The organism is Streptomyces sp. NPDC041200, assembly GCF_055591805.1.
In genome coordinates this window covers 1-114,434 of record NZ_JBVIZF010000005.1, presented here as the reverse complement: position 1 = coordinate 114,434, position 114,434 = coordinate 1, and the positions used below count along the sequence as shown (strand labels likewise).

Genomic DNA, 114,434 nt, shown 5'->3' with positions numbered 1-114,434 from the left:
CTCGGGCTCCTCTGGTGGCGCAAGTCGCGCCGTCCCGCCCGCGCGCGCAGGCACTGACCCGCGCCCGTCTCCTCTCGCACCACCCAGCGGGCGCGGTCCCGCTCCTCGTACGCCCCACGCTCCGAGCCGTGCGGGCCCGCGCCCCCCCTTTTCACCGTTACGGCCGTTATGGCGAAAGGCAGCTGTCACCCATGGCTCTCCGGCCACCCCTCCCCCGCACGGTCCGCACGGCGGCCGTCGTCTGCACCCTCGCGGTGGGTCTGACCGCCGCCTCGTCCGTACTCAGCGGGACGCCCGCCGAGCGGCCCGCCGAACCGGTGTCGCTGCGTGCCGCCGGGGCACCGGCCTCGCTCCAGCAGGTCTCGGCCGACGGCCTCGCCGGGCGGATCAGCGCCCTGCAGAAGCATCTGCGCGCCCAGCCGAAGGACGCCTCGGGCTGGTCCGGGCTGGGGGCCGCCTACATCGAACAGGCCCGCAGCACCGGCGACCCCACCCGCTATCCGCAGGCGGAGAAGACCTTCGCCCGCTCGCTCGCCGTCCAGCCGCGCGACAACGACGAGGCGCTCGCCGGGCGCGCCTCCCTCGCCGCCGCGCGGCACGACTTCACGCGTGCGCTGCGGGACGCCGACAAGGCGCTCAAGGTGAACTCCTACAGCCAGGCGGCCATGGCCGTCCGCATCGACGCCCTGGTGGAGCTGGGTCGCTACAAGGACGCGCTCGCCGCCGCCGACCACGCCGACACGGTGCGGCCGGGCATCCCCGTCTTCACCCGGCTCGCCTACGTCATGGAGCTGCGCGGCGATGCGAAGGGGGCGCGCCGGGTCCTGGACAGCGCGCGGGAGTCCGCGACCTCGCCCAGCGACATCGCCTACGTCTCCACCTCGCTCGGCCAACTCGCCTTCGGCCAGGGCCGGTACGACACCGCGCGGCAGGCCTTCGGCACCGCCCTGCGCGCCGTACCCGGCTATCTCCCGGCCCTGGAGTACCGCGGCCGCACGGCGGTCGCGCAGGGGCGCACGGGGGCCGGTGTACACGACCTGGAAGAGGTCGTACGGCGCTCCCCGCTGCCCGCGCAGCTGGCGGCGCTGGGTGAGGCGTACGAGGCGCGCGGCGACGCCGAGAAGGCCGAGCAGCAGTACGCGGTCGTCGACACCTGGATCACCCTGGCCCGCGCGAACGGCGTGGCCACCGACCTCGACAGCGCCCTCGTCGCGGCCGACCACGGCGACGTCAAGGAGGCCCTGAAGGCGGCCCGCGCCGAATGGGACCGACGCCAGACCGTCCACACCGCCGACGCCCTGGCCTGGGCCCTGCACCGCAACGGCAAGGACCGCGAGGCCCTCACCGCCGCCAAGCGCGCCGCCGAACCGGGCTACCGCAACGCGGCGTTCCTGTACCACCGCGGCATGATCGAGAAGTCCCTGGGCGACGAGAAGTCCGCCCGCGACCACCTCTCGGCCGCCCTCGACCTCAATCCGGGCTTCTCCCCCACGGGCGCGCGTGACGCCAAGGAGACCCTGAAGCAGCTGGGCGGTGCCCGATGACCATCCCCCACCCCGCCCCTTCCCGAACCGGGGACAAGCCCCCGGCCCCCCACGAGGGCTCGGCCCCCGCACTCCTGGTCCGTGACCGGACGACGCCCGAGACAGCGCATGACGCTCCAGCGGCGGAACCCACCCACGAACCGGGGCACACGCCAGTGCCCGCGGCGAAGCACCCCGCAGAGCCCGGGGCAAAGCGCCTCACGAAGCCCGGGCCGAACCACGCGATGGAGCCCGGGGCGCAGGCCACGGCAGGGGCCAAGGCGCAGAGCACCGCAGGACTCGAGGTGAACCACCCGGCAAGGCCCGGGGCACGCTCCGCGCAGCCCGAGGCGAGCCGCCCCTCAGGGGTCGAAGCAAAGCGCCCCGCGCAGCGCACGGCGGGGGCCGGGGCGCAGCTCCGGGTTCGGGTAGGGGCGGGGTGGGGGAAAGCCTCCGGGCATCCTCGGGACGTGGCCGCGCGGCGGCGGCTGCGCCGGCGCGTGGTGGCTGCCGGGGTGCTGCTGGGGGCCGTCGCGGCGGTGATGCTGCCCGCCGGGACCGCTGAGGCCCACCCCCTCGGCAACTTCACCGTGAACCGCTACGACGGCATCGTCATCGCGCAGGACGCCGTCCGCGTCGACCACGTCGAGGACCTGGCCGAGATCCCGGCCGCGCAGGCGAAGGCGCAGATCGACCGGAACGGCGACGACACCCTCTCCCGGGGCGAGCTGAGCACCTGGGCGAAGACCCGTTGCGCGACCGCCGCGGACAAGGCGCGGCTGACCGTGGACGGCCGTAAGACCGCTGTCGGCGTCCAGCGCAGCGAGGCGCGCAACCGGCCCGGGCAGGCCGGGCTGCCGACCCTGCGCGTGGACTGCCGTCTGACGGCCGACCTGGCGCACGCGCGCAAGGCGGCCATCGTCTACCGCCCCCACGACGTCGGCGCCGGCCCCGGCTGGCGCGAGCTGACGGCCCAGGGCGACCGGATGACGCTCGCCGACTCGACCGTCCCCGCCCGCTCGGTCTCCCACCGGCTGGTCAGCTACCCCAAGGGCCAGTTGTCCTCGCCGCTCGACCAGCGCGCGGCCACCCTCCGGGTCGAGCCGGGCGGGCCCGCGCTCGCCGCCGCCGCGGCGTCCGACCGGGAGGACGCGGTGGGTTCGTCGGTGCTGCCGCGCGGCGCGGACCGATGGACGCAGGCGCTCACCTCGATGGTGGCGCGGCACGACATCACCTTCGGCTTCGCTATGACCGCCTTCGGCATCGCGGTCCTGCTGGGAGCGATGCACGCGCTCGCCCCGGGCCACGGGAAGACGATGATGGCGGCGGCCGCCGCGGCGGGCGGGCGCAGCGCGATGCGCGATGTGCTGGCGCTGGGCGCGTCGGTGACGGTCACCCACACGATGGGGGTGTTCGCCCTGGGGCTGCTGGTCACGGCGGGTTCGGCGGCCGCGCCCTCGGTGATCTCCTGGCTGGGCATCGCGAGCGGGCTACTGGTCGCGCTGACGGGCGCGGGGCTGCTGCGCAAGGCCGTGCGCAGGCATCGTCTTGTGAAGGCCCATCACCATCAGCATCATCACCACGATCACGGTGACGGTGACGGTCACGACCATGGGCACGACCATGGGCATGGGCACAGCCACGGGCACGCGCATACGCACACCCACGACCACGGAGACGGCCACACCCACACCCACGAGCTGCGCCCCACCCTGCGCGGCACCCTCCTGATGGGCTTCGCGGGCGGCATGGTCCCCAGCCCCTCCGCCGTCGTCGTGCTCGTCGGCGCCGCCGCGCTCGGCCAGGCCTGGTTCGGGGTCGTGCTGGTGATCGCGTACGGGCTCGGGCTGGCGCTGACCCTCACGGCGGCCGGGTTCACGGCGGTACGCGTGGGCCAGGAGGCCGCCGAGCGGCTGATGGCCCGCCGGGAGCGGGCGGGCCGGGGCCACAAGGTCCTGGGAGTGCTGCACCGCGCGTCGCCGTTCGGTACGGCCGCCGTCGTCCTCGTCCTCGGCTGCGGATTGGTACTCAGGGGGGCGGCAACAACGCTCGGTTGAGGTACATTCAGCCCGAATTGCTCGGTTGGGGGGAGGGCTCGGCCATGAGCGAAGAGGGTTTCGGCCCACGGGGTGAGCGGCTGGCCGGGGGGCGTTACCGCCTCCTCGGTGAGCTGGGTCGCGGCGGCATGGGCGTGGTGTGGCGGGCGTACGACGAGGCGCTGGGCCGCGAGGTCGCCATCAAGGAGGTGCTGGCTCCGGCCGGGCTCGCCGCCCGCGAGGTCGACCGGCTCTTCGCCCGGCTGGAACGGGAGGGCCGGGCGGCGGCGCGGGTCTCGCACCGCAACGTGGTCACGGTGTACGACGTGGCGATGGAGGGCGGCCGCCCGTGGATCGTCATGGAGCTGGTGCGCGGGCTGTCCTTCGCGGACGTGCTGGAAGCGGAGGGTTCGGTGCCGCCCGCGCGCGCCGCGTTCGTCGGCGCCGAGGTGCTGGCGGCGCTGCGGGCCGCGCGCGCGGTGGGCGTCCTGCACCGGGACGTCAAGCCCGGCAACGTACTGATCGCGAACGACGGCCGGGTGGTGCTCTCCGACTTCGGGATCGCCCTGGTGGAGGGTGACGCGACGGCGCTGACGCTGACCGGGGAACTGGTCGGCTCGCCGGAATTCCTCGCCCCGGAACGGGCGCTCGGCGCGCCTCCTGGCCCGGAGGCGGACCTGTGGTCGCTGGGCGTGATGCTGTACGCGGCGGTGGAGGGCTTCTCGCCGTTCCGGCAGGACACGCCGCTGTCGACGCTGCGGGCCGTGGTGGACGCGCCGTTACCGCCGCCCCGCTGGGCCGGGCCGCTGAGGCCCGTACTGGAGGGGCTGCTGCACAAGGATCCGCACCAGCGGACGACGGCGGCGGAGGCGGAACGGCTGCTGCGGCTGGTGGCCGCGGGTGGCGCGCCCGGCGACGTACGGCCGGGATCCGGCACGACCGCCACGCCTCCTCCCCCGGTGGCGGCGGCACCGTCGGCCGCCCCCTTCCCCCAGCCCGGGCCCGGCCACGCCGACGACCAGCCACCGCCGCCGCACCCCCGTCGCGCGGTGGCGGCCATCGCGGCCGGGGCACTGCTGGGCGTTCTGGCGCTGAGCGGGCTGACCTGGGCGCTGCTGAACGACGACGGCCAGGACGACAAGAGCGGCGGCAGCGGAGGCGGTACGACCGCCACCGGCACGCACCGTACGGACACCACCAAGGGCAGCGGGGGCAGCGAGGCCTCCCACCCCGCGAGCACCGCCGCGAGCACCGCCGCCAGTACGGCCGCGACCACCGCCGCGCCCGGCCTCACCGTCACCGTCGTCATCAAGGCCGAGCGTGCCGACTACCGGGGCGCGTGTCCGCCCCCGACCGGCGAGGCACCGTCCTTCTCCGCGACGCTCTCCGTGAACCGCGCCCCCGCGAGGGTCGAGTACCGCTGGATCACCGGCAGCGGCCGGGTGGTGGACGGGGGCTGGAAGTGGGTGGACTTCGGCGACGGCACCACGTCCAAGACGGTGGGCCACACCGAGCTGTCCTACCAGCCGGGCGGCGCGCACAAGGACTGGATCGCCGTGGAGACCAGGGGTCCGAAGGGCGCCACGTCCTCGCGCGTCGACTTCACCACGACGTGCGAGGAGGCCCCGACGGACGGGGCCTCCTCCTCTGCGTGGACGCCTCGGGGGAACGGAGCCGGTCAGGCAGCTGAGGTGAACACCGGGAGGTAGCCACCGGACTGACCGGCGGCGGTCGGGTGGTAGGACTCCTCGATGGGGAGGGTGACGCTGTTCAGCCAGGCGCTGCCGGAGCAGATCTCATGGCCGGTGAAGGGCGGGGTGACGTCACCGAAGGCGAAGCCGTGGTCAGCGGCGCGCTTGGCGGTGACGGAGTTGAGGAGGTCGGCCGCGTTGTTGATGGCGGTGCGCGAGGCCTCGCTGAGGCCCAGCAGACAGGAGCCCTTCAGCTTGTAGAAGCGCGGGTAGCCGAGGACGACGACATGGGCGGACGGGGCCTTGGCGCTGATGGCGTCGTACACCTGGTCGAGCTTGCCGGGCAAGGTGTTCTCGGCGTACGTACGGGCGTTGGCGACGGCGGAGAGACAGCCGCTCTCGCCCGACAGCGCACAGGTGGTCATCACGCTGGCGAAACCGGCGTCGTTGCCGCCGATGCTGATGCTGACGAGTCCGGTGCCGGAGTTGAGGGGTCCGAGCTGGCCGCTGAGCACATCACCGGTCTTGGCGCCCGAGCAGGCGGTGAAGGCGAAGCTGGAGGGGGAGTGGGCGGCGGCCCAGAGCGCGGGGTACGCCTTGGTGCTGCGTTTGCAGGCGCCGCTGGCACTGTCGTAGCTGCCCGCGCCGACCCCGGATGAGTAGGAGTCACCGAGCGCCACATAGGCGGGCCCGGCGCTCTGCCCGCTGGCGTGGGCGGCGCCGGCCCCGGTGAGGGTGAGGACGGCGCCGACGACGAACGCGCCTAAGGTCGCCGTGAATCTGGACAGTTTCATTCGAATCTCCCTAGCAGGATCACTCCTGTGCCGATGTGAGGCGTAATCACCCCGAAGCGGGGCAATCACGTTCGAAACCGTCAATCACGCCACCGCGCATATATCGGTGGCGTGACATGGCTATGTCATGCCGCCGAAAATCATGATCTATGCGCGGAACTGTCCAAAATCTTTCGATCACTCAAAAGGGTGAATCCTGCACGCAACCTCCGGCGCGCGCCTAGCGCGCGGAGCGCGCAGAACCCTTGGTGGGCGCTCAACCACGCGCTCTCGCCTGCCCTGTTCGCACACTTTTCCCGTCTTGACGGGCCTTGGCGCGCTGCGCGACATTGAAGCCCGGCATCCGGCGCTTCGGGGGGCAAAGTCGCCAATGCAGACCAACACTGACAACAGATCGGCACGCGCCGATCTCCTGCCGGTGGCCGCGGGGGCGGCCGTCGGCGTCGCGGCCATCGGCGCCGCGCTCACGCTGGCGGACTTCGACTCGCCGCTGCGCGCGCCGTTCGCCCTGTTCTTCCTTCTGATGGCGCCCGCCGCTGCGCTCGGCAGCGCCCTGCGCGGGCTCGACGCGGCGGCCCGCGCGGTGCTGGGGGTGGCGGGCGCGCTCGCCCTCGATCTGCTGGTGGCGCAGTCGATGCTCGCGCTGCACATGTGGTCGGTGCGCGGCGGAGTGGCCGCGGTGGGGCTGCTGAGCCTGCTGATACTGACCCCGGCGCTCCTCGCACGCACCCGGCGCTCCGGCCAAGGGCGAACCGAACCCCACACCGTAGGGCGGGAAACGCCTGAAGACGGCGGGGGCTGCTGACCGGTGGACATCCGTGTGTACCGGCCGGGCGAGCTGACCTCCGCGGACCGGGCGGTCTGGACGGCCATGCAGACCCAGGCGCGTCTGCTGGGCGCGCCGCAGCTGGCGAACCCCTTCCTGTCCCCCGAGTTCGCGCTCGCGCTCGGCCACTGCCGACGCGGGGTGCGGATCGCGGTGGTGCGTGAGGACGGCGAGCCGGTGGGCTTCTTCCCGTTCCAGCGGACCCGGCTCGGGGTGGGCCGGGCGATCGGCCTCGGCCTGTCGGACGCGCAGGGGCTGGTGCACCGCCCGGGGTTCCAGTGGGACGCGCGGGAGCTGCTGCGGGCCTGCGGGCTGGCGGTGTGGGAGTTCGACCACCTGGTGGAGGGCCAGAAGCCGTTCGAGGTGGCGGCGCGGGGCGCGTACGGCTCCCCCGTGATCGACGTCGACCGGGGGTACGAGGCGTACCTCACCCAACTGCGCGCCCGCTCGCCTAAGTTCACGCGCTCGACCCTGGCCAAGGAGCGCAAGCTCGGCCGGGATGTCGGCGAGGTGTCGTACGTCCATGACGAGCGCGATCCGGCCGTGCTGCGCACCCTGATGGGGTGGAAGTCCGCGCAGTACCGCAGGACCGGGCGGAGCGACCGCTTCGCCCATCCGTGGATCATCCGGCTGCTGCGGCAGCTGTTCCACACCCGGGGTGATTCCTTCGCGGGAGTGCTGTCCGTGCTGTACGCGGGCGGGCGGCCGATCGCCGCGCATTTCGGGCTGCGCTCGGAGCGCGTCATGGCGTGCTGGTTTCCCGCGTACGACCCGGACTTCGCCAAATACTCGCCCGGTCTGGTGCTGCACCTGCGGATGGCGGAGGGAGCCGCCGCCCAGGGTGTGGACTATCTGGATCTCGGGCGCGGTGAGAAGCCGTACAAGGACTCCCTGAAGACACGCGATCTCAGCGTGTCGGAGGGGTGGGTAATGCGCCGCCACCCGGTGGCGCTGGGGCATCGGGCACGGCGTGCGCCGGTGCGGGCGCTGCGGAACACGGTGCTTTCCCGGCCGGAGCTTTTCGGTCCGGCCGACCGGCTGCTGAAACGCATGGGGAGTGTGCGGGCGGCCGGGAAGAAAGGGGAAGGGAAATGACGGGCTACGTTCCTGAAAGAGGTGTCGGCATCACCGTCTTGCCATAGAGTTCACAACCGTCGTTACTCAACCCGCATCGGACCATCATTCAACGCGGCTCCAGGGGAGGGCTCGAAGGCCGCGATGGATTCCGTGCGGGGCGCGGTAGGGGGGTGCCGCGACCGGTTTATTTCCTGCCTGGTGTGAGGAGCGTGCCGGGTCGCGGGCCGCGAGGCCAGTAACAGCCAGCTTGTCCGTCCTGCACGAGGTGCATGGTGTGCACGAGAGTCCATGTCGTCATGGGCGGATGAGAACCCCCCTTTCGAACCGGATACACCAACGGACCGCCGCGGGGGCGGTGGTCCACCGGACGAGAGGGAACCATCGTCATGAGTTCTTTTGTGCGACCGGCCACGACCGATATCGCACCGGCCGCCGGATCATCTCGATACCGGCCCATCTCCTCGCATCTCGCGATCGCGCCGCCGGTGAGCGTCGTGATTCCGGCGATGAACGAGGCCGAGAATCTTCCGTACGTTTTCAAGACCCTTCCGGACTGGATTCATGAAGTCGTCCTGGTGGACGGAAATTCCACGGATGACACGGTCCGGGTGGCCCGTGAACTGTGGCCGGACGTGAAGGTGGTCCCGCAGCGCGGCAAGGGCAAGGGGAACGCGCTGATCACCGGATTCGCCGCCTGCACCGGGGAAATCGTGGTCATGGTGGACGCGGACGGCTCCGCCGACGGGTGCGAGATCGTCAGCTATGTGTCCGCGCTGGTGTCGGGCGCCGACTTCGCCAAGGGGTCGCGCTTCGCCAACGGCGGCGGCACGGACGACATGACGCCGATCCGCAAGCTCGGCAACCGCGCGCTCACCGCGATCGTCAACCGCAAGTTCGGCGCCCGCTACACCGACCTGTGCTACGGCTACAACGCCTTCTGGCGCCGCTGCCTGGACGAGATCGCGCTGGACTGCGCCGGGTTCGAGGTGGAGACGCTGATGAACATCCGGGTGGTCAAGGCCGGGCTGCGGGTCCAGGAGATCCCCAGCCATGAGTACGAGCGCATCCACGGCGCCAGCAACCTGCGGGCCGTCCGCGACGGGCTGCGGGTGCTCAGGGTGATCCTGCGCGAGCGCGGAGTCCGGCGGCCCGGCCGCCCGGCCGTGGCACCCGCGGCGGTCCGAGGGGAGGTGTCTTGACGCTCGCCCGTCCGCAACCGCGGATCTCGGTGGTGATCTGCGTCTACACCGAGGACCGCTGGGACGACATCCTCGCCGCAGTGGCCTCGGTGCGCGACCAGTCGTGGCCCGCCGAGGAGACGCTGCTCGTGGTGGACCACAACCCGGCGCTGCTGCGGCGGCTCCGGGACCACTACGAGGGCGCCGGTGCAGGTGCCGTCGGTGCCGGTCAGGAGGAGGTGCGGGTGCTCGCCAACGCGGGCCCCCGCGGCCTGTCCGCGGGCCGTAACACCGGCATCGCCGCGTCCACCGGCGAGGTGATCGCGTTCCTCGACGACGACGCGGTCGCGGAGCGGGACTGGCTGCGGCACTTCGCCGCCGGGTACGCCGATCCGCGGGTGCTGGCGGTCGGCGGGCGCACCGAACCGGTGTGGGCGTCCCGTCGCCGCCCGGCCTGGTTCCCGGAGGAGTTCGACTGGGTCGTGGGGTGTACGTACCGGGGGCTGCCGCCCGGCCGGGTCCGGGTGCGCAACGTGCTCGGCGGGAACGCCTCGTTCCGCAGGGAGGCGTTCGACGCGGTCGGCGGCTTCGCGAGCGGCATCGGGCGGGATGGCGACAAGCGGCCGCTGGGCTGCGAGGAGACCGAGCTGTGCATCCGGCTGACCCGCGCCCGGCCGGACGCGGTGCTGCTGATCGACGACCGCGCGGTGATCCACCACAAGGTGCCCGCCGCGCGGGAGCGGTTCGGCTACTTCCGCAGCCGGGCGTATGCCGAGGGGCTGTCGAAGGCCCTGGTCGCCCGCAGCGTGGGGGCGCAGGCCGGGCTGGCGACCGAGCGCCGCTACACCACCCGGGTGCTGCCCGTGGGCGTCGCCCGGGGGCTACGGGACGCCCTGCTCGCCCGGCCGGGCGGGGCCGGTCGCGCGGGCGCGATCGTGGCTGGTGTGGCGGCCGCGGCGGGCGGCTATCTGATCGGCACCGCCCGGGCCCGCCGAGCGGGCGGTGCCCGCTTCACGATCGCGGCGGAGTCGGGCCCATCGGCGGCGGAGGCTGGCCCGGCGGCGGCGCCGGGACCTCCGGAGGCGGCTCACGCCACGGCGGCGGGCCCTCCGGCAGCCGGGCGCGGCTCTCCCACCACCGAGGCAGGACCTTCGGCCGCGGCGCCGGCGGAACCTCCGGCAGCCGGGCGCGGCTCTCCCACCACCACGGCGGGCCCTTCGGCCGCGGCGCCGGGCCGCCCGGCCGTGGGGGCGGAGGGGGTACCGGCCGACGGGCCCGCCCGGACGACGCGGGAGGGGGCGGCATGAGCGGAAGACGCGGGCCCGGCGGGGGCCCGGCGCGCCGCACGGTCACGGCCGGGGGGCGGGGCTGGACCGAGCGGGGAGGCTCCCCATGACCACGCGGGCGGTGCCGATACTGATGTACCACGCCGTGGCCCACTCACCGGCGCGGGCGACGCACGCGCTGTCCGTCTCGCCGGGGGCGTTCGCCGAGCAGATGGAGCTGCTCGGCGTGTCCGGCTTCACCCCGGTGACCTGCGAGCGGCTGGCCCACGCCTGGCGCGGGGGCCCGGAGCTGCCGCCCGACCCGGTGCTGATCACCTTCGACGACGGTTACGAGGGCGTGCACCGGCACGCCCTCCCCGTCCTCGACCGGCACGGCTTCGCGGCCACCCTGTTCGCCTCGACGGGGTGGCTGCGCGGCCGGTACGAGACCGACGGCGCGCTCGACCTGATGCTCGACTGGGGGCAGGTGCGCGAACTCGCCGCGGCCGGGATGGAGATCGGCGGGCACAGCCACACCCATCCGCAGCTCGATCAGCTCGCGGACGAGCGGCTCCGCTTCGAGGTGGTGCGCTGCCGGGACATCATCGCCGCCGAGCTGGGCCGTCCGCCGGTGTCGTTCGCCTATCCGTACGGCTACTCCGACCGCCGGGTCCGGCGGGTGGTGCGGGAGGCCGGGTTCGGGGTGTCGCTCGCGGTGGGCAACGCGCTGGCGGACCGCCGCCAGGGGCCGTACGCGCTGCGGCGGGTGACGGTCGCCCGCACCACCCGCGTCGAGGAGTTCGAGCGGCTGGTCCACGGCCGGGCCGTCGGCCGCGCCTTCGCCCGGGACCGGGCGCTCACCAAGGGCTATGCCCTCGTCCGCAGATCACGTCAGCTTTTGGGGAAGGTGCGCTGAGCCCGTGTCCGACACGACCACCCGGACCGAGGCCGCAGGGACCGTCGGGGCCGCCGGGGCCGAGGAGCACCCGGCCGCCGAGCAGCCGACGACGGCCGGATCCGGCGGCGGCAGCCAGCTGTTCCGCAACGCCTATGCGCTGATGCTCAACACGGGCATCTCCGCCGTCCTCGGCCTCGGCTTCTGGCTGGCCGCCGCCCGCTACTACGCGGACGACGCGGTCGGCCAGGGCTCGGCGGCCATCGCCGCGATGAAGCTCCTCGCGGGGCTCACCGCGGTGACGCTGACCGGCGCCCTGGCCCGGTTCATCCCGGTCGCCGGGCGGACGACGGGACGGCTGGTGGGCGTCACCTACGCGGGCAGTTCGGTGGTCGTGGCGTGCGCCGCCGTGGTCTTCCTGCTCACGCTGAACCTGTGGGGCCCCTCGTACCGCTTTCTGCACGGCCCGGTGCACGGCGTCGGCTTCGTCGTGGCGGTCGTCGGCTGGTCGCTGCTGACCCTGCAGGACGGGGTGCTCACCGGGCTGCGCAGCGCGCTCTGGGTGCCGGTGGGCAACACGGTGTTCCTGGCGGCGAAGCTGCTGCTGCTCTTCGCGCTCGCGTCGACGATCCCGACCACCGGGGTGTTCGTCTCGTGGGTGATCTCCATCGCGCTGTCCGTGCTGCCGCTGGGCTGGCTGGTCTTCCGGCGGCTGGTGCCGCGGCACGCGAAGACGACGGAGGACCGGGCGCGGCCCGCGTCGTACCGGGAGATGGGCCGCTTCCTGGCCGGGGACTACACGGGGTCGCTGTTCTCGCTGGCCGTGGTGTACGCGGTGCCGGTCATCGTCGCCTCGCAGGTCAGCTCGGCCGACAACGCGTACTTCTACATCGCCACCACCATCGGCGGCACGGTGAACCTGCTCGCCATCAACATGGGCGCGTCGCTGACCGTCGAGGGCGCGCACGATCCGGCCCGGCTCGCCGAGAACTGCCGGGCGGCGCTGCGCCGGATGGCGCGCATCATGGTGCCGGTCTGCCTCGGGCTGTTCGTCTTCGCACCGTGGATCCTGGGCGTGTTCGGGGCGGGCTACGCGGACGCGGCGGCGCCGCTGCTGCGCTGGTTCGCGGTGGGCGCGGCGCTGCGGGTGGTCATCGAGGTGTACTTCGCGGTGCTGCGGGCGCAGAGCCGCACCTCGGGGCTGGCGTATCTCCAGGGGCTGTTGTGTGTGCTGGTGCTGGGGCTGACGTTGCTGCTGCTGCCGCGGATGGGGCTGGTGGGGGCGGGGATCGCGGAGATCTCCAGCCTGGCGGTGATCGCCACGATCGCGTCGGTGAAGCTCTACGGGGTGGTCAAGACCCAGCCCGCGGCCCCGGTTTCCGCTCCGGCCCGGATTCCGCCGCCGCCCGGCCCGACCCCGGTGTGGGAGTGCGGCACCGCGCCCGATGGCGATCTGGCGGATCTGGCGGTGGACGGCGACCGTCGCGCCAGGCGTTCCCGGGGCACCCAGGATCCGCGCTACGGCACCCGCTGGGCGCTGCGCGCGGCGCTGGACGCGGACACGCTGGTGCTGGGCGTCCGTATGGACTTCGACCACCCGGAGCGCCGCCCCGACGCGCGGTACGGCCCGCAGCCCGAGCCACCCGCCTCGCCCGAGCCGCCCGCCTCGCCGGAACCACCCGCCTCCCCGGAACCACCGCGCGACGCGGGCAAGGCGGTGCGGCCGCGCACCGTGGCGGCCGTCCCGTGGGCGGTCCTGGCCGCCGGTCTCGTCCTCTACTGGCTGCCGCTGCTCGGTCTGGACGACGCCGACCTGGACCGGATGGGCGGGCTCGGGCTCGTCTCGGTGCTGCCCGTGCCGACGCTGGTGGGGGCCGCGCTGCTCGTGGCCGCGTTCGCCGGTGCGCTCGGGCTCGGCCGACAGCGCCGTGCGCTCCTCGCCGTCACCCTGCTGGCCACCGTCGTCTCGCTGCACGCCGTGCCCGGCGTGCTGGAGACCCATCCGCGGTTCCCGACCGCGTGGCAGCACCTGGGGTTCCTGGACTACATCAGCCGGACCGGCGACGCCGTGCCCGACCTCGACGCGCGCTGGAGCTGGCCGGGCTTCTTCGCCGGAGCCGCGTTCCTCGCCGAGGCGTGCGGCGTACGGGACTTCTCCGCGCTGCTGCGCTGGTGGCCGACGGTCATCCAGCTGCTCTACCTCGCCCCGCTGATGGTGCTGCTGCGTGCGCTGCGGGCGAGCTGGCGGGCCAAGTGGACGGCGGTGTGGCTGTTCGCGCTGAGTGGCTGGGTGGGCCAGGACTACTTCTCGCCGCAGGGGTTCACGTACCTCTTCTATCTGGTGTTCGTCGCCGTGCTGCTGGTGTGGTTCCGCGAGCCGCGGGTGCTGGGCGGCAAGCGCAGGCCCGGTGAGGCGGAGGTGGCGGAGGCGACGCGCGGGCAGCGGGCGGCGCTGCTCGGGCTGCTGATCGTGCTGTTCGCGGCGTCGGTGGCGGCGCATCAGCTGACCCCGTTCGTGATGCTCGGGGTGGTGACCGCGCTGGTCCTGGTGCGGCGTTCCGATCTGTACGGGCTGCCGCTGCTGTGCGGGGTGATGGTGGTCGTCTGGGTGGGGTTCCTGGCGGAGCCGTACTGGTCGGGCCACTGGGACGAGCTGTTCGGCGGGGTCGGCGGGGTGGGCGCCAATGTGTCGTCGTCCGTCTCCGGCCGGATCGAGGGCGGCAGCAGTGTGCACAAGCTGGTGCTGTACGTAAGGGTGGCGCTGGCCGGAGGGGTGCTGGCGTTCGCCTGCTGGGGGGTGCTGCGGCGGCGCGCGGCGGGCTTCACCGAGCGGGCGCTGCTGGTGCTGACCTTCGTACCGTTCCTGGGCTTCGGCATGCAGAGTTACGGCGGCGAGATGGCGCTGCGCGTCTTCATGTTCGCGCTGCCGGGCGCCTGTGTGCTCGGGGCGCTGGCGATCTTCCCGCGGGTGCGGCCGGACCGCCGGGGCCTGGCACCGCTCGCGGCCCTGGTGGCGGGGCTGACGCTGATGTCCGGCTTCCTGATCGCCCGCTGGGGCAATGAGGCCTTCGAGCGGGTGCGGCCCGGCGAGGTCGCGGCCATGGAGTACCTCTACGCGCACGACAAGCCGACCGTGCGGGTGCTGTGGATGAGCGACGACCCCGTCAACAGCGTCACCCCCGCGATGCCGTGGGGCGCGCGGGACATGGAGCGGGTCGCGTACGAGCCCACGCTCGCGCCGCGCGACCCGGTGCTGGTGGGCGGGCTGGTGACGGCGCTGCGGGACGCCGGACCGCGTTCATATCTGATGGTGGGCCGCGGACAGTCCGTGTCGCTGCAGATGGACTCCGGTTACGGGGCGCGCTGGCAGGAGCGGCTGCTGCGCTCCCTGGACCACCGCCCGGAGCTGCGCCGGGTGCTGTCGAACGACGACGCGTCGCTGTACGAGCTGACGTCGCCGCCGCGCGGGGCGGTGCCGGAGCCGACGCCGGGCCCGGCCGGGCCGCAGATCACCTGGACGCCGTGGTCGGTGACCGGCGCGCTGGCGGCGGTGGTGCTGATGGTGCTGCTCGCGGCGCGCGAGGTGGTGCGGGTGGCGGTGCGGCCGAGCGTGCGGCGGCTGCGGCTGCTGCAGGCCTCGTACTGGTTCGCGCTGCCGCTGCTGGCGGTGGTGCTGGCGTCACTGGTGCAGCGGTTCCTGACGATGGCGTGAGGCGAGGCGGCATGAGGTGCCCGTCACCGCATGAGCCAGCGCACCTCGTACGGGTCCAGGTCGAACGACCGCCCGTCGACCTTCGCCTTGATCGACCGGCCCAGGGTGTTGACCACCAGCGTCGCGTCGTCGTCGGCGAGGACCTGGACGTTGGGTCGGTCATCGGCGGCGATGTCCACCGAGCGGAAGCGGGTGCCCGGCGGGAACTCGCGGCCGAAGCGGCTCAGCAGCTCCATCATGGGCAGCGCGGCGCCGCCGTCGTCCAGTTCGGTGGGCCGCCACAGACAGCCGGGGCAGGAGGCGGCCGTCGTCTCCGGGTTCCAGTAGAAGGCGGTGGCGGCGCCGCCACGGGCCAGCCGGGCCAGCGCGGTGGCCTGGACGGCGACGCGGTGCGCCTCACTCCAGCGGCCGCCGGTGCTTTCCCCGCTGGTGTCCGCGGCCGGTTCCACATACCACTCGGCCCACCACACCGGCAGCTTGGTGAGCCCGTCGAGCCAGCGGGTGACGTCCTCGAACTTCTCGGTGGCGCCGAACGCGTCCGGGATCAGCTGGTCGTCCGCGCGGGTGTAGCTGGAGCCGTCGACCACGACGAAGTCGGCGCCCGCCTTGTGCTCGTTCCAGTACGTGATGGCGTCGACGGAGCGCCGGTCGAGCGTGCCCCAGGGGCCGCGCACCGTGTCGTCGCCGCCCGCCGCGCCCGGCGGGTCGCTGTCGGCGACCACATACGGGCCACCGACCAGGTTCTTCGGACTACGCTTCTTCAGCTCTTCGTAGACGAGGTTGTAGAGCTTGGTGTAGCCCTCGTAGTTCCAGCGGTTCCTGGACTCGTCGTAGAAGCCCTTGAACTCGTTCCAGACGATGAAGTGGCGCACCTCGGGGTAGCGGTCGGCGATCTTCCCGGCGAGCTTCGCGAAGTCCTTGTAGTGGTCGGGGGCCGGCGCGGTCTCCAGGGCGTCCTGCGACCAGTCCGTGTCCCCCGGGTCGCCGCCCTTCATCCAGTCGGGCGCACAGCACAGCGTGAGGACGGGCTCGGTTCCGGTCTTGCGCATCAGGGCGACGCGCCGGTCCAGGTCCGCGAAGTCGTAGCGGCCCGGGGACGGCTCGGGGTTGCCCGCGCCCCACCCCATGATGTGCTGGTTCTGCGGCATCGGGTGGTCGGACAGCAGCGACTCCGCGGCCCTTCTGGCACTGTCGGTGCCGCGGTCGGCGCTGTACTGGGTGTGGGTGAAGCCCCAGCCGAGACCGGCCGACGCCGCTCGCTCCCGGGCCGAGGCCGACGCTCCCGGCCGCCCCGCGCTGTCACCCGGCCAGACCGTGCACGTGGTCAGCGGCAGGGCCAGCGTGCCCATGCCGAGGGCGAGCAGCGTGGGGATCCGCCACCGCCGCGCCGGGGCCCGGCCGACCGCTGCCGCGCCCCCGGATCCCGCCCGCAAAGTCGTTCGTAGTGCCGTTCGTAAAGCCGTCGGCAGTCCCACCCGCGCCCCGCCCCGTTCCCGTCCTTGACGTCCCACAAAGGGTAAGAGTATCCCTGAACGCCCCCATTCCGGTGGGCTTCTTCGGAACAGCTCGGTAAACGGCCGTAAACCCCGGTGCGCCGATGCCCCTCGTGCTGGATCATGGGGCCGGGTGCGCCGATCGCCGCACCGGACCGCTTTCTCAGGAGGCAGACCCTGCCCGCTACACCCGCCGAACAGTCCCTTCCGATCCGGCTGAACGTCGATGACAGCGATTCGCCGTCGGATGTCGTCGACGCACTCTTTCTCGGCCGTTTCGCGACCGGAGAGCAGCCGTATGCCCGCAGCCACTCCGTCGACCGGGTGAAGTCGGGCGCCACGCTGCTGCCGCCCGCCGCGACCGTGCTGCGCGCGGCCCGCGACGACGACCGCAGCGCCACGCTCGCCGAGGGCGACGGCTGGACCCTGCTGGTGTCCCGGTGGAACCGGGGCGCGGACGTGACCGTGACCGCGGTCGAGGACGACCTTGCCGAAACGGTGCTGCGGCAGGCGGTCGACGGTGCGGAGGACGAGCCCGAGCCCCAGCCGGAGAACGTGTCGATGGGCTTCTGGTACGTCTCACCGCGCCGCGGCCCGCACCGCACCACCCGCCAGATCGCGGCCGGGACCTGGGAGGAGATCCGCGACAACTACACCGCGCCGGTCGCCGAGGCCATGGACGGGCTGATGAAGGTCACCCCGGACGACATCGCGGGCCGCCTCCTGCTGCTGCACGGCCCGCCCGGCACCGGCAAGACCTCCGCGCTGCGCACCCTCGCCCGCTCCTGGCGCGACTGGTGCCAGGTGGACTGCGTGCTGGACCCGGAGCGGCTGTTCACCGACGTCGGCTATCTGATGGACATCGCCATCGGCGAGGACGACGGCTCGGCCAAGGGCCGCTGGCGGCTGCTGCTCCTGGAGGACTGCGACGAGCTGATCCGCGGCGAGGCCAAGCACACCGCGGGCCAGGCGCTGTCCCGGCTGCTCAACCTGACGGACGGTCTGCTGGGCCAGGGGCGCAACGTCCTGGTCGGGGTGACCACCAACGAGGACCTGGAGCGGCTGCACCCGGCGGTGGTCCGCCCCGGCCGCTGTCTCGCCCGTATCGAGGTCGGCAAGCTGAACCGCGCGGAAGCGGTCAACTGGCTCGGCACGGAGGAGGGCATCGCCCGGGACGGCGCGACGCTCGCGGAGCTGTTCGCCCTGCGCCGCGGCACCCGCCCCGCCTCGGTCCCCATCCAGCCGGGCGAGACGGACGCGGGCCTGTACCTGTGACCGGACCCTTCTCTGTGACGGGCCCTTCAATGTGACGGGGCCCTGCTAGCCGTACAGCTCCCGCAGCCGCACCGACAGACAGGTCACGCAACCCTCCATCTTCTCGAACTCGCCGATGTCCACCGGCACCGGCTCGTATCCGAGGTCGGCGAAGAGCGCCGCGCTGCGCGGCGCGCTCGCCGCCATCAGCAGCCTGCCGCCGCCCAGCAGCACCACATGCGCCCCGGACTCCTCGGGCACCGGCAGGAAGCGCGGAAAGGCGGCCGGGTCGTCGACCAGCGGCGGGTGTCCGATCACGGTCCCGTCCGGCAGCGCCGTGACCGCCGACTTCAGATGCAGCACCGTGCTCACCGGCACGGCCACCACCCGCGCCCCCAGCGGCTCGAAGGCGGCGCGCGCCTGCCGCACGCCCTCGCCGTTCGTCCGGCCGCCGCGCCCCACGTACACCGTGTCGCCGATCTTCAGCACATCGCCGCCGTCCAGTGTCCCCGGCTCCCGCACCCGGTTGACCGAACAGCCGAGCGCCGTCACGGTCGCCTCGGCGGCCTCGGTCTCGGGGCGGCGGGACTCGGCGCCGGGGCGCGCGATCAGCGCGACGTTCCGGTAGACGACCATGGTGTCCTCGACGAAGACCCCGTCCGGGCACGCGTCGGCCGGATCCGTCTCCACCGTCTCCCAGCCGTGCGTCCGCAGGGCGGCGACGTACGCCTCCCACTGCCGCAGCGCGAGCGCGGCGTCGACCGGCTTGCGGTCGATGTGCGTGACGAGCCCCTCGGCCAGCCGCGGGCTCGGCCGTCGTACCAGGGCGATACGGCTGGTCACACCGCCTCCCCGTCGTAGGCCGCCCGCAGCGCGTCCTCGACGGCGGCGAGCGCCGCCGCGCGGTCCAGCCCGAGCCGCCGCACCCGCCCGGCGTACGTCTGCGCCGCCTCGGCGGCCTGCCGCCCGGCCGCGTCCCCGGCCGCCGCGACGAACGTGCCGTGGCGGCCACGGGTCTCGACCACCCCGTCCGACTCCAGCGCCCGGTACGCCTTGGCGACGGTGTTCGCCGCCAGCCCCAGCTCCTCGGCGAAGCCGCGCACGGTGGGCAGCTTGTACCCCACGGGCAACCGCCCGGAGCGCGCCTGCTCGGCGATCTGCGCGCGGATCTGCTCGAAGGGGGCGGTCGCCACGTCGGGGTCGACGGTGATCTGCAAGGCCACGTGGGGCTCCAGGGGGGACGGGCACGGTTTGTCGCACCCATTGTGTGCCGCTCCGGGCCCCTCCGGAAATTCGGAGGCGGGGCAGGCCGGGCGGGCCGTAGTCTGCGCGCTCATGACCGTGACCGTGCGCGATTTCCGGGCCGCCGACGCGACCGCCGTCGCGGAGGCGCGCCGCTCCGCCTTCCCCTACCGGATGACGACGCCCCGGACTGTGGCCTGGGAGGTGGCGAGCGCGCCGGAGGCCCGCCGCTACCGGCTGCTGGTCGCGGAGGCGGACGGCCGAGTGGTGGGCTCCTGCGAACTGGGCCTCTTCCCGGACGCGGACGGCGACGAACCGGGCGTGGCCTGCGCCAACGCCTCGGTGCGCGCCGACGCGCGGGGCCGGGGCGCCGGTTCGGCGCTGGTGGCCGCGGCGGAGGAGTACGCGGCGGGGCTGGGCGCCGCCAAGGTGTTCGCGTGGACCCTGGACGAGCCCGCCTCCGTCGCCTTCGCCGAGCGCCGCGGCTACCGGCGCGGCCGGTCGTCCCGCGTGCAGCGGCTGGACCTCACCACGGCGGCCCTGCCGCCGCGACACGCGGACGCCCTGCCGGACGGCGTGGAGCTGCGGACCGCGGCGGACCTCGCCGGTGATCCACGCCCGCTGTACGAGGCGGACGTCGAGGCGACGGCGGACGAGCCCGGTGATGTGCGGGAGGGCCGGACGCCTTACGCCGAGTGGCTGGTCCAAACCTGGGACCATCCCGCCCTGGACCGCGAGCTGACCTCGCTGGCCGTCGTGGACGGGACGGTCGCGGCGTTCAGCCTCGCCCATACGGACGGCCGCGGCCGCTACCGGTCGGGTATGACCGGCACGCTGCGCGCCTACCGCGGCCGGGGCCTGGCGACGCTGGCCAAGACCGATTCGCTGCGCCGGGCGCGCGCCGCGGGGTGCGCCGAGGCGTTCACGGGCAACGACGGTGAGAACGGTCCGATGCTGGCGATCAACGCCCGGCTCGGCTACGGCGTGGTCTCCCTGGAGTGGCGTTACGTGCGCGAGCCGCGCCCCTGACCGGTGGCCTCCGGCCCGGCCGGTCACCCCGACGCCTCCAGCACCACCAGACGGTCCGGGCCGTCCGGGGTGAACGCGATGTCGTCGCCCGGCTCGTGCCAGTGCACGGCGAACCGCTCCCCGGCGCGGTATGCCTCCACGCCTGCCCTGCAGTACGCCACCATGTCGTCCGGCAGGGCGTCCAGGGCGAACCAGCCGATCTCCGAGCACTTGTCCGGCTCCCGGTTCACCGGCTGCCGGGCGCCGTCCGTCAGCTCCGCCTCGAAGAACCAGCCCGTACGGGCCGAGCCCGTGGGCGACTTGTGCTGCATGACGAGCGCCACCCGCACCTCGTCCGGGGTGAGCCGGACGCCGATCTCCTCGGCCGCCTCACGGAGCACCGCGGTCCGTACGTCCTCGCCGTCCTCCACGTGGCCGGACGGCGCGTGCAGCAGGCCGTCCGCGTAGCCCGTGCCCGCGCGGCGGGCGAGCAGGATCTCGCCGCCGCGGCGCAGCAGGAGATGGACGTCGACGATCTCGGCGTGCCGCCGGGGCGGGGCGAGGGTCGCGCGCAGCACATAGCGTTCGTCGCGCACCGGCCGGCCCCAGAGCGCCGCGTCCGCGGCCAGCTGTTCGACATCCGTACGGGACGCCAGCGGTCCGACCATGCGCAGCAGGTCACCGGCCGCCAGCCCGACCGGTTCCGACTCGCCCCACCGGCCCTCGATCAGCACCAGCGTCCCGCCCGGGCGCAGCAGCCGCGCCCACCGCCGCAGCACCGCCTGCTGGTCGGGCAGCAGCCACAGCAGATGGCGCGCCAGGACGACGTCGAAGCCGCCCTCCCCCACCGGCGGCGCCGCCGCGTCCCCGACGAGCACGGTGGCGTCCGTACCGGCGAGCTTGGCGCGGGCGCGCTCGGCCATCCGGGGCGAGCGGTCGACGGCCGTCACCCGGTGGCCCTGCTCGGCCGCGAGGCGGGCCAGGCTGCCCGTGCCGCAGCCGAGGTCGAGCACAGCGCGGGGCCGCCCCGGCAGCCAGTCCCGCAACCGCCCGGCCCACGCCTCCCGCACGCCCGGATCGCGCAGCCCGTGGTCGGGCTCATCGTCGAACCCGGCCGCGGCGGCGTCCCAGTAGTCGGCGGTCACGTAGTCGGCGGTTCCGTGACCGGCGGTTGCTCCCTCATCACACATGCGGCGAATCGTCGCATCCGCCACCGACAACGCCTTGAGTCCACCCCCGCTTGATGATGTCGTCAGCGACATATACCGTTCACGACATGGACGCCTTGTACGTCATCGAGGTCGAGCCCGAGATCAGGGCCTGGCTCGAACTCTTACCCGGCAAGCTCTACCGCAAGGTGGAGGCCTACGCAGAGTTGCTGGCCGAGCTGGGGCCACATACCCCGATGCCCTACGCCCGCCCGCTGCGCGATGGAGTGAGCGAGCTACGCCCCAGCCTCGACGGCGTGCAGACGCGAGTGACTTACTGGATCACGGACGACCGCCGCGTCGTCCTGCTGACCGTGTTCCGCAAGACCAGAGCCCATGAGGAAGCCCAGATCAGCAGGGCGGTGCTGGCGAAGAAGGAGTGCGAAACCGAGCATGGCCCAGCGCATTCAGAGTTCATCCGCGCGGAAGGAGAGCAGTGATGGGGCACAGCCGTTGGAGGTTGGCGCGTGAACGCGAGCTGACCGAGGGGCACCGGGAGACCGCCGAGGTCGAACAGGAGCGCCAAGAGCACCGGCTGTCCATGGCGCTGGCCAAGGTCGTCTACGACCGCCGCGTGCAACTGGGCCTTTCCCAGAGCGAGCTGGCCACCCGTACCGGGCTGACCCAGGCCAAGATTTCCCGCATCGAGGGGTCCGACACCGTTCCCACGCTGCCCCTGCTCGCAAAGCTGGCCAAAGGGCTGAACGCGTCCTTGAACATCGCCATCGACGAGGACGACGCACAGGTGACGCTCACGGCCCACGAAGCGGCTTAGGCTCGCGCCCCGCGAGAGGGGGCATCCGCGCTCGGGAGCCTGACGCCGACCCCCGGGGACACCCGAAGCACGTCTTGACGGCGGAAATGTTAGCGGTAACACTCGCCTGGTGGACACCGTGGACAAGCACGTAGGCCAGAGCCCGGATCCGTCTCAACCCGACACCGCGTCACCCCTGTTCAGCCGCGCCGCGGTAGTCGCGTCCTGTGTCGGCTTCATCCTCATCGGCGCGCTGCAGGCGCTCTACGGCCCCGCGATCCCCGCCTTCCGCGACGCGTACGGGTTGTCGCCCTCGGCCGCCGGGCTGGGCCTGAGCGCGCACTTCGTCGGCGGTGTCGCTGGCGTCCTCGGCTTCGACCGGCTCTTCGGCCGGGTCGGCAACCGCACGATGCTCGGCGGCTCGTATCTGCTCATGGCGGGCGGCGCGGCCGGGTTCGCGCTCGCCCCGAACTGGCCGCTCGCCCTCGTCATGGCGCTGATCGCGGGGCTCGGCTTCGGCGGTATCGACTACGGGCTCAACCAGCTGTTCGCGGTCGGCTTCGGGCGGCGCGGCGCCGCCATGCTCAACGTCCTCAACGCCCACTTCGGCATCGGCGCGATCCTCGGCCCGGCCCTCATCGGCCTGGTCGGGGCGGAGCACTACCCCGTGGTGTTCCTGGGTTTCGCCGTGCTCACGCTGCCGCTGGTGCTGTGTCTGACCGGAGTGCGGGACGAGGCTCCGGCACACAGGAGCGCCGAGGCGGACACCCCCGGCAAGAGCGGGGTCCGAAACCGCAGCCTCGCCACCGTCCTCGGCGCGTTCGTGCTGCTCTACGTCCTCCACGTCGGCGTCGAGGCCGGGGTCGGGGGCTGGGAGCCCACCCATCTGGAGACCGTCGGGTACGGCGCGACCGCCGCCGCCTCCGCGACCTCCGTGTACTGGCTGATGATGACCGTCGGCCGCTTCCTGGCCGTTCCGCTCGCGCTGCGCTGGTCCGCCCCGGCGATCATCGCGGTCAGCTGTGCGGGCATGACCGTCTGTCTGCTGCTCGCCGCGATCCCGGCCGTGGCCCCCTACGCGTACGCGGGCGTCGGCCTGTTCATCGCGCCCGTCTTCCCGACCGGTCTGCCCTGGCTGGGCCAGGCCGCGCCGCGGGCCCGCCGGGCCGGGGCGCTGGTGATCGCCGCCTCGATGATCGGCGGGGTGACCGCGGGGCCCGTGCTCGGCAAGGCGATCGAGTGGGCGGGCGTCCGCGCCGTACCGCTCGTCCTGGGCGGTGTTTCGGCCGTCTGCCTGATCACCACCATCTGGCTGATCCGCGCTACGTCCTCGTCCGTATCTCCTACGAACACCACCCCCACCGCACCCGCTCCCGCCCGTGCGGTCGAAAGGACTTCGGCCCATGCCCGCCCTGACGCTCAGCAATGACGGCTTCCTGCTCCACGGCAAGCCCTTCCGGATCCTCTCCGGCGGCATCCACTACTTCCGCACCCACCCCGACCAGTGGGCCGACCGGCTGCGCAAGGCCCGGCTGCTGGGGCTCAACACGGTCGAGACGTACGTCCCCTGGAACCTGCACCAGCCCACCCCGGACGGTCCGCTCGACCTCGACGGTCTGCTCGACCTCCCCCGCTTCCTGGCACTCGCCCAAGCCGAGGGGCTGTACGTCCTGCTGCGCCCCGGCCCGTACATCTGCGCCGAATGGGAGGGCGGCGGGCTGCCCTCCTGGCTGACCGCGGACCGGCGGATCCGGCAGCGCAGCAGCGATCCGCGGTTCACCGGCGCCGTGGACGCGTACCTCGATCTGCTGCTGCCGCCGCTCGCCCCGTATATGGCGGAGTCCGGCGGTCCGGTCATCGCGGTCCAGGTGGAGAACGAGTACGGCGCCTACGGCGACGACACCGCCTACCTCGCCCATCTGGCCGACGCCCTGCGCAAGCGCGGCGTCGAGGAGCTGCTGTTCACCTGCGACCAGGCCGACAGGGCGAAGCTGGCCGCCGGAAGCCTGCCCGGGGTGCTCTCCACCGGTACCTTCGGCGGCCGGGTCGGCGACGCGCTGGAGGTGCTGCGCGCCCACCAGGAGAGCGGGCCGCTGATGTGCGCGGAGTTCTGGATCGGCTGGTTCGACCACTGGGGCGAGCCGCACCACACGCGCGCGGCGGACGACGCGGCCGCCGATCTGGACGCGCTGTTGTCGGCGGGGGCGTCGGTGAACATCTACATGTTCCACGGCGGCACCAACTTCGCCTTCACCAGCGGCGCGAACCACGATCACGCCTACGCGCCCGCCGTCACCTCCTACGACTACGACGCGGTGCTGACCGAGTGCGGCGACCCGGGCCCCAAGTACGCGGCGTTCCGCGAGGTCATCGCCCGCCACGCGGCCGTACCGGACGAGCCCCTTCCGGAACCGTCGTCCAAGCTGCCGCCCACCGAGGTCCACCTGACCGCCTCGGCGAACGCCCTGGTCAGCGCCGAATTCCTGGCCCCGGCCGAACACTTCAGCGACCCGCCCACCATGGAGGCGCTCGGCCAGTCCTACGGCTTCGTCCTCTACGGCACCGAACTGCCCGTCATCGGCGACCACGTGCTGCACTTCACGGGCGGGGTGGGCGACCGGGCGCAGGTGTTCGTGAACGGCGCCCCGGCCGGTGTCATCGAGCGCGAGCGCCACGAGGACAGCATCCATGTGCGCAGCCCCGAATACGGCGCCCGGCTGGATGTCCTGGTCGAGAACATGGGCCGCGCCAACTACGGCATCCGCATCGGCGACCCCAAGGGCATCACCGGTCCCGTCACCCTCGACGGTGCGCCGCTGGAGAACTGGACCTGCCACCGCCTCCCCCTGGACCGGCTCCCCGAACTCCCCTTCCGCACCACGGACACCCCCGTCGCGGGTCCGGGCTTCCACCGCGGCACGTTCACGGTGGAGACGCCCGCCGACGCGTATCTCGACCTGCCGGGCTGGACCAAGGGCCTGGCCTGGGTCAACGGCTTCAACCTGGGCCGCTACTGGGCGCGCGGCCCGCAGCGGCGGCTGTACGTTCCGTCGCCGGTGCTGAAGGCGGGCGAGAACGAACTGACCCTGCTGGAGCTACAGTCGGCGACGACCCGGGTGGCCCGCCTGGTCGACGAACCGGACCTGGGCTGGACCGCGCAGGACTGACCCCGCGGCCCCGGGGTGCGATCCGCGTCCCGGGGCGCGCATCGGGCCGCACGTCGAAAGGAACCGAGACCGCATGGCGGAGCCATCCCGCGCCCCCACCCGACGACGCCGCCCCACCACCGGCGGCGGTGTGGTGATGGCGGACGTCGCCCGGCTCGCGGGCGTCTCCGACCAGACCGTCTCCCGCGTCCTCAACGACCACCCCCGGGTCCGCGCCGAGACCCGCGAACGCGTCCGCGCCGCCATGCGCGAGCTGGGCTACCGCCCCACGGCCAGCGCCCGCACCCTGGCCAGCGGCCGCAGCCGCACCCTCGGCGTGATCTCCTTCGACGCGGCCCGCTTCGGCCCGGCCGCCACCCTCGCCGGGATCAACGAGGCGGCCCAGGAGGCCGGTTACCTCGTCAGTACGATCGCCCTCACCGCCGCCGACCAGACCGCCGTCACCGGCGCGGTGGACCGCCTGCTCGGCCAGGGCGCGGACGGCATCATCGCCATCGCGCCGCAGCGCTCGGTCGGCCAGGCCCTGGTCGAGGCGGTCGAGGCGCGCCACCGCGTCCCCATGGTCACCCTGGACAAGAGCTTCGGCACGCACATCCCCGTCGTCGCGGGCGACTCCGCCTCCGGCGCCCGCCAGGCCACCGCGCACCTCCTCGGCCTCGGCCACCGCACCGTCCGCCACATCGCGGGCCCCACCGGCTGGATCGCCGCCGAGGCCCGCGTCGACGGCTGGCGCGCCGCCCTCGCGGAGGCGGGCGCCGACGTCCACGAACCGCTCCTCGGAGACTGGAGCGCGGACTCCGGCTACGACCTGGGCCGCCGCGTCGCCCGGCAGCCCGGGCTCACCGCGCTGTTCGTCTCCAACGACCAGATGGCCGTCGGCGTCCTGCGCGCCCTCCACGAGGCGGGCCGCCGGGTCCCCGAGGACGTCAGCGTGGTCGGTTACGACGACATCCCCGAAGCCGCCCATCTGCTCCCGCCGCTCACCACGGTCCGCACCGACTTCACCGAGATCGGCCGCCGCTGCCTGACCCTGACGCTCGACCAGCTCGACCGCTCCCCGGAGCCCGGCGTCCGCGTGACCATCCCCACCGAACTGGTCATCCGCCACAGCACGGGCCCGGCCCCAGCCCCGCGCTGAGACGACCTCGGTCCGGCCCGAGATACTCACCGCTTCCCGCGCACCGCTCGCACCACCTCGGCCACAGCCCCAAGAATTCGCGCCCGATCCCGCGATTCGGTTCCGCTGAGCGCGGATCGGACAACGAGTACGGCCGCGCCGGCGACGATCAACAGGATGAGAACGCTGGAGACGGCAGCGGCAAGCAGCGGGTCCATCGCTACTCCTTCGGAATCTCGGAAGTTGATGCTGAGGATGGTGTCGGGGGGGCATCACCGCCGCGCTGGGCGATCTACGTGATTTCAGGTGACATCGCAGGTGAGGGGGGTAATGTACGACTCCACGAGTCGGCCGAGTCGGCCGACTCGTGGGGAGTACCGGGGTGAGGGCGAACAGGGGCAGGGAGCCATGGCGGGACCGCTGAGGTACGAGGAGGCTCTGGCGCAGCTGATGAAGCTGGCGGGAAATCCAGCCACAGGTGATGTGCGCGAGGAGATGAGGAGGGAACTTCCCCGCGCTCAGCGGCCACCAGCCGACAGCACCATCGCAGACTGGATCATGGGGCGGACGATTCCCCGCCAGAGCGAGGACCTTGAGAACGTCCTGTCCGCGCTGCACCGCATCACGCAGACGAGGCAGCGTCACACCCCAGCAATACTCCCAAGCCGACAGCAGTGGCACAAAATGGCCAAGGAAGCCCGGGACGCCCGCCGCAAGGGGACGGCGCCGCCGGGCGCCCCGGTAATCTGCTCGCCCCCCGCCCCCAGCGCTCGGCAGAGTTGGGTGGACGAGGTGGCAGGCTCCCGGGCGTGGAACTTGTCGAAGCCCCGCGACGAGGAGCGGGCCGAGCCATTGAGGGAACAGGCTCTGCACGTCACCGGCCGCCTGGCCGATTTGTATGACGAGGCACGAGGCGCTCTGGCCGACGACCCGTGGCACGATGCGAATCTGGCGCTGCGCATGGTCCGCAGAACGAATCAGTTGCTCCACATGCTCTGGCATGACAAACAGGAAGTTTTCGCTCCCGCTGAGTCCGCCCTTCTCGCACTGCTTCCCTTTCTCTACCAGGTGCACCGGACGCGTACGGCCGCGGAGCTGTCCCACGTCGACCCGACAGACCTGCGGCAGCTGGCCACGACCGGCCCCGAGCGGCAGGCGTACGAGGTGCTGCTGCGGGGGCACGAACGACTCGTACGCAGGACACGACTCGGCCATCTGAGTGACCGTCCGGACGGACGCCGAGAAATCGGATGGTGGCTGTTCGATCAGTGGGCGAAACGGCAGCCAGGTCGGTTGGAGGCGCTCCGGAGGGATATCGGCGCGGAAGACACCGACATCGGCACGGTACTGGATCCGGAGCTGCTGCCCCGGCTGTTTTCTTCTGTTCGTGTGGCAGCGCAGGAGCGGTACGGTGCCGCGCGCGAGGGGGTTTTGCGTAGCGACACGTTCCCACTCGATTTCGGCGGCCGAGACTTTCAGGACGTGCGAGAACGGCTGGTGGGGCTCGTGTTCGCAGTTGCCCACGGCCTGGCGATCGAGGTCACGGACCTGTCATCAGCGATCGTCAGGCATGTGGGAATCCCGGACCCCCTCGATCCCGGCCGGCTTCTCGCCACAGTGGAAAGGTCGTCCTGGCGCCACCGCCGGGATGTGTTCGGGCTTGCAGCCGACTGCGACCACCCCGCGGCCGTGGCCGCCCTCACCGATCACACCCTGCACGTCGAGTCACTTCTCCGCGGTGTACGGCAGGCCGCTGTTCCGGAGCTCGCCACTCTGCCGGTGTACACCGCCGCCGACCACGTACGCGAAGCGGACGCCGAGAGCACCCTGGGACCGGCCGGTGGGGTCATCCGCTTCCGGCTCGACGAGGAACGCGTCCAGGAACTCCTCATGGGTGAGAACCTGTACCGCGACCGCTGCCTCGCCATTCGTGAGCTGTACCAGAACGCCCTGGACGCCTGCCGCTATCGCCGGGCCCGGGAGCAGGCTCGCAACGGCCGGGCGTACGACACCTATCAGGGCCGGATCGAGTTCTTTCAGGGGGTCGACGAGGAGGGCCGCGCCTTCCTGGAGTGCCGGGACAACGGCGTCGGCATGAACGAGACCATACTGTCCGAGGTCTTTTCCCAGGCCGGCGTCCGTTTCACGGACCTTCCTCGGTACCAGGAAGAGCGACAGGAGTGGCAGAATCAAGGCATCACGATTCATCCGAACAGCCGCTTCGGTATCGGTGTACTCAGCTACTTCATGCTCGCCGACGAAATCCGCGTCACCACCTGCCACATGGACGGAACCAACGGCAGGTCAACGGAAATCACCGTTCTCATCACCGGACCGGGGCACTACTTCCGGGTCCGCCCAACCGGTCGGCCGGGCACTATCGGCACTACGGTCCGGCTTTACCTGCGGAGCGGCGACAAGGCGCCCTCGTGTGTCACAGAGCTCCGGCGAATGCTCGGCATAGCCGAGTTCGGGACCAGCGCCGAGCACGGCTCGCAGCGGGCCGAGTGGGAGCCAGGTGTTCTGCGGCCACGGGAAGCCCCGGGGCTCCGGCGCAACGGCTTCGAGGCCTATGGCCGACTGGCCAGTTGGTCGACCGGGCCCGGGGGAACGAACGGTCAGGTCGTCTGGTGCGAGTACGGCGGAGGCATTCTGGTCGACGGAATCTTCGCCGAGCCGCGCATACGGCACGGGGTACTCGCCAACCCGGAAGACATTCACAGGCCGTACGGCGTCGTGGTGAACCTCACGGGGGAGAGCCGCCCCAGGCGCCTTTCCGTGGACCGCACGGAGATCTTGGACGACGATGTCCACACGAAGGTGGAGCGACTCATCAGAGCTGCGCTACCAGCACTGCTCTCCGCCGAAGCCCCACTGTTGAGCACCGACTGGCTTGACCGCATCGCGGCCCCCGGTCCCAGGCTTGCCGACATCGTGACCGAGGCAGCCGGAGCAGCGAACCATGAGCTCGAACTGCATGGGCATCCCGCGCCTGTCGCCACGGCCGGATTCTTCCCACAAGACGTGCACATCGTCCACCGCGACGACTCCGGGATTTCGGAAGATGAAGCCGCACTGGGCGAAACCCTTTCGGGAAGTGTGTACGACACTCCCGACGATGCCACCTTGTTGTGGCGCGTACTGGGCCAGCGGCCCAACGCCGAGCTGACCGCGCTGGTTGAGATCGTGCCGGAACTGGCCCAGGCAAAGAGCGTGCTCGGCGCCCTCCCCTCGGACGTCCTCATCCGAACCGGCCACTTCAGGACGTGGCGCAACCGCATCTGGCCCGAGCATGAATACAAGATCAAGGAAATCGCCACCCCAGGTCACGCGCTCTTCGTGGCCAGTGTTTCCGGGAGGTCGTACGAGGAGGTTGTGAAGCGCATGCAACAGCTTTGCCTACCGTCTCCTCCACGCCACACCGCCGACCCCATCGTCGATGCGATCAGTCTCGCACTCCTCACCGAAGACCTGCGCGGGCTCAACCGCGACGAAATGAAAATGATGTGCTGGGTTGAAGCTGACGCACCAGTGGCTCCGGGACACCTCGTCAACGCCCACCTCTCACTCGATATCAGCGTGAATGAAGCCGCTCGCCGCATGAGGGCCTTTGGCTTCACCGTCCCCGCCGAGGGCACAATTCCCGAGAATCCGAACGAACTGACGCTGCGGCTGCTCAGTAGTCGACTCGACGGCGAGTGGCCCTGGCTGGACCCGTCCGAGCCTGTCACTTTGGGTCAGGCCCTTAAAGCGGCCGCAGAGCTGCAGTGCCCGGTACAAGAAGTGACTCATGAGCTTCGAGCCTACGGATACCTTGTAGAAATCGGCCCCACTCATGAACAGCGCGGCGACGATCTGTTGAGACAAGGCGCCGAGTGGGGCTGGAACATCGAAGACTGGGAGGGTCTGAAGGACGGAGAGACACTTCCGCCCGGTATGATCGCCCGTACATCGACCGAACTGGACATTCCTCTCCAGGAGATTGCTCGGCGGATCGAAAGACTGGGCTTCACTCCGCCCTCCAATCTGCCGGACCATGCTGACGACGCGGACAGAGTGATCCTCAGCGCTGACGCCGAAGGCGAAGCCCCGTGGCTTACGATCCACACCGAGTTTTCCCTGATCCACTTAGCGAAAGCAGCTGCCCGAACCGGACTCTCGCCATCTGGCGTGACAAACCGGCTTCGCGCCTATGGGCTCACACCGCCAGACTGTCCGTTCGCTGCACACGCCGAGCCGACCGACGTCATGTTGCTTCGGATGGCAACCGCTTCCTCCGCCAAGGCCGACTTTTCGCCGGAGCAGCCAATCTCGGTTCACGAGGTGGTCCAGATCTCCACCGAACTTGGCATGTCGCCCCAAGCCGTCGTCGAGCGTCTCGCCCAGTATGGCCTGCGCAACTCGCTCGATACCGCGCCGACAAACGTGAGCAGGTTCGATTCCGAGCTTGTCAGCTTGGGGCCGCACAGCAGCAACATGATTGAGGAACGGCCGCCGCTCGACTGGGACAAACCGGTGCCGCTTCACCATCTGATCTCTGTCGCGGCCAGGATGTTCATGGAGCCGAACGAGGTGGCGGAGCGCCTGTCCGCCTTTGGCTTTGACGTTCCTGACTACCAACCGGCCCAGTTTGACGAAGTGGACCGCCGGCTCTGTACCGAACAGCACCAGTGGGGCGACGAGGCAATGTGGCTTCCCCTGGGCCTCCACCGGCCCATCGCCGATTTCCTTCGCATCGTCCGCTTCGCCGACATTCCCACAGTCACCCTCGTAGGGCGGCTGCGGCGCCTGGGTGTCGATCTCCAGCGAGTGGCCGACGCCGTCCGTGCCGTCCTCCCCCAGGTGCCCGGCCTCGTCATGGAGGCCTCTTGTGATCGAGAGAGACCGCCGGGACCCTGACCGCAGCGCGGCCCTCAGCGCACCCAGTCCTTGAGCGGTTCGGTGTCGAGCGTGATCCCGACCGGCGAGGGCAACGCGATCGGCTTGCCGAACGGCACGGTCTTCGTACTCTCGTACCGGACTCCGTCGGGCTCGCTGAAGACGGTGATCTCACCGGCCTCCCGGTCGATCAGCAGATACACGGGGATACCCGTCTCCGCATAAGCCCGAGGCTTCTCGACACGGTCCCGGCGGTCGGGGTCGGAGTCATAGGACGTGACCTCGGCCACCATGAGGACGGGCTCGGCGTCGGCCCACTCACCCTGACCGACGAACGCGTCGCTGTGGGCCAGGGTCCCATCGGGCCGCGCATGGCCGTTGCGATAGGTCTCCACCTTGAGGCCCTGATCGTGGAGCCAGAGGTCAGGGCTCGTCTGGATGCAGATCCGCGCCAGCCACTGGATGATCCGGCCGTGATCGCCATCCGGCACCGGCGTAACCCCGATCCTCCCGTTGAGGAACTCCCACCGCACCCCTTCCGCCACCCGGGCTGCCAGCCGCGCATACTCCTCGAACTCCTCCGGCAGCATCTGCGGACGATCGTGGGTCACGGTCATGCCCATGGCCCCCTTCGTGGTGCGGCGCTGCTCCCAGCTTAGCTCCTACCGGTCATCCGAGCAGGTCAAACGGTCACTCCACGAGGTAGTGGAAGCCCGGCTCCGGGTGCATGAGGAAGTCGTGGTGCGAGATGTTCCAGGCGTACGCGCCCGCCAGCGCGAAGGCGACGCGGTCCCCGGCGCGCAGCTCCGTGAGCGGGATGCCGCGGGCCAGGATGTCCTTGGGGGTGCACAGCTGGCCTACCAGGGTGACCGGTTCGTCGCGGGCGGCGGGGCGGGGCCAGGGGTGGGGCCAGGAGGTGGTGGGGAGCACCTGGAAGGGGTGGTCGTGCTGTTTGGCGGCCGGGGTGCGGAGGTGGTGGGTGCCGCCGCGGAGCACCGCGAACGCCTCGCCGCGGCTGTGCTTGAGGTCCAGCACCTCCGTGACGTACCAGCCGCAGTAGGCGGTCAGCGCCCGGCCCGGCTCGATCCGCAGGGTCAGTCCGGGGTGCCGGTCGGCGACGTCCGCCAGGCCCTCGCCGTACGCCTTCCAGTCGAAGCGGGTGTCGGGGCGGGTGTAGTCCACACCCATGCCGCCGCCCACGGTGACCTCGGTCAGGCCGAGGCCATGACGGTCGGACAGCTCGCTCGTCCACGCGGCGATCCGCGCGGCCACGGCGGTCTGGGCCGGGGCGTCCAGACCGCTCGCCAGGTGGGCGTGGATGCCGCGCAGGCGCAGCGGGCCGTCCAGGGTGAAGAGCGGCAGGCAGTGCTCGACCCGCTCGGGGTCGAGGCCGAAGGGGCTGGGGCGGCCGCCCATGGCGAGTGCCGCGCCGCCCAGCGCCTCGTCGGTCAGGGGGAGGTTGACGCGGAGCAGGACACCGACAGGGCGATCGGCGAGGGAGGCCAGCAAGCGCAGTTCGTGCTCGCTCTCCACGTGGAACCGCTCCACCCCCAGCTCCAGCGCCCGCCGCAGCTCCGTCTCCGTCTTGCCCGGTCCGCCGAAGGCGAGCGGCCGCTCGGGTACGGCCTCGCGGACGTGCGCCAGCTCGCCGCCCGAGGCGACCTCGTAGCCGGTGACGTACGGGGCGAGGGCGCGCAGGACCGGCGGTTCCGGGTTGGCCTTCGCCGCGTAGTACAGCTCGACGTGCGGCGGGAGGGCGGCCCGTATCTCCTGGGCGTGGGCGGCGAGGGCGGTGAGGTCGTAGACGTACGCGGGGAGGTCGTTCCCGGCCAGCCGCTCGGCGAGGGCGGCGGCCGAGGGGGTGAGGAATGCGTTGTTCAACGGGCGCTCCCGGGGGCGATGACGCGGGCCGCCTCGGACAGCAGGTCGGAGGCGAGCGGGCTGGCGATACGGACGTAACCGGCGTCGCGGTCGGCCTTGCGGCCCCAGCGCGTCAGCAGGTTGGCCTTGGCGGGCAGCGGCACGCCCGCCACCAGGGCGCGCAGCGCTGGCGGGTCGTCGTGGGCCGCGGAGCGTTCGACGAGGACGCGGCGGACCGCCGACCACAGGTCGGGCTCCAGCCGGGGGTGGCGGTCGGCGAGGGCGGCGACCATCTCGGCGAGGTGGTTGACCAGCAGGCAGTACACCACCCGGTCCCAGCCGCGCTCGCGCTCGTACGTCATGGGGCGGGCCACCGCCTCGGGGAGCGCCGCGAGCGCGGCGGTGTGGTGGCCGGGCACCAGCTTGGTGCCCTCCAGGTCGCGGAAGAGCACCTGGCGCGGGGCGCCGGTGGCGTCCACGCCGACGACCACGTTCTGGAGGTGGGGTTCGAGGACCACGCCGTGGTCGAAGTAGGCGGCCAGCACGGGCGGTACGAGGAGGTCGAGGTACGCCTGCCACCAGGCGAACGCGTGCTCGGGCCCGGTGCCGCCGAGGAGGTGGGAGAGCTGGGCGCCGCTCGTCGGGTACTCGTCGGCGACGGCCGCCGCCAGGAGTCCGGTCAGCCCCGGCCGCAGCCGGGAGTCCAGCCCCTCGCGGACGATCACGCCGAAGCCCTCGGACAGATGGCGGTCGGCGAGGTCGAGGGTGCGGTAGCCGGGTTCGCGCAGCAGGTCGGCGCCGGGGAAGCGGGCGGCGAGGTCGGCGGCGACCGGCTCCAGCAGCCGGGTGAGGGCGACGGCGCCGGACAGCTCGTAGTCGGCGTTCTTGCGGAGGCAGTTGGTAATGCGCACGTTCAGGCTGAACTTGAGGAAGTCACGGCCGTCGTAGAGCGTGCGGACCGAGGCGGTCGGCGCGAAGTTTGGCCCGCCGGGCCCCAGGTCGAGGACGTCGCCGCGGTCGAGCGCGGCCCGCAGCACCCGGTGCTCGCGGAGCATGGCGTACTGCCAGGGGTGGGCGGGCAGCAGCCGGTAGCCGTCGGGGACCGGCCGCTGGCGGTCGAGGGCCGCCAGCGCCCCGGGGCGCGCGGTCTCCTCCCGTACGCACTCCCGGCGCACGGCGAGGTGGTGCAGCGGGAAGCGGGCGCCGGCCTCGGGCGCGAACAGCGACCAGGAGGCGGGGCTTCCGGTGCGGGCCTTGGGGGTGGGGTGGAAGCGGTGGCCGAAGAAGAGGGACTGTTCGGAGGCCAGATAGGCGTCGGGGGCCGGGTTCCCCGTGGCCTTCTCGCGCTCCTCCAGGGCGGCGGTCATGCCCGCGTGGCTGGAGGCGACCTGCGCCAGGAACTCGTCGTTGCGGACCCCCGTGCGCAGCTGGAGTTCCCGCTGGACGCGCTCGGCCAGGCCGTGCCAGGAGACCTCCGCCCAGCCGCCGTCGCGCTGTTCGCTGACCGGTCCGGTGAACCGGTGCGCGCCGATCAGCGACGTACGGCGCAGCCCCACCCGCAGCAGCACCCCGCTGCGGGGCAGCCGCAGCCGCAGCCGGCCGTCGGCCACGACGGTCTGGTGTTCCGGGCCCGACACCTCGCGCAGCAGACAGTTGAGCAGGGTGTGGGCGGTCGCGTGGTCGGCGGAAACCGGCGCCGTGGCGGGCGGTACCGGCGAGACGGCCGAGGAGGGCGAGGAGGTCGTAGGCATGGAGCGGCTCCAGCGGGTGCGGAGAGGAGAGAGGTGGAGGGATAAGGAGGTCGCGGCCGTCATCTGCCGCGCCCCCGCAGAAGGTAGTTGGGCCCGGTCACGTAGTGCTTGTTGACGTCGGCGGCGCCCGACCGGGCCTTGGTGAACAGCGTGCCCGCGGTCACCATCGCCTTGACCGGCAGCCGGTCCGCGGCCAGCACCCGGGCGCGCAGCACGGCGGCGGCCCTCCCGGGGTACACCGCGCCGATCCGTTCGACGGCCTCGCCGAGCCGGTCGCGCAGCCGCCGCCGCAGGGCGTCCAGGGGGGCGCGGCCGAGGGCGGCCAGTTCGAAGGCGGGCGCGGCGGCGCACAGATGGATGGTGATGGTGGTGAACACGTCCGCCACCGGACCGTCGCCGCCGGTCAGGATGCGGTGGTCGTCGAATCCGCACAGATCGGCGGCGGCGCCCCCGCCGATCATCGCGGCGAGCCGTATCGCGTGGACGCGCGGGCCGTCGTGGTCCTTGATGAGCAGCCGCAGGCGGGGGGTGGCCGGGCCGCCGGTGTCGTCGAAGACGAGGGAGGTGTTCTGCTGATGCGACTCCAGCGCGATGCCGTAGGCGAAGAGGGTGGTGTGGAAGTCGAAGAGGAGGGTGAGGTACGCGTCGAACAGCGCGAGCAGGTCCCCGCCGTAGTGCCGCTCGGCGAGCACGTCCGCCACGAGCCTGCCGTCCGGGCTCCGGGCCAGCAGCCCGGCCAGCGGCACGACCTGGGCGTTCTCCAGGCCCGGCGGATAGCGGCGGACGAGCGTGGCCAACAGCTCGTGCCCGGCGTGGAGATGGGTGGTCTCGTCGGCCATCAGCACGGTGTCCGCGAACCGGGGCTCGCGCGAGATCACCTCTTCCACCAGGCGCTGCGCCACCTCGCCGTCGACGAGCGTGCCCGGTTTGACGGTGCGCCGGTTGCGCATCCCCAGGGTGGCGGTGGTGAGCGGCAGCTTGAGGTGGGTGAGCGGGTCGTCGTCGACGGCGACGGTCCGCATCGACAGCGTGGGCCGCACGTCCAGCCACGGATGCTCGGCGAGCCGCGCCCGTGGCCGGAGCCCGGTCGCGTCGAGGGCCTCGGTGAGGGGGCGTCCGACGGTGAGCGGATGCACGGGGAACGCGAGGTGGTCGGCGTCGAGCCGCGCGGGCAGCCCCAGCTCCCCGGGCCTCGGCCACCACGCGGGCAGCCGTCCCGGATCCCCGCCGACCGCCGCGCGCGGCAGGGCGAGCCAGCGCAGCGCGAAGCCGGGCGCGAACTCGGGCGCGTGGGCGCGCAGGGCGTCCTCGGTGAACACGGACCGGCCGCGGCTGGTCGGGTAGACGGGGTGGTCGCGGAAGGCGGCGAGCGTGTCGTACGCGACGGACCCGTCCATCCCGGCCCACCGCCCGCTCTCCCCGTACCGCGCGGCCAGCTCCCGCACGACGCCGGGCCGGACGCGGTCGTGCAGCCGCGTGGCGTCCAGTGCCCGGTGGCACTCCCCCACGAAGACGTCGTACAGCTCCCGGTCGTCCCCCGCGACCGCCCCCCGCAGCCGCCCGAGGACGGCGCCGAGCCCCCGGACCACGACGGTCCCGGCCGGGCCGCCATCCGCGCCGGGGACGGAGACCCCGGTCGGGGGCGGCGGCTCGTGTTCCAGGCGTGGCGGCCTGCGGGCGCGGATCTCGCACTGGAAGCCTTCCGGTTCCACCGGCAGCAGCACGTTTCCGCCCTCCCGCAGCGCGATGCGCAGCCAGTCGCCGTCGGCGCGGTGCACGGTGCGGGCGCGGCCGCGCACGTGGTACGCGTCCTCCCGGAGCAGGGTGTCGAGCACCCGGCCGAGGAGTTCCTCCTCGGCCTCCTCCCCTTCCGCGCGGTTCATGACGCGATCTCCCACCGGTGGGCCGCCAGGAACTCCGTCACGACCGCGTCGATCCGCGCCTGGTCGGTGCCGGTCGCGCGCAGGACGCCGAGGAAGTCGCGGTTGGTGCGGTAGAGGGGGTGGTCCTCGCCGATCTCGCGCAGCGGGCGGTAGTCGAGCCGTACGCCGTCGCGTTCGGTCACGCTCGCCGCCGGGGCGGCGACGAGGCGGCCCGGGCGGTCGGCCATGACGTACTCCATGCGGGCCCGCCCGTCCGTGCGGGCGCCGAGGTCGGCCGGGAGCGGTTCGCCGAGATGGGTACGGAGGATGTGCTCGAAGAGCGGGATGCCGAGGAGTTCCGCGAGTACCAGGTCGCACTGGTCGCCGATGGCACGGTAGTTGACCTCGATGAGGCGGGCCCGGTCGCCCTGGACGACGTATTCGGTATGGCAAGCGCCGAATCCTACTCCCAGCGCCCGGAGCTGGGCCAGCACCTGGCCGGTGTGGGGCCGTGGGGGCGGGGCGGGCAGCAGGTGCAGCCGTTCCTCGATGAAGTGCGGGGGCGGTGAGACGTCGGTGCTGAAGGCGCCGAGGACGTGGAGGGTGTGGCCGTCGCCGAGGGTTTCGAGGGTGCGCAGTTCGCCGTTCAGGAACTCCTCGATCACCAGCGCCGCGCCGGGCCGGTGGGCGCGTATCTCGTGGCAGCTGCGGACGAGTTCGTCGGCGTCGGCGACGAGGACGACATCCTCGCTGGCCACGCCCTCGCGCGGCTTGACGACGCAGGGGAAGGGCGCGTCGAGGGCGGCGAGGGTGGACGGGTCGTCGCCGGTGCCGAGTTCGGTGGACCACACCGTGTCGGCACCGGCCGCGGCGAGGGCGCGGCGCAGCTCGGCCTTGTTCTTGGTGCGGAGGGCGGCGCGCCAGTCCTTGCCGGGGAGGCCGAAGTACTCGGCGGCGAGGGCGGCCTGGGTCTGGAGGTGGTCGCTGTTGGTGAAGACGGCCCGGGGCGGCCGGGCGTCCGGGGCGGCGGCGATCCGGCTGATGACCTCGCGGAAGTCCCGTACGTCGCAGGGGGCGACGTCGAGCGCGGCGGGGAGCCGCCCGCCGCGGGCCGCGTAGCGGGCGTACGCGCGCTCATGCGCCTCGGGCTGGTCCGTGAGGAGGGTGACGGGCAGGCCGAGGCGGGCGGCGGCGGGGAGGAAGCCTTCGGTGACGGAGTCGGTGGGGTTGAGGGCGAGGAGGTGGAATCGCGCGGAGTGGGCAGGGGCAGGGGTGGAGAACGGCCGGGGTGCCGTGTCGAGATCATTCTCGTTCACGAGCCGAGATTAGGTTAGGTATACCTAAGACTGCCAATTGGGCTGGCTGGTCCGCCCGTTTGGCCCTGTTACGCCGTCAGCTCGGCAGCCCGATCCGGCGGTGCCGCGCCCGGCGGGCGGCCAGCCGCTCACCGGGGTCCTGGGCGCGGAGGGCGGCGAGTTCGGCGCCGAGGATGTGCCCGAGGCGCTCGAGGAAGCCCTCGCTCTCCTCCCCGCCCTCGCTCACCGCCCCGTCCTCCTCCACGACGCGGTCGACGATGCCGCTGGCCAGGAGGTCGGCGGAACGCACCCCCTGCCGGTCGGCGACCTCGTACGCCCGGTCCGTGGTCCGGTGGAGGATGGCCGACGCGCCCTCGGGCGGCAGTGGCGACAGCCAGGCGTGCCGCGCCGCCACGACCCGGTCGGCGGGCAGCAGCGCGAGCGCGACCCCGCCCGCGCCCTGGCCGAGCAGCAGACAGAGGGTGGGCGCGGGCAGCGTCACCATGTCCGCGAGGCACCGGGCGATCTCCCCCGCGAGCCCGCCCTCCTCGGCCTCGCGGCTGAGCGCCGCGCCCGCGGTGTCGATGACGGTGAGCAGCGGCAGCCCCAGCTCGGCCGCGATGTGCATGCCGCGCCGCGCGGTACGCAGCCCGGCGGGCCCCAGCGGCTGCCCCTCGGTCGACGCGCGCGCACTGCCCCGCCGCCCGCCCCGGTTGTGCCCGAGCACCACGCACGGCACCCCGCCGACGCGCGCGAGGGCGAGCAGCAGCCCGGGGTCGTGCTCCCCGGCGCCGGTCCCGCTGAGCGGACTCACGTCCTCCGCCGCGACCCGCAACAGATCCCGCACCCCGGGCCGGTCCCCCCGCCGCGAAGCCCGGATCGACTCCTCGGCCGAGGGCCCCACGGCCGTAGCCCCCGCGCCGGTCGACGGCGAGCCGACCCCGGCGGCCGGGGCGGCGGCGCCCGGTACCGCCGTAGACGCGGACGCCGCACCGCCGGGCGGTACGGCATCGGGCTCGGCGCCTGACCGGAAATCGGCTTCGCCGGAGGACCCGGCACCACCGGAAAGCGCGGCCGGTGGCGGGGAATCGTCACCGCACAGGACGCGGAGCACGCGCGCCGCGACCTCCGCCAGGCGGCTCGTCGGGAGGACCGCGTCGATCAGGCCGTGGTTCATCAGGTTCTCGGCGACCTGGACGCCCGCCGGGAACTCCTCGCCGTACAGGGCCTCGTGCACCCGGGGGCCCATGAAGCCGATGAGGGCGCCCGGTTCGGCGGCGGTGACGTGACCCAGGGAGCCCCAGGAGGCGAGGACGCCGCCGGTGGTGGGGTGGCGTACGTGTACCAGGTACGGCAGGCCCGCGGCCTTGTGCTCGGTTATCGCCGCCGCCACCTTCACCATCTGCAGGAACGCGACCGTGCCCTCCTGCATCCGGGTCCCGCCGGACGCCGGGGCGGCCAGCAGCGGGAGCCGTTCCGCCGTGGCGCGCTCGACGGCGCGCACCAGCCGCTCCCCCGCCGCGACCCCGATCGAACCGGCGAGGAAGCGGAACTCGCAGGCCACGTACGCGACCCGGCGCCCCTCGATGCGCCCCTCCCCCGTGATCACCGACTCGTCGAGCCCGGTGCGCTCGCGGGCCCGCTCCAGGTCGGCCCGGTAGTCGGGGTCGGCCGTGGTGATCGCGACCGGCTGGTCCCAGCCGCGCCGACTACCGGGGTCGAGGAAGGTCTCGACCAGCTCGATGGCGGACTTACGGGCGTTACGGGCGTTACGGGCACCGGCGCGGGGATCAGATTCGGTCATGCCTGACCCCTTCCACGCGCACGACACCGCTCAACCACTCTCGGCGCTCTCCTCGTCGGCCAGCGCCGCGTCCAGCGCCGCCGTCAGCCGCTGCACCCGCGACCGCAGATCGACCAGCTCCTCCCGGTCCAGGCCGGTCGCCTGGATCACCTTCAGGGGTACGCCCCGGGCGCGCTCCTTGAGCGCCTCGCCCTCCGCCGTCGCCCGGACCGTCACCGAGCGCTCGTCGTGCGCGCTGCGCTCGCGTTCGACGAGTCCGGCCGACTGCATGCGCTTGAGCAGCGGCGACAGGGTGCCCGAATCGAGCCGCAGATACTCGCCCAGCTGCTTGACCGGCATTTCGCCGTGCTCCCACAGCACCAGCAGCGCCAGGTACTGCGGGTACGTCAGCTCCGTATCGCGCAGCACCCGTCGGTAGACGCCTCCGAACGCGCGCGAGGCGGCGTGCAGGGCGAAGCAGAGCTGCAGATCGAGCCGGAGCGGATCGTCCGCCGTGACGGCCCCGTTCTGCGCGGGAAGCGGGTCGGGCTGAGAAGACATATGACCAGCGTACCTCTTAGTTGTGCACAATTTAATTGTGTGCTCTACTGAGGCATCGCCGGATCTGGCCGGAACCCCCGGCCGCCGGGACTCGAAAGGGATTGGTCTTCATGGATGCGCTCTACACCGCGGTGGCCACGGCGAACGGCCGCGACGGACGCGCCGTCAGCTCCGACGGCCGCCTCGACCTGCCGCTGGCCATGCCGCCCGCCCTCGGCGGCGACGGCCAGGGCACCAACCCGGAGCAGCTGTTCGCCGCGGGCTACGCCGCCTGCTTCGCGAGCGCCCTCGGCCTCGTCGGCCGCCAGGCCAAGGTGGACACCAAGGACATCTCCGTCACCGCCGAGGTCGGCATCGGCAAGGACGAGTCGGACGGCGGATTCGGCCTCAAGGTGACGCTGCGCGTCGAGCTGCCGGGCGACCTGGAGAACGAGACCGGCCGCAAGCTGGTCGAGCAGGCCCACCAGGTGTGCCCGTACTCGAAGGCGACGAAGGGCAACGTCGAGGTCGAGCTGATCGCCGAATAAGCCGAATAAGAGCCGGACAGGCCGGACAGCCAGCGCCGGGCGTCAGTCGTCCGAAGCGCAGGTCGTGGGTGTGGCGTGCGCCGGGTCGAGAGCGTTGACCGCTTCGTGGAAGGCGAGCCGGTCCGTCATCGCGATGGTCAGGTGCTCGGACAGATCGGTGGCGCACAGGTCCTGGAGGACGACGTTCCTGACGTTCGGACCGGTCAGGAACTGGCTGCGGTACGGCGTGACCACCTCGTCGTACCGGGTGGCGATGACGGTGTACCGGACCCCGGGCACGGTGTCGCCGCCCGCGTTGAGCCGGTTCAGCAGGTCCGACCCGGCCACCTGGTCCCTCAGCCCCGGGGCCGCCTTGGCGATGGCCTCGTCGAGCCCCGGGAAGAAGTCCAGCAGCTTCGTCAGCCCGAGCAGGGTCGTGCCGTGGTTGGACGGGGCGAGGCCGACCAGCGCGTTCACCTTCGCCGCACCGCCGAGGAACTTGAGGTAGTAGCGGGGCATCATCCCGCCCTGGGAGTGGCCGACCAGGTCGACCTTCGAGGTCCCGGTGGCGGCGAGCACCCGGTCGACGTACGACGACAGCTGTCCGGCGGACCGGTCGACAGGACCGAGCCCGTGGAAGAAGGGCACGCCGGGCAGCTGGCCGTAGTCGAGGGAGAAGACGCAGTAGCCGCGGTCGACCAGGTACGGGGCGAGACCGAGCCAGTTGTCGACGGAGTTGCCGAGGGTGCCGTGGACGAGGACGACGGGCCGGGGGTGCTGGGCGGAGGGCTTGCAGGAGTAGTCGTTCCAGCCGCTGCTGGTGGCCTGCGACGACGGGGCGGCGGCGGTCGCGGCGGCGGGGGCCGCGGTCACCGCCGCGACGGCCAGGGCCAGGGCGGGCACTAAGGTACGGACATGCCTCCAGGGCAGCATCACATGAACTCCTCGCGGTGGGGATGGAGTCGCACTGACGGCGCCCCCTGTGACCCGGATCACAGACGCATGGCGCGGAGATAAAAATTACGCGTGAGTAGCAAAGAGTTCCAGCCATGTGCCGGTGAAAAAACGTTCACGCAACTCTCACGAGACGTCCAGGACTTACGCGGCGCCTTACGCGACGTCTTACGCGACGTCCAGGAATCCGGCGGGCCTGACCGCGGACGCCCCGAAGCGGGCCCGCGCCCGGTCGGCGGCGGCCTCCGCCCGGCGGGACCTGTCGTCCGCGGCGTCGAAGGACAGCTGATGGGCGGCGAGTTCGGCACTCATCAGCCCCTCGGTCCGCAGCCCCACGGACCGCACCCGCGCCCGCTGCAGCCCGAGCGCGTCATGCAGCGCGTACGCGGCGGCGGTCAGCACCGGGGTATGGGCGGTCGGCTCGGCCAGGGTCCGGGTACGGGTCGTCGAGGAGTGGTCCGCGTACCGGACGGTGAGGCTGACCCGGGACGCGATCTGCCCGCTCGTCCGCAGCCGGATGCCGAGCCCGTCGGCGAGCGTCAGCAGCGCCCGGCGCCGCCGGACCGGGTCCAGCTCATCGCGGTCGAAGCGGTGCTCGGCGCCCACGGCGCGGGCGGGGGCGTTCGGGGTGACGGGCGCGGGATCGATGCCGTGCGCCCACGCGTGCACCCGGCGCGCGGTCGCCGCACCGAGGATCCGCTGCAGCGTGGCCAGCGGCGCGGCGGCGATCCGCTCGGTGCTGTCGAGCCCGTACGCACACAGGGACCTGGCCGTCGCGGCGCCCACTCCGGGCAGGGCGATGGGCGGCTTACGGGCCAGGAAGCCGGCGACGGCGTCGGGGTCGCCGGGCACGGTACGGACCGTGCCGGGCGTGTTCGGCGGGGTGTCGTGGGCGGCCATGCGGGCGAGCATGGGGTTGGCGGCGACGCCCACGGTGCAGTCGACGCCGTACCGGGCCAGCGCCCGCACCCGCACGATCTCCGCGAGCCCCGCCGCGTCCCGCCCGAAGTACCGCAGCGCGCCCCGGACGTCGGCGAGCGCGGCATCGGGCGGCAGCGCCTCCACGACGGGCGTCACCTCGCCGAGCAGCGCGAGCAGCTCCTGATAGACGTCCTCGGCGAGCGCGCCGTCACCCTGGAACCGCACGTACAGCACATGGGGGCTCTCGGTCGTCATCCCGCGCTCCCCGGGCTCGCGTGCCACAGTTTGCGGCCGGTGGCGGACTGGTCGCCCGCGGGCTGGAGGTCGGCCCAGGGGTGCAGGGCGTAGCCGGTGGACAGCTGGATACGGCGGCCGGAGTCGGTTTCGACCTCATCCGAGTCCGAGGCCGAGACCCCCTCCTGGCCCGCGCCCGCGAGTTCGGCGGCGACCGCCTCCAGACCGCCCTCACTCCGCAGCCGGGCCAGTTCGGCGAGATTCCAGACGGCCGATCCGACGACGCTGAGGCTGCGCGGGCCACGGCGCTGGACGACGCCGCGCACCAGCAGCAGCCAGGAGTGGAAGACGGTGTGCGCGCAGGCGGCGTGGCTGTCGTCGAAGAAGGCGCAGTCGACCAGGCCCGTACCGTCGTCCAGGGTGGTGAAGATGACCCGGCGGCCGGAGCGGATCGGCGGGGTCTGGGTGGCGGCCTTGGCGCCCGCGACGAGCACCGTCTCGCCGTGCCGGGCCGACCGCAGCCGCTTGGCGGGCATCGCGCCCAGCTCGTCCAGGAAGGCCCGGTGGTCGGCCATCAGATGACGGGAGACGTCCATGCCGAGGATGCCCAGCTCGGCGCCGAGGCGTTCGCCATCGTCGAGGTCGGGCAGCCCGGCGGGGGCGGGCGGGCCGGTTTCGGCCAGCGGCAGCTGACCCTCGCCGCGGGCCCCGCCCCGCTGCTGCCGGTGCAGTTCGGCGATGTGCAGCAGCAGGTCGCGGCGGCCCGTACCGAACGCGTCCAACGCCCCGACCTGGGCCAGCCGTTCGGCGACGGGCCGTCCGGGGTGGGCGCGCAGCCACAGGTCCTGGAGTGAGGAGTAGGGCGCTCCGGCGGCGATCCGCCGCGTCTCGGCCTCGCTGATGCCGTGGACGTCGCTCAGCGCCAGCCGGACCCCCACGCCACCGCCACCATCACCAGACACCAGTTCGATTCGATAGTCGGAGCCCGAGCGGTTCACGTCGAGCGGGAGGATCGGCACGCCCCGCCGCCGCGCGTCCGCCAGCAGCAGCCGCTTGGGGTACATCCCGGGGTCGTGGGTGAGCAGTCCCGCGTAGAAGGCCGCCGGATGGTGCGCCTTGAGCCAGGCGGACTGGTACGTCGGGACCGCGAAGGCGACCGCGTGCGCCTTGCAGAAGCCGTACGAACCGAACGCCTCGACGATCTCCCAGGTACGGCCCAGCACCTCCGCCGAGTACCCCCGCATGCCCGCCTCCGCGTGGAACCAGGCCCGCACCCGGCCCTGCCGTCCGGGGTCGGACAGGGCGCGGCGCGCCTCGTCGGCGAGGTCCCGTTCGCATCCGGTCATGATCGAGAGGATCTTGATGATCTGCTCGTGGAAGACGACGACCCCATGGGTCTCGCGCAGCGCGTCCGTCAGGTCCGGATGCGGATAGCGGGCGGGGCGGCGGCCGTGCCGGGCGTCGATGAAGGGGCGCACCATGTCGGCGGCGACCGGGCCCGGCCGGAAGAGCGATATGTCGACCACGAGGTCGTGGAAGGAGTCGGGCTGGAGGCGGCCGAGCAGATCGCGCTGGCCGGGCGATTCGATCTGGAAGCAGCCGAGCGTCTCGGTGGAGCGGATCAGATCGTAGGTCGCCGGGTCGCCGGGCCGGACCTGCGCGGGGTCGTCGAGGTCCACGGTCTCGCCCGTGGCCCGCCGGATCTCGGCGACCGCGTGCGCCATCGCGGACTGCATCCGTACGCCGAGGACGTCGAGCTTGAGCAGCCCCAGCTCCTCGACGTCGTCCTTGTCGAACTGCGACATGGGGAAGCCCTCGCCGCTGGTCGGCACGATGGGAGTACGGCCCGGCAGCCCGGCGTCCGAGAGCAGCACCCCGCAGGGGTGCATGGCGATGCCCCGGGGCAGGCCGTCGAGCGCCTCGACCAGCTCCCAGAGCTTGCCGAAACGATCCTGCTCGGCCGCGACCTCCTTCAGCTCCGGCAGTTCGGCGAGCGCCGCCCGCGCGTCGCGGGCGCGGATGTGCGGGAAGGCCTTGGCGAGCCGGTCCACCTCGGCCGGGTCCATGCCGAGGGCCGCGCCCACGTCCCGTACGGCGTGCCGCACCCGGTAGGTCTCGGGCATCGAGACGGTCGCGACCCGCTCCGCCCCGAAGCGGTGGAAGATCGCGCGGTAGACGTCGAGGCGGCGCGCGGACTCCACGTCGATGTCGATGTCGGGCAGCGCGGCCCGCCGCACCGACAGGAAGCGCTCCATCAGCAGACCGCAGGCCACGGGGTCGGCGTGGGCGATGCCGAGCAGATGGTTGACGAACGAGCCCGCGCCGGAGCCCCGGGCGGCCACCCGCACCCCGAGCGCCCGGGTGTCGTCCACGACCCGGGCGACGGTGAGGAAGTACGAGGCGAAGCCGAGCCGTTCGATGGTGCGCAGCTCGTCCTCCAGCCGCTCCCAGCGCGCCCGGTCGCGGTCGTAACCCCGCAGCACCATGGCGGCGGCACAGCGCGACCGCAGCACCCGCTCCGCGCTCCGCCGCCCCGCGCCGACCAGGCGCGATTCGGGGAAGTGGACAGTGCCGAGACCGATGTGGTCCTCGGGGTCGACCAGGCACGCGGCGGCGGTACGCGCCGTCTCCTCCAGCAGCCGGTGCGCGCCGTCCCGCCGCAGCCCGGCCGCCTCCGCGATCCGCTCGGCGGCACGCGCCATGTCGCGCGGGCCCTTGAGCCAGCGCTCACCGCTGTCGAGCGCGGCGGGATCGCGCGGGTCGATGGGGACGAGCCTGCGGGCGGAGTCCAGGACGTCGGCGACCGGGCCCTCACCGGGGTCGGCGTAGCGGACGGCGTTGCTGAGGACGGCCCGCACACCCTGGTCGGCGGCGAATCCGACGGTACGGGCGGCCAGCCGCAGTGAGCCGGGCCCGGTGCCGGTACGGCCGTGCCATACGGCCTCGAGGCGCAGCGCGTCGCCGAACAGCTCGCGCCAGGGGGCGAGCAGCCGCGCGGCCCGGTCGGGGCGCCCGGCGGCCAGGGCGCGGCCGACATCGGAGTCCGGGCCGAGGAGCGGGGTCACGGGGGCGAGCGCCCCGGGGGCGTCCATCAGATCGCGCCAGTGCAGCAGGGGCGGTCCGTCGCCGTTCGTACGGGCGGAGCCGGGGTGGCCGAGCCCGGCGTGGGCGGCGGAGACCAGCCCGCACAGGGCGGCCCACCCGGCGGCGCCGTCCCGGGCGAGGAAGACCGCCCGGGGCGTGGACTCGTCGATGAACGCCCCGCCGCGCACCGGCGTGCGCCGCCGGGCCGTGCGCCCCGGGTCCGGAGGTTCCGCCTGGACGGCCAGATCGACGCCGAAGAGCGGCCTGACCCCCGCGGCCTCACTCGCCCGGGCGAATCGCACCGCTCCGGCGAGGCTGTCGCGGTCGGTCAGCGCGATGGCGTCCATGCCGCGCTCGGCGGCGCGCGCCGCCAACCGCTCCGGGTGTGCGGCGCCGTACCGCATGGAGAACCCGGAGGCGGTGTGCAGATGCGTGAAGCCTGGCATCCGCACCTCCCGCTGCTCACACCCCCTGGCCGATCCTGCTCTGCTCGTCCTCCCCGGCCCCCACCTTAACCCGATTCTCGAACAAGCGTGCGAGCGACGTCGCACGGACGCCGCCCGCCCCCTCGCGGCGCTTCCATATACACCATAAGCACGCAAACCCCTCCTTCATTCCGCGTGTCGTATCCCAGGAAACCGGCCATCGGCGCCCGTATCCTGATCACCATGACGGAGCCGACCCTGTTCGACCTGCTGCGGGAACAGCGCACCGGCGCGCTCGTCACCCTCAAGCGCGACGGCCGCCCCCAGCTGTCCAACGTCGCCTACAGCTACGACCCGGCCGAGCACCTCATCCGCGTCTCGGTCACCGACGACCGCGCCAAGACCCGCAATCTGCGCCGCGACCCGCGCGCGAGCTTCTACGTCACCAGCGGCGACCGCTTCTCCTATCTGGTGGCCGAGGGCGACGCCGAGCTGACGCCGGTGACGACCGACCCGCACGACGCCACCGCCGACGAGCTGGTCGAGGTCTACCGCGACATCCAGGGTGACCACCCGGACTGGGAGGAGTTCCGCGCCGCGATGGTGGCCGACCGGCGGCTGGTGGTGCGCCTGCGGGCCGACCGCGCGTACGGCTGGGGCCGCCACACCGGCCCGCTCAGCGGCGCACTGGACTGACGCCCCCTCGGCTCGACCACTGACGCTCCCCCTCGGCCCGGCCACCGAAGAGCCACCGGCTTCGTCCCGTTACGGTCGGCTTGCCCTGGCAGATTCTCGCTCTGCCGCCACTCGCGCACCGGCACCCACTGCGCGCCTCTCAGCTGAGCGCGCCTGAAACGATTTGAGCGGCGCTGAACTGTCGTTCGACAGCGTGGTGAGGCAACCGCACTCCCCCGGCCCGCACATCAGCCCGCACCCGCTCGACACGCGGCGTTCCGCCGGGCCACACCTCGCACACGCGACAATGAGCCACCGAATGACTACTTGTAGCGACCGGAAGTGCTCGATCAACGTGCGTTCCCGACCTGCGGGGCGTAGAACTCCGTCCGGTATCTGCAAGCACGAGCAAGGGAGTGTTCGATATGCGGAAGACGACAGGAGCAATCGGCGGCCTCGGCGCCGCGCTGGCCATGAGCGCCGCGCTCGGCCTGGGGGCCAGCGGCACGGCACACGCCGAGTCCGCGACGCCGAAGAGCCTGTATCCGCCCTCCGCGCTGGTCCTCAGCATCGGCCACGGACCCGACGCGTCCTCGATGGCCGTCCAGCGGGCGGTGACGGTGAGCTGTCAGCCCACCCCCTCGGGTACCCACCCGGCGCCCGCCCGGGCCTGCGCCGAACTGCGCGCCGTGAACGGTGAGTTCTCCACGCTGACCGAGGGCACCGAGTCCGGCCGGGTGTGCACCAAGGAATGGCGGCCGGTGACCGTCACCGCGGAGGGGATCTGGGACGGTCAGCGGGTGGCGTACGAGCACACCTTCGCCAACACCTGCCTCAAGAACGCGGCCCTGACCCAGGTCTTCGAGTTCTGAGCCGCCGCTTCTGACCGGCCGCGCAGACCACTCGGCCCAAGGGAAGCGAAGGCCCCCGGACACCGTCCACGGGTGTCCGGGGGCCTGTCCCTGTCGGCAGATCGGCCGGTCAGCCGGTCAGCCTGTCGGCCAGTCGGCCAGTCGGCCAGTCGGCAGGTCAGCCGATCTCGGCTCCGTACGCCTCCAGCGCCTCCGGCACCGGCTGGAAGAAGGTCTCGCCACCCGAGGAGCAGTCGCCGCTGCCGCCCGAGGTCAGACCGAGCGCGGTGTCGCCCGCGAAGAGCGCGCCGCCGCTGTCGCCGGGCTCGGCGCAGACGTTGGTCTGGATCAGCCCGCTGACCGAGCCCTCCTGGTAGTTGACGGTCGCGTCGAGGCCGGTGACCTCACCGTCGTGCACCTGGGTGGTGGAACCGCTGCGGGTCACCTTCTGGCCGACGGTGGCCTCACCGGCCTTGGAGATGGCCTGGGTGTCACCGTTGTAGAGGTTCACCTCGCTCGGGTGCGGGACGTCCTTGGTGTACTTGACCAGGCCGTAGTCGTTGCCGGGGAACTCGCTGCCCTCGTTGGCCCCGATCTCGGCACCACCCTGCGAATCGGACCAGCTGTCGATGGACGCGGTGCAGTGACCGGCGGTCAGGAAGTACGGCTCGCCGCCCTTGACCACGTTGAACCCGAGCGAGCAGCGCCCGCCACCACCCCAGATGGCGTCGCCGCCCGCGAGGAAGGTGGAGAACTTACCGGCCGAGCGCTTCACCTCGACCTTGTCGCCCAGGCTCTTGGCGACCTTGGTGAGCGTGGCCATCCGGCTGCCCTTGACGCTGCTGTCCGCGGTGACGACGACCTTGTTGGCTCTGGGGTCGACCGACCACGAGGTGCCGGGAATGGTGGCCTTGTCCTTCAGGGTGGTGCGCGCCTGCTTGAGCTGCGCCAGCGTGTGCTCGACCACCTTGGCCTCGGCGCCCGCGTCGGTGACCCGCTCGGCGGCGGCCTTGTTCACCACGTTGACCACGAGCTTCTTGGCCTTGGCGTCGTAGTACGAACCGACGGTGTCACCCTTGAGTGCCGACGTGAGGGTGCCCGCGAGCTTGCCCGCGGCGTTCACCGAGAGCGGGTGGGGCTGCGGCTCGGCCGGGGCGGCGTTGGCGTTCTGCAGGGTGAGGGCGGCGGCGACGAGGGCCACGGCTCCGGTCCCGGCGATGGCGGCACGGCGCTTGGGTATGCGGCGGTGCTTCAACTCTCTGTCCTCCAGTGGGGGGTTGGGCCGTCGGCAGTGGGGTGCCCGGCCCGGAGGGCGTACGACACGGGGCGCGCCTGCCCGTACGGGAGCGCGTCCATGCCAAATTGCGCCGCCGAGTATTCCCAGCGCCGCCGGGGGCGCACAAGACCGCGTTCACGTCATCTGCGTGAAATTTTTGGAGCGTCCATCCTCATATCCGGACATGACGGTGCCCGCGCGCCTCTATCGGGCACGCGGGCACGGGGTTTACGGCCGGCGGATCACCGCTCCACGGCACGCTCCTGTTCACGCACCGGCTCACGCTCCGTCAGCGTGGGGACGGCCGGAGCGGGCGCGGCCTCCTGCTCGGCGGGCACCGGCTCCTTGGCGCCGCCGCCGTCCGACCGGGCCGCGCCCGGGGGCTGGTGGCCCCGCTCCAGGAAGCGCAGCAGCTCCACCGGTATGGGCAGGACCAGCGTGGAATTCTTCTCGGCGGCGACCGCCATCACCGTCTGCAGCAGCCGCAGCTGGAGGGCGGACGGGGTCGCGGACATCTGCTCGGCGGCCGCGGCGAGCTTCTTCGACGCCTGCAGCTCCGCGTCCGCGTTGATCACCCGGGCCCGGCGCTCCCGGTCGGCCTCCGCCTGCCGGGCCATCGACCGCTTCATGGTCTCCGGCAGCGACACGTCCTTGATCTCGACGCGGTCGATATGGACGCCCCAGCCGACGGCCGGGCTGTCGATCATCAGCTCCAGCCCCTGGTTGAGCTTCTCCCGGTTGGAGAGCAGATCATCCAGATCGCTCTTGCCGATGATCGAACGCAGCGAGGTCTGGGCCATCTGGGAGACCGCGAAGCGGTAGTCCTCGACCGCGACGATCGCCTCGGCCGGGTCCACGACCTTGAAGTAGACGACCGCGTCGACCCGCACGGTCACGTTGTCGCGGGTGATGCCCTCCTGGGCGGGCACGGGCATCGTCACGATCTGCATGTTCACCTTGCGGAGCCGGTCGAAGACCGGAGCGATCATGGTGAAGCCGGGCCCCCGGACATCCGAGCGGAGCCTTCCGAGCCGGAAGACCACCCCCCGCTCGTACTGCTTGACCACGCGGGCCGCCGCCAAGGCGCAGACGACACCGGCACAGGCCAGGATCACCACCACTGTCACGAGTGCATCGAGCATCACGGCCACCTGCCGTCCGAATCGCGAATGATGCCCCACCCGGGGTACCGATGTCCACGATAGTCCCGCCCCGCCCGGCCCGGGAGGCCTGTGGATAACCCGGGAAACCCCCGCCCGGAGGACCCGGGCGGGGGTAGGCGTCGGATGGCGCGCCAGCCGTATTCGGTAGGTGTGCCGTACGGGTCCTAGTAGACGCTCACGCCATACGCACTCAGCGCCTCGACGACCGGCTGGAAGAACGTGGTGCCGCCGGAGGAGCAGTTGCCGCTGCCGCCGGAGGTGAGGCCGAGGGCGGTGGAGCCGGAGTACAGGGGGCCGCCGCTGTCGCCGGGCTCGGCGCAGACGGTGGTCTGGATCATGCCGTACACGATGTCGCCGCTGCCGTAGTTGACGGTGGCGTTCAGCGCGGTGACCCGGCCGCTGTGGGTGCCGGTGGTGCTGCCGCGCCGGGTGACCGTCTGGCCGACGGTCGGGTTGGCGGCCCGGGTGATGTCCTGGCTGCCGACGGTGCCCTCGGGCGTGACGGAGCCGCTGTACCGGACCAGACCGTAGTCGTTGGTCGGGAAGCTGGAGCCGGACGTCGGGCCGATGGTGGTGGTCTTGCCGGAATTCGACCACCAGGTGCCCGCACCGTCGGTGCAGTGGCCGGCGGTGACGAAGTAGTTCGCCCCGCTGCTGTTGCGTACGTTGAAGCCGAGTGAGCAGCGCCAGCTACTCGCGTAGATCGCGTCACCGCCGGAGATCAGCTTGTTGATCTTGCCGGGGGTGCGCTTGACCTCGATCGCGTCGGCGTTGCTGCCCGCCGCGTCCTTGATCTTGGCTATCTCGCTCTGGGAGACGGTGCTGTCAGCGGTGACGACCAGGGTGTTGGTCGCCTTGTCGACATACCAGGCGGTGCCCGCGACATCGGCGCTCAGCACGGCGTCACCCGCCGCCTTGGCCTCGGTCGCGGTGAAGGTGCGGGCCGCGTCGTTCCCCGCGTAGGCGGCGGGGGCGGCGAGCGCCGTCCCGGCCACGAGGGCCGAGGTGGCGGCGATGAGGGCGATGCGTCTCGCCTGGGGGCCGTGGGGGGTAGTGCGCTTGATCCTCAACTCTTCCTCCGAGGGAATCGGGGGTCTGCTTGGGTGGGCAGGCCCGTGAGGCGCAGTCAGCGAGCACACCGGACGGGAATTTTCCGACGTGCCCCTGACAACCGCTGCCCGGAAGTATTCGCGGCGCCGGTAGCAAAGAGCAAGAGGACAATTCGGAAACCCACCGGGCACACGCCACATGGCCCCGGCACCTTTCGGCCGCCGGGGCAGTGCGCCCGTCCCTCGGACACCCAGTGGGACGGGCGCGGCGGCGGCCGGGTTCCACTTGGTGGCCGACCGGATGGTCCCGCCCCCGGCCGACCGCTCCGGTACCGCCTATTCCGGGGCGGCCGGGAGGGAAAGCCCCAGATGGTCGCGGAGGGTGCGGCCCGAGTACGCGGTGCGAAAGACGCCACGTTCCTGGAGCAGCGGAACCACCCGGTCCACGAAGTCGTCGAGCCCGCCGGGGGTCAGATGCGGCACAAGGATGAAGCCGTCGGCGGCCTCCTCCCGTACGAATCGCGCCATCTCACCGGCGACCGCGTCCGGGGTGCCGATGAACGACTGCCGACCGGTCGTCTCGATGACGGTCTGCCGGATGGAGAGTCCCTTCTCCTCCGACAGCGCCCGCCACTTGGCGGCGATCTCCAGCGGATCGGCGTGCCGCACCCGGCCCTGGACGAGCTGGGAGCCAGGGTCCGGGTCGATGTCCGGAAGCGGCCCGTCCGGGTCGTATCCGGAGAGGTCCACGCCCCAGATCTGCTCCAGGGCGAGGATCGCGTTCTGCGGCGAGACCTGCTGCCGCCGGATCTCGGCGGCCTTCTCCTGGGCCTCGGCCGCGGTGTCGCCGAGGACGAAGGTCACCCCGGGCATGATCTTCAGATTGCCGGGCGCCCGGCTGTACGCCGCCATGCGCCGCTTGACGTCGGCGTAGAAGGCGCGGCCCGCCTCCAGGGTGCCGTGCCGGGTGAAGATGATGTCGGCGGCGGAGGCCGCGAACTCCCGGCCCTCGTCGGAGTCCCCGGCCTGGATCACCACCGGGTGGCCCTGCGGGGAGCGCGATACGCCGAACCGCCCCTCGATGTCGAACTGCTCGCCCCGATGGGCGAACGGCCGCTGCGGGCCGCCGTCCGGCCAGGAGTCCCACAGCTCGCGCGCGGCGGCGACGAACTCGGCGGCCCGGGTGTAGCGGTCGGCCCGGTCGAGATAGCCGCCGCGCCGGAAGTTCTCGCCGGTGAACGCGTCGGATGAGGTGACGACGTTCCAGGCGGCGCGGCCCCCGCTGAGGTGATCCAGCGAGGCGAGGCGGCGGGCGAGTTCGTACGGCTCGTTGAAGGTCGCGTTGACGGTGGCGGCCAGGCCCAGCCGGTCGGTGATGGCCGCGAGCGCGTTCAGCACGGTGATCGACTCGGGCCTGCCGACCACGTCGAGGTCGTGGACGCGACCGTTGTGCTCCCGCAGCCGCAGCCCCTCGGCGAGGAAGAAGAAGTCGAACAGACCGCGTTCGGCGGTGCGCGCCAGATGTTCGAAGGAGGAGAACTCGATCTGGCTTCCGGACCGCGGATCCGCCCACACCGTGGTGTTGTTGACGCCGGGGAAGTGCGCGGCCAGATGGATCTGCCGGGGCTGGTGGTCGGTCATCGGGCGTTCTCCCTCGCGCGGGCGTAGCGGTTGGCCGGGCGCGGCCGCCCCAGGTGCTCGCGGAGCGTCGTACCGGGATAGAAGGTGCGGAAGAGCCCGCGGTGCTGGAGCAGCGCGACCGTGCCGTTGACGAACCGCTCCAGGTCGCGGCGCGGGACCACGGGGGTGATGTGGAAGCCGTCCACGGCCCCGGCGGAATGCCATCCGGCGATCAGGTCCGCGAGGTCGACCGGCCCTCCGCGGTACAGCGGCGGAGCCCCGTCCCGGGCGGTCAGCGGCCCCTGGGCGGTCAGCGGCCCCTGGGCGGTCGGCGGGCCCTGGGCGGGGTCGGGCTCGGCCGCGCCCTCGCCGTCTCCCAGGTCCACCGCGACCGACGCGAGCACGGTGAGTACGCCCGGGTCCCGGCCGTACTCCGCCGCTCGGCGCCGCAGTTCGTCCCGGGCCCGGCCCGCCTCACCCGCGTCTGTCGCCCGTACGGAGACCACATCGGCGTGGCGGACCGCGGTGTCCCAGGCCGCCGGGTCGGTGGCGTCGACGGCGACCACCGGGTGGCCCTGGGGCGGCCGGGGCACGATGGCCGGGCCGCGCACCTGGAAGGTGGCGCCCTCGAAGTCGACGTAGTGCAGCTTGTCACGGTCGACGAAGCGGCCGGTGGCGGTGTCGCGTATCTCCGCGTCGTCCTCCCAGCTGTCCCACAGCCGGGCGGACACATCGGCCACCTCGCCCGCCTCCGCCCAGAGTTCGGGGGCGGGGGCGGCCGGGCGGCGGCCCACCAGCCGCGCCTCCGCCTCCGTGGCCGACACCGCGACGGTCCAGCCCGCCCGGCCGCGGCTCACCCAGTCCAGGGTGGCCACGGCGGACGAGACGTGGAACGGCTCGGTGTGGGTGGTGGTGACGGTCGGCACCAGGCCGATCCGTTCGGTGGCGGGCGCGACGCGCGCGAGGACGGCGAGCGCGTCGAGCCTGCCCTGCCCGTCCCCCGGCGGGCCGAACGTGTCGTCCAGGGTGACGAAGTCGAGCACACCGCGCTCGGCGAGGCGCGCCAGCTCGATGTAGTACGGCGCCGCGTACTGGTCCGTGCCGTCGATGGCGGCGGCCAGATGCAGCGGGCCGGTGGGTGGGGCCATGGTCAGAGGCCTTTCGTGGGTCGGAGCCGGTCAGAGCCGGTCGGGGGCGTTCAGCTGGAGGGCAGGCCGCGCGGGTTGATCTCGGACTTCTTCACCGCCTCCCGGGAGAGCCCCCACCGCTTCAGCACCCGGGCGTACGAGCCGTCCTCGATGATGTGGTCGATGGCGGCGGCGTACGCGTCGACCAGCCCGCTGCCCTTCTTGGTGGTAGCCGCGATCTTGCCCTGGATCAGGTCACCGCCGCCGGAGATATGGCCGACGATCTGAGTCTGGCCCGCCGAGGCGACGTGATAGGCGGCGCTCGGGTGGGGGCCGAGGTAGGCGTCGATGCGCTTGGACTGGAGGGCGAGGTAGTAGTCGGTGTCCTTCTGGAAGTACTTGATGTTGACGGGCTTGCGGCCCGCCTTCTGGTTCTCCTTGCTCCAATCGACCAGGATCTTCTCCTGGTTGGTGCCGGAGGAGACCGCGATGGTCTTGCCCGCGACGTCCGCCGGGTGCTTCACCCGCCAGCTGGTGCCCTTGGCGGCCTCGAAGGCGAGGTCGTCCAGCCGGTAGGTCGCGAAGTCGTACTTCTCCTTGCGCTCCTCCGTGACCGTGACGTTGGAGAAGACGGCGTCGAACTTGGAGCTGTCCAGGCCGACGAAGAGGTTCTCCCAGGAGACCGGCTCGAAGTGGACCTTCAGTCCGAGGGTGTCGGCGACCAGGGTGGCGAGGTCGATCTCGGAGCCGATCCGGGTCTTGTCGTCGGTCGCGTAGAAGCCGAGCGGTGGCGAGGCGTCGGCGCTGCCGCCGAGGCGCAGCGTGCCTCGGCGGCGGACCGCCTCGGGCACCTCGGCGGCGATCGCGTCGACCTTCTTGCCTCTGACGCGGTGCTGGTCCGGGCCGATGTTGAGGCCGCCGCTCTTGCCGTTCGACCCCACCGTCTCCTGGACGTCGCCGTCGCCGCAGGCGGCGAGGAGGCCCGAGGAGGCGGTGGCGGCGAGGACGGCGAGAAGGGCGCGGCGGGTGGTCACGGGGGTGCTCCTTGCGTACATGGGGGTGATCACAGGACCGTTCACAGGACCTTGGAGAGGAACGCCTTGGTGCGTTCGTGCCGGGGGTTGTCGAGCACCTCGGAGGGCGGGCCCTGCTCGACGATCCGGCCGTCGTCCATGAAGACGACGGTGTCGGCGACCTCGCGGGCGAAGCCGATCTCATGGGTGACGACGATCATCGTGGTGCCCTGGTCGGCCAGGTCCTTGATGACGTCGAGGACCTCACCGACCAGCTCGGGGTCGAGGGCCGAGGTCGGCTCGTCGAACAGCAGCAGCTCCGGTTCCAGGGCGAGGGCGCGGGCGATGGCCACCCGCTGCTGCTGCCCACCGGAGAGCTGCCGGGGGTACGCGGACGCCTTGTCCCCGAGGCCGACCCGGGCGAGCAGGGTCTCGGCGGTCTCCACGGCCTGCTTCCGGGAGCGGCCCAGGGCGGACACCGGGGCCTCGGTGATGTTCTCCAGGACGGTCAGATGCGGGAACAGGTTGAAGTTCTGGAAGACGAAGCCGATCCGGGTGCGCTGTTTGAGGATGTCGCGCTCGCGCAGCTCGTACAGCTTGTCGTTCTTCCGGCGGTAGCCGACCAGCGCACCGGCGACGCTGACCCAGCCGCTGTCCACCTTCTCCAGGTGGTTGATGGTGCGCAGCAGCGTGGACTTGCCGGAGCCGGACGGGCCGAGGACGACGGCCACCTCTCCGGTGCGTACCTCCAGATCGATGCCGCGCAGCACCTCCAGCGGCCCGAAGCTCTTGTGGACGGAGCGGATGTCGACCATGGCGGTCATCGGGTGGCTCCCCGGGAGAAATGGCGCTCGACGTAGTACTGGGCGATCGAGAGCAGGGTGGTCAGGATGATGTACCAGACGGTCGCGACCATCAGGAGCGGTACGACGCGGCCGTTGCGCCCGTAGACGACCTGCACCTGGTAGAAGAGTTCGCCGATCGCCATGACGGAGACGATCGAGGTGCCCTTGAAGAGGGAGATGACCTCGTTGGCGGCGTTCGGCAGGATCGAGCGCATCGCCTGCGGCAGCACGACGCGGCGCAGCTGCCGCAGCCTGGGTATGCCGAGGGCGGCGGCCGCCTCTAGCTGTCCGGCGTCGACGGCGATGACGCCGCCGCGCACGATCTCGGCCGCGTACGCCGCCTGGTGCAGGGCGAGTCCGAGGACGGCCGCGCTCATCGCGCCGACCAGTCCGGCGGTGTCGAAGGAGAAGAAGCCGGGCCCGAACGGGATACCGAAGTCGAGCTTCTTGTAGAGATAGGTGAGGTTGAACCAGAAGAGCAGCTGGACGATGAGCGGGATGGAGCGGAACGCCCAGATGTAGGTGAACGCGACCGACTTCAGGAACGGGCTCCTGGACAGCCGCATAAAGGCGAGGACGATACCGAGGGCGAAGCCGAGCGCGGTGCCGTAGAACGTCAGCTGGAGGGTGATCCAGACGGCCTTGAGAATGGTCTCGGTGGTGAAGAACTCGGCGAAGACGTCCCATTCCCAGCCGGGGTTGGTGATCAGCCCGTGGGCGAACTGGGCGACCAGTACGGCCGTCACGGCGACGGCGACCCAGCGCCAGGGATGGCGTACGGGCACGACCTTGAGCGCGGAGTAGTCCTCGGGGCCGGCGCGTTCGGGCGCTTTGCTGAGGGGTGGATCAGAGGTCAGAGACACGGGTGTCCTTAGGGGAAACGGGATTTTCGGGGGGAAGCGCCGTTTTCGGGGGCGGTGCTTTCGGGAGCGGTGCTCGGGGGCGGTGCTTGCGAGAGGCTCAGACGGTGAGCGAGGCGCGACAGGACAACGCGCGCAGGCTCAGCAGCAGGGCGCGCGCGGTCGCGTCGTTCTGCCGGAACGCGGGGGCGTTGGTACGGGGCCGGGCGAAGGCACCGGACGAGCGGCCGTCGGTGTGCGGGCCGAGCGCGAAGCGGCGCGGATGCGGGCGCCCGGCCCGGTCCAGGACGCGGGCGTCGTCCGGGCTGACGGCGAGCAGCCCCGCGGCGGTGGCGGCCGCGCCGTCCCGGTGGAGCGCGCGCAGCAGCGGATCGCGGGAGCGGTCGACGGTCGGCTCCGGCAGCCGTGCCTCGACCAGGGCGCGGGTCTCGACTCCGCTCCCGGGGGTGCTCGCGCTGTGGGCCCGGAACACCCCGCGGCGCGGGTCGGTCTCCACGGTCAGCCCGGCGCCGAGGAAGCGGACGACCCCGGCGCGGGACAGCGCGAGGAGCTGTTCGAGGCGCGGTCCGGGCGGACCGGAGGCGAGATAGCTGAAGAAGCCGTGCCACCAGCCGCCGTCGCCGAGGTCCCCGAGCCGGGTGAGCTGGCCGTAGACGGAGAGCAGGGCGAGGAAGACGGCCAGGTCGGTGCTGTGCGCGGGGTCGTGGCGGCGGGCGAGATCCGCCTCGATGTAGCCGCGCAGACCGTCCTGGAGGGCGTCATGACCGGGGAAGCGCAGCCCGTCGAGCGGACGGTCGAGGACGTCGAGGTCGAGCCGGTCGGCCGGGTCGGGGACGGCCGCGGCCACCACGGCACGCAGTTCGGCGCTGCCGGGCGGGCAGGCGGCGTAGCTTTCCTCGAAGGCGTTCCAGTCGGTGGCCGTGCGCTCCGGGTGGACGGTGAACAGCCGGTGGTAGTGGGCGAACCCCAGCTCCTTGTCGATCAGTGGCCAGATGTCGCGCCGGAAGTCGAGCGGAGCGGAGCGCCGCAGCAGCGCGTCGACCTGGGCGGGGCCGAAGAAGCGGGGCACGGGAGGCCGTTCGCCGGTCAGCTGGTAGCCGATCTTGGCGTGGTACGGGACGCCTCGGCGCGAGCCGACGTACAGCACGGGTTCGCGCCCGGAGGGCCGGTAGACCAGCTCTCCGGCGGGCCCGCGGTCGTACCGTCCGCCGCGCCCCTCGGTGAGCAGCGCCATCAGGTCGATGAAGGCGAGGCCGAAGCCGCGGACGATGACCGGATCGCCGGGCCGCAGTCGGCTCAGGTCGCTGTCGGCGGTGAACTCGGGCGGCAGATGGACGAGTTGGTGTTCGGCGGCGAACGCGGCCAGCGCCCGCTGCTCGGGGTCGGGCTCGGCGTCGAGATGGCCGAGGGCGAGGACAACGGCGTCCGCGGCGAGCGGGGTGGCGCGCCCTTCCAGCCACACCTGCTGGCGTCCGTCGCGCGGTCCGGTGACCCGTACGGCGCGGCACCGGTGTTCCTCCACGGTGATCCCGGGCGGCAGGGCGGCCACCGAGCGCTCGTACACCCAGCGCAGATAGGCGCTCTGCAGCCGTCGGGTGGCGAAGCTCCGGCCGGTCAGCGCGGCCGCCTCGGCGACGATCTCGGGCGGCAGGGCGGCCAGTTCGGCGGCGGGCAGCGATCCGCCGCGGACGCGGTCGGCCCATTCGGCTAGGGAGGGGCCGGGGCGGACCGGACCGTCCCGTTCCACCGACTCGTCGGTGAACATGGTGACGTCCTCGGCCATGGAGTTCATCCACAGCAGCGGGGACTGGTCGGGGCGCCAGACACGGCCGCCGCCGGGGAGATGCGGGTCGACCAGGTGGAGGATGACCGGGGCGCCGTCGCCGTACAGTTCCGGCGCGTTGGCCGCGATCCGCTCCACGAGCCCGGTGGCGCGCGGGCCAGCGCCGACGATGACGACGGCGTGCGGCGATGGGGAAGGGAGGTCCGGGGTGACGGACATGCGAAGGCTCCGTGAGTTCGTAAGTGAACACACGCATTGCCTTCACACACACAAAAGCCGAGCCCCTCAGCACGGCGTGACGCTGAGGCTACGGCTTCTCCACGGCCCGTTGTCAAGGCCGTCCGGAATGTGAGCGGCGCGTCTCACGGCGGTTGACGCACAAGCGGAAGGCTGCTCCACTTACCCCATGCACTCATGGCAGCGACTGGTCACGCGCGACCACATCGACTTCGGTCGGGTGTGGTCGTCGTCCTGTTCGGGCTGACGCCGCCCGCCTCCGCTGCCCCTTGCTTCTTGAGGGCTCTTGAGGCTTCGCCTGCCCACCGGCCGTGCCGGTGTGGCCGCTCACGCCCGCGTCGTCACGCGCCTTCACACACGCTTCAGCGCTTCACCCTTCCCCTCGCACGGCCTGTTTCGGGGCGTCGGCTAGCAGCCGCAATCGCAGCCGCAGTCGCAACCGTCACAGCAGTTACCGCAGCAGTCACCACAGTTGCAGCAGCAGTCACACGACTCACAACAGTCCGAGCAGTCATCGCACTTATGACACCAGCCCTCGCGCGGCTCCCCCGACCACGGGTCGTGGTACGGGTCCCGGCAGCACACCTGGCAGGTGCAGAAGAGCCCGGCCCACACCGCGCACCCGGCTATCAGCCCGCGCCGCCTGCCCCGGTCCGGCGGCTCGGGCGGGGCACCGCCTGGACCGCCCGGCCCCGGCGGGGTGACCCACGGCGACTGCGGCGGCGGCGCGCCCTGGGACGACTCGGGGGCGCCTTCGGTCTGCCTGGTGTGCTCGGTGTGCTCGGTGTGCGTACAGGTGGTGGTGCCGAACGCCCGGTCCACCGCGCGCGGCAGCTCATGCGCCAGCAGCACATGGGCGAGCCTGCCGGACCCCTTACCGGCGAATTCGACGTCCTTGAGCGCCAGCCGTACCCCGTGCACCGCGTCGTCGCACAGCCGCCGCACCTCGGCGAGGTCCGCCCCGGTGGCCGTGATCGGATTCCAGGCACCCGTATCGGCGTCCTCGACCAGGTCCTCGACCGCGTCCAGCAGATGCGCGAGCCTGCCGAAGAGCCGTCCCGCCTCCTCCAGCGGCGCCCGGTTACCGGGCTTTCCGGCCAGTACGGCGGTGTGGCCGAAGGCCGCGGCGGTCGCGGTCTCGGTCGGCTCGGTGATCGTCAGCAGCGAGGTGCCGGTCCCGGCCAGTTCCTCTATCTCCTGCTGCCGCCCGACCGCGTCCACCAGTACGGCCGTGTCGAAGCCGACCTCGGCACCGCTGCGGGCCCCCGCCCGGTCCCATCGCCCGGCCACCCGGCGGGCCGCCGCGGCGACCGGCCGGCGGGCCAACGCCCCGTCACCGTCCGCCACATGGTCCCGTACCTTCGCGGAGGCCAGCACCAGCGAGACGGTCGCCGCGAGCCGCGCGCCCTCGCCCCGGGCCACCGACGCGGTGCGCATCCCGCGCAGCGGACACGGCCCGGCGGTGCGGCGCCAGCCCTCCGAGCGACCGGCCTGAGCCTCCACCAGAACGGATATGACCAGCCCGTCGTAGTTGGTGGCCACCCGGGCGAACTGACCGTGGTCACCGCGCAGCGCGAGGCACAACCCGCACAGATGCGCCATCCATTCCGTCCGCAGGTTTTGCGACAGCCGGTGCCGACAAGGCCGGATAATGCCAAACAAAACTGTCCCCGTTCACCCGTACGTCCCCGGTGTCACCCGTCCGGCCTGCGGAGTCTACCCAGCGCACCGTCAGCCCCCTTCATCAGGTGCGACCCTGATATGGCGCCAAACGTTGTGCACCGGTAACGTCACAAATCCGCTGTGCGGCCGCAATCCACGTGGCACACCATCGGCATCATGGACGACCATAGAGGGGCGGACAGTACACACCGTTAAGAGGAGAGGAGGCGTCCATGGGATCGGTGCGCAAGGCGAGCGCTTGGCTTGGCCTCGTCGACGACAGCGATGACGAGCGCTACTACGACGACGACTACGCCGAGGGACCCGAGCCCGGCGACGCCTGGGTGACCGACCCGCGGGTGCGGGTGGCCGACCAGGCCGCACAAGACCAGGGCACGCGGATCGCGACGGTCACCCCGGACGGCTTCCGGGACGCCCGCGGTATCGGTGAGATGTTCCGGGAGGGCATTCCGGTCATCGTCAACCTGACGACGATGGAGTCCGCCGACGCCAAGCGCGTGGTGGATTTCGCCGCCGGGCTGACGTTCGGGCTCCGCGGCTCCATCGAGCGCGTCGCCAACCGCGTCTTCCTTCTCACTCCCGCCGACTACCAGATCGTCAGCGGGGAGCCCACCCGCGGCATCGGCGGCTTCTTCAACCAGAGCTAGTCCCGGCGGGGCCGCTCACCGGAAAGCCTCCTTCATCGGAAGGCATCGAGACCGGTGAGCGCCTTGCCGAGGACCAGTTGGTGCATTTCGACGGTGCCCTCGTAGGTGAGCACCGATTCCAGATTCGTCGCGTGCCGCATCACCGGGTACTCCAGGGAGATCCCGTTGGCCCCCAGGATCGTCCGGGCCGTGCGGCAGATCTCGATCGCCTCGCGCACGTTGTTCAGCTTGCCGAAGCTGACCTGCTCCGGCCGCAGCCGCCCCGCGTCCATCCGCCGCCCGAGATGATGGGCGAGCAGCACGCCCTTGTGCAGTTCCACCGCCATGTCGGCGAGCTTGGCCTGGGTGAGCTGGAAGCCCCCGATCGGCTTGCCGAACTGCTCCCGGCTCCGGGAGTACTCCAGGGCCGACGCGAAGGAGGCGCGCGCCGCGCCCAGCGCTCCCCAGATGATGCCGTAGCGGGCGTGGCTCAGACAGCTCAGCGGTCCGCGCAGCCCGGTGACCTCGGGCAGTACGGCGTCGGCGGGCAGCCGCACCTCGTCCAGGACCAGTTCGCTGGTGACCGAGGCGCGCAGCGACCACTTGTGCTTGATCTCGGGGGCGGAGAAGCCGGGCGCATCGGTGGGGACGACGAAGCCGCGGACGCCCTCGTCGGTGCGGGCCCACACCACCGCGACCCCGGCCACCGAGCCATTGGTGATCCACATCTTACGACCGGTCAGCACCCAGTCCGTGCCGTCCCGCTTGGCGTACGTCCGCATGCCCGCCGGGTCGGAGCCATGGTCCGGCTCGGTCAGCCCGAAGCAGCCGATGACGTCGCCGGAGGCCATGCGCGGCAGCCACTCCTGCTTCTGCTCCTCGGAGCCGAAGCGGTGGATGGCGTACATGGCGAGCGAGCCCTGCACCGAGACGAGGGAGCGGATTCCGGAGTCGGCGGCCTCCAACTCCAGACAGGCCAGACCGTACTGGACGGCGCTGGCGCCCGTGCAGCCGTAGCCGGTGAGGGACATGCCGAGCGCGCCGAGGGAGCCGAGTTCGCGGGTCAGCTCCCGGATGCCGGGCAGTTCGCCGCGCTCGTACCAGTCGGCGATATGGGGCAGGACCCGGTCGGCGGCCCACTGCCGCACGGTGGTCCGGACCGCCAGGTCCTCCGGCTCCAGCAGGTCGTCGATGCCCAGCGGGTCGTCGGGGTCGAACGGCGGCAGGGTGCCAGCGGACATGGGTAGCGACCTCCGGTTCGGTGTGGCTTCCGGCCGCTGACGTTACGGCCGGGTAACGCCTGTCGTCCAGACCGTGTGGATCAGCCGAACACCTAGGTCAGCTCCGGGACTCGGCGCCGACGGCGGCGGCCGGGTCGCGGCGCGGCGGAATGTCCGGCGCGTCCGCGGCGGCCGCGGTCCCGGAGGCGTCCGCGGTGTCCGCGCTCTCCGGGGCGTCCGTGGCGCAGGGGGCGTCCGCGGCCCCGACGGGACACCCGCCGTCCGCGCCGCCCTCGCCGGCGGGCGCGCACTCCATGGTCTTCGGCAGCCGCAGCGCGGCCAGCGCGCCCATCAGCAGCAGACCGGCGCTGACCGCGAGCGTCACATGCAGACCGTGGACGAAGGACGCGCGGGCGGCGGCCAGCAGCGCGGCCCCGGCCTTCCCGCCGAGCTGGGCGGAGACGTCGTACGCCGCGCCCAGCGACTGGCTGGCGTCCGAGCTGGCCCGCCCGGGCACCCCGGGCACCGAGGAGACGCCCGGCTTGTACGCGGCGTTCATGACGCTGCCCAGGAGGGCTATGCCGATCCCGGCGCCGAGCTGGTAGGAGGTCTCGCCGATGGCGGCGGCACCGCCGGCCGATTTGGCGGAGGCCTCGTTGAGCATGGACTCGTACGCGCTGAACAGGGTGGTCTCCAGGCCGAAGCCGAGGACGACGAATCCGCCCACCAGCACCACGGGCTGGTCGGTCTGGCCCATGGTGATGAGCGACAGGACGCCGACGGCGGTGAGCACGAAGCCGAGCGCCACCATCGCGCGGGGCCCGAGCCGCTGGAGCATCCGGGAGCCGACGAGTCCGGCGGCCATGGCGGCGAAGGTGAGCGGCAGCAGCCTCAGCCCGGTCTGCAGCGGGCTGAGCCCCAGCACGAGCTGGAGGTACTGCGCGGCTATCAGCTCCAGGCCGACGAGCGCGAGCAGGGCGACCACGATGCAGCCGACGGAGATCGAGAAGGCGGGCCGGGTGAACAGCTTGAGGTCGACCAGCGGATGCGTACGGCGCCGCTGGCGGCGGACGAAGAGCACCAGCAGAGCCAGCCCCAGCAGGACCGGGGTGGCGGTGAGGGCGTCCAGCAGCCCCGAGCCGCTGCCCATCCGCTTCACCCCGAAGACGAGGCCGAACAGCCCGCAGGCGGCCATGATCGCGCCCAGCACGTCCCACGGGCCGTCCCGCTCGCCGGTGGACTCCGGCAGCAGCCAGCGGCCGACGGGCAGCGCCACGGCCATCAGCGGGAGGTTGATCAGGAAGACCGAGCCCCACCAGAAGTTCTCGACCAGGAAGCCGCCGAGCAGCGGGCCGACGGCCGCGCCGACCGCCGCGACCGCGCTCCAGATGCCGATGGCCATGGCCCGCTCCCGGCGGTCCGGGAAGACCTGGCGCAGGATCGAGAGCGTCGCGGGCATGATCATCGCGCCGCCGACGCCCAGCAGGGCGCGGGCCACGATGAGGATCTGCGGGGTGGCGGCGAAGGCGGCGAGCGCCGAGGCCGCGCCGAAGAAGGCGTAGCCGAGCAGCAGGACCCGGCGGCGGCCGACCCGGTCGCCGAGCGTGCCGAAGAGGATCAGCAGCGAGGCGCAGACCAGTGGGTACGCGTCCACGATCCACAGCAGTTCGATCGCGCCGGGCCGCAGGTCCTCGGTCACGGCCGGAACCGCGACGTGCAGCACGGTCGCGTCGACGGCGACGAGCAGCAGGCTGACGCAGAGCACGAGGAGGACGACCCAGCGGTTCGCGCCGCCGCCCGCCTCGGTACCGCGCCATTGCCGGGGAACGGCCGCCGTCCGCCGAGTGCGGGCTGTGGTCGTCCCGGACATGTACGCACCTCCCTGGTCTTGCGCTCGCGTCGCGCCGGGACGGGACGAACGTCACTTCATAGGGACGTCCGGCGGCCCGGCGACGAAGGCACGAGTGGAGAGGTCAGGGTACGCGAGTCGCCGCGCGGGGCGTGTGCCGCAGGTCATGTTGTGGGCATCCCCGCAGGTGAAGGCGGTGGAGTACGTTCCGCCGTTCCCCTTTTGTCCCCTGTCTTCCTGTCGTCCATCGACCGTACGCCAAGCGTGCGCCGGTCGCCCCTCGGCCGCCTTCCCCCGTCCCTCCGTTGTTCGCCCGACGGTTATCCACAGGCCCGGCGGGCCCCGGAAAGATCCTCGATAATCGTCGCCGTGACTGATCTCGCCCAAGCCGACACCGCGCCGCCCGGCGCCGGGCGGCCGGGCGGCGTGGCCCTTGCCGCGCTGCGCCGGGCCGCCCCGGCGCTGCTGCTGTATGCCGGGACGCGCGCGCTCGGCCTCGTGGTTCTCGCGGTCTGGGGAGCGGCCGCGGGCAAGAGTCCACACCAGCTCCTCTCCGCCCGCTGGGACTCGCTCTGGTACTCCCGCATCGCCGAGGAGGGATACGGCTACACGATCCATCTGGCCGATGGATCGGTCCACTCCAACCTGGCCTTCTTCCCGCTGCTCCCCTTGCTGGAGCGCGGCATGGCGGCCGTGACGCCGCTGAGCGTGCCGGACGCGGGGCTGGTCGTGAGTTCGGTCACCTCGCTGCTGGCCGCGTGGGGGATCTTCGCGGTCGGCGATCTGGTGTACGGGCGCCGGGTGGGGGTCGCGCTGGCGGTGCTGTGGGGCGTGCTGCCGGTCGGGATCGTGCAGTCCATGGCGTATTCGGAGTCGCTCTTCACGGCCCTGGCCGCCTGGTCGGTGTATGCGGTGCTGACCCGGCGCTGGGTGTGGGCGGGGGTCCTGGCGGCGCTGGCGGGGCTCACCCGGCCGGTGGGGGCGGCGGCGGTCGCGGCGGTATGGATCACGGCGGCGGTGGAGCTGCTGCCCGGCGGGCGCTGGCGTCAGGCTCTTCGCGTCAACCGGCGCGTCCTGGCCGGGCTGGCGATCGCGCCGCTGGGCTGGGCGGGTTATGTGGTCTGGGTGGCGGTGCGGACCGGCAGCCCGAGCGGCTACTTCGACGTCCAGAACGGCTGGGGGAACGGTTTCGACGGCGGACTGGCCTTCGCGGTCTTCATCGGCGGGCTGCTGGTGCAGCCGCCGTTCGTGGCCGGAATCGCGCTACTCCTCGCCGTGTCCGCGCTGATCTGGCTGTATGTCTGCTGCGTACGGCAGCGCCAGCCGCTGCCGCTGCTGGTGTACGGCGGCTCGGTGCTCGTCCTCGCGCTGGCCGCCAAGGGGTACTTCGGCTCGAAGCCGCGGCTGCTCATACCCGCCTTCCCGGTGCTGATCCCGCTCGCGATCGCCCTGGCCCGGCTGCGTCCGGCGCGCACCGCGCTGGCCCTGGGCTCGGTGGCGCTGGCCTCCGCGGTGTACGGCGCCTGGTGGCTGCACGGCTCGGGACCGCCCTGATCCGGCCGCCCGGTCCGGCCGCTCGACGGGGCTCCGGTCCCGGCGCCGGGAGCCCGCCTGACGTCCCGTCGACACCCCGGGAAACGGTGAGGAACGCCACGGCCAATCGCCGATAAACACCCCTGTAAGAATTCCATAAAGAGATCGCGGATCGCTGATAGGAAGGCCAGCGCACAAATGTGCCGGGGCCTCGTGCATTCCTTGGAAAGGGGCGGCCAAAAGTCGACCGACGAGACGCACCCCACATCACATCGTCATCACAAAGCGACCTGATCGACTGAACCCCCCTGTCACGCAATGTAACGTCGATTAGGTGCGTACCGAAGACAAGCTCCTCATGGAGGGGCGACCTACCGATCTCGCGCGGCGCGATCTCGCGCGACCGCGGATGACCCGAACACGCTTCTGGCTGCTCGGAACCACCCTCGCGGTCTATGCCGCGACCGTGATCGGCGTGCTCACCACCTCGTGGCTGGTGAAGCTCGACTGGCAGATCATGCTCTTCCGGCCCTACAAGCAGTGGCCGGAGTTCCACATGTTCCTGGACTACTTCGTCGTGATGGGCCAGCGCGGCCCCACCGCGGTGGCGGTAGCCGCCTGGCTGGGGTGGTGCTGCTACCAGCAGCGCACCCTGCGGCCGGGGCTGGTGCTGGGCACCTCACTGCTGCTGCTGAACATCACCGTGGGCGCCGTGAAGATCGGCTTCGGACGGCTCGGCCCGCACTACGCGACGAGCGTCGGCTCCAATGAGATGTGGGACGTCGGCGATATATTTCCCTCGGGTCACACCGCGAACGCCGTGGTCACCTGGGGTGTGCTTGCCTACCTCGCGACCACTCCGCTGGCCCGCAGGATCGCCTCGCTGATCGCCGCGGGCTTCGCCTTCGGCGTCGGCATGACGACCGTCTACCTGGGCACCCACTGGCTGAGCGACGTGGTGCTGGGCTGGGCCGCCGGAGTGCTGGTCCTGCTTGCCCTGCCGTGGCTGGAACCGGCGATGGCCCGGGCCGAGATGCTGCTCCTGGGCCTGTACCGGCGGCTGCGCGACGGCCGGGCGCGGGTGCCCGTGCCCTCCGCGCGCCCCGCCCCCGGACCCGCCCTGGCCACCCCGCGGGCCGCCCGCGACGACGAGCCCCCGGTCCGGGAGCCGGTCAGCGTGGTCGGCCGTCCGGGCAGCAGCGGGCGGGTGCCCGAGGCGCGGCCGCACCACACCGGGCGGCAGCACACCGTCCGCTCCGAGCGCACTCCGGTCACCCCGGTCGGCAGCCGCCGTCCGCCGCACGCCGACCGCGTGCCGCGCACCACGACCCCGTTCGGCCCCTCGGCCGGGCGCGGCCGCACCCCGGCCACCGGCGGCTAGCCCCCGGGCGCCCCGCGGGCCGGTACGCACACCCCCGCGGCCCGCGGCGCAGAGGACGGCAGACGGCCCCGGAAGCTCCTGAGAGAGCTTCCGGGGCCGTTTCCGTGCGCGCGGGCCAGCGCGGGCCGCTCCCGGACGCGCAGGCCGCCTCCGGGCCGTCAGCCGCGCCAGCAGCGCCGCACGGCGTCGTCGGCGACCTCGAAGTTGATGCGGCCGCGCAGGTACTCCATCGTGATGATCGCGCCCGGCGGAAGCGCCCGCACGGTGGTCCAGCCGCGCTCGCGGGCCACGTCCTCGGCGGCTTTGGCATCGAGCCCCACATAGCTGTCGAGGTCGTCGTCGGGTTCGGCCGGAAGGTTCGGTACAGGTCCCATGGCAGCCACCGTAGGCGCAGCGGAACGGGGAGGGCAGGCAGGAAAGGAACATGTTCCAGTGTGCCGCGGCGCACACCGACAACGCCTCATCCACCCCCCGGCCGTCATTCGTCACACTTGTGTCACAGAAAACACGCCCGGGTTTGTCATCGACTTTGTCACTCTTACGAGCCGCGTGTTGACGCCCGAAAGATGACGGAGAGTTTTCGTCGATATCCCTTGTCAAAGACGAGGTTCTGGTATGGGCGCGGGGTGACCCATGACATGTCCCGGGGGGAATTCAGCGGCCACAGGAATATGCCACCGCCGATCGGGCACCCGTGATCCCTAGCGCACAATTCCGACACAAATCGGGGAATTCGAACCCCGAGGTTTACCCCGCCGGGACCGCGGTACCCGGCGCCACCGAGGCGAACATGACAGACACATCCGATGGAACCCGCAAGAAGACGGCGAACAGTGGCCCGAGCCCACTGGCGCTCATGCGATCCGCCCGGGAGCAGCTCGCCGAACTGACGGGCCTGTACCCCGAGTCGATGCCCCGCTGGGAGCAGACGGACGAGGGCTGGGTCCTGGACGTCGAGGTGGTGGAGCTGGCCCGGGTGCCGGAGACGATGAGCCTGATGGCCCTGTACGAGGTGACTCTCGACCCGGACGGCCAGCTCACCGGCTACCGCCGCATCCGCCGTTACGAACGCGGGCGAAGTGACCGCGGCTGACCGGCAGGGGGAACGGCCGGCGCGGCCGGACACGAGAGGACACACACGACATGACCACGGTTGTTCCGGCACAGCAGAGCAGGGGCGGGGGCGGCAGCAGCGGCCTCTATGACGTCCTGGAACTGATCCTCGACCGCGGCCTGGTGATCGACGCGTTCATCCGCGTCTCCCTGGTCGGCATCGAAATCCTCAAGATCGACATCCGGGTCGTGGTGGCGAGCGTCGACACCTACCTCCGGTTCGCCGAGGCGTGCAACCGCCTCGACCTGGAGTCCGGGCCGAACAAGTCCCCCGGCATACCCGAGATCCTCGACGGCGCCACCGAGAGCGGCGCCCGCAGCAAGACCAAGGGCGCGCTGTCCGGCGCCGGTGAGACGGTCTCCAAGGCCGCCCACTCGGTGGCCGAGGCGCTCCGGCCCGACGAGGAGCCCGAGGCAGAGGAAGCGCCCGCCCGCAGCCGCTCCCGGCGCCCGGCGGCCCGTAAGTCCACCCAGTCCGCCTCGAGGAAGTCCGAGGAGAGCTGATGAGCACCTATGTGTACGGGATCGCCCGCGGCGCCCTCCCGGACCTCGGCGACACGCTGCTCGGCATCGGCGATCCGCCGCTGCCGGTCCGTGCCCTGAACGAGGGCGCGCTGACCGCGGTCGTCAGCGACTGCCCGCCGGAGCTGAAGCCCCGGCGCCGCGATCTGCTGGCCCACCAGCACGTGCTGACCGAGGTGAGCGACAAGCGCTCGGTGCTGCCGATGCGGTTCGGCTCGGTCTCCGCCAGCGACGAGGACGTGCGTACGGTGCTGAACCAGCACGCCGACCGCTACGAGGACCAGCTGCGACGGCTGGCCGACCGGGTGGAGTACAACGTCAAGGCGGTGCACGACGAGGACGCGGTGCTCCACCAAGTGCTCTCCGAAGAGCCCGAGTTGCGGCTGATGGCCGAGGCCAACCGGGCCGCGGGCGGCGGCACCCACGAGGAGCGCATGCGCTTCGGCGAGCTGGTGGCGAACGCGGTGCGGGCCCGTGAGGTGCGCGACGCGCGGATCGCGGAGGAGACGCTGACCCCCACCGCCGAGGCGGTGCGCCCCGGCCCGGAGGGCGGCGGCTGGTTCCTGAGCCTGTCGGCCCTGCTGGCCAAGGACGGGACCGAGCCGCTGTTCGAGGCGATCGCCGACCTGGAGAACACCCACCCCTGGATGAAGCTGCGGGTGAACGGCCCGCTGCCGCCCTACAGCTTCGTCGAGGCCTGATGCTGCTGATCGGCTGGGTGCTCAGACAGGTGCTGGCCGCGGCGGAACGCGAGTACTACGACCCGGCCGCGATCCAGCGCGAACTGATGGCCCTGGAAACGCGGCTGGAGGACGGGGAGATCGACGAGGCCGAGTTCGAGCGGCAGGAAGACGTGCTGCTCGACCGGATGGAGGAGGCGCAGCAATGGGCGAACGGGACCCGGTGACCACCGGCTACGGATCCCCGTCGGGGTTCGGCTCGTCGGCGCCATACGGTGCGCCCGGCGCGTCCGGGCTCGCCACCCGTGGTGAATCGGCCAACCTCGCCGACATCCTGGAGCGGGTGCTCGACAAGGGTGTGGTCATCGCGGGCGACATCCGCATCAATCTGCTCGACATCGAACTCCTCACGATCAAGCTGCGGCTCATCGTGGCCTCCGTCGACAAGGCCAAGGAGATGGGCATCGACTGGTGGGAGCACGACCCGTCGCTGTCGTCGCGCGCCCGCCGCGACCCGGCACCGGCGCCCGCACCGGCACAGGCACCGCCGGTGGAGAGCGGCACGAACGGCACGAGCGGCACGAACGAGGAGGCGGCCGGATGACCGACGCGACGACCCACGTGACCGCAGCGGCCGAAGCGACCGCGGCGGCTGAAACAGCCGAGGCAGCTGGGGCGGCTGAGGCGACCGGCACGCTGGAGTACGCGTACGCCGTCGTCCGCGAGGCCGACACCCCGCGCACCGCCCTGGACCGGGTGCGCGGGGTCGCGGGCGAACCGGTGCGCGCTGTCCGCCATCTGGGGCTCGCCGTGCTGGCGGGCCCCGTACCGGCCGCCGACTTCGACGAGGGGCCGCTGCGCGCGCGGCTGGAGGACCTGACCTGGCTGGAGGGTGTCGCCCGCGCCCATCAGCAGGTGGTCGACACGGCCGGGGCGGACGCCTGCGTCATCCCGGTCCGGATGGCCACCGTCTGCCGTGGCGAGGAGGGGCTGCGGCGGCTGCTCGCCAGTGGACAGGACCGGTTCACGGCGGCGCTGGACCGGCTGGAGGGCCGGGTGGAGTGGGGCGTCAAGGTGTACGCGGCGCCCGCCCCCGCCCAGGAGCCGTCCGCCGAGCCCTCCGCCGCCGTCTCCGGCCGCGACTACCTGCGCCGCCGCGGCGCCCAGCGGCGCGCCTCCGAGCAGCGCTGGGAGGACTCCGAGGAGGGCGCGCGCCGGGTGCATGAGACGCTCGCCGCGCTCTCCGAGGGCGCCCGGCTGCATCCGCCGCAGGACGTACGGCTGTCCGGGGAGGCGGACCGCAATGTGCTCAACGCCGCGTATCTCCTGCCGCGCGAGGAGAGCGAGGCGTTCGCGGAGCGGGTCGGCCAGCTGGCCGGGCGCGAGAGCGGGCTGCGGCTGGAGCTGACCGGCCCGTGGGCGCCGTACTCCTTCGTCGCCGCCGAGGGCAACGAACGGTCCGGGCCATGACCACGAGCCCGCTCGCGCACCGGCAGATCGCCCTGGTGGACCTGCTGGACCGGCTGCTCGCGGGCGGCGTGGTCATCACCGGCGATGTGACCTTGCGCATCGCCGATGTGGACCTCGTACGCATCGATCTGCGCGCGCTCATCAGCTCGGTGAACGAGAACGTGCCATCCCCCTGGGATGAACCGGGAGGACCGGAAGGACCGGAGGAACCGTGAGCCGGAAGCTGGAGCTGGACCAGGACACCGTCGAGCGCGATCTGATGAAGCTGGTGCTGACCGTCGTCGAGCTGCTGCGGCAGCTGATGGAACGGCAGGCGCTGCGCCGCGTGGACCAGGGAGACCTGACAGAAGACCAGGAGGAACGGATCGGGCAGACCCTGATGCTGCTGGAGGACCGCATGGGCACGCTGTGCGATCGCTACGGCATCAAGGAGTCCGACCTCAACCTGGACCTCGGGCCGCTCGGCCCGCTGCTGCCCCCGAGAGAGTGACAGCGCCCTGAGGACATGACACCCGGGACATAACCTAGCGGATCGCCCCAAACAGGGCGATCATGGGCCGGAGCCGACCCCCGTGCCAGCCTCAGGGAGCCCCGATGGTGACAGACACCGCGCGTCCCGCGGCGGGACCGGCCGGACGGGCGCGGCGGTCGCTCCGGGACCGGGGCCGGGTGGTGGTCGACTGGCTGACCACCACCGACCACAAGAAGATCGGCCATCTCTATCTGATCTCCTCGTTCGGCTTCTTGATGGCGGGCGGGGTGCTGGCGCTGCTGATGCGCGCCGAACTGGCCCGTCCCGGGATCCAGATCCTCTCCCAGGAGGCCTACAACCAGGCGTTCACCCTGCACGGCACGATCATGCTGCTGCTGTTCGCGACGCCCGCCTTCGCCGGGTTCGCCAACGAGATCATGCCGCTGCAGATCGGCGCGCCCGACGTCGCCTTCCCCCGCCTCAACATGCTGTCGTACTGGCTGTATCTGTTCGGCGGGCTGATCGTGGTGGCCGGTCTGATGACACCCGGCGGCGGCGCCGACTTCGGCTGGACCGCGTATGCCCCGCTGAACAGCGTGGTGCGCTCCCCCGGCATCGGCGCCGACATGTGGATCATGGGGCTCGCGCTCTCCGGCTTCGGCACCATCCTCGGCGCGGTGAACTTCCTGACGACCATCATCACGATGCGCGCCCCGGGGATGACGATGTTCCGGATGCCGATCTTCACCTGGAACACCCTCTTCACCTCGATCCTCATCCTGATGGCGTTCCCGGTGCTGGCGGCGGCGCTGCTGGTGCTGGAGGCGGACCGGCGGTTCGGGGCGATGGTCTTCGACGCGGCGAGCGGCGGGGCGCTGCTGTGGCAGCACCTGTTCTGGTTCTTCGGCCATCCCGAGGTCTACATCATCGCGCTGCCGTTCTTCGGCATCATCACCGAGATCGTCCCGGTCTTCTCGCGCAAGCCCATCTTCGGCTATCTGACGCTGGTCGGCGCGACGATGGCCATCACCGCGCTGTCGATGGTGGTCTGGGCGCACCACATGTTCGCCACCGGGGCGGTACTGCTGCCCTTCTTCTCCCTGCTGTCCTTTCTGATCGCGGTGCCCACCGGGGTGAAGTTCTTCAACTGGATCGGCACCATGATGGGCGGCTCGCTGTCCTTCGAGGCGCCCATGCTGTGGGCGGTCGGCTTCATGGTGAGCTTCCTGTTCGGCGGGCTGACCGGCGTCATCCTGGCCTCGCCGCCGCTGGACTTCCACGTCACGGACAGCTATTTCGTCGTCGGCCACTTCCACTACGTGGTCTTCGGGACCGTGGTGTTCGCGATGTTCGCGGGCTTCTACTTCTGGTGGCCCAAGTTCACGGGCAAGATGCTGGACGAGCGGCTGGCCCGGATTCACTTCTGGACGCTGTTCACCGGCTTCCACCTCACGTTCCTGGTGCAGCACTGGCTGGGCGCGGAGGGGATGCCGCGCCGTTACGCCGACTATCTGGCGGCGGACGGCTTCACGGCGCTCAACACGGTCTCCACGATCGGCGCCTTCCTGCTGGGGATCTCGACGCTGCCCTTCCTCTACAACGTCTGGAAGACGGCCCGGTACGGCACAGAGGTCGAGGCGGACGACCCCTGGGGGTTCGGCCGCTCGCTGGAGTGGGCGACCTCCTGCCCGCCGCCCCGCCACAACTTCCTGACGCTGCCGCGGGTGCGCACCGATTCGCCCGCCTTCGACCTGCACCACCCGGAGGTGGCCCAGGTCGAGCAGGAGCGGGACCAGCAGCTGAAGGCGCGCGGCGCGGTCAGCCCGAGGCCCGGTCGCCCGGAGTCCGATCGCCCCCGGTCCGACCGTCCAGGGCCCGGCCCAGGCGGTCCCTGACCGCGCGGATGTGCTCGGTGAGTGCGGCCGGTTCGCGCACCTCGAAGTCGAAGCCGGCCAGCACGATGTGGAGCACCAGCACCTCCAGGGCGTGGGCGCCGGTGTGCAGCAGACAGCTGTGCTCGTCCACCGCCTCCAGTACCCCCGCCGCGGGCGAGATGCGCTCCGCCGCCCGCGCGGCGGGCACGCGCAGCAGGACCGTGGCCCGCTCGCGGTAGACCGCGCCGGACACGCCCCGGGCGACATACGCCGCGAGATCGTCCGCGGGCGGGCGGCGCGGGGTGAAGCGGGGGCCGTGCGGCGGGGTGGGGGTGATGCGGTCGGCCCGGTAGGTACGCCAGTCCTCCCGGTCCACGTCCCAGGCGACGAGGTACCACTTGCGCTGCGCGGCGACCAGGCGGTGCGGTTCCGCGGTGCGGCGGGTGACCGTACCGCCGTGGTCGCGGTAGGTGAAGCGCAGCCGCTGGGCGTCCCGGCAGGCGCTCGCCAGCTCGATCAGGACCTCCGAATCCACCGCGGGGCCCGGGGTCGCGCCGAACATCGGCACGGTGAACGAACTCAGCGCGCTCACCCGGCGGCGCAGCCGGTCCGGCAGCACCTGTTCCAGTTTGGCGAGGGCGCGTACGGAGGTCTCCTCGATGCCCTCGACGCCGCCCGCGGCCTGGCGCAGCCCGACCGCGACCGCCACCGCCTCCTCGTCGTCCAGCAGCAGCGGCGGCAACTGGGCGCCCGCGCCCAGCCGGTAGCCGCCCGCCGTACCGGGGGCGGAGTGCACGGGGTAGCCCAGCTCGCGCAGCCGGTCGACGTCGCGGCGCACCGTGCGCGGGGTGACGCCGAGCCGGTCGGCGAGGTCCGTGCCGGACCATTCGCGGTGGGCCTGGAGAAGGGAGAGCAGACGGAGCAGGCGGGCCGAGGTCTCCAACATGGGACCGAGTCTGCCAGCCCTTGAGGACGGTTGCTGTCCTCAAGGGTCGGCAGAGCTGCTCAGGCTCAGTCCGGGTCGGCGACCCTCACCGACAGATCGTTGTCGACCGTGTAGTACGGACGGACCGTGGCGGTGCCGTGCGGCCCGTCGACCGTCCGCACCGGGTACGTGAAGATCTCCTTCTTGTCCGCGACGTCGTCCAGTATCCGGCCGAGCCGGACCGGGGCCGCCGCCTCGTCCGCCGGGCGCAGCCGCAGGTCCCACAGGTCCGCCCCGCCGCCCCAGCTCTCCGCGAGCCGCTCATAGGCGAGGGTGAAGGAGAACGCCGCGCCGTCCGACGTCACCGGCACCGTGTGCACCAGGGCCTTGTCGCGACGGCAGCGGGCCTCGGCCACCGCACCGGCCAGCCACTCGGCCGGGTTCTCCACCCGGTACAGCCACCCGCCGACCGTCATCGCGCCGTCTTCCAGCCGGATCTCCCCCGCCTCGGCGTGCGGCACCCGGCGCCAGGTGCGCAGGCTGAGGTTGCCGTGCTTGGTGGCGTACGGGATGCGGACGGACAGCGGCGAGGTGCTGGGGCCCGGCCTGCGGTCCACCAGGGAGCGCAGATCGTGCAGGCCCGGGGCGAGCCGCCGCGGCTCCTGGTCCCCGTACGCGACGAACACGTCCCAGCGGCCCTCGGGCAGGGCGACGGTGCCGGGCAGCGCGGCCTGCAGCCTGCCGTCGGCGGTCGGGCCGAGCGGGAGCCGTACCTCGCCGTCGTCGGCGGGCTCGGCGCCGCGCAGCGTCAGGACCAGCGCCCCGTTCCAGTCGTCGTAGCTCCCCGGCTCCGGGCGGGCCCAGTCGGAGATGTGGAAGGTGAGTCCACCGGCGGAGTCCGCGACGCAGTCGGCGCGCGTCGTGGCGGCCTCGGTGGCTTCACTCATGCTGTCCCCTTCGATGCGTTCGACGGGCTCGACGCGCTCGGCCGCGCTCGCTGTCACGCTCCCTCTACCGCTCATGCCACTCGCACCCTTCGCATCGCCTCGGTCGTCGCCATCGCCCCGCCGATCAGCGAGCCGCGGGCCCGGTGCAGCGAGCCGCGCAGTCCGCCGCGCGTCGCCAGATCGGCGAAGAGGCTCTCGTAGCGGCCGGCCACCCGGGACGGGTCGAAGCGGGCGGAGTCCCGCAGCGCCGCCTGGCCCATCTGCTGCCGCAGTTCGTCGTTGTTGATGAGGTCGAGCAGCGCGGTGGCGATCGCGTTGGTGTCGCCGGAGGGCACGAGGCGGCCGTCCACGCCGTTGTCGATGATCTCGGCCGGGCCGTGCGGGCAGTCGGTGGCGACCACCGGGAGACCGCAGCGCATCGCCTCCACGATCGTCATGCCGAACGACTCCAGGCTGGAGGTGACGGCCGCTATCGAGCCCTTGGCCCACTCGGGGTCGAGGGGGTTGGCGGGGCCCATGAGGAAGACGTGGTTGTAGAGGCCGAGCTTGTCGATCAGGGCGCGCAGCTTGGCGCGCTGCTCGCCGCCGCCGTATATCCGCAGCCGCCAGTCCGGGCGGGCCGCGCTGACCTTGGCGAACGCCCGTATCAGCAGGTCGTACCGTTTCACCGGGGCGAGCCGACCGGCCGCGACGACCCACTTGCCGGTGCCGTCGGCCGGTTCCACGCCGGGCTCGGGAACGCTGTTGGGCACGCCCTCGATCCGTACGCCCGGCAGCCGCATCTGTTCGCGGTAATCCTTGGCGTCGGCCTCGGTGACGGTCGTCACCGCGTCCAGCCGCGGATAGAAGCCGCGCAGGGTCCGCTTCAGCCCCTTGGAGTGGGTGCTGAGCGTCAGATGCTCCTGGCCGACCCGGACCGGGCCGCGGCGCGCCTCCCGGGCGATGTGCACATTGAGGCCCGGGCGGGTGCCGACCACCACATCGGCCTGGATCCCCCGCAGATGCTCGCTGATACGGCGGTCGGTGAGCGCGCTGTACTGCTTGTACCGGCCCTCGGTGACCGGGAAGACCTTCGCGGGCCGCGTGTAGGCGGGGTCGTCGCCTTCGTAACCCGGGCTGTTCTTACGGATGTCGACGAGATGACTGAGCCGCACGTTCGGCCCGGGCTCGAAGATCGGCTGGTCCCGGTGGCGGAACACCGAGACGATCTCCACGTCGTGTTGCTCGCTCAGCGTGCGGGCAAGGTTGTACGTGGTCCGGATCGTCCCGCCGATCCCGTACGCGTTGTGAATCAGGAATGATATGTGCATTCCGTCCCGTATCCCACCGTTTCCCCGCGGACGGGTGTCTCGTCCGCCTACCACGAGGTAAGACCCCGAAAGGGGGCGTCGGGTTGGGTTCCATCACCGTCTTGTTCCCCAACAGAAAGGAAATCGGTAGCTAATTCAGGGAACTTCCAAGGGAACTCGTGCATCACAGGCGTGGCGGGACCAGGCCGCGTGACCCCCGCCGCGGATGGCCGTTGTCTACGTATGAGCCGGGGACCGCCCGGCCCACGGACCGAGACCGAGGAGCCACCCGTGCCGCGCATGCTCGACGTCAGCGATGACGTACGCGCCGAGATCGGCGATGAAGAAGCCGACCGGCTGCTCGCCGGGGACAACGCCCCGGGCGCCTACGACTGCACGTCCTGCCGCACGCCCGGCAACTCCGCCCAGGAGCGCACCAGCACGGTGCTGTTCGTGGGTCAGGAGACCGCCGTGCTCGCGTTCGCGCACGCCACCTGCGTCCCCTCCCAGGTCGTCCCGGTCTCCGAGGAGCAGCTGGCCGGTGCGGTACGGTCCATCACCGCCGAGGAGGCCGCACCGTACGCGCCCGAGCCGCCCTCCGCCTCTTACCCCTACTCCGCCCCGCACCCGGCCCCGTACACCGCCCCGCCGCCGCCCCAGCAGGCGGTGCTCGGCGTCACCAGCGGGGTGGTGCTGGTGGGCGGGGAGCAGCGCCCGGCGCTGGTCGTCGAGCCGACCGGGCCGATCACCCGGCCCGGCGCGACCGGGCACGGCGACGACTTCCTCCCGCTCCTCACCGAACAGGGCTTCCTGCCGGTGGTCGACCTCGGCCGTCCTCCGGTGGCCATCCCCGGCTGGTCGGTGCTGCTCGCCATGGGACAGCTGCACGCGGTCCTGATGCCCTCGGCGAACGGCGGCTCCCCGGTCGCCTGGTGGCAGGCGCACAGCCCGATGCCGCTCAGCGAGGGCTGGCGCAGCGCGGTGGGCCGCTCCCAGCAGGTCCTGGTGTACGCGGCTTCGGCGGGCACGATCGGCACCCAGCCGCGCGAGGACCAGCTGCGCACCGCCCTCGACCGGGCCGCGGCGCGCGGCGCGCTGGTCGGCGCCTCTATGCCGCTCGCGGGCACCTGATCCGGTGACCCACCCCGTCCCGGGCTGCCGCTGCCTGACCCAAGCGGCCCATTCGCCGCTGATGCCGCATCCCCTGGGCGGCCTGGTCGTTGGCACATACGTGCACGGATACGACCTCCCCTACCGCTCCCCCTCTTACGCCCACATCCCGGCCATGCGCCCGGCGCTGGAGGCGTCGCCCGACCCGTGGCGGCACTCCGCGACGCCGATCTACGACGCGCTGTACGCGGAGTACCGGCGGCTGTTCCGGGCGCTGCCCGGTGACCGGTCGGACGAGGAGGATCTGGGGTTCGTCGCGTTCAGCGCCATCGGCCAGCCCCGCGGCCTGACCAGCGGCGGCCACGGCGGGGCCTGGGACACCGGCGGGCTGTACTACCGCACCTACCTCCCCGCCCTCCCACCCGGCCAGCGCGACGGGCGCTACTGAGCGCCACCGGCCTGAGCGCGGCGCGAGGGGGCGCCACCCCCGGGTGGCGCTCCCTCGCGACTGTTGCCCCTCGCGGCCGTTACCGCTTGCGGCCGCGCTTCTCGCGCACCCGCACCGAGATCTGGATCGGGGTGCCCTCGAAACCGAACTCCTCGCGCAGCCGCCGCTCGATGAAGCGGCGGTAGCCCGCCTCCAGGAAGCCGGAGGCGAAGAGGACGAAGCGGGGCGGCCGGGTGCCGGCCTGGGTGCCGAACAGGATGCGGGGCTGCTTGCCGCCGCGGATCGGGTGCGGGTGGGAGGAGACGATCTCGCCGAGGAACGAGTTCAGCCGCCCGGTCGGCACCCGGGTCTCCCAGCCCGCCAGCGCGGTCTCGATCGCCGGGACGAGCTTCTCCATGTGGCGGCCGGTGCGGGCCGAGACGTTGACCCGGGGAGCCCACTGGATCTGGCCCAGCTCGGTCTCGATCTCGCGCTCCAGGTAGTAGCGGCGCTCCTCGTCGAGGGTGTCCCACTTGTTGTACGCGATGACCATCGCGCGCCCGGCCTCCACGGCCATCGTGATGATCCGCTGGTCCTGGACGCTGATGGGCTCGCTGGTGTCGATGAGGATGACCGCGACCTCGGCCTTCTCCACGGCGGCCGCGGTGCGCAGCGAGGCGTAGTAGTCGGCGCCCTCCTGGAGGTGGACGCGGCGGCGGATACCGGCGGTGTCCACGAACTTCCAGGTGACCCCGCCGAGTTCGATCAGCTCGTCCACCGGGTCGCGGGTGGTGCCCGCGATTTCGTTGACGACCACGCGCTCCTCGCCCGCCACCTTGTTGAGCAGCGAGGACTTGCCGACGTTCGGGCGGCCGATGAGGGCGATGCGCCGCGGGCCGCCGACCGTGGCCCCGAAGGTCTGGGCCGGGGCGTCGGGCAGCGCCTCCAGCACCGCGTCGAGCATGTCGCCGGTACCGCGGCCGTGCAGGGCCGAGACCGGCTGCGGCTCGCCGAGGCCGAGCGACCACAGCATCGCCGCGTCCGCCTCGCCGCTCGGGCCGTCGACCTTGTTGGCGCACAGCACGACCGGCTTCCCGGCCCGGCGCAGCAGCTTGACGACGGCCTCGTCGGTGTCGGTGGAGCCGACCGTGGCGTCCACCACGAAGACCACCGCGTCGGCGGCCTCGATGGCGAACTCGGCCTGGGCGGCCACGGACGCGTCGATGCCGAGCACGTCCTGTTCCCAGCCGCCGGTGTCGACGACCTTGAAGCGGCGGCCGGACCACTCGGCCTCGTAGGTGACGCGGTCGCGGGTGACGCCCGGCTTGTCCTCGACGACCGCCTCACGGCGGCCGATGATCCGGTTCACCAGGGTCGACTTACCGACATTCGGGCGGCCGACGACGGCGAGCACCGGCAGCGGGCCGTGGCCCGCCGCGGCGAGGTCGCCCTCGACCTGCTCCAGGTCGAAGCCCTCCTGCGCGGCGAGGTCCATGAACTCCGCGTACTCGGCGTCGCCCAGCTCTCCGTGTTCGTCGCCGCCGCTGTGGATCTGGTCGTTCATGAAGTGATGTCCTCGTCGTCCCTCAGTGCCGCGCGCCCTCGTGGGCGCGCGGGTCTATGTCTCGTTGTGGCGGCCCGTGAGCCGCCTGGCGCTCCCCAGGTGCTCGCCCAGACGCTTCTGGATGAGCACGGTCGCCTCGTCCAGCGCCGCCCGGGTCCGCCGGCCGCTGCCGTCCCCCGCCTGGAACGGGTCGCCGAAGACCACGTCGACGCGGCTGCGCAGCCTCGGCAGCGCCTTCGGCCGCCCGTCGGCACGCCGCTGCTCGCCGGTGCCGAGCACGGCCACCGGCACGATCGGGGCGCCGGAGCGTACGGCGAAATACGCGAGCCCCGAGCGCAGCGACGCGAAGTCGCCCTCGCCGCGGGTGCCCTCCGGGAAGATCCCCAGCACTCCGCCGCGCTCCAGCAGGCCCAGCGCGTGGGTGATCGCGGTGCGGTCGGCGCTCGTACGGTCCACCTTCACCTGGCCGACGGAGCGCATGAACGGGTCCAGGGGACCGACGAACGCCTCCTTCTTGACCAGGAAGTGCACCGGGCGGGGCGAGGTGCCGATGATCATCGGGCCGTCGACGTTGTGGGAGTGGTTCCCGGCCAGGATGACCGGACCGGCGGACGGGATCCGCCAGGAGCCCAGCACCCGGGGCCGCCACAGCCCGTACATCAGGCCGATGCCGATCCGGCGCCCCACCGCGGCACCGGCCGCGCTCGGCAGCGCCGGGTCGGCGGTCCGGTCGGCGGCGGTCACGCGGCGGCCCGCTTCTCCTCGACCAGCGTGACCACGCACTCGATGACCTGGTCGAGGGTGAGGTCGGTGGTGTCGACCTCGACCGCGTCGTCCGCCTTCGCCAGCGGCGAGGCCTTGCGGCCCGAGTCGGCGGCGTCCCGCTTGGCGAGCGCCGCCTGGGTGGCGGCCAGGTCGGAGGCGTCCTTGCCCTTCATCTCACCGCTGCGACGGGCGGCCCGGGCCTCGGCGGAGGCAGTCAGGAAGATCTTGAGGTCGGCGTCCGGGAGCACGGTGGTGCCGATGTCCCGGCCCTCGACCACGATGCCGCGCGGCGCCTCGGTGGCGATCGTCCGCTGCAGCTCGGTGATCACCGTGCGCACCTCGGGGACCGCGCTGACCGCGCTGACCCGGGAGGTGACCTCCTGGGTGCGGATCGGCCCGGCGACGTCGGTGCCGTCGACGGTGATCGTGGGGGCGGCCGGGTCGGTGCCGGAGACGATGACCGGCTTGCGGGCTGCGTCGGCCACGGCGACGGCGTCCTCGACGTCGATGCCGTTGTTCACCATCCACCAGGTGATCGCCCGGTACTGGGCGCCGGTGTCCAGGTAGCCGAGGCCGAGCTTGGCCGCGACGGCCTTGGACGTACTGGACTTGCCCGTGCCAGCGGGGCCGTCGATCGCGACAATCACTGCTGCCGGGGCGGTCCGGGCGGCGGTTTCCACGGTGACAGACACCTTTCGTATGCACGGGGCTGGGTTGAACGGAGCTTGGTGAGAGCCCCGGACAAGGTTACTGGCTCATCCGGGGCTCCCGGTCACCGCCGGATGTCACTGCCGGATGGACCAGCCGCGCTCGCGGAGGGCCTTGGTCAGACCGGGTGCGGCGGCGGGCTCCACCATCAGCTGGATCAGGCCCGCCTGCTGGCCGGTGGCGTGCTCGATCCGTACGTCCTCGATGTTGACGCCCGCCCGGCCCGCGTCGGCGAAGATCCGGGCCAGCTCGCCCGGCTGGTCGCCGATGAGGACCGTCACGGTCTCATAGACGGCCGAGGCGGCGCCGTGCTTGCCCGGCACCCGCTCGCGCCCGGCGTTGCCCCGGCGCAGCACGTCCTCGATCCCGGCCGCTCCCCCGCCGCGCTTGGCCTCGTCCGCCGACTGCAGCGCGCGCAGCGCCCGTACCGTCTCGTCCAGGTCGGCGGCGACCGCGGCGAGCACATCGGCGACCGGGCCGGGGTTGGCGGACAGGATGTCGATCCACATCGCGGGGTCGGAGGCCGCGATGCGGGTCACATCGCGGATGCCCTGGCCACAGAGGCGCACGGCGGTCTCGTCGGCGTCCCGCAGCCGCGCCGCGACCATGCTGGAGAGCAGGTGCGGGGTGTGCGAGACGAGCGCCACGGCCCGGTCGTGCGCGTCGGCGTCCATCACCACGGGGACGGCGCGACAGAGCGCGACCAGTTCGAGTGCGAGATTGAGCACTTCGGTGTCGGTGTCGGCGCCGGGTGTGAGCACCCACGGCCGCCCCTCGAACAGATCCGCGGTCGCGGCCAGCGGCCCGGAGCGCTCCCGCCCGGCCATCGGATGCGTACCGATGTACCGGGTCAGGTCACAGCCCAGCTCCTCCAGCTCCCGGCGCGGCCCGCCCTTGACGCTGGCCACGTCCAGACAGGCCCGCGCCACGCCCCGGCGCAGCACATCGGCCACCGTCCGGGCCACGTACGCGGGCGGTACGGCGACGATCGCCAGGTCCACCGGCCCGTCCGGCTCGTCCTGCGTCCCGGCACCGAGCGCCGCCGCGGTCCGCGCCGCGTCCGCGTCGTGGTCGGCGAGGTGGACGTGGATACCGCGGCCCGCGAGGGTGAGCGCGGCGGAGGTACCGATCAGTCCGGTGCCGATGACGAGGGCTGTTCTCACTGGGCGATGTCCTTGCGGAGGGCCGCCGCGGCGCCCAGGTAGACATGGGCGACGTCGGTCTTGGCTAGGTCGGTCTCGACATGCGCGAGTATCCGGACGACCCGCGGCATGGCCCCGGCGATGTCCAGCTCCTGCGCACAGATCAGCGGTACGTCGGTGATCCCGAGCTTGCGCGCGGCGACCGCGGGGAAGTCGCTGTGCAGATCGGGCGTGGCGGTGAACCAGACGCTGATCAGGTCGTCCGGCACCAGGCTGTTGCGCTCCAGGATGGCGGTCATCAGCTCGGACACCTGCTCCCGCATATGCCCCGCTTCATCCCGCTCCAGCTGAACCGCTCCGCGAACCGCTCGTACCGCCACGTCTGTGCTCCCTGCGCGTGCTGTGCCTGTGCCGCGTCCCACGCGTGTCTGACGCCTCTGTCCTCCGCGTGGACGTGTCCCCGATCAGCCTAACCAGCGCAGCCCAGTCCCCGCTCACGCGTCCCGCGGGGATCCTTAGAGGTCCACCTCGCGCATCAGCATGCCGACCTCGGTGTTGGTGAGGCGGCGGAGCCAGCCGGACTTCTGGTCGCCCAGGGCGATGGGGCCGAAGGAGGTGCGGACCAGCTTTTCGACCGGGAAGCCCGCCTCGGAGAGCATGCGCCGGACGATGTGCTTGCGGCCCTCGTGGAGGGTGACCTCGACGAGGTAGTTCTTGCCCGTGTTCTGGACCACCTTGAAGTGGTCCGCGCGGGCGTAGCCGTCCTCCAGCTCGATGCCGTTCTTGAGCTGCTTGCCGAGGTCGCGCGGCAGGGGGCCCTGGATGGCGGCGAGGTAGGTCTTCTGGACGCCGTAGCGGGGGTGGGTGAGGCGGTGGGCCAGCTCACCGTGGTTGGTGAGCAGGATGATGCCCTCGGTCTCGGTGTCGAGGCGGCCGACGTGGAAGAGCCGGGTCTCGCGGTTCGTGACGTAGTCACCGAGGCACTGGCGGCCGTCCGGGTCCTCCATGGTGGAGACCACACCGGCGGGCTTGTTCAGCGCGAAGAAGAGGTACGACTGGGTCGCGACGGTCAGCCCGTCGACCTTGATCTCGTCCTTCTCCGGGTCGACGCGCAGCCCCTGCTCGGTGACGATCTTGCCGTTGACCTCGACGCGGGCCTGGTCGATCAGGTCCTCGCAGGCGCGGCGCGAGCCCATGCCCGCACGGGCCAGGACCTTCTGCAGCCGCTCGCCGTCCTGCTCGCCGAAGGTCTTGGGCAGCTTGGTCTGCGGCTTGTTGTGGCGGGCCCGGTTCCGCTCCTCTATCTGGGCCTCGTACTCGCGCGGGCGGGCCGGGGCGGTCGGCTTCCGGCGGCCGCCGGTGCCCTTGGGGGCGCCGCTCTTGGCCGCCCCGCCGCGGGGGCCGCCGCCGCTTGGCTTCGGGGCGCCCGCGTCGTAACGGCGCTCCTCGGGGCGGGGGCGACCGGTGCGCTTCTGCTTGTCGTCGCGCCCGTTCCCGGCCCCCCGGTAGTTCTTGCCGCCGCTGCTGCCGCTACCGCTGCCGCCGCCGCTACCGCTGCCCCTGCTGTTCCTGCCGCTGCTTCGCATCAAGTTTCCGTCTGAGAGTGGCTGCTGTCGTGTACGTCTGTGTCCGGTGCGTCCGGGTCGAACGACGGCACGCCCTCCTGGGACTCGCCCTCGACCGCGTCCACCTCGGGGAGGAACGGTGCCAGCTCCGGAAGCTCGTCCAGGCCGCGCAGGCCCATCCGCTCCAGGAAGTAGTTCGTCGTCCTGTACAGGATCGCACCTGTTTCGGGTTCCGTGCCCGCCTCCTCCACCAGTCCGCGCTGCAGGAGGGTGCGCATCACGCCATCGCAGTTGACTCCACGGACGGCGGAGACGCGGGAACGGCTGACCGGCTGACGGTACGCGACCACCGCGAGGGTTTCCAAAGCGGCCTGGGTGAGCCGGGCGTGCTGGCCGTCCAGGACGAAGCCCTCGACGGCCGCGGCGAAGGCGGGCCGGGTGTAGTACCGCCAGCCGCCCGCGACCAGCCGCAGCTCGAAACCGCGCCCCTGCGCCGCGTACTCGTCCGCCAGCTCCCGCAGCGCCTCCGCGACCGCGCGGCGCGGACGGTCCAGCACCTTGGCGAGGTGTTCCTCGGTGGCGGGTTCGTCGACGACCATGAGGACGGCTTCCAGCGCGGGCTTGAGGTCGAGCGCCGCGACCTCCGAGGGCTCGGCTTCGTCGACGGCCGGATCGCTCATGTCCGCACCTCCTGCTTCTCGGTATGGGCCTGCTTCGCGGTATCGGCCTGCTTCTCGGTGTCGGCCGGTGGCCGGGCCTCCTGGTCGAACTCGTCGGTGACCAGCGGCCGCTGTCCGTCCTCCGCGCCCGTCCAGCGCACCATGAGCGCGCCCAGCGCCTCCGGCTGGTCGAGCAGGATCGCGCGCTCCCGGTACAGCTCCAGCAGGGCCAGGAAGCGGGCCACGACGGTGAGCACGTCCGGCGCGTCCTCGGTGAGCGTCGCGAAACTGGCCTCCCCCAGCTCCCGTAGCCGCCCCACCACCACGTCCGCCTGCTCCCGCACGCTCACCAGCGGGGCGTGGATGTGGTCGACGTACACCTGCGGCCTGGGCTTGGCCTGCATCGCCTTGACGGCCAGCTTGGCGAACCCCTCCGGGCCGACGCGGATGACGACATCGGGCAGCAGTTCGGCGTGGTGCGGCTCCAGGCCGACGGTGCGGGGGTAGCGGCGGGCCTCCTCGGTGAGCCGGTCGTGGAAGATGTCCGCGATCTGCTTGTACGCGCGGTACTGGAGCAGCCGGGCGAACAGCAGGTCCCGGGCCTCCAGCAGCGCCAGGTCCGCCTCGTCCTCCACCTCGGCGGCGGGCAGCAGCCGGGCCGCCTTGAGGTCGAGCAGGGTCGCCGCGACGACGAGGAACTCGGTGGTCTGGTCGAGGTCCCAGTCCGGCCCCATGGCCCGGATGTGCGCCATGAACTCGTCGGTGACCTTGGAGAGGGCGACCTCGGTGACGTCCAGCTTGTGCTTGGAGATCAGCTGGAGGAGCAGGTCGAAGGGCCCCTCGAAGTTGTCGAGCCGCACCGTGAAGGTGTTGTTGCCGTCTTCGGCGGCTTCCCCGTCCTCGGCCGCCACGCCCTCTTCGGCGCCCTCGCCGTCCCCGGCGGGGTCCCGGTCTTGCGCGCCCTCGCCGTCTTGCGCGCCCTCGCCGTCCCCAGCGGCGGCTTCGCCGTCACCGTCCCCGGACGGGCCCGCGCCGCCGCCGAGCGGCGCCCCGTGGCCCCGGACAGCGCCCCCGGCCGGCCCGTCCTCGCCCCCGGCCCGCTCGTGCGCGGGCTCGGACTCCGGATTTACCGGCCCGGCCACGCCACCCGGCGCGACCGGTGTCCCGCCAGTACCTGACGGCGCGTCCTCGTCGCCCCCGCCCCGGGGGCGGGCCGGGTGCTGGGCTGACGCGTCGCCCTGCGCGGGCGGAGGCGCCGTCCTGGGCCGCCCGTCGGGGCGCGCGCCTCCCCGCGTACCGGGAGCCGGGGGCGCAGCGCCGTGGGCTTCCGCTGTGGCCGCGTCGCCGCCGGGCGACGAAGCGGCGGCGGTGCCGGGGGCCGCGGACCCGACCGCGGGCGGGGCGGCGGTGCCGGGGGCCTCCGCCTCGGCCTGGCCGGACGCGGCCTCTGGACTCGGGGCGGCGTCAGCGCCGGGCGTGGTGTGGGGCGCCGGGGCGGCGCCGGGGCCTCGGCCCAGGGGGCGGCGGCGGGACGGCAGGTCCTGCGGGTCGTTCGTCGGCATCGCGGTCCAAGGTGCTCAGGGCCGGGCGGTCAGCCCGCGATCCGGGCAGGCTATCGCCCGGCCCGGTCAGCGGCCGCGCAGGCGGCGCACCAGAATGCTCGCGTCGCCGCGCGACTCCAGGTCGGCGAGGACGACCGCGACCGCTTCGCGGACGATCCGGCCGCGGTCGACCGCGAGTCCGTGTTCGCCCCGGAGCACCAGCCGCGCGTGTTCGAGGTCCATCAGCTCCTCGGCGGAGACATAGACCGTGATCTTCTCGTCGTGGCGCTCGCGCCCGCTGGGGCGCCGGTTCGCCGCACGGGAGCGGCGGCGGGCGGGGCCGCCCTGGGCGGGCGGGGACGTGCCGTCGGACGCCTGACGGCCCTTGGCGGCCCGTTCCCCGGCCCCGGAACCGTTCGCGGCCGCCGCGGCGGGGCGGCCGCCGCCCGCGTCCTGGGGGGCGGTCTCACGGCCCGTGTGCTCGGCCGCGCCGGACTGCTCGCCGCCGTCGGCCGGTGCGCCGCCCGTCGCCGCCTCGCCGCCCGGGTCGGGCTCGGTGGCGGGGGCGGGCACCCGTGGGGCCTCGCCGTTCGCCTGGCGGCGGCCGGACGCGGGCGAGGAGGACTGGAGCCCCATCCCTCCGGTGGTGCGGAACAGTTCGTCGGCTCCCGGCAGACTCACTCGGCGTGACACCGGGCGAGCACCTCCCTGGCGAGCTGGCGATAGGCGGCGGCACCGACGGAGTTGGACGCGTACGTGGTGATCGGCTCGCCGGCGACCGTGGTCTCCGGGAAGCGGACCGTACGGCCGATGACCGTGTGGTAGACGTGATTGTCGAACGCCTCGACCACGCGGGCGAGGACCTCACGGCTGTGCACGGTGCGCGAGTCGTACATGGTGGCGAGGATGCCGTCGAGTTCGAGGTCGGGGTTGAGCCGCTCCTGGACCTTCTCGATGGTCTCCGTGAGCAACGCCACACCACGCAGCGCGAAGAACTCGCACTCCAGCGGCACGATCACCTTGTGCGCCGCGGTGAGCGCGTTGACGGTGAGCAGGCCGAGCGAGGGCTGGCAGTCGATGACGATGTAGTCGTAGTCCGCCATCAGCGGCTTGAGCGCCCGCTGCAGGGTCGACTCGCGGGCCACCTCGCTGACGAGCTGCACCTCGGCGGCCGACAAGTCGATATTGCTGGGCAGCAGGTCCATGTTGGGCACGGCCGTCTTCAGCAGCACCTCGTCGGCCGACATGCCCCGCTCCATGAGCAGGTTGTAGACGGTGAGGTCCAGCTCCATGGGGTTGACCCCGAGGCCGACCGACAGCGCGCCCTGCGGGTCGAAGTCGACCAGCAGCACCCGGCGGCCGTACTCCGCGAGCGCCGCGCCCAGGTTGATGGTGGAGGTGGTCTTGCCGACCCCGCCCTTCTGGTTGCACATCGCGATGATCTTCGCGGGGCCGTGGTCGGTCAGCGGTCCCGGGATCGGGAAGTACGGGAGCGGCCGGCCGGTGGGGCCGATGCGCTCGCGCCGCTGGCGGGCCGCGTCGGGGGCGAGAGTGGCCGCGTACTCGGGATCGGGCTCGTACTCCGCGTCCGGGTCGTAGAAGTGCCCTTCGGGCAGGTCGTCGTAGTCGGCGAAGCGGGCGGGTTCGTTGCCCCCCTGGTCGCCGGCCATGGCGTTCACGTGATGGCCGTCCATGCTGTGGCTCTGGTGGGCTGTCGTCATGCTCGTCACGCTCTGGTGGGTTGCGAAGGTACGGACAGCGACGGAGCCGACAGCCTCGAGCCCCGAGGGCCCCTGGCCCCGCGCAGCCGGTCCTGGTTGACCACCCCCGGGAGAAAATGTCGACTCATTCACAAGTCGTCCTACCTCCTTGGTGACCAGGAAATTTCTCTATAGGTCAGCGTGACACCATGCCGACGGTTGGCGACTCTATGGCGTGTCGGCGGTCCTCAGCAACACAATCCACCGGACACGGCACGATGTGTCGGCAATCGAACACCCCGATGTCAAGGGCGTATGGGCGGCGCCACGGAGATTTCACCACCCCCTAAAGCGTCTGGATAGTTACATTCAGGGCGAGTTGACCGACGCCCCCGTCGGGCCTGATCCGGGGCGTACCGGACACACCGGCGGCCGGGTCCCGCCCCTCGGCAAGACCCGGCCGGATGCCCGGTGTTGACCTGATGTTGACGGCGCGTGTTGACCCGCCGTCGCCCGGAGTTGACCGCTCTCGCGGCCTCAGCCGATCAGCGAGGCCAGTTCGACCGAGGGCAGCCCGTGAGCCTCGGCGACCGGCCCGTAGACGACCTGTCCCTCATGGGTGTTGAGCCCCTTGGCCAGCGCGGCGTCCCGGCGCAGCGCCTCCCGCCAGCCGCGGTTGGCCAGCTCGAGGATGTACGGGAGCGTGGCGTTGGTGAGCGCGTGGGTGGAGGTGTTGGGCACCGCGCCCGGCATGTTGGCGACGCAGTAGAAGACCGAGTTGTGGACCGTGAAGGTCGGCTCGGCGTGGGTGGTGGGGCGGGAGTCCTCGAAGCAGCCGCCCTGGTCGATCGCGATGTCGACAAGGACACTTCCCGGCTTCATGCGGGACACCAGCTCGTTGGTGACCAGCTTGGGCGCCTTGGCGCCGGGGATGAGCACCGCGCCGATGACGAGGTCGGCTTCGAGGACCGCCTTCTCCAGCTCGTAGGCGTTGGAGGCGATGGTCTGCACCTTGTTGCCGAAGATCCGGTCGGCCTCGCGCAGCTTGTTGATGTCCTTGTCGAGCAGGGTCACGTGGAAGCCCATGCCGATGGCGATCTGCGCGGCGTTCCAGCCGGAGACGCCGCCGCCGATGACGACCGCGCGGGCGGCGGCCACGCCGGGCACGCCGCCGGGCAGCGCGCCGCGGCCACCGGCGGACCGCATCAGGTGGTACGCGCCGACCTGCGGCGCGATCCGGCCCGCGACCTCGGACATCGGGGCGAGCAGCGGCAGCGTGCGGTTCGGGGCCTCGACGGTCTCGTACGCGATGGCGGTGGTGCCGGACTCCAGCAGCGCGTCGGTGCAGGCGCGGGACGCGGCGAGGTGGAGGTAGGTGAAGAGCGTCTGGTCCTTGCGGAGCCGGTGGTACTCCTCCGCGATCGGCTCCTTGACCTTCAGCAGCAGATCGGCGGTGGCCCAGACCTCGTCGGCGGTGGCGAGGATGCCGGCTCCGGCGGCGATGTACTCCTCGTCGGTGATGGAGGAGCCCAGACCGGCGCTCTGCTCCACGAAGACCTCGTGGCCGCCTCGCACCAGCTCGTGCACGCCTGCGGGGGTGATGGCCACACGGAACTCGTTGTTCTTGACCTCGCGGGGGATACCGACCTTCACGTCGATCACGGTCCTTGATCTGTGGGGGCTAAGGGTTTGACCGGCCACAACCGGCCATAGACCGGCCGGAACCGGCCATAGGTCAGCAAAACGGAACATGTCCGCATGCCCAGGTAACCGCGGCGATCGCGGGTACAGCCAGTGTAATGAAGGACGTCGCGCTGTCTAGCCTTGCATTGCTTCAATCTTTAGCGAGACCACCACTGATTTCGTAGGTCGATTGGCGATCTCCCCTCAACCCCGGGGGTCGTGGCCATGCGGCGTCATGTGTCCTCACCGCGCTGAGACCGCTGAGACCTGGACCACTCGTCCGCCCGCCGGGCCGCCGCGGCCGCCTCCGACCAACTGCGCAGCGCCTCCTTCGACCGCCCCGTCTTCTCCTGGGCCTTCGCCGTGCCGCTCAGCGCCCGCGCGTATCCCTCCAGGTCCCCCGCCCGGCGGCAGGCTGCCGCGGCGGCCCGCCAGTCGCGCAGCGCCTCGGCCCAGCGGCCCGCGTAGCCGCGGACGGTGCCCAGACGGGCGTACAGCCGGGCCTCGGCGGCCAGGTCACGGCGGCTCAGCCGCAGTTCCAGGGCGCGGCCGTACCAGTCGGCGGCCCGGCTCCAGTCCTCCAGCTCCTGGTACGTCCCGCCGATGGATTCCAGGGCGCGTCCGGTCGTGTACGGATCGTCCGCCGCGCGGGCCGCCTCCAGCGCGCCCTTGTAGCGGGCGAGCGCCGTGTCGATCCGGCCCGCACCCGCGTCCAGGTCGCCCAGGTTCAGCAGCGCCGCCGCCCGCTCCACCGGCAGGTCGCGGCGCCGGGCCACGTCCAGCACCAGCTGGTGGAGCCCGTACAGTTCGGGCGCCGCGCCCTCGGCGCCCCGGTGCGCGGTCAGCGCGTGGGTGAGCGCGGCCACCAGCCGCCGCGCCAGGGTGTCGACCTCACCGGCCTCGACGGCCACCCGGGCGGCCTCGACCAGCGTGGGCAACCGGCTCTCCAGCCACTCCCCCGCCGCCTCCGCCGACGGAAACCGCAGCGATCCCGGCAGCGCCGCCAGCTTCTTGCGGGCCGGGGAATCCGGCGGCTCGGTGGCCAGTCGGCACGCGTACAGCTGCCGTACGGTGCGCTCCAGCATCCGCGCCCGGGCCAGCTCCACCTCCGCCGGGCGCTCCGTCGCCTCCAGCAGGCGGCGCAGCAGCGGGTCGAGGCAGCCGGGCAGCTCGTACCGTCCGTGCTCACGCGGCCGCAGCATCCCGTACCCGGCGAAACCCTCCAGCGCCGCCTGTCCGTCCGCCACGGAGCATCCGGCCAGCGCGGACGCGGTGTGCGCGTCGGCCGAACCGGCGGGCGCGAGCGCCAGCAGCCGCAGCATCCGGGCGGCGGCCGGGGGCAGCGAGCCGTACGCCAGCCGGAAGGCGCGGGCCAGCGGGCGGGCGCCGCGGTCCACGTCCCCGTCGGACGGCGGCAGTTCGCGCAGCCGCTCGATGACGTCGGACACGGAGGCCTTGGGCCGGGCGGCGAGCCAGCCGCCGACGAGCACGAGCGCGGCGGGCTGACCCGCGCACTCCTCGACCAGGGTCTGCGCGGCCACCGGGTCGCAGGTGATCCGGGTGGGCCCGGCGGACTGCGCCAGCAACCCGACCGCCGCGCTCACGTCCAGCCCGCCGACGGTGCACGGGCGGACGTCCGGAACGCCGGTCAGCGGGCCCCGCGAGACCGCGATGACCAGGCAGTCGGGTTCGTCCGGCAGCAGCGCGTCCACCTGCTCGGCTCCCGCCACGTCGTCGAGCAGCAGGAGGACCCGCTTGCCGTCCAGCGCGTGGCGGAGCATCTCGCCCAGCTCGTCCTCGTCCGCCCCGGGCGGAGCGGTCACGCCGAGCCTCACCAGCAGGTCGCGGGCGGTGCGCTCGGTGGGGACGGGGTCCCCGGACGACGTCATCAGCCGAGCCTGGAGCACCCCGTCGGGGTAGTCGTCCGCCAGCCGCCGGGCCAGCTCCTCGGCCAGCGCGGTACGGCCCCAGCCGGGCCGCCCCGCGATGAGCAGCACCCGGCTGCGGGCGGACTTGCGGCCCGCGATCGTGTCGAGCCCGGCGCGGTCGATGTCGGCCCGCAGCGCCAACAGCTCCCGGCGGCGGCCCGCGAACCCCCGGCCCACGGTGGCGGCGGCCGCGAACAGCACCGCGCGCGTCGCGCCGCTCCACACTCCGCCGTCGGCTGCGCCCCGTGCCGGAGGCACGCCGTCCGCACCCCCGTCCGCGGGTTCGCCCAGGGGCTCCCCGTCGGTGTCGACCGCCTGCTCCGCCACGGGCCCCACTCCCGTCCACCTGCGCATATGAGCCCGCCGCGGCTGCGGTCAGGGTTCGTACGAGCGTAGTTCACTCCGCGTCAGGTCCCGGGCACTCCGGGCCGGTGACCCGGTCCGAAAATCACCCCATCGGATGGTCCGCCGGGTGGGTACGCCTGCGGCGGGCCGTCCCCCACCCCGCCCCTTCCCGAACCACGGGCTCCGCCCCTGGACCCCGAGCCCCGCATTCGCGGCCGGTGGCGGCCAGAGGCCCCCACCGGGCGCAGGGCCTCCACCCACCGCCGGGTGGCCACCGAACAACGGGTGCCGGGCGGGCCGGGGCCACCGGCGGGTGGCCGCTACTCGGCGAGAGGGGCCGGGAGCGCTACCCACCCCCACCCGGCACTCCGCCGCCGGACGGGCCGGAACCGAGCCACGCGCCGGGACCACCGACGGATGGCCGCCGAACGACGGGAGGCAGCGGGGGGCGGCTCCCGTCGTTCGGCACCCCGTTATCGGGCGGGCCGGGCCCACCGGCGGGTGGCCGCTACTCGGCGGGAGGGGGCGGGGTCGCAGGGGTGGGGTCCTGGACGATGACGTGTATGTGTGGCGCCCATTTCCGGCCCACCCCACGTCTCCGGGCACTGGCGCCAAAAATATACGAGTCCAGGGCCCTGCCCCGGAGGCCCCGCACCCGGCACCACCGCCCAACCAACCGCGCCCCCGCCCACCAACAGGAAGCAGCGGCGGCTACGCCTCGAAGGGCCGGGCGGGCCAGGGGGCCTCGGCCGGGCGCAAGGCGTCCACGCCGTCGCCCGCCAGCGCGGCGTGCAGCGCCAGGACGCCCACCGCGAGGCAGTTGTTGTGCAGGTCACCGGCGAGCACGAGCCGCACCAGTTCGTCCAGCGGCACTCGGGCCAGCTCCATGTCGGCCTCCTCCTCGGAGACCTCGTACCGCTCGCCGTCCGCCGCCGAGATCTCCCGGGCGAGGAAGACCCGTACGGCCTCGTCGCAGCCGCCGGGCGTGGTGTAGACGTCCACCAGCACGCGCCAGTCCTCGGCCTTGACGTGCGCCTCCTCGTACAGCTCGCGCTGCGCGGCGCGCAGGGGGTTCTCGCCGGGGATGTCGAGGAGACCGGCCGGGATCTCCCAGAGACGGTGGCGGACCGGGTGGCGGTACTGGCGCAGCACGATGACGCGACCGGCGTCGTCGAGGGCCAGGACGGCGACGGAGCCGGGGTGGACCTGGTAGTCGCGGGTGACCGTGGAGCCGTCGGGCATGACGACCTCGTCGGTGCGCACGCTCGTCTTGTTGCCGGTGAACGGCGTGACGGTGGCGACGGTCCGCCACTCCTCGGGGGTGTCCTGGATGCCCATTGCGCTGCCTCAGCGTCCTTTCCGCGTGCGAGTGGCCGGGGGAAGCGGGCCGCTCGGGCCGCCCGCTTCCCCCGTCAACCGTTCAACCGTATCGGTCAGGACCCGGCGGACGTCCCCTCGCCAGCGGTCAGTCGCTCGACTGCCGCCTTCACCAGACCCGCGAAGAGCGGGTGCGGGCGGGTCGGCCGGGAGCGCAGCTCGGGGTGGGCCTGGGTGCCGACGAGGTAGGGGTGGACCTCGCGCGGGAACTCGACGTACTCGACCAGCTTGTTGTCGGGGGAGGTGCCCGAGAAGACCAGCCCGGCCTTCTTCTCCAGCTCACCGCGGTACGAGTTGTTGACCTCGTAGCGGTGGCGGTGGCGCTCCTCGACGTACGGCTGGTCGTCGTAGACCTCGCGGACGATCGAGCCCTCGGCGAGCTTGGCCGGGTACATGCCCAGCCGCATGGTGCCGCCCATGTCGCCCTCGCCCGCGACGATGTCCAGCTGCTCGGCCATGGTGGAGATCACCGGGTCGGTGGCGGCCGGTTCGAACTCGGTGGAGTTGGCGCCGGAGATGCCCGCCAGGTTCCGCGCGGCCTCGATGACGATGCACTGGAGGCCGAGACACAGACCCAGTAGCGGGATCTTGTTCTCGCGGGCGTAGGTGATCGCGCCGACCTTGCCGATGACGCCCCGGTCGCCGAAGCCGCCGGGGATGCACACCGCGTCGCAGTCCGCCAGCTGCTGCCGGGCACCGGCGGCCGTCTTGCAGTCGTCGGACGTGACCCACTTGATCTTCACTCGGGCGTTGTTGGCGAACCCGCCCGCGCGCAGCGCCTCGGTGACGGACAGGTAGGCGTCGGGCAGGTCGATGTACTTGCCGACGAGCGCGACCGTGACCTCGTGGTCGGGCTGGTGGACCCGCTTCAGCAGGTCGTCCCACTGGGTCCAGTCCACATCACGGAAGGGCAGGTCCAGCTTGCGGACGACATAGGCGTCCAGCCCCTCGGAGTGCAGCACCTTCGGGATGTCGTAGATCGACTTGGCGTCGATGGCGGCCACCACCGCGGCGTCGTCCACGTCACACATCAGCGAGATCTTGCGCTTGATGGAGGTGGGGACCTCGCGGTCGGCGCGCAGCACGATGGCGTCCGGCTGGATACCGATGTTGCGCAGGGCGGCGACCGAGTGCTGGGTGGGCTTGGTCTTCAGCTCGCCGGACGGGCCGATGTACGGCAGCAGGGAGATGTGCACCACGAAGACGTTGTCCCGGCCGACCTCGTGGCGGACCTGGCGGACGGCCTCCAGGAAGGGCAGCGACTCGATGTCGCCGACGGTCCCGCCGACCTCGGTGATGACGACGTCCACGTCATCGGTGGCCATGCGCCGGATGCGGTGCTTGATCTCGTTGGTGATGTGCGGGATGACCTGCACGGTGTCGCCCAGGTACTCCCCGCGCCGCTCCTTGGCGATCACGCTGGAGTAGACCTGGCCGGTGGTCACGTTGGCGGAGCCGTCGAGGTCGACGTCGAGGAACCGCTCGTAGTGGCCGATGTCCAGGTCGGTCTCGGCGCCGTCGTTGGTGACGAACACCTCACCGTGCTGGAACGGGTTCATCGTGCCCGGGTCGACGTTCAGGTACGGGTCGAGCTTCTGCATGGTGACCCGCAGACCCCGCGCCTTGAGCAGCGCACCGAGGCTGGAGGCGGTCAGGCCCTTGCCGAGTGAGGAAGCGACACCCCCGGTGACGAAGAGGTGCTTGGTCGTCATGGGCTTAGCGGCAATGGCCAAAAGGGGGCTCCCGTGGTCGCGTCGTGAGGGGTGCGGTCCGGCCGCTGCCCCGATTTCTCGGAGGCGCCGTCGCTGAGGTTCGGGGGTTTTGTGCCCGCCGCTCCACGGGCTACCAGGGTATCAGTGCCCCGGGGCGGCCGGTGGAGGGCGTCCGCGTGGCACGGCCGACCGCGCCTCTGCCGCACCGTACGCTGTCTTGACAACGACGCGTATCGTCCGCCACCCGATCAGCGGTCGTGACGCGAGCCACGATATGGACGGGCTCAAGCGGATCACAGTCCTCCGTCGTATCCTGCTCGGACGAAACGCTACGCGAGCCCCGGCACGGCACCACCAGCACGCCTCCGGAACAAGAGCTCGTCCAATATTTCCGGAGACCGTAAGCACGCCCGCAGGGGCATACGGCCGTTCGATTGGGGAAGCACGTGGCCGGGCGTATCGAGGACTACGCACTCATCGGTGATATGCAGACCGCCGCTCTCGTCTGTAAGGACGGGACGGTCGACTGGCTGTGCCTGCCGCGCTTCGACTCCCATGCCGTCTTCGCCGGTCTGCTCGGCACCGAGGAGCACGGCTTCTGGCGGCTGGGACCCGCCCACACCGCCGGAAGCGAGCCCCCGACCGCCGACCGCCGCCGCTACCGGGGCGACTCGCTCGTCCTGGAGTCGGAGTGGGACACCCCGCGCGGCACGGTCCGCGTGATCGACTTCATGCCGCCACGGGACGGCGCCCCGCAGCTGGTGCGCATCGTCGAGGGGGTCAGCGGCCGGGTGCCGATGCGCTCCAGCCTGCGGATGCGCTTCTCGTACGGATGGGTCGTGCCGTGGGTGCACAAGGTGGACTCGCGGACGGTCGCCGTCGCCGGTCCCGACTCGGTGTGGCTGGACACCGAGATCGACACCTTCGGCAAGGACCTCACCACCTACGCCGACTTCACGGTGGCCCCCGGCGACCGGATCGCCTTCACGATCAGCTGGCAGCCCTCGCACAAGGAGCAGCCCGCCCTGCCCGAGCCGGAGGCCGCGCTGGAGGCGACCGAGGCCTTCTGGCGGGAGTGGGTCGAGCACTGCACGTACCACGGCCCCTACCGGGACGCGGTCGTCCGCTCGCTGATCACCCTCAAGGCGCTCACCTACGCCCCCACCGGCGGCATCGTCGCGGCGCCCACCACCTCGCTGCCGGAGGAGATCGGCGGCGTACGGAACTGGGACTACCGCTTCACCTGGCTGCGGGACGCGGCGATCACCCTGTCCTCCCTGCTGCGCACCGGCTACCGCGAGGAGGCGCGCGCCTGGCGCGAATGGCTGCTGCGCGCGGTCGCGGGCGACCCGGAGAACCTGCAGATCATGTACGGCATCGCGGGTGAGCGGGAGCTGTCCGAGGCCGAGCTGACCTGGCTGCCCGGCTACGAGAACTCCCAGCCGGTCCGGGTCGGCAACGGCGCGGCGGGCCAGCTCCAGCTGGACGTCTACGGCGAGGTCACCGAGGCGCTGCACCTCGCCCATATGACCGGCCTCGCCCGCAACGACTACGCGAGCGTGCTCCAGCTCAAGCTGATCCGCTACCTGGAGGAGCACTGGGACGAGCCCGACGAGGGCATCTGGGAGGTGCGCGGCCCGCGCCGCCACTTCGTGCACTCCAAGGTGATGGCCTGGGTCGCCGTCGACCGCACCGTCAAGCTGATCGAATCGGGCGACGTGGACGGCCCGTTGGACCGCTGGCGCGATCTGCGCGACGAGATCCACCGCGATGTGTGCGAGAAGGGCTACGACGCCGAGCGCAACACCTTCACGCAGTCCTACGGCTCCAAGGAGCTGGACGCCTCGCTGCTGCTCATCCCGCAGATGGGCTTCCTGCCGCCGGACGACAAGCGGGTCATCGGCACCATCGAGGCGATCCAGCGCGAGCTGTCCACCTCCGACGGCTTCGTGATGCGCTACCCGACCGCGGGCGAGGACGCGGGCGTGGACGGTCTGGAGGGTGACGAAGGCGCCTTCCTCGCCTGCTCGTTCTGGCTCGCCGACGACCTCGCGATGATCGGCCGGGTGGACGAGGCGCGCAGGCTCTTCGAGAAGCTGCTCGGGCTCCGCAACGACTTGGGCCTGCTGGCCGAGGAGTGGGACCCCCGCCTCCAGCGCCAGGTGGGCAACTTCCCGCAGGCGTTCAGCCATGTCCCCCTGATCGACACCGCCCTGCGCCTGACCGCCTCCGGCGCGTACGGCGGCTGACGCTGCCGCCAAGCTCCGCCTCGCCGACGACGTCGCCATCCTCACCGACCTCGTCGGCACCCCCACCGAACTGGCCGACCACCAGGCCGGTGTGGACATCGGCGGCGGCATCATCTCCGACGGGAAGATCTACTTCGGCGAGCGGGCGGTCGTCGCGGAGTATGCTGCACTGACGGGAGTGAACTTCGCGAAGGGCATGGTCAAATACGACATGCATCCGTCGTTCCTGGAAGAGTTCGTTGTGACGGTGGTCGCGGTGGCCCCCGTGGGAGCCCGGGTCGAGGCTGACGGCGTGCCCGGATTCATCGACCAGGTGAAGCATCCCTCGTGGTGGGACGAGAGCGTCGCACCGGCCCGGGTCGGCGACCAGCTGCACGTCGTCGTCCTGGACGCCTCCCGCGAACCGCCCCGGCTCAGCGCGCTGCGGCGGGACATCGACACCGCGCGGCGGCTGCGGGGCGCCGCCGGTCAGTGAGGCTCCCGCGGCCGTATTCCGAACATCTCTGAGCACGACGGACAGCCGGAACCGGATGGAAACACAAGGAACGATCACCGTGGGCCGGGCGCTGGACCTGCCCGCCCTGCGCCGCGGTCTCCCCGAGGTGGTGACCGGGGGCGACCTGCTGGACCGCCCGGTGCGGTGGGTGCACGCGGGGGAGGCGCCGAACATCGCCGCGCTCCTCAAGGGCGGCGAACTGCTGCTGACCACCGGTCTGGGTGTCGGCCCCCGCGCCGCCGAGCAGCGCGCCTTCGTCCGGCGGCTGGCCGAGCGCGGGATCGCGGCGCTGGTGGTGGAGCTGGGCCCGAGGTTCCGCACGCTGCCGGTGGCGGTGGTGGACGCGGCGCGCTCGTGCGGGCTGCCGCTGGTGCAGCTGCACCGCGAGGTGCCGTTCGTGGCGGTCACCGAGGAGATCCACACCGAGATCGTCAACGAGCACTACGCCCTGCTGCGCCAGGCCGACGTCGTCCACCACCAGGGCACCGAGGTGCTGCTGCGCGGCGGCGGAGTGCCGGAGCTGCTGCGGAACTTCGCGGAGTTCGCGGGAAATCCGGTGTTCCTGGAGACCCCCGACGGACGGCTGCTGTACGCGGCCGGGCCCGGGAGCGTACGCCCCGGCGCCACCGATCCGCTCCAGGCGTGGGAGGGGCTGCGGGGCCGCCACGCCGACCGGCGGCGGCCCGAGACGGCCGAGCCGCCCGAGCCTCCGGCGGGCAGTGTGCTGGCCGACGTGCCGGGCGGCGGCCAGGGGCCCGGCGCCGTACGGGCCCGGCTGGCCGTGCTGCCGGTGGCCGCGCCGCTCGCCCCGGTGCACCGCATCGCCGCCGAGCGGACCGCGGATCTGCTGGCGGTGGTGCTGCTGCGGGCGCGCCAGGACGAGGAACTGGCGGCGCGCGGCCGGGGCGACTTCCTCACCGATCTCGCGGAGGGGCGCGTCGAACCGGCGGACGCGCCCGCGCAGGCGCGGGTGCTGGGCTTCCGGCCGTCCGGTGACGGCCCGCTGCTGCCGATGGTGATGCGGCTCGCGGAGGACCCTCATCCGCTCAGCGGGGGCGGGCGCGGTCCCGCCACGGCCGGCGGCGCGGAAAGCTGGGCCGCGCTGGCCCACGCGCTGCGGGAGGAGCTGGCGGCGGTCGGCGTTCCGGTGCTGCTGGGCGTACGGCTGCCGGAGGGCCGGGTGCCGCTGCTGGCCGGACTGCGCGCCGCGTTGGACCGCGGCACGGTCGCGGCGCGCGTGGCGGCGGCCCTGCGGGCGGGGGTGGAGCGGGCCTGGCCCGACCGTCCCGCCGGGGTGCGTCCGCCGGTGGTGATCGCCGGGCTGGCGGCCGGATGGGACGCGGTCGGCGGCGAGCTGCGGCACGCGGCGGAGGCGGCGTACGCGGCGCACGGGCTGGCGGACCGCGACTGGTACGACGTCCGCAGTCTGGATGTCGACCTGTTGCTCTGGCGACTTCGTGAACACGGGGATCTGGCCGCCTTCGTCGACCGGGTGATCGGCCCCTTGCTCGCCCATGACCGCACCGCCCGCCCGCCGCTGGTGCCGACGCTGGAGGTCTATCTGCGGCACGCGGGCCGCAAGGCGGAGACGGCCCGCGCGCTGCACCTCAACCGCCAGACGCTGTACGACCGGCTGGCCCGGATCGCCCGGCTGCTCGGCACCGACCTGGAGGACCCTCAGACGGTGCTCGCCCTGGGGGTGGCCCTCCAGGCCAGACGCCATGTGCGGTGAGGCCGCCGGGAAGAGCGCCTAGAACGGGGTCAGGGTGAGCGTGATCCCGGTCGGGGCGGTGTCCTGGATGTACGACGCGAAGTCGGCCACGTCGTCGAAGGCGAAGCCGTACGCCTTGCCGTCGGCCGTGGCCGCGTGCATGGCCTTGGCGTAGTGGTGGGTGACCGGTTCCCCGTAGAAGGCGGCCGGGTCGGTGGTCGGCTGGGCGGCGGCGCTGTGCAGCGTGGTGCGGTTGAAGCCCGCGCCGAGGATGGCCGCGACCGGTCCCGTCGTACCGTCGTTGGGCGCGGCCAGGGCACCGTCGCAGAACAGCACGTCCTTGGTGGACGGCTTGTCGAAGGAGACCGCCGCCGGGCCGGTGAAGGCGAACTTCCCGCCGCTCACCCGGCCGGTGAAGGTGCCCGCGTTGGTCGTCACCTTGAGGTCCTTCGATCCGTAGGTGTCCCAGACCCGGTCGATATAGGACGCGAAGTAGTCCTGCGGGAACAGCCCCGCGCCCAGGCCGTGGCCGGGCGCGATGACCCGCAGATCGTCCCCGATGACCAGCGGCTTGTAGGCCTCGACCACGCGGAGGTCGGAGAAGATCCGGGCGCGGGCGCCGTCCTTGAGGGTGCCGGTCGTCTGGTCCTTGGCGCCGGTGAGGCGGATGGCGAGCGGGACGCTGAACATGTCGACCATGGTGGTGTTGCAGAACATCCCGGCCGCGTTGAAGGTGAACTCCGCGCAGTCGTGCATGACCTGGTAATTCGGGTCGCCGGACACCCAGCCCGCCGGGTACTGCAGCGCGGCCTTGCCCGCCCCGTCCGCCACCACCTTGAACTTGAGCTTCGCGCCCAGCGCGACATAGATCCGGCCCGACATGCGCGGCAGCGTCAGCTTGGTGTCGCCGCTTCCCGAGAGCGGGATGGCGTAGTCGGTGAAACCGTCCGCGCCGTTGTCGGAGAGCGCGATGGGGGCGAGCTTTCCGTCGGGGGTGACGCGGACCTGCTGGTTGTCGGCGTTGCCGACGATGTAGAGCCATACCGACGCGTTGCCGAACTGGCCGGTCTTGTTGACGACCGTGAGGGGAAGCGTCTCGGCACGCGCCAGGCGCTGCGCCGCGCCGGCGCGACCGCCGCCGATCGTGAGGCCGGTACCCGCGGCAGCGGCGGATGCGGCGATTCCACCCAGCAGCATTCTGCGTGTGATCATGACAATGCACTCCTCGGCGTAGTGGGGGTTGCCGGGACATGACAGAAAAAGCGACACGAGGGAAGAAGCGCGCCGTCAGAGAGCGCTCTCTCGGTCCACCGCGCAGAACCCTGCCGATCAGCGCCCGGGGGCGTCAACCCCCTACGCACAGAAAGGTCTGCACCAATTCGTCGTAGACGCTGAGGACATGGGCCACCGTGTCGTCCTCCGTCGGCCACTGAGCGGTCCGCGCCCGCCCCGCCGTGACCAGCTCCGCGCGGCGCCCGGGGTCGGCCAGCAGCCGGATCACCGCGTCGGCCAGGGCGCCGGAGTCGCCGTACGGGACGAGTTCGGCGGCCTCCCCCACCAGTTCGGGCACCCCGCCCACCGCCGTGGCGACCAGCGGCACGCCCGCGTGCAGCGCCTCCTGGGCCAGCAGCGAGCGCGCCTCCCAGCGACTGGACAGCACCGCCACATCGGCGACGGCCAGCAGCCCCGGTACGTCGTCCCGGCGGCCGAGCAGCCGCACCGGGAGCCCTTCCGTATCGATCCGGCGCTGCAACAGCGCACGGTCCGGCCCCTCGCCCGCGATCGCCAGCAGCGGCGGCGGGTCCAGGGAGCGCCAGGCACGCGCCGCGTCCAGCAGCGCGCCGTGGCCCGTGGCGGCGTCCAGGCGGCCGACCGCGAGCAGCAGGGCCCTGTCTACCGCGCCCAGGTCCGCGCGCGCCTTCTGGCGGGCGCCGTCGTCCGTCTCGGGCGCGGGGCGCGGCGCGGGCACCGCGACCGGCGCGAGCCGCGCGTCGCGCGCCCCTCGGTCACGGGCCCACGCCACCAGGTCCGAGGACGCGCCCAGCACGACCGCCGCGGCCCGCGCCACCCGCCGCTCCATCAGCCGTACGAGGTGGGCCCGCGCCCCGTCGGCCTCCGCCCTGGTGTGCCAGGTGACGACGAGCGGAATGCCCCGGCCGCGCAGCGCGAGCGCGGCCAGCAGACCGGGCCGCAGCCCGTGCGCGTGCACCAGCCCCGCGCCGACGCAGGCGGTACGGAGGGACGCGACGCTCCCCGCGTCCGTACGGCCGTCGAGCGGGGCGAACCTGGCTCCCGCCTCCGTGAAGCCGTACCCCTCCTCAGCGTTCCGGGGCCCGCAGACGGTCACCCGCAGCCCGCGCGCCACCAGCCCGGCCGACAGCGACCGCACATGCACCCCGCTGCCCGAACTGCCGCCGCCCAGCACCTGAACGGCGTGCAGCGACGGCTGCCCGTGCGGCGGGACCGGGGTGTTGCTCACGGTACTGCTCACTCGGGCGGAGCTCCTGGGGCGGTGGCGGAGGTGCGGTTGCTGCGATGCGCGTACTGCGCCAAGAATGCCAGCCTTCGCGGTGCGCGCGCCGCAACGTTCCCATGCCACGCCCGCCCAGCGCTCGCCCGTACGTCCGCAACACCACCCATATGGGTGATCCCACGCGATTCCCCACGACCGACCCCGGCCAGAGCCCTAGGAGCTGCCCCAAAACCCCGCCGGGACCGGCCCAGGACCGGACCCCGGCCCCGCCGGACCACAGCGGGAGCCCCGCAGAAGTCCAGGCCCCGACGGGCCAGGGCTGGGCCCGGTTCGGGGAGGGGCGGGGTGGGGAAAGCGGCCCCGGTCAGCGGCCCGCGCAGGACAGGGCGGGCCCCCGGTCAGCACCCGCGCAGGGCGGGGCGGCCCCCGTCAGCGGGCCGTGCGGGCCGCTTCCAGTAGTTCCTCCGCGTGGGCGCGGGCCAGCTCCGAGTCCTCCTGGCCCGCCAGCATCCGGGACAGCTCCCGGACCCGGTCCTCGCCCTCCATGGCCTTCACCCCGCTGCGCGTCACCGCCCCGTCGTTCGTCTTCTCCACCACCAGATGCCGGTCCGCGAACGCGGCGACCTGCGGCAGGTGGGTGACGACCACCACCTGGGCGGAGCGGGCGAGCCGGGCCAGGCGGCGGCCGACCTCGACCGCGGCCTTGCCGCCGACGCCCGCGTCCACCTCGTCGAAGAGATACGTCGGTACGGGGTCGGAGCCCGCGAAGACGACCTCGACCGCGAGCATCACCCGGGACAGCTCACCGCCCGAGGCGCCCTTGGCGATGGGGCGCGGCGGTGCGCCGGGGTGGGGGGCGAGGAGCAGCTCGACCTCGTCGGCGCCGTGCGGACCGTACGTCACCGCCCGTCCGCCGACCTCGACTCCGGACGCCTCGTCCGCGGCCTCGGTCTGCCGGATCGCGAACGTCACCCGGGCGTGCGGCATCGCGAGGGAGGCCAGTTCCTCGGTGACGGCCTCGGCGAAGCGCGCCGCGGCCTCCGTACGGGCGTCGGTGAGCGCCTGGGCCAGCCCGCCCAGGTCGGCGCGGAGCGCGTCGCGTTCGGCGGTCAGTTCGCCGATGCGGTCGTCGTCGCCGTCCAGTTCGGCGAGCCGGACGGCGCCCTGTTCGGCCCAGGCCAGCACATCGCTGATGCTCTCGCCGTACTTGCGGGTCAGCTGGGCCAGCGCGGCGCGGCGCTCCTCGACGGCGGAGAGCCGCAGCGGGTCGGCGTCCAGATCGTCGGCGTACCCGGCCAGTTCACCGGCCACGTCGGACAGCAGGATGCCCACCTCGCCGATGCGGTCGGCGAGCCCGGCGAGGGCGGGGTCGTGGGAGCGGACCGCCTCCAGGGCGCGGTGCGCGCCGCCGACGAGGGTGGCGGCGTCCACGCCCTCGGGGTCCTCCGGGTTGCCCGCGAGGGCGGTGTGCGCGAGGGCGGCGGCGGACGCGAGCGCTTCGGCGTGGCCCAGCCGCTCGGCCTCGGCGGCGAGTTCGTCGTCCTCGCCCGCCCGCGGCTCGGCGGCGGCGACCTCTTCCAGGCCGAAGCGCAGCAGGTCGGCCTCCTGCTCCCGCTCGCGCGCCCGCGTGGTCAGCTCGTCCAGTTCGGCGGCGACGGCGCGCAGCCGCCGGTAGGCGCCCGCGTACTTCTCCAGCGGCCCGGCGACGGCGGCGCCCGCGTACCGGTCCAGCGCCTGGCGCTGCCGGGCGGGCCGCATCAGGCCCTGCTGGTCGGTCTGGCCGTGGACGGCCACCAGGTCGTCGGCCAGCTCCCCGAGCAGCCCCACCGGCACGGACCGGCCGCCGACGTGGGCGCGGGAGCGTCCTTCGGCGGAGAGGGTACGGCTGATCAGCAGCGCCCCGTCGTCGAGTTCGGCCCCCGCCTCCTCGGCCCGTACCGCGACGGACGAGCGGGCGTCGACCGTGATCCGGCCCTCGACGACCGCCGCCTTGGCGCCGATCCGCACCAGGGCGGCGTCGGCGCGGCCGCCGAGCAGCAGCCCGAGACTGGTGACGACCATGGTCTTGCCCGCGCCGGTCTCGCCGGTTACCGCGGTGAAGCCGGGTGACAGCTCGACTACGGCATCGTCGATGACACCCAGGGCACGTATCCGCATCTCCTCCAGCACGTGCAAGACCATACGAGGTTTACCGGCCACCTCGCGACGGCCACCCCCGGGGACGGCCGCACCGTCGCTCCGGGTGATCGCCCGGTGGCCGCGCCACCTCGCCTTCCGCGCCGGGGAGGACTGACGGACGTACCCCCTCGAAAGGGTTTTCCCGGGCCCTCCCCCAGTAGCGCGAGCCCTCCCCCGGCAGCGGGCGGGCGGCTAGTGCGGCGCCCCGCGCCAGCCCGCCACCGGCAGCGCGAACTTCGCCACCAGCCGGTCGGTGAACGACGCGTGGTGCAGCCGGGCCAGCCGGACCGGCACCGCTCCCCTGCGCACCTCCACCCGCGCCCCGGCGGGCAGCTCCACGGTACGGCGCCCGTCGCACCACAGCACCCCGTGCGGGGTCTGCGGCTGCACCTCGACCGCGAGCACCGACTCCGGCGTCGTCACCAGCGGCTTCGCGAACAGTGCGTGCGCGCTGATCGGGACCATCAGCAGCGCCTCGACCTCGGGCCACACCACCGGGCCACCGGCCGAGAAGGCGTACGCCGTCGAGCCGGTCGGGGTCGCGCACACCACACCGTCGCCGCCGAAGCGGGAGACCGGGCGGCCGTCGACCTCGGTGACGACCTCCAGCAGCCGCTCGCGCGCCGCCTTCTCCACCGATGCCTCGTTCAGTGCCCAGTCGGTGTGCACGATGTGCCCGTCGTTGCGGACCAGCACATCGATGGTCATGCGCTCCTCGACCTCGTACTGGCGGCTCACCACCCGGTCCACGACCTTGTCCAGGTCATCCCGCTCGGCCTCGGCCAGGAAGCCGACCCGGCCCAGGTTGACGCCGAGCATCGGCACGCCGGAGATACGCGAGAACTCGGCGCCGCGCAGCAGCGTCCCGTCCCCGCCGAGCACGACCAGCAGTTCACAGCCGTCGAGCACGTCACGGCCCGCGTCGACCAGTTCGACCTCGGGCGGCAGCGGCAGGTCCGCGGCCTCGGCGGCGAGCACCCGCACGCCGATGCCGCTGCGCACCAGCCCCTGGACGACGAGTTCGGCGCTGCGGATGGCCGCCGGGCGGCCGGTGTGCGCGAGGAGGAACACGGTGCGGTCAGCGGTTGACTCCGGCGTCGGCTTGAACGCTGCCTCCGCCGCCGACTCCGCCTTTGCCGCTGCTTCTGAAGTGGTCAACTGGGCCCCTCCGCCACTGCACGGTCAACATCGTCCGGGTCCAGTGCCGGCGCCCCGGCGCGCATCCACAAAAAGTACTCGACGTTCCCCGACGGTCCCGGCAGCGGGCTGGCGGTCACGCCGAGTACACCCAGCCCCAGGTCCGCCGCCTGATGAGCCACCGTCCGCACCGCCTCGGCACGCAGCTCGGCGCTGCGGACGACACCGCCGCTGCCGAGCCGCTCCTTGCCGACCTCGAACTGGGGCTTGACCATCAGCACCAGGTCGGCGTCGGGCGCGGTGCAGCGCACCAGGGCGGGCAGTACCAACCCGAGCGGAATGAAGGAGAGATCTCCGACGACAAGGTCCACGGGCTCGCCTCCCATCTGCTCCGGCGTCAGCTCGCGTACGTTCGTACGGTCGAGAACGGTCACGCGTTCATCACTTTGCAAAGACCATGCAAGTTGCCCATAGCCGACGTCCGCGGCGACGACATGGGCGGCGCCCGCCCGCAGCAGGACATCGGTGAAGCCGCCGGTCGACGCCCCCGCGTCCAGCGCCCGCCGCCCGGCGACGGTCAGCCCGGAACCGGAGACCGGGGTGGGGTCCGTGGTCCGGCCCGGCCCCCCGCGGTACTCCTCGCTGAAGGCGTACAGGGCGCCCGCGAGCTTGTGGCCGCCGCGCGAGACATAGTCCGGATCGCTGTCGTCCTTGGTCACGACGACCGCCGCACTGGTCTCGACCTGCGTGGCGGCCTTGGTCGCGGTGGCCCCGCCGACGGTCACCCGGCCCGCCGCGATCAGCTGGCTCGCGTGCTCACGCGAGCGGGCCAGCTTGCGGCGCACCAGCTCCGCGTCGAGTCGTACGCGTCGTGGGCGGGTCACTGCCACGGGTGGTTCAGCTCCTGGGGTCGGTGTTATGAGGAGGGGCGGGCGGGGCCGGAGGTCCGGGCCGCCGGTCGAGTGCCGTCAGCGTGTCGCGCAGGCCCTGGTGCACATCCTCGTACACCTCCAGATGGCCGCTCACCGGGAGGTCGTCCGCGTCGGCCAGCCGGTCGAGCCGTGCGTCGACATCGGGGACGCCGGTGGGCGTACGGGCGACACCGAGCGGAGCCGGACCGGTGGGCCCGGACGGCGCCTCCGCGGGCGCTTCGGGCGGCCCGGGGGCCGCGTCGGCAGGCTCCGGTTCCGGCTCTGACCCGGGCCGTCCGCCCGGCATGGGCTCACTCATGCCCCCGACGCTACCGCGAAGCGCACGTTCTCCGACGGGGCACGACCTGCGGTACCGTCGTCGGCGATGGCCACCTTGGAACAGTGCCGCGACGCACTCGACAAACTGGCGGAGAACCTCGCGGGCGCGAACGGGAACCTCCGCAGCGCCGCCGCGCTCGATCGCTCCGTGAGCTGCTGGATCACCGACCTCGACACGACCTTCCTCGGCCGTCTCGTGGACAGCCGCATCGAGGACGTGACGACCGCGTCCGGCCCGCCCGCCGAGCGCGCGCAGATCCGGCTGGCGATGTCCGGCGACGACCTGGTGGCCCTGGTCGACGGCGGGCTGCACTTCGCCCGGGCCTGGGGCAGCGGCCGGGTCAAGCTGGAGGCCGGACTGCGCGACCTGCTGCGGCTGCGGAAGCTGCTCTAGGACCTACGCGTCCACCGGCGTCTTCGCGTCGGCGTCCGATTCCCTGGCCTTCCGGGACTGGCGGGCGGCCGGTATCACCAGCGGGGTCCCCGTCTCCGGGTCGTCGATGACCTGACAGCGCAGCCCGAAGACCCGCTCCACCAGCTCCGCCGTGACGATGTCCCCCGGCGCACCCTCCGCGACGATCTCACCGTCCCGCATCGCGATCAGGTGCGTGGCGTAACGGGCGGCGTGGTTCAGGTCGTGCAGCACCGCGACGAGGGTGCGGCCCTGCTCCTCGTGGAGCTGGGCGCACAGGTCGAGGACATCGATCTGGTGCTGGATGTCCAGGTACGTCGTGGGCTCGTCCAGGAGCAGCAGCGGGGTCTGCTGGGCGATGGCCATGGCGATCCACACCCGCTGGCGCTGCCCGCCGGACAGTTCGTCGACATAGCGGTCCCCCAGCTCGGCCACGCCGGTCGCCGCCATCGACTCCTGGACGATCCGCTCGTCCGTCTCCGACCACTGCCGCAGCAGCCCCTGGTGCGGGTAGCGGCCACGGGCGACGAGGTCGGCGACGGTGATCCCGTCCGGGGCGATGGAGGACTGCGGCAGCAGACCGAGGGTGCGGGCGACCTTCTTGGCGGGCAGCGAACCGATCGCCTCCCCGTCCAGCAGCACCGACCCCGCCGTCGGCTTGAGCATCCGGGACAGGGCGCGCAGCAGGGTCGACTTGCCGCAGGCGTTGGGGCCCACGATCACCGTGAACGAGTGGTCGGGGACGGTGACCGACAGGCCCTCGGCGACGGTGCGCCGGTCGTACGCGAGGGTCAGCCCCTCGGCGGTGAGCCGCTGCCGGTCCGTCGTCTTGTCGCTGGTGCTGTTGCTGCTGGAAGCCACGGTCTGCTTGGTGTCCTTTTCCCTGTAGCCCTTGTCGCCCTTACGAACCGTCATATCCGCGAAACCCTCATATCCGCCCCGCCTTGCGCTCGGTCACCAGCAGCCACAGCAGATAGGCGCCGCCCAGCATCCCGGTCAGCACACCGACCGGCAGCTGGTCGGCGCCGAAGGCCCGCTGCGCGGACCAGTCGGCGGTGACCAGCAGGGCCGCGCCCATCCAGGCCGAAGGGAGCAGCTGGGGCCCGGCCGAACGGGTGAGCTTGCGGGCCAGCTGCGGGGCGACCAGCGCCACGAAGGCGACGGGCCCGGCGGCGGCCGTGGCGGCGGCGGTCAGCAGGACGCCCGCGAACATGAGGACCAGCCGGGTCCGTTCGACCCGCACCCCGAGGGCGTACGCGCTGTCGTCGCCCATCTCCAGCATCCGCAGCCCCCGCGCCTGCCCGAGGATCACGGGCAGCAGGACCGCGCAGACGCAGGCCAGCGGCCAGACCTGGCCCCAGTCGCGGCCGTTGAGCGAACCGGTCAGCCACACCACCGCGCGGGTGGCGTCGGGAAGGTCGGCCTTGGTGAGCAGATAGCCGTTGACGGCGGCGAGCATCGCGGAGGTGCCGACGCCGACCAGCACCAGCCGGTAGCCGTGGACGCCCCGCCGCCAGGCCAGCGCGTAGACCCCGACCCCGGTCAGCAGACCGCCGCAGATGGCGCCGACGGCGACCTCGGCCGGATTGCCCTGGAAGAGGACGATCACGGCGAGCGCCCCGGCCGCCGAGCCCTGTCCGAAGCCGATCACATCCGGACTGCCCAGCGGATTGCGGGAGATGGACTGGAAGACCGCTCCGGCCAGCCCGAGGGCCGCGCCGACCAGCAGCCCGACCAGGACGCGCGGCAGCCGCAGGTCGTGGACGATGAAGTCCTGGGCCATGGTGCCGTTCCCGGCCAGGGAGCGGAGCACATCGCCGGGGGCCATGGGGAAGTCGCCGGTACCGATCAGGACCACGCTCATCGCCAGCGCCACGGCGAGCAGCAGCAGCCCCACGACCGCGCTGCGCACGTCCAGGCGCAGCGAGAGGCCGCCGGCGCGCAGCGTGACTCCGCTCGTCCTGGGCATGTTGCGCTTGCTCGCGTTCACAGTTGGGCCATCCTTCGGCGGCGTACGAGGTAGAGGAAGACGGGTCCGCCGACGAGCGCGGTGACGACGCCGACCTGGAGTTCGGCGGGCCGGGCGACGACCCGCCCGATCACATCGGAGCCCAGCAGCAGAACGGGCGACAGCAGGGCGGCGTACGGCAGTGTCCAGCGCAGATCAGGGCCGGTGAGCGCCCGGACCAGGTGCGGAACCATCAGCCCCACGAAGGCGATCGGCCCGCAGGCGGCGGTCGCGGCCCCGCACAGCAGGGTGACGGCCAGCATGGACATCGCCCGGGTGCGGGCCAGGTTGGTGCCGAGCGCGCGGGCCGTGTCGTCGCCGAGCGCCACCGCGTTCAGCGAACGGCCGAGCAGCAGCGCCAGCACCGCGCCGACCAGGAGGAACGGTGCCACCTGCCGGACCACGGTCATGTTGGCGGAGGCCAGCGAACCGACCGTCCAGAAGCGCATCTTGTCCAGCGCCGCACTGTCCAGCAGCTGTACGGCGTTGATGTAGCCGTAGAGCGCCGCGTACACGGCCGTACCGGCGAGCGCGAGCCGCACCGGGGTGGCGCCCCGGCTGCCGCCGAGCGCGTACACCAGCACGGAGGCGATGGCGGTGCCGAGGAAGGCGAACCACACATAACCGGTCAGGGAGGTGACGCCGAGAAAGCTGATCGCCGAGACGACGGCGGCGGACGCGCCCGCGTTCAGCCCCAGCAGCCCGGGGTCGGCGAGCGGGTTACGGGTGAGGGCCTGGATGACCGCGCCCGCGAGCCCGAGGCCGACGCCCACGAGCAGCCCGAGAAGGGTGCGCGGCACCCGTACGTCCTTGATCACCACATCGGTGTCGCTGCCGGTGTACGCGAACAGCCCGTGCCAGACGTCCCCCAGCGCGATGGGCTTGGAGCCGATCGCGATGCTGGCGGCCACGACGGCCAGCAGCACGCAGAGGGAGACGACGAGCCCGACCGCTCGGCGCGCGGTGTGCTGGCAGGGTGGCGGGGCCGCCGTATCGGTCGCTGTCTCGGGTCCGGCTTTCGCCGGACTGACCAGGGTCACGCGGAACTCCACCTCACAGCACGGCCGATCAAGACTTAGGTTAGGTTACCCTAAGCCTCGCCTGTGATACCCGAGCGGGCCTCACCCCTCCGGCCACATCACCCCAGGCCCCGGCCGTGTCACGCCCCCGAGCGACTCGGGGGCGGTTCGGGGCGGTTCCGGGCGGCTCACAGCCCCAGCCGAGCCAACGCCTTCCCCGCGTCCGCGCCGCTCACACCCTCCCCCGCCTCGTTCCAGGCGGCGGCGCACAACGCCCGCAGCCCGTCCAGCGGCTCAGCGCCGTCCCCGTCCAGCAGCAGGACGCCGTCGCCCGCCCGCGCCGTCCAACCGCCGCACCGGAAGCCCCCGTCGACGCGCTCGACCACCGGCTGAGGCGTCAGCAGCCCCCGCAGGTCGCGGTCCACATAGGCGGGCCGGTACTTCGGCTCAGCGGCCAGCAGCTGCGCCGGGGTCGTCACCCCGGTCAGTACGAGGAGCGAGTCGACCCCGCCCGCGTACGCACCCTCGATGTCGGTGTCCAGCCGGTCCCCCACCACCAGCGGCCGCCGGGCCCCGGTCCGCAGGATCGTCTCGCGGTGCATCGGCGGCAGCGGCTTCCCCGCGACCTGCGGGTCCTGGCCCGTGACGATCCGTACGACCTCCACTCCCGCGCCGTTGCCCGGCGCGATCCCGCGGCCGCTCGGAATCGTCAGATCCGTGTTGGACGCGTACCACGGCACCCCGCGCGCCACCGCGTAGCCCGCCTCCATCAGCCGCGACCACGGCATGTCCGGTCCGCCGTACCCCTGGACCACCGCCGCCGGAGCGTCCTCGGCGGACTCCACCGGCAGCAGCCCGCGCTCGCGCAGCGCCACCCGCAGCCCCTCCCCGCCGATCACCAGCACCCGCGCACCCTGCGGCAGCTGCTCGGAGATCAGTCGGGCCACGGCCTGCGCCGAGGTGATCACGTCCTCGGCCCCGGCGGGCACCCCGAGCCGGGTCAGATGCTCGGCGACGGTCTGTGGTGTGCGCAGCGCGTTGTTGGTCACGTACGCCAGCCGCATCCCGCCGTCCCGCGCGGTGCCGAGCGACTCCACGGCGTACACGATGGCCTCGCCACCCGCGTACACCACCCCGTCGAGGTCCAGCAGCGCGGTGTCGTACGCCTCGTTCAGCGGCTGCTCACTGCCCTCGGGCGCGATCCGGACGGTCTGGTTCATGGGGGGCCACTCTCCTCGCGATCCATGCGTTCTCCCCCCGATCATGGCTCATCGACGACCGGGGCATAACATTCTCTAATGAGCACTTCAGGGCCTGGCGGGCAAGGTCTCCAGCTCACCCCCTTCCGGGGGCTGCGCTACGTCGCGGAACAGGTCGGCAGTCTCGCCGCCGTCACCTCACCGCCCTACGACGTGGTCGTACGGCCCGATGGTCTGCGCGAACTCGAGACGGCCGATCCGTACAACATCGTCCGGCTCATCCTCCCGCAGGCCGGGACCCCCGCCGACCGCCACCGGCAGGCCGCCGACACACTCCGTCGCTGGCAGGCCGACGGCGTCCTCGCGCCCGATCCCGAACCGGCCCTGTACGTCTACGAACAGCGCGACAGCCACGTCCTCCAGCGCGGGCTGATCGGCGCCCTGCGGCTGAGCCCGCGCGAGGAGGGCATCGTCCTCCCGCACGAGGAGGTCATGCCGCACATCGTCGAGGACCGCGCCGACCTGATGCGCGCCACCGCGGCCAACCTGGAACCCCTGCTGCTCGCCTATCGCGGCAACGGCGGTGGTGCGGACGGGGGCGGCGCCGCCGGGGTCATCGAACGCGCCATCCAGCACGAGCCATTGCTCTCCACCACCACCGAGGACGGCTTCGACCACCATCTGTGGCGGGTCACCGACCCGTCCGACCTGGTCGCGGTCGCCGCCGACCTCCGCAACCGCCAGGCCCTCATCGCCGACGGCCACCACCGCTGGGCCACCTATCTGCGGCTGCGCGAGGAACGGCCCGAGCCCGGGCCCTGGGACTTCGGCCTCGTCCTCCTCGTCGACACCACCCGCTACCCGCTCCGGGTCCGGGCCATCCACCGACTGCTGCGCCACCTCCCGGTGGCCGAAGCGCTGGCCACGGCCAGCACCGCCTTCCGGGTACGGACGGTCGACGGCCCGCTGCCCCGCGCCCTGGACGCCCTCGCGGAGGCGGCCAGCGCACCGGACGGGCGGAACGCGTTCCTCCTCGCGGGCGACGGCGGTTTCCACCTGCTCGACCGGCCCGACCCCGGGCTGCTAGCCCGTACGGTCCCCGAGGGACGGCCCGAGGCCTGGCGGACGCTGGACGCGACCGTCCTGCACTCGCTGCTCCTGGACCACCTCTGGCGGATCCCGGACAGCGCCGAGCACATCGGCTACATCCACAACGCGGAAGCGGCCGTCGAACAGGCGGAGCGGCACGGCGGCACGGCGGTGCTCATGCATCCGGTGTGCGAGGAGGTCGTCCACGAGCTGGCGCGTCAGGGGGTCGCCATGCCGCGCAAGTCGACGTCCTTCGGGCCGAAGCCCGCCACCGGGCTGGTGCTGCGCAGCCTCACCCTGGGCTGAGCCGCGCGGAGATACGAAGAGGGCGGAGCCCCGGCCGGGGGTGGTGGCCGGGGTTCCGCCCTCAGGCATCAGCTGCGGTCGCTGTCCTCGGCCGCTGCGGTTTCCACGGCCTCTTCGGCCTCTTCGGTTTCCGCGGTCTCCTCAGCGACCTCGGTCTCCTCGGCGACCTCCGCGACCTTCTCGGCGTCGTCGACATCGTCGGCGGCGGCGACCTCGGTCTCCTCGGTCTCCTCGGCGGCCTCAGCCTCGTCGGTGTCGAGCGCGTCCACGAACTCGACACCGTCCAGCTCCGCGAGCCGGTCGGAGGCGTCCGTGGTGCCGCCCTGGTCCGCCTCCAGAGCCTTCGCGAACCACTCCCGCGCCTCGTCCTCACGGCCGACGGCCAGCAGCGCGTCGGCGTAGGCGTACCGCAGTCGCGCGGTCCACGGCTGGATGGAGTTCGAGGCCAGCTCCTGGCTCTGCAGGGTGACGACGGCGGCGTCGGCCTGGCCCATGTCGCGCCGGGCACCGGCGGCCACCAGGCGCATCTCGACCTGCCCGGCACGGTCCAGCTTCTGCACCTCGGGCTCACCGGCCATGGCCAGCGCCCGCTCGGGACGGCCCATGCCTCGCTCGCAGTCGGCCATCACCGGCCACAGGTCGTTGTTGCCGGTCATACGGCGCGCGGCACGGAACTCCGCGAGCGCCTCCGAGTACTTCGCGACGGCGTACGACGCGAACCCGGCCGCCTCACGGACGGCGGCGACGCGGGAGGCGAGCCGCAGCGCGACGCGCGAGTACTGGTACGCCCGCTCCGGCTCCTCGTCCAGCAGCTTGGCGACCATGACGAGGTTCTTGGCGACATCCTCGGCAAGGGTCTTCGGCAGGCTCAACAGCTCCTGCCGCACGTCCTTGTCGATCTCATCGCCGGTGACGTCCTCGGGGATCGGCAGCCGCTTGATCGGCTCGCGGTCGCGGTCCCGGCTGCCGCGCTCATCGCGGTCGCGGCGGCCGTAGCCCCCGGACCGGTCGTCGCGCCCCCGCCCCTGGCCGCCACCGTACGGACGCCGAGACCCACGGTCGTCGCGCCCGCCACGGAAGCCGCCGCCACGGTCATCGTCGCGACGCGGCCCACGGGGCCGGTCATCACGCCGGTCGTCGCGCCGGAACCCGCCACGGTCATCACGGCGATCATCGCGCCGGTCATCGCGACGGTCATCGCGGCGGAAGCCACCACGATCGTCACGACGGTCATCACGGCGGTCGTCCCGACGGTCGTCCCTGCGGAAGCCACCACGGTCATCACGCCGATCGTCACGCCGGTCATCGCGCCGGAACCCGCCACGGTCATCACGCCGATCGTCACGACGGAACCCACCGCGATCATCACGCCGGTCATCACGACGGTCATCCCGGCGGAATCCGCCACGATCGTCGCGCCGATCATCACGACGGTCGTCACGCCGATCATCACGACGGTCATCGCGGCGGAACGGGGGCCGGTCGTCCCGGCGATCGAAGCCACCACGGGGCCGGTCACCACTGTCGTCACGGCGTCCGAACCCACCCGGACGTCCGCCACGGTCATCGTCACGGCGCGGCCCACGAGGCCGGTCATCGCGGCGGTCATCGCGCCTGAAACCACCACGGTCGTCACGACGGTCATCACGCCGATCGTCACGACGATCATCCCGGCGGAAGCCACCACGGTCATCGCGCCGGTCGTCACGACGGTCATCACGGCGATCGTCACGACGGAACCCACCCTGCGGACGGGAGCCACCGTCACGGTCGTCCCGACGCGGACCACGAGGGCGATCGTCACGCCGATCGTCACGCCGGTCGTCACGTCGATCATCGCGGCGGCCGTAGCCGCCACCGCCGGGGCGTCCACCGCGGTCGTCGTCGCGGCGCGGCCCACGAGGCCGGTCGTCACGACGGTCATCCCGCCGGTCGTCACGACGGAACCCACCCTGCGGACGGGAGCCACCGTCACGGTCGCGGCGCGGTCCGGAGTCGCGGAAGTCCCTCCGGTCGCCGCCGTCCCGGCGCCGCGGCTCGCGGTCTCCCCGGTCGTCGGAAGAGTTGGTGGACATCTACGTGACTCCTGTCTTCAGGTCAAAACAAAAAGGACCCCTGGTCCCAGCATGAACGCTGGGACCAGGGGTCCTCCAAAGATTGTTCGGCGGCGTCCTACTCTCCCACAGGGTCCCCCCTGCAGTACCATCGGCGCTGAAAGGCTTAGCTTCCGGGTTCGGAATGTAA

97 protein-coding genes, 1 rRNA gene and 1 pseudogene (1 of these 99 running past the window's edge) are annotated in these 114,434 nt (G+C 72.4%); 40 read left to right on the top strand and 59 right to left on the bottom strand.

Annotated elements, in window-relative coordinates; translation table 11 throughout:
- The 4 genes from ACZ6CL_RS15765 to ACZ6CL_RS15750 form a co-directional block, all read left to right on the top strand.
- A protein-coding gene (locus ACZ6CL_RS15765) for a DUF4331 domain-containing protein (protein ID WP_468936290.1) crosses the window boundary here: on the top strand, window positions 1-57 show its end. It extends 1,458 nt beyond the left edge of the window; the window shows 57 of its 1,515 coding nt (coding positions 1,459-1,515); its start codon lies off the left edge, out of view; its stop codon occupies window positions 55-57.
- A 134-nt stretch (window positions 58-191) separates the two neighbouring features.
- The gene (locus ACZ6CL_RS15760) at window positions 192-1,544 is read left to right on the top strand and encodes a tetratricopeptide repeat protein (RefSeq protein WP_468936287.1); all 1,353 of its coding nucleotides are present in this window, start codon (window positions 192-194) and stop codon (window positions 1,542-1,544) included.
- Between the two features lie 521 nt (window positions 1,545-2,065).
- Entirely contained in the window at window positions 2,066-3,580 is a 1,515-nt protein-coding gene (locus ACZ6CL_RS15755; protein ID WP_468936798.1) for a HoxN/HupN/NixA family nickel/cobalt transporter, read from the top strand.
- A gap of 44 nt (window positions 3,581-3,624) precedes the next feature.
- Window positions 3,625-5,268, top strand: coding sequence for a serine/threonine-protein kinase (locus tag ACZ6CL_RS15750; protein WP_468936284.1), 1,644 nt, complete (start codon window positions 3,625-3,627; stop codon window positions 5,266-5,268).
- On the opposite strand, the gene ACZ6CL_RS15745 is transcribed toward ACZ6CL_RS15750, so the two are convergent.
- A complete protein-coding gene (locus ACZ6CL_RS15745; RefSeq protein WP_468936282.1) occupies window positions 5,238-6,044 on the bottom strand; it encodes an SGNH/GDSL hydrolase family protein in 807 nt (268 codons plus the stop codon). The genes ACZ6CL_RS15750 and ACZ6CL_RS15745 overlap by 31 nt on opposite strands.
- Window positions 6,045-6,414: 370 nt before the next feature.
- Between ACZ6CL_RS15745 and ACZ6CL_RS15740 the strand changes: the two genes are divergently transcribed.
- The 6 genes and pseudogenes from ACZ6CL_RS15740 to ACZ6CL_RS15715 all read left to right on the top strand — a co-directional run bounded on the left by ACZ6CL_RS15740 (window position 6,415) and on the right by ACZ6CL_RS15715 (window position 14,997).
- The gene (locus ACZ6CL_RS15740; RefSeq protein WP_468936280.1) at window positions 6,415-6,849 is read left to right on the top strand and encodes a hypothetical protein; all 435 of its coding nucleotides are present in this window, start codon (window positions 6,415-6,417) and stop codon (window positions 6,847-6,849) included.
- A gap of 3 nt (window positions 6,850-6,852) precedes the next feature.
- Window positions 6,853-7,965, top strand: a complete 1,113-nt coding sequence (locus ACZ6CL_RS15735) for a GNAT family N-acetyltransferase (protein WP_468936277.1) — start codon at window positions 6,853-6,855, stop codon at window positions 7,963-7,965.
- A 368-nt stretch (window positions 7,966-8,333) separates the two neighbouring features.
- Window positions 8,334-9,146, top strand: a complete 813-nt coding sequence (locus ACZ6CL_RS15730; protein WP_468936275.1) for a glycosyltransferase family 2 protein — start codon at window positions 8,334-8,336, stop codon at window positions 9,144-9,146.
- Window positions 9,143-10,159 (top strand): annotated as a pseudogene (locus ACZ6CL_RS15725) (glycosyltransferase family 2 protein); the annotation flags it as partial. The gene ACZ6CL_RS15730 and the pseudogene ACZ6CL_RS15725, both read left to right, overlap by 4 nt.
- A gap of 358 nt (window positions 10,160-10,517) precedes the next feature.
- A complete protein-coding gene (locus ACZ6CL_RS15720) occupies window positions 10,518-11,306 on the top strand; it encodes a polysaccharide deacetylase family protein (protein WP_468936273.1) in 789 nt (262 codons plus the stop codon).
- A 4-nt stretch (window positions 11,307-11,310) separates the two neighbouring features.
- The gene (locus ACZ6CL_RS15715) at window positions 11,311-14,997 is read left to right on the top strand and encodes a lipopolysaccharide biosynthesis protein (RefSeq protein ID WP_468936270.1); all 3,687 of its coding nucleotides are present in this window, start codon (window positions 11,311-11,313) and stop codon (window positions 14,995-14,997) included.
- 23 nt (window positions 14,998-15,020) lie between these two features.
- Here ACZ6CL_RS15715 and ACZ6CL_RS15710 read toward each other — a convergent pair whose 3' ends face one another.
- Entirely contained in the window at window positions 15,021-16,430 is a 1,410-nt protein-coding gene (locus ACZ6CL_RS15710) for a glycoside hydrolase family protein (protein WP_468936267.1), read from the bottom strand.
- A 237-nt stretch (window positions 16,431-16,667) separates the two neighbouring features.
- On the opposite strand from ACZ6CL_RS15710, the gene ACZ6CL_RS15705 reads away from it, so the two are divergent.
- Window positions 16,668-17,765 carry a DUF5925 domain-containing protein gene (locus ACZ6CL_RS15705; RefSeq protein WP_468936796.1) on the top strand — a complete coding sequence of 366 codons (1,098 nt, stop codon included), beginning with the start codon at window positions 16,668-16,670 and terminating at the stop codon, window positions 17,763-17,765.
- A 45-nt stretch (window positions 17,766-17,810) separates the two neighbouring features.
- On the opposite strand, the gene ddaH is transcribed toward ACZ6CL_RS15705, so the two are convergent.
- Both ddaH and ACZ6CL_RS15695 read right to left on the bottom strand, forming a co-directional pair.
- Entirely contained in the window at window positions 17,811-18,587 is a 777-nt protein-coding gene (gene ddaH, locus ACZ6CL_RS15700) for a dimethylargininase (protein ID WP_468936264.1), read from the bottom strand.
- Window positions 18,584-18,967 carry a GntR family transcriptional regulator gene (locus tag ACZ6CL_RS15695; RefSeq protein WP_468936262.1) on the bottom strand — a complete coding sequence of 128 codons (384 nt, stop codon included), beginning with the start codon at window positions 18,965-18,967 and terminating at the stop codon, window positions 18,584-18,586. The genes ddaH and ACZ6CL_RS15695 overlap by 4 nt, the downstream gene beginning before the upstream one ends.
- 112 nt (window positions 18,968-19,079) lie before the next feature.
- On the opposite strand from ACZ6CL_RS15695, the gene ACZ6CL_RS15690 reads away from it, so the two are divergent.
- Window positions 19,080-20,015 carry a GNAT family N-acetyltransferase gene (locus ACZ6CL_RS15690; protein WP_468936259.1) on the top strand — a complete coding sequence of 312 codons (936 nt, stop codon included), beginning with the start codon at window positions 19,080-19,082 and terminating at the stop codon, window positions 20,013-20,015.
- Between the two features lie 23 nt (window positions 20,016-20,038).
- Here the strand turns inward: ACZ6CL_RS15690 and ACZ6CL_RS15685 are convergent, their stop codons facing one another.
- A complete protein-coding gene (locus tag ACZ6CL_RS15685) occupies window positions 20,039-21,184 on the bottom strand; it encodes a methyltransferase domain-containing protein (RefSeq protein WP_468936257.1) in 1,146 nt (381 codons plus the stop codon).
- A gap of 86 nt (window positions 21,185-21,270) precedes the next feature.
- Here ACZ6CL_RS15685 and ACZ6CL_RS15680 point away from each other — a divergent pair, with 86 nt between their 5' ends.
- From ACZ6CL_RS15680 to ACZ6CL_RS15660, 5 genes are all read left to right on the top strand, one after another.
- Window positions 21,271-21,642, top strand: coding sequence for a type II toxin-antitoxin system RelE/ParE family toxin (locus ACZ6CL_RS15680; RefSeq protein ID WP_468936255.1), 372 nt, complete (start codon window positions 21,271-21,273; stop codon window positions 21,640-21,642).
- Window positions 21,642-21,977, top strand: a complete 336-nt coding sequence (locus ACZ6CL_RS15675) for a helix-turn-helix domain-containing protein (protein WP_468936252.1) — start codon at window positions 21,642-21,644, stop codon at window positions 21,975-21,977. Before ACZ6CL_RS15680 ends, ACZ6CL_RS15675 begins: the two co-directional genes overlap by 1 nt.
- Before the next feature lie 175 nt (window positions 21,978-22,152).
- The gene (locus ACZ6CL_RS15670) at window positions 22,153-23,385 is read left to right on the top strand and encodes an MFS transporter (protein WP_468936793.1); all 1,233 of its coding nucleotides are present in this window, start codon (window positions 22,153-22,155) and stop codon (window positions 23,383-23,385) included.
- Window positions 23,360-25,123 (top strand): glycoside hydrolase family 35 protein, encoded by a 1,764-nt coding sequence (locus tag ACZ6CL_RS15665; protein WP_468936250.1) that lies wholly within the window; start codon window positions 23,360-23,362, stop codon window positions 25,121-25,123. Before ACZ6CL_RS15670 ends, ACZ6CL_RS15665 begins: the two co-directional genes overlap by 26 nt.
- Before the next feature lie 73 nt (window positions 25,124-25,196).
- Entirely contained in the window at window positions 25,197-26,261 is a 1,065-nt protein-coding gene (locus tag ACZ6CL_RS15660) for a LacI family DNA-binding transcriptional regulator (protein WP_468936248.1), read from the top strand.
- Window positions 26,262-26,287: 26 nt separating this feature from the next.
- Here ACZ6CL_RS15660 and ACZ6CL_RS15655 read toward each other — a convergent pair whose 3' ends face one another.
- Window positions 26,288-26,458 (bottom strand): hypothetical protein, encoded by a 171-nt coding sequence (locus ACZ6CL_RS15655; RefSeq protein WP_468936246.1) that lies wholly within the window; start codon window positions 26,456-26,458, stop codon window positions 26,288-26,290.
- Window positions 26,459-26,648: 190 nt separating this feature from the next.
- Between ACZ6CL_RS15655 and ACZ6CL_RS15650 the strand changes: the two genes are divergently transcribed.
- Window positions 26,649-31,139 carry a wHTH domain-containing protein gene (locus ACZ6CL_RS15650; protein WP_468936243.1) on the top strand — a complete coding sequence of 1,497 codons (4,491 nt, stop codon included), beginning with the start codon at window positions 26,649-26,651 and terminating at the stop codon, window positions 31,137-31,139.
- 14 nt (window positions 31,140-31,153) lie between these two features.
- Here the strand turns inward: ACZ6CL_RS15650 and ACZ6CL_RS15645 are convergent, their stop codons facing one another.
- From ACZ6CL_RS15645 to ACZ6CL_RS15615, 7 genes are all read right to left on the bottom strand, one after another.
- A complete protein-coding gene (locus tag ACZ6CL_RS15645; RefSeq protein WP_468936790.1) occupies window positions 31,154-31,735 on the bottom strand; it encodes a Uma2 family endonuclease in 582 nt (193 codons plus the stop codon).
- A gap of 73 nt (window positions 31,736-31,808) precedes the next feature.
- The gene (locus tag ACZ6CL_RS15640; protein ID WP_468936241.1) at window positions 31,809-32,999 is read right to left on the bottom strand and encodes a type III PLP-dependent enzyme; all 1,191 of its coding nucleotides are present in this window, start codon (window positions 32,997-32,999) and stop codon (window positions 31,809-31,811) included.
- Window positions 32,996-34,729, bottom strand: a complete 1,734-nt coding sequence (locus ACZ6CL_RS15635) for an IucA/IucC family protein (protein ID WP_468936238.1) — start codon at window positions 34,727-34,729, stop codon at window positions 32,996-32,998. The genes ACZ6CL_RS15640 and ACZ6CL_RS15635 overlap by 4 nt, the downstream gene beginning before the upstream one ends.
- Before the next feature lie 59 nt (window positions 34,730-34,788).
- Complete coding sequence (locus ACZ6CL_RS15630; RefSeq protein ID WP_468936236.1) at window positions 34,789-36,612, bottom strand: IucA/IucC family protein; 1,824 nt, start codon at window positions 36,610-36,612, stop codon at window positions 34,789-34,791.
- The gene (locus ACZ6CL_RS15625) at window positions 36,609-37,907 is read right to left on the bottom strand and encodes an ATP-grasp domain-containing protein (protein WP_468936234.1); all 1,299 of its coding nucleotides are present in this window, start codon (window positions 37,905-37,907) and stop codon (window positions 36,609-36,611) included. Before ACZ6CL_RS15625 ends, ACZ6CL_RS15630 begins: the two co-directional genes overlap by 4 nt.
- A gap of 76 nt (window positions 37,908-37,983) precedes the next feature.
- On the bottom strand, window positions 37,984-39,690 hold the full coding sequence (locus ACZ6CL_RS15620) for a carboxyl transferase domain-containing protein (protein WP_468936232.1): 1,707 nt from the start codon (window positions 39,688-39,690) through the stop codon (window positions 37,984-37,986).
- Window positions 39,691-39,720: 30 nt separating this feature from the next.
- On the bottom strand, window positions 39,721-40,230 hold the full coding sequence (locus ACZ6CL_RS15615) for a MarR family winged helix-turn-helix transcriptional regulator (protein ID WP_468936229.1): 510 nt from the start codon (window positions 40,228-40,230) through the stop codon (window positions 39,721-39,723).
- A 110-nt stretch (window positions 40,231-40,340) separates the two neighbouring features.
- Between ACZ6CL_RS15615 and ACZ6CL_RS15610 the strand changes: the two genes are divergently transcribed.
- On the top strand, window positions 40,341-40,757 hold the full coding sequence (locus tag ACZ6CL_RS15610; RefSeq protein ID WP_468936227.1) for an organic hydroperoxide resistance protein: 417 nt from the start codon (window positions 40,341-40,343) through the stop codon (window positions 40,755-40,757).
- 42 nt (window positions 40,758-40,799) lie between these two features.
- On the opposite strand, the gene ACZ6CL_RS15605 is transcribed toward ACZ6CL_RS15610, so the two are convergent.
- From ACZ6CL_RS15605 to ACZ6CL_RS15595, 3 genes are all read right to left on the bottom strand, one after another.
- Window positions 40,800-41,669, bottom strand: a complete 870-nt coding sequence (locus tag ACZ6CL_RS15605; protein WP_468936225.1) for an esterase/lipase family protein — start codon at window positions 41,667-41,669, stop codon at window positions 40,800-40,802.
- A 189-nt stretch (window positions 41,670-41,858) separates the two neighbouring features.
- A complete protein-coding gene (locus ACZ6CL_RS15600; RefSeq protein WP_468936222.1) occupies window positions 41,859-42,866 on the bottom strand; it encodes a DNA polymerase Y family protein in 1,008 nt (335 codons plus the stop codon).
- Window positions 42,863-46,375 carry a DNA polymerase III subunit alpha gene (locus tag ACZ6CL_RS15595; protein ID WP_468936221.1) on the bottom strand — a complete coding sequence of 1,171 codons (3,513 nt, stop codon included), beginning with the start codon at window positions 46,373-46,375 and terminating at the stop codon, window positions 42,863-42,865. The genes ACZ6CL_RS15600 and ACZ6CL_RS15595 overlap by 4 nt, the downstream gene beginning before the upstream one ends.
- 222 nt (window positions 46,376-46,597) lie before the next feature.
- On the opposite strand from ACZ6CL_RS15595, the gene ACZ6CL_RS15590 reads away from it, so the two are divergent.
- Both ACZ6CL_RS15590 and ACZ6CL_RS15585 read left to right on the top strand, forming a co-directional pair.
- The gene (locus ACZ6CL_RS15590; RefSeq protein WP_468936220.1) at window positions 46,598-47,050 is read left to right on the top strand and encodes a PPOX class F420-dependent oxidoreductase; all 453 of its coding nucleotides are present in this window, start codon (window positions 46,598-46,600) and stop codon (window positions 47,048-47,050) included.
- 404 nt (window positions 47,051-47,454) lie between these two features.
- Complete coding sequence (locus ACZ6CL_RS15585; RefSeq protein WP_468936217.1) at window positions 47,455-47,901, top strand: subtilase-type protease inhibitor; 447 nt, start codon at window positions 47,455-47,457, stop codon at window positions 47,899-47,901.
- 157 nt (window positions 47,902-48,058) lie between these two features.
- Here the strand turns inward: ACZ6CL_RS15585 and ACZ6CL_RS15580 are convergent, their stop codons facing one another.
- From ACZ6CL_RS15580 to ACZ6CL_RS15535, 10 genes are all read right to left on the bottom strand, one after another.
- On the bottom strand, window positions 48,059-49,135 hold the full coding sequence (locus tag ACZ6CL_RS15580) for a S1 family peptidase (RefSeq protein WP_468936215.1): 1,077 nt from the start codon (window positions 49,133-49,135) through the stop codon (window positions 48,059-48,061).
- A 263-nt stretch (window positions 49,136-49,398) separates the two neighbouring features.
- The gene (locus ACZ6CL_RS15575) at window positions 49,399-50,298 is read right to left on the bottom strand and encodes a slipin family protein (protein ID WP_468936213.1); all 900 of its coding nucleotides are present in this window, start codon (window positions 50,296-50,298) and stop codon (window positions 49,399-49,401) included.
- Window positions 50,299-50,483: 185 nt separating this feature from the next.
- Window positions 50,484-51,389: a S1 family peptidase gene (locus tag ACZ6CL_RS15570; RefSeq protein WP_468936211.1), complete on the bottom strand. Its 906-nt coding sequence runs from the start codon at window positions 51,387-51,389 to the stop codon at window positions 50,484-50,486.
- A 315-nt stretch (window positions 51,390-51,704) separates the two neighbouring features.
- On the bottom strand, window positions 51,705-53,009 hold the full coding sequence (locus tag ACZ6CL_RS15565) for an NtaA/DmoA family FMN-dependent monooxygenase (RefSeq protein WP_468936209.1): 1,305 nt from the start codon (window positions 53,007-53,009) through the stop codon (window positions 51,705-51,707).
- Window positions 53,006-54,136, bottom strand: coding sequence for an LLM class flavin-dependent oxidoreductase (locus ACZ6CL_RS15560; RefSeq protein WP_468936207.1), 1,131 nt, complete (start codon window positions 54,134-54,136; stop codon window positions 53,006-53,008). The genes ACZ6CL_RS15565 and ACZ6CL_RS15560 overlap by 4 nt, the downstream gene beginning before the upstream one ends.
- A 50-nt stretch (window positions 54,137-54,186) precedes the next feature.
- On the bottom strand, window positions 54,187-55,149 hold the full coding sequence (locus ACZ6CL_RS15555; RefSeq protein WP_468936206.1) for an ABC transporter substrate-binding protein: 963 nt from the start codon (window positions 55,147-55,149) through the stop codon (window positions 54,187-54,189).
- A gap of 41 nt (window positions 55,150-55,190) precedes the next feature.
- Window positions 55,191-55,943 (bottom strand): amino acid ABC transporter ATP-binding protein, encoded by a 753-nt coding sequence (locus tag ACZ6CL_RS15550; RefSeq protein WP_468936787.1) that lies wholly within the window; start codon window positions 55,941-55,943, stop codon window positions 55,191-55,193.
- A gap of 5 nt (window positions 55,944-55,948) precedes the next feature.
- On the bottom strand, window positions 55,949-56,836 hold the full coding sequence (locus ACZ6CL_RS15545) for an amino acid ABC transporter permease (protein WP_468936204.1): 888 nt from the start codon (window positions 56,834-56,836) through the stop codon (window positions 55,949-55,951).
- Window positions 56,837-56,933: 97 nt separating this feature from the next.
- Window positions 56,934-58,835 carry an FAD/NAD(P)-binding protein gene (locus ACZ6CL_RS15540; protein ID WP_468936202.1) on the bottom strand — a complete coding sequence of 634 codons (1,902 nt, stop codon included), beginning with the start codon at window positions 58,833-58,835 and terminating at the stop codon, window positions 56,934-56,936.
- Window positions 58,836-59,261: 426 nt separating this feature from the next.
- On the bottom strand, window positions 59,262-60,515 hold the full coding sequence (locus ACZ6CL_RS15535; protein WP_468936200.1) for a DUF5685 family protein: 1,254 nt from the start codon (window positions 60,513-60,515) through the stop codon (window positions 59,262-59,264).
- A 233-nt stretch (window positions 60,516-60,748) separates the two neighbouring features.
- Between ACZ6CL_RS15535 and ACZ6CL_RS15530 the strand changes: the two genes are divergently transcribed.
- A complete protein-coding gene (locus tag ACZ6CL_RS15530; RefSeq protein ID WP_385442153.1) occupies window positions 60,749-61,183 on the top strand; it encodes a cell division protein SepF in 435 nt (144 codons plus the stop codon).
- Window positions 61,184-61,215: 32 nt separating this feature from the next.
- Here the strand turns inward: ACZ6CL_RS15530 and ACZ6CL_RS15525 are convergent, their stop codons facing one another.
- The gene (locus ACZ6CL_RS15525; RefSeq protein WP_468936197.1) at window positions 61,216-62,403 is read right to left on the bottom strand and encodes an acyl-CoA dehydrogenase family protein; all 1,188 of its coding nucleotides are present in this window, start codon (window positions 62,401-62,403) and stop codon (window positions 61,216-61,218) included.
- A 97-nt stretch (window positions 62,404-62,500) separates the two neighbouring features.
- A complete protein-coding gene (locus ACZ6CL_RS15520) occupies window positions 62,501-64,252 on the bottom strand; it encodes an MFS transporter (protein WP_468936195.1) in 1,752 nt (583 codons plus the stop codon).
- A 348-nt stretch (window positions 64,253-64,600) separates the two neighbouring features.
- On the opposite strand from ACZ6CL_RS15520, the gene ACZ6CL_RS15515 reads away from it, so the two are divergent.
- A complete protein-coding gene (locus ACZ6CL_RS15515; RefSeq protein ID WP_468936192.1) occupies window positions 64,601-65,785 on the top strand; it encodes a hypothetical protein in 1,185 nt (394 codons plus the stop codon).
- A gap of 313 nt (window positions 65,786-66,098) precedes the next feature.
- Complete coding sequence (locus tag ACZ6CL_RS15510) at window positions 66,099-67,145, top strand: phosphatase PAP2 family protein (RefSeq protein WP_468936190.1); 1,047 nt, start codon at window positions 66,099-66,101, stop codon at window positions 67,143-67,145.
- Between the two features lie 158 nt (window positions 67,146-67,303).
- Here ACZ6CL_RS15510 and ACZ6CL_RS15505 read toward each other — a convergent pair whose 3' ends face one another.
- Window positions 67,304-67,519, bottom strand: a complete 216-nt coding sequence (locus tag ACZ6CL_RS15505) for an I78 family peptidase inhibitor (protein WP_468936187.1) — start codon at window positions 67,517-67,519, stop codon at window positions 67,304-67,306.
- Between the two features lie 416 nt (window positions 67,520-67,935).
- Between ACZ6CL_RS15505 and ACZ6CL_RS15500 the strand changes: the two genes are divergently transcribed.
- The 9 genes from ACZ6CL_RS15500 (at window position 67,936) to ctaD (ending at window position 73,297) form a co-directional block, all read left to right on the top strand.
- Window positions 67,936-68,238 (top strand): gas vesicle protein GvpO, encoded by a 303-nt coding sequence (locus ACZ6CL_RS15500; protein WP_468936184.1) that lies wholly within the window; start codon window positions 67,936-67,938, stop codon window positions 68,236-68,238.
- Window positions 68,239-68,288: 50 nt separating this feature from the next.
- Window positions 68,289-68,762 carry a gas vesicle structural protein GvpA gene (locus ACZ6CL_RS15495; protein ID WP_468936181.1) on the top strand — a complete coding sequence of 158 codons (474 nt, stop codon included), beginning with the start codon at window positions 68,289-68,291 and terminating at the stop codon, window positions 68,760-68,762.
- Window positions 68,762-69,481 (top strand): GvpL/GvpF family gas vesicle protein, encoded by a 720-nt coding sequence (locus ACZ6CL_RS15490; protein WP_468936178.1) that lies wholly within the window; start codon window positions 68,762-68,764, stop codon window positions 69,479-69,481. The genes ACZ6CL_RS15495 and ACZ6CL_RS15490 overlap by 1 nt, the downstream gene beginning before the upstream one ends.
- Window positions 69,481-69,687: a gas vesicle protein GvpG gene (locus tag ACZ6CL_RS15485; RefSeq protein WP_468936175.1), complete on the top strand. Its 207-nt coding sequence runs from the start codon at window positions 69,481-69,483 to the stop codon at window positions 69,685-69,687. The genes ACZ6CL_RS15490 and ACZ6CL_RS15485 overlap by 1 nt, the downstream gene beginning before the upstream one ends.
- Window positions 69,666-70,064: a gas vesicle protein gene (locus tag ACZ6CL_RS15480; RefSeq protein ID WP_468936172.1), complete on the top strand. Its 399-nt coding sequence runs from the start codon at window positions 69,666-69,668 to the stop codon at window positions 70,062-70,064. Before ACZ6CL_RS15485 ends, ACZ6CL_RS15480 begins: the two co-directional genes overlap by 22 nt.
- Window positions 70,061-70,930, top strand: a complete 870-nt coding sequence (locus ACZ6CL_RS15475) for a GvpL/GvpF family gas vesicle protein (RefSeq protein ID WP_468936169.1) — start codon at window positions 70,061-70,063, stop codon at window positions 70,928-70,930. The genes ACZ6CL_RS15480 and ACZ6CL_RS15475 overlap by 4 nt, the downstream gene beginning before the upstream one ends.
- A complete protein-coding gene (locus ACZ6CL_RS15470; RefSeq protein ID WP_468936166.1) occupies window positions 70,927-71,145 on the top strand; it encodes a gas vesicle protein in 219 nt (72 codons plus the stop codon). The genes ACZ6CL_RS15475 and ACZ6CL_RS15470 overlap by 4 nt, the downstream gene beginning before the upstream one ends.
- A complete protein-coding gene (locus ACZ6CL_RS15465) occupies window positions 71,142-71,420 on the top strand; it encodes a gas vesicle protein K (RefSeq protein WP_055553182.1) in 279 nt (92 codons plus the stop codon). The genes ACZ6CL_RS15470 and ACZ6CL_RS15465 overlap by 4 nt, the downstream gene beginning before the upstream one ends.
- 104 nt (window positions 71,421-71,524) lie before the next feature.
- The gene (gene ctaD, locus ACZ6CL_RS15460; RefSeq protein ID WP_468936162.1) at window positions 71,525-73,297 is read left to right on the top strand and encodes an aa3-type cytochrome oxidase subunit I; all 1,773 of its coding nucleotides are present in this window, start codon (window positions 71,525-71,527) and stop codon (window positions 73,295-73,297) included.
- Here the strand turns inward: ctaD and ACZ6CL_RS15455 are convergent.
- From ACZ6CL_RS15455 to ACZ6CL_RS15445, 3 genes are all read right to left on the bottom strand, one after another.
- Window positions 73,221-74,222: a helix-turn-helix transcriptional regulator gene (locus ACZ6CL_RS15455; protein ID WP_468936160.1), complete on the bottom strand. Its 1,002-nt coding sequence runs from the start codon at window positions 74,220-74,222 to the stop codon at window positions 73,221-73,223. The two genes, ctaD and ACZ6CL_RS15455, sit on opposite strands and share 77 nt — an antisense overlap.
- A gap of 65 nt (window positions 74,223-74,287) precedes the next feature.
- The gene (locus ACZ6CL_RS15450; RefSeq protein WP_468936157.1) at window positions 74,288-75,148 is read right to left on the bottom strand and encodes a hypothetical protein; all 861 of its coding nucleotides are present in this window, start codon (window positions 75,146-75,148) and stop codon (window positions 74,288-74,290) included.
- 71 nt (window positions 75,149-75,219) lie between these two features.
- On the bottom strand, window positions 75,220-76,458 hold the full coding sequence (locus ACZ6CL_RS15445) for a glycosyltransferase family 4 protein (RefSeq protein WP_468936154.1): 1,239 nt from the start codon (window positions 76,456-76,458) through the stop codon (window positions 75,220-75,222).
- A 270-nt stretch (window positions 76,459-76,728) separates the two neighbouring features.
- Here ACZ6CL_RS15445 and ACZ6CL_RS15440 point away from each other — a divergent pair, with 270 nt between their 5' ends.
- Window positions 76,729-77,568 carry a hypothetical protein gene (locus ACZ6CL_RS15440; RefSeq protein WP_468936152.1) on the top strand — a complete coding sequence of 280 codons (840 nt, stop codon included), beginning with the start codon at window positions 76,729-76,731 and terminating at the stop codon, window positions 77,566-77,568.
- 61 nt (window positions 77,569-77,629) lie between these two features.
- Complete coding sequence (locus tag ACZ6CL_RS15435) at window positions 77,630-77,995, top strand: hypothetical protein (protein WP_385442191.1); 366 nt, start codon at window positions 77,630-77,632, stop codon at window positions 77,993-77,995.
- Window positions 77,996-78,074: 79 nt separating this feature from the next.
- Here the strand turns inward: ACZ6CL_RS15435 and der are convergent, their stop codons facing one another.
- The 14 genes from der to ACZ6CL_RS15365 form a co-directional block, all read right to left on the bottom strand.
- Window positions 78,075-79,538, bottom strand: coding sequence for a ribosome biogenesis GTPase Der (der, locus tag ACZ6CL_RS15430; protein ID WP_468936149.1), 1,464 nt, complete (start codon window positions 79,536-79,538; stop codon window positions 78,075-78,077).
- A 54-nt stretch (window positions 79,539-79,592) separates the two neighbouring features.
- On the bottom strand, window positions 79,593-80,321 hold the full coding sequence (locus ACZ6CL_RS15425) for a lysophospholipid acyltransferase family protein (protein ID WP_468936146.1): 729 nt from the start codon (window positions 80,319-80,321) through the stop codon (window positions 79,593-79,595).
- Complete coding sequence (gene cmk, locus ACZ6CL_RS15420; protein WP_468936143.1) at window positions 80,279-80,983, bottom strand: (d)CMP kinase; 705 nt, start codon at window positions 80,981-80,983, stop codon at window positions 80,279-80,281. The genes ACZ6CL_RS15425 and cmk overlap by 43 nt, the downstream gene beginning before the upstream one ends.
- Before the next feature lie 105 nt (window positions 80,984-81,088).
- Complete coding sequence (locus tag ACZ6CL_RS15415) at window positions 81,089-82,174, bottom strand: prephenate dehydrogenase (RefSeq protein WP_468936140.1); 1,086 nt, start codon at window positions 82,172-82,174, stop codon at window positions 81,089-81,091.
- Entirely contained in the window at window positions 82,171-82,533 is a 363-nt protein-coding gene (gene aroH, locus ACZ6CL_RS15410) for a chorismate mutase (protein ID WP_385442198.1), read from the bottom strand. The genes ACZ6CL_RS15415 and aroH overlap by 4 nt, the downstream gene beginning before the upstream one ends.
- Window positions 82,534-82,668: 135 nt before the next feature.
- Complete coding sequence (locus ACZ6CL_RS15405) at window positions 82,669-83,739, bottom strand: pseudouridine synthase (protein WP_468936136.1); 1,071 nt, start codon at window positions 83,737-83,739, stop codon at window positions 82,669-82,671.
- Window positions 83,739-84,398, bottom strand: coding sequence for an SMC-Scp complex subunit ScpB (scpB, locus tag ACZ6CL_RS15400; protein WP_468936133.1), 660 nt, complete (start codon window positions 84,396-84,398; stop codon window positions 83,739-83,741). Before scpB ends, ACZ6CL_RS15405 begins: the two co-directional genes overlap by 1 nt.
- Window positions 84,395-85,939 (bottom strand): segregation and condensation protein A, encoded by a 1,545-nt coding sequence (locus ACZ6CL_RS15395; RefSeq protein WP_468936130.1) that lies wholly within the window; start codon window positions 85,937-85,939, stop codon window positions 84,395-84,397. Before ACZ6CL_RS15395 ends, scpB begins: the two co-directional genes overlap by 4 nt.
- 66 nt (window positions 85,940-86,005) lie before the next feature.
- A complete protein-coding gene (locus tag ACZ6CL_RS15390; RefSeq protein ID WP_468936127.1) occupies window positions 86,006-86,611 on the bottom strand; it encodes a hypothetical protein in 606 nt (201 codons plus the stop codon).
- The gene (locus ACZ6CL_RS15385) at window positions 86,596-87,612 is read right to left on the bottom strand and encodes a ParA family protein (protein ID WP_385442265.1); all 1,017 of its coding nucleotides are present in this window, start codon (window positions 87,610-87,612) and stop codon (window positions 86,596-86,598) included. The genes ACZ6CL_RS15390 and ACZ6CL_RS15385 overlap by 16 nt, the downstream gene beginning before the upstream one ends.
- A gap of 543 nt (window positions 87,613-88,155) precedes the next feature.
- On the bottom strand, window positions 88,156-89,271 hold the full coding sequence (gene ald / locus ACZ6CL_RS15380) for an alanine dehydrogenase (protein WP_468936124.1): 1,116 nt from the start codon (window positions 89,269-89,271) through the stop codon (window positions 88,156-88,158).
- A 263-nt stretch (window positions 89,272-89,534) separates the two neighbouring features.
- Window positions 89,535-91,556 carry a tetratricopeptide repeat protein gene (locus ACZ6CL_RS15375; RefSeq protein ID WP_468936122.1) on the bottom strand — a complete coding sequence of 674 codons (2,022 nt, stop codon included), beginning with the start codon at window positions 91,554-91,556 and terminating at the stop codon, window positions 89,535-89,537.
- Window positions 91,557-92,285: 729 nt separating this feature from the next.
- The gene (locus tag ACZ6CL_RS15370) at window positions 92,286-92,912 is read right to left on the bottom strand and encodes an NUDIX domain-containing protein (RefSeq protein ID WP_468936119.1); all 627 of its coding nucleotides are present in this window, start codon (window positions 92,910-92,912) and stop codon (window positions 92,286-92,288) included.
- Window positions 92,913-93,007: 95 nt separating this feature from the next.
- On the bottom strand, window positions 93,008-94,663 hold the full coding sequence (locus ACZ6CL_RS15365) for a CTP synthase (protein ID WP_468936116.1): 1,656 nt from the start codon (window positions 94,661-94,663) through the stop codon (window positions 93,008-93,010).
- Window positions 94,664-95,148: 485 nt separating this feature from the next.
- Here ACZ6CL_RS15365 and ACZ6CL_RS15360 point away from each other — a divergent pair, with 485 nt between their 5' ends.
- The 3 genes from ACZ6CL_RS15360 (at window position 95,149) to ACZ6CL_RS15350 (ending at window position 99,140) form a co-directional block, all read left to right on the top strand.
- Window positions 95,149-96,912 (top strand): glycoside hydrolase family 15 protein, encoded by a 1,764-nt coding sequence (locus tag ACZ6CL_RS15360; RefSeq protein WP_468936785.1) that lies wholly within the window; start codon window positions 95,149-95,151, stop codon window positions 96,910-96,912.
- Window positions 96,913-97,003: 91 nt separating this feature from the next.
- Entirely contained in the window at window positions 97,004-97,387 is a 384-nt protein-coding gene (locus ACZ6CL_RS15355) for a hypothetical protein (RefSeq protein ID WP_468936113.1), read from the top strand.
- A gap of 55 nt (window positions 97,388-97,442) precedes the next feature.
- Window positions 97,443-99,140, top strand: a complete 1,698-nt coding sequence (locus ACZ6CL_RS15350) for a PucR family transcriptional regulator (RefSeq protein ID WP_468936111.1) — start codon at window positions 97,443-97,445, stop codon at window positions 99,138-99,140.
- 18 nt (window positions 99,141-99,158) lie between these two features.
- Here ACZ6CL_RS15350 and ACZ6CL_RS15345 read toward each other — a convergent pair whose 3' ends face one another.
- The 6 genes from ACZ6CL_RS15345 to ACZ6CL_RS15320 form a co-directional block, all read right to left on the bottom strand.
- Entirely contained in the window at window positions 99,159-100,331 is a 1,173-nt protein-coding gene (locus ACZ6CL_RS15345; RefSeq protein ID WP_468936109.1) for a glycoside hydrolase family 64 protein, read from the bottom strand.
- Window positions 100,332-100,464: 133 nt separating this feature from the next.
- The gene (locus ACZ6CL_RS15340; protein ID WP_468936107.1) at window positions 100,465-101,610 is read right to left on the bottom strand and encodes a glycosyltransferase family 4 protein; all 1,146 of its coding nucleotides are present in this window, start codon (window positions 101,608-101,610) and stop codon (window positions 100,465-100,467) included.
- 411 nt (window positions 101,611-102,021) lie between these two features.
- Window positions 102,022-103,773 (bottom strand): DNA repair protein RecN, encoded by a 1,752-nt coding sequence (gene recN / locus ACZ6CL_RS15335; RefSeq protein ID WP_468936104.1) that lies wholly within the window; start codon window positions 103,771-103,773, stop codon window positions 102,022-102,024.
- A 189-nt stretch (window positions 103,774-103,962) separates the two neighbouring features.
- Window positions 103,963-104,928, bottom strand: coding sequence for an NAD kinase (locus tag ACZ6CL_RS15330; RefSeq protein WP_468936101.1), 966 nt, complete (start codon window positions 104,926-104,928; stop codon window positions 103,963-103,965).
- A complete protein-coding gene (locus tag ACZ6CL_RS15325) occupies window positions 104,925-105,791 on the bottom strand; it encodes a TlyA family RNA methyltransferase (protein ID WP_468936783.1) in 867 nt (288 codons plus the stop codon). The genes ACZ6CL_RS15330 and ACZ6CL_RS15325 overlap by 4 nt, the downstream gene beginning before the upstream one ends.
- A gap of 13 nt (window positions 105,792-105,804) precedes the next feature.
- Window positions 105,805-106,137: a hypothetical protein gene (locus tag ACZ6CL_RS15320; protein WP_468936098.1), complete on the bottom strand. Its 333-nt coding sequence runs from the start codon at window positions 106,135-106,137 to the stop codon at window positions 105,805-105,807.
- 66 nt (window positions 106,138-106,203) lie between these two features.
- On the opposite strand from ACZ6CL_RS15320, the gene ACZ6CL_RS15315 reads away from it, so the two are divergent.
- Window positions 106,204-106,551 carry a sterol-binding protein gene (locus tag ACZ6CL_RS15315; protein ID WP_468936095.1) on the top strand — a complete coding sequence of 116 codons (348 nt, stop codon included), beginning with the start codon at window positions 106,204-106,206 and terminating at the stop codon, window positions 106,549-106,551.
- A 3-nt stretch (window positions 106,552-106,554) separates the two neighbouring features.
- Here ACZ6CL_RS15315 and ACZ6CL_RS15310 read toward each other — a convergent pair whose 3' ends face one another.
- The 4 genes from ACZ6CL_RS15310 to ACZ6CL_RS15295 all read right to left on the bottom strand — a co-directional run bounded on the left by ACZ6CL_RS15310 (window position 106,555) and on the right by ACZ6CL_RS15295 (window position 110,816).
- Complete coding sequence (locus tag ACZ6CL_RS15310) at window positions 106,555-107,484, bottom strand: ABC transporter ATP-binding protein (protein WP_468936093.1); 930 nt, start codon at window positions 107,482-107,484, stop codon at window positions 106,555-106,557.
- 13 nt (window positions 107,485-107,497) lie between these two features.
- Entirely contained in the window at window positions 107,498-108,538 is a 1,041-nt protein-coding gene (locus ACZ6CL_RS15305) for a FecCD family ABC transporter permease (protein ID WP_468936780.1), read from the bottom strand.
- Window positions 108,539-108,555: 17 nt separating this feature from the next.
- A complete protein-coding gene (locus ACZ6CL_RS15300; protein WP_468936091.1) occupies window positions 108,556-109,617 on the bottom strand; it encodes a FecCD family ABC transporter permease in 1,062 nt (353 codons plus the stop codon).
- 167 nt (window positions 109,618-109,784) lie between these two features.
- Window positions 109,785-110,816 carry an HAD-IIA family hydrolase gene (locus ACZ6CL_RS15295; protein ID WP_468936089.1) on the bottom strand — a complete coding sequence of 344 codons (1,032 nt, stop codon included), beginning with the start codon at window positions 110,814-110,816 and terminating at the stop codon, window positions 109,785-109,787.
- 78 nt (window positions 110,817-110,894) lie between these two features.
- Here ACZ6CL_RS15295 and ACZ6CL_RS15290 point away from each other — a divergent pair, with 78 nt between their 5' ends.
- On the top strand, window positions 110,895-112,190 hold the full coding sequence (locus tag ACZ6CL_RS15290) for a DUF1015 family protein (protein WP_468936087.1): 1,296 nt from the start codon (window positions 110,895-110,897) through the stop codon (window positions 112,188-112,190).
- A 68-nt stretch (window positions 112,191-112,258) separates the two neighbouring features.
- Here the strand turns inward: ACZ6CL_RS15290 and ACZ6CL_RS15285 are convergent, their stop codons facing one another.
- The 3 genes from ACZ6CL_RS15285 to rrf all read right to left on the bottom strand — a co-directional run.
- Window positions 112,259-113,077 carry a tetratricopeptide repeat protein gene (locus tag ACZ6CL_RS15285; RefSeq protein ID WP_468936085.1) on the bottom strand — a complete coding sequence of 273 codons (819 nt, stop codon included), beginning with the start codon at window positions 113,075-113,077 and terminating at the stop codon, window positions 112,259-112,261.
- Window positions 113,059-114,129: a hypothetical protein gene (locus ACZ6CL_RS15280; protein WP_468936083.1), complete on the bottom strand. Its 1,071-nt coding sequence runs from the start codon at window positions 114,127-114,129 to the stop codon at window positions 113,059-113,061. The genes ACZ6CL_RS15285 and ACZ6CL_RS15280 overlap by 19 nt, the downstream gene beginning before the upstream one ends.
- A gap of 220 nt (window positions 114,130-114,349) precedes the next feature.
- Window positions 114,350-114,434 (bottom strand): 5S ribosomal RNA (gene rrf / locus ACZ6CL_RS15275); the annotation flags it as partial.

Excerpts from the sequence above, each read along its gene's own strand:
- ACZ6CL_RS15680 (WP_468936255.1), top strand. The coding sequence starts at position 21,271 with ATGGACGCCTTGTACGTCATCGAGGTCGAGCCCGAGATCAGGGCCTGG.
- ACZ6CL_RS15610 (WP_468936227.1), top strand. The coding sequence starts at position 40,341 with ATGGATGCGCTCTACACCGCGGTGGCCACGGCGAACGGCCGCGACGGA.
- scpB (WP_468936133.1), bottom strand. The coding sequence starts at position 84,398 with ATGAGCGATCCGGCCGTCGACGAAGCCGAGCCCTCGGAGGTCGCGGCG.
- ACZ6CL_RS15315 (WP_468936095.1), top strand. The coding sequence starts at position 106,204 with ATGGCCACCTTGGAACAGTGCCGCGACGCACTCGACAAACTGGCGGAG.
- ACZ6CL_RS15450 (WP_468936157.1), bottom strand. The coding sequence starts at position 75,148 with ATGAGTGAAGCCACCGAGGCCGCCACGACGCGCGCCGACTGCGTCGCG.
- ACZ6CL_RS15730 (WP_468936275.1), top strand. The coding sequence starts at position 8,334 with ATGAGTTCTTTTGTGCGACCGGCCACGACCGATATCGCACCGGCCGCC.
- ACZ6CL_RS15655 (WP_468936246.1), bottom strand. The coding sequence starts at position 26,458 with ATGGACCCGCTGCTTGCCGCTGCCGTCTCCAGCGTTCTCATCCTGTTG.
- ACZ6CL_RS15470 (WP_468936166.1), top strand. The coding sequence starts at position 70,927 with ATGACCACGAGCCCGCTCGCGCACCGGCAGATCGCCCTGGTGGACCTG.
- ACZ6CL_RS15320 (WP_468936098.1), bottom strand. The coding sequence starts at position 106,137 with ATGAGTGAGCCCATGCCGGGCGGACGGCCCGGGTCAGAGCCGGAACCG.
- ACZ6CL_RS15660 (WP_468936248.1), top strand. The coding sequence starts at position 25,197 with ATGGCGGAGCCATCCCGCGCCCCCACCCGACGACGCCGCCCCACCACC.
- ACZ6CL_RS15720 (WP_468936273.1), top strand. The coding sequence starts at position 10,518 with ATGACCACGCGGGCGGTGCCGATACTGATGTACCACGCCGTGGCCCAC.
- ACZ6CL_RS15525 (WP_468936197.1), bottom strand. The coding sequence starts at position 62,403 with ATGTCCGCTGGCACCCTGCCGCCGTTCGACCCCGACGACCCGCTGGGC.
- ACZ6CL_RS15605 (WP_468936225.1), bottom strand. The coding sequence starts at position 41,669 with ATGCTGCCCTGGAGGCATGTCCGTACCTTAGTGCCCGCCCTGGCCCTG.
- ACZ6CL_RS15480 (WP_468936172.1), top strand. The coding sequence starts at position 69,666 with ATGGGCGAACGGGACCCGGTGACCACCGGCTACGGATCCCCGTCGGGG.
- der (WP_468936149.1), bottom strand. The coding sequence starts at position 79,538 with ATGAACGACCAGATCCACAGCGGCGGCGACGAACACGGAGAGCTGGGC.
- ACZ6CL_RS15755 (WP_468936798.1), top strand. The coding sequence starts at position 2,066 with ATGCTGCCCGCCGGGACCGCTGAGGCCCACCCCCTCGGCAACTTCACC.
- ACZ6CL_RS15445 (WP_468936154.1), bottom strand. The coding sequence starts at position 76,458 with ATGCACATATCATTCCTGATTCACAACGCGTACGGGATCGGCGGGACG.
- ACZ6CL_RS15530 (WP_385442153.1), top strand. The coding sequence starts at position 60,749 with ATGGGATCGGTGCGCAAGGCGAGCGCTTGGCTTGGCCTCGTCGACGAC.
- ACZ6CL_RS15295 (WP_468936089.1), bottom strand. The coding sequence starts at position 110,816 with ATGAACCAGACCGTCCGGATCGCGCCCGAGGGCAGTGAGCAGCCGCTG.
- ACZ6CL_RS15345 (WP_468936109.1), bottom strand. The coding sequence starts at position 100,331 with ATGATCACACGCAGAATGCTGCTGGGTGGAATCGCCGCATCCGCCGCT.
- ACZ6CL_RS15645 (WP_468936790.1), bottom strand. The coding sequence starts at position 31,735 with ATGACCGTGACCCACGATCGTCCGCAGATGCTGCCGGAGGAGTTCGAG.
- ACZ6CL_RS15350 (WP_468936111.1), top strand. The coding sequence starts at position 97,443 with ATGGAAACACAAGGAACGATCACCGTGGGCCGGGCGCTGGACCTGCCC.
- ACZ6CL_RS15760 (WP_468936287.1), top strand. The coding sequence starts at position 192 with ATGGCTCTCCGGCCACCCCTCCCCCGCACGGTCCGCACGGCGGCCGTC.
- ACZ6CL_RS15290 (WP_468936087.1), top strand. The coding sequence starts at position 110,895 with ATGAGCACTTCAGGGCCTGGCGGGCAAGGTCTCCAGCTCACCCCCTTC.
- ACZ6CL_RS15675 (WP_468936252.1), top strand. The coding sequence starts at position 21,642 with ATGGGGCACAGCCGTTGGAGGTTGGCGCGTGAACGCGAGCTGACCGAG.
- ACZ6CL_RS15365 (WP_468936116.1), bottom strand. The coding sequence starts at position 94,663 with ATGACGACCAAGCACCTCTTCGTCACCGGGGGTGTCGCTTCCTCACTC.
- ACZ6CL_RS15585 (WP_468936217.1), top strand. The coding sequence starts at position 47,455 with ATGCGGAAGACGACAGGAGCAATCGGCGGCCTCGGCGCCGCGCTGGCC.
- ACZ6CL_RS15590 (WP_468936220.1), top strand. The coding sequence starts at position 46,598 with ATGACGGAGCCGACCCTGTTCGACCTGCTGCGGGAACAGCGCACCGGC.
- ACZ6CL_RS15505 (WP_468936187.1), bottom strand. The coding sequence starts at position 67,519 with ATGGGACCTGTACCGAACCTTCCGGCCGAACCCGACGACGACCTCGAC.
- ACZ6CL_RS15575 (WP_468936213.1), bottom strand. The coding sequence starts at position 50,298 with ATGCTCGATGCACTCGTGACAGTGGTGGTGATCCTGGCCTGTGCCGGT.
- ACZ6CL_RS15600 (WP_468936222.1), bottom strand. The coding sequence starts at position 42,866 with ATGACGACCGAGAGCCCCCATGTGCTGTACGTGCGGTTCCAGGGTGAC.
- ACZ6CL_RS15455 (WP_468936160.1), bottom strand. The coding sequence starts at position 74,222 with ATGTTGGAGACCTCGGCCCGCCTGCTCCGTCTGCTCTCCCTTCTCCAG.
- ACZ6CL_RS15620 (WP_468936232.1), bottom strand. The coding sequence starts at position 39,690 with ATGACCGAATCTGATCCCCGCGCCGGTGCCCGTAACGCCCGTAACGCC.
- ACZ6CL_RS15370 (WP_468936119.1), bottom strand. The coding sequence starts at position 92,912 with ATGGGCATCCAGGACACCCCCGAGGAGTGGCGGACCGTCGCCACCGTC.
- ACZ6CL_RS15595 (WP_468936221.1), bottom strand. The coding sequence starts at position 46,375 with ATGCCAGGCTTCACGCATCTGCACACCGCCTCCGGGTTCTCCATGCGG.
- ACZ6CL_RS15560 (WP_468936207.1), bottom strand. The coding sequence starts at position 54,136 with ATGGCCCCACCCACCGGCCCGCTGCATCTGGCCGCCGCCATCGACGGC.
- recN (WP_468936104.1), bottom strand. The coding sequence starts at position 103,773 with ATGGTCTTGCACGTGCTGGAGGAGATGCGGATACGTGCCCTGGGTGTC.
- ACZ6CL_RS15740 (WP_468936280.1), top strand. The coding sequence starts at position 6,415 with ATGCAGACCAACACTGACAACAGATCGGCACGCGCCGATCTCCTGCCG.
- ACZ6CL_RS15690 (WP_468936259.1), top strand. The coding sequence starts at position 19,080 with ATGACCGTGACCGTGCGCGATTTCCGGGCCGCCGACGCGACCGCCGTC.
- ACZ6CL_RS15475 (WP_468936169.1), top strand. The coding sequence starts at position 70,061 with ATGACCGACGCGACGACCCACGTGACCGCAGCGGCCGAAGCGACCGCG.
- ACZ6CL_RS15305 (WP_468936780.1), bottom strand. The coding sequence starts at position 108,538 with ATGCCCAGGACGAGCGGAGTCACGCTGCGCGCCGGCGGCCTCTCGCTG.
- ACZ6CL_RS15435 (WP_385442191.1), top strand. The coding sequence starts at position 77,630 with ATGCCGCATCCCCTGGGCGGCCTGGTCGTTGGCACATACGTGCACGGA.
- ACZ6CL_RS15615 (WP_468936229.1), bottom strand. The coding sequence starts at position 40,230 with ATGTCTTCTCAGCCCGACCCGCTTCCCGCGCAGAACGGGGCCGTCACG.
- ACZ6CL_RS15665 (WP_468936250.1), top strand. The coding sequence starts at position 23,360 with ATGCCCGCCCTGACGCTCAGCAATGACGGCTTCCTGCTCCACGGCAAG.
- ACZ6CL_RS15310 (WP_468936093.1), bottom strand. The coding sequence starts at position 107,484 with ATGACGGTTCGTAAGGGCGACAAGGGCTACAGGGAAAAGGACACCAAG.
- ACZ6CL_RS15405 (WP_468936136.1), bottom strand. The coding sequence starts at position 83,739 with ATGCGAAGCAGCGGCAGGAACAGCAGGGGCAGCGGTAGCGGCGGCGGC.
- ACZ6CL_RS15540 (WP_468936202.1), bottom strand. The coding sequence starts at position 58,835 with ATGTCCGTCACCCCGGACCTCCCTTCCCCATCGCCGCACGCCGTCGTC.
- ACZ6CL_RS15360 (WP_468936785.1), top strand. The coding sequence starts at position 95,149 with ATGCAGACCGCCGCTCTCGTCTGTAAGGACGGGACGGTCGACTGGCTG.
- ACZ6CL_RS15550 (WP_468936787.1), bottom strand. The coding sequence starts at position 55,943 with ATGGTCGACATCCGCTCCGTCCACAAGAGCTTCGGGCCGCTGGAGGTG.
- ctaD (WP_468936162.1), top strand. The coding sequence starts at position 71,525 with ATGGTGACAGACACCGCGCGTCCCGCGGCGGGACCGGCCGGACGGGCG.
- ACZ6CL_RS15395 (WP_468936130.1), bottom strand. The coding sequence starts at position 85,939 with ATGCCGACGAACGACCCGCAGGACCTGCCGTCCCGCCGCCGCCCCCTG.
- ACZ6CL_RS15485 (WP_468936175.1), top strand. The coding sequence starts at position 69,481 with ATGCTGCTGATCGGCTGGGTGCTCAGACAGGTGCTGGCCGCGGCGGAA.
- ACZ6CL_RS15745 (WP_468936282.1), bottom strand. The coding sequence starts at position 6,044 with ATGAAACTGTCCAGATTCACGGCGACCTTAGGCGCGTTCGTCGTCGGC.
- ACZ6CL_RS15650 (WP_468936243.1), top strand. The coding sequence starts at position 26,649 with ATGGCGGGACCGCTGAGGTACGAGGAGGCTCTGGCGCAGCTGATGAAG.
- ACZ6CL_RS15630 (WP_468936236.1), bottom strand. The coding sequence starts at position 36,612 with ATGAACCGCGCGGAAGGGGAGGAGGCCGAGGAGGAACTCCTCGGCCGG.
- ACZ6CL_RS15490 (WP_468936178.1), top strand. The coding sequence starts at position 68,762 with ATGAGCACCTATGTGTACGGGATCGCCCGCGGCGCCCTCCCGGACCTC.
- ACZ6CL_RS15750 (WP_468936284.1), top strand. The coding sequence starts at position 3,625 with ATGAGCGAAGAGGGTTTCGGCCCACGGGGTGAGCGGCTGGCCGGGGGG.
- ACZ6CL_RS15495 (WP_468936181.1), top strand. The coding sequence starts at position 68,289 with ATGACCACGGTTGTTCCGGCACAGCAGAGCAGGGGCGGGGGCGGCAGC.
- ACZ6CL_RS15565 (WP_468936209.1), bottom strand. The coding sequence starts at position 53,009 with ATGACCGACCACCAGCCCCGGCAGATCCATCTGGCCGCGCACTTCCCC.
- ACZ6CL_RS15635 (WP_468936238.1), bottom strand. The coding sequence starts at position 34,729 with ATGCCTACGACCTCCTCGCCCTCCTCGGCCGTCTCGCCGGTACCGCCC.
- ACZ6CL_RS15500 (WP_468936184.1), top strand. The coding sequence starts at position 67,936 with ATGACAGACACATCCGATGGAACCCGCAAGAAGACGGCGAACAGTGGC.
- ACZ6CL_RS15385 (WP_385442265.1), bottom strand. The coding sequence starts at position 87,612 with ATGGACGGCCATCACGTGAACGCCATGGCCGGCGACCAGGGGGGCAAC.
- ACZ6CL_RS15685 (WP_468936257.1), bottom strand. The coding sequence starts at position 21,184 with ATGTGTGATGAGGGAGCAACCGCCGGTCACGGAACCGCCGACTACGTG.
- ACZ6CL_RS15520 (WP_468936195.1), bottom strand. The coding sequence starts at position 64,252 with ATGTCCGGGACGACCACAGCCCGCACTCGGCGGACGGCGGCCGTTCCC.